General features: G+C 59.9%; 84 protein-coding genes and 7 pseudogenes. 13 read left to right on the top strand and 78 right to left on the bottom strand.

Features of this window, described 5'->3' with window-relative positions; translation table 11 throughout:
* Positions 1–250: 250 nt before the first annotated feature.
* Together IVB50_RS38240 and IVB50_RS38235 are read right to left on the bottom strand one after the other, a co-directional pair.
* The gene (locus IVB50_RS38240; RefSeq protein WP_247300055.1) at positions 251–1,030 is read right to left on the bottom strand and encodes an enoyl-CoA hydratase-related protein; all 780 of its coding nucleotides are present in this window, start codon (positions 1,028–1,030) and stop codon (positions 251–253) included.
* A 74-nt stretch (positions 1,031–1,104) separates the two neighbouring features.
* Positions 1,105–2,316, bottom strand: coding sequence for a CoA transferase (locus IVB50_RS38235; RefSeq protein WP_247300053.1), 1,212 nt, complete (start codon positions 2,314–2,316; stop codon positions 1,105–1,107).
* Between the two features lie 257 nt (positions 2,317–2,573).
* Between IVB50_RS38235 and IVB50_RS38230 the strand changes: the two genes are divergently transcribed.
* The gene (locus tag IVB50_RS38230) at positions 2,574–4,019 is read left to right on the top strand and encodes an aldehyde dehydrogenase family protein (protein WP_247300050.1); all 1,446 of its coding nucleotides are present in this window, start codon (positions 2,574–2,576) and stop codon (positions 4,017–4,019) included.
* A 58-nt stretch (positions 4,020–4,077) separates the two neighbouring features.
* Here IVB50_RS38230 and IVB50_RS38225 read toward each other — a convergent pair whose 3' ends face one another.
* From IVB50_RS38225 to IVB50_RS38215, 3 genes are all read right to left on the bottom strand, one after another.
* Positions 4,078–5,430, bottom strand: coding sequence for a PLP-dependent aminotransferase family protein (locus tag IVB50_RS38225; protein ID WP_247300047.1), 1,353 nt, complete (start codon positions 5,428–5,430; stop codon positions 4,078–4,080).
* A 226-nt stretch (positions 5,431–5,656) separates the two neighbouring features.
* Complete coding sequence (gene araD1, locus IVB50_RS38220) at positions 5,657–6,649, bottom strand: AraD1 family protein (RefSeq protein WP_247285577.1); 993 nt, start codon at positions 6,647–6,649, stop codon at positions 5,657–5,659.
* A 10-nt stretch (positions 6,650–6,659) separates the two neighbouring features.
* The gene (locus tag IVB50_RS38215; RefSeq protein ID WP_247300044.1) at positions 6,660–7,811 is read right to left on the bottom strand and encodes a glycoside hydrolase family 88 protein; all 1,152 of its coding nucleotides are present in this window, start codon (positions 7,809–7,811) and stop codon (positions 6,660–6,662) included.
* A 1,083-nt stretch (positions 7,812–8,894) separates the two neighbouring features.
* Here IVB50_RS38215 and IVB50_RS38210 point away from each other — a divergent pair.
* The gene (locus tag IVB50_RS38210) at positions 8,895–9,569 is read left to right on the top strand and encodes a hypothetical protein (protein WP_247300042.1); all 675 of its coding nucleotides are present in this window, start codon (positions 8,895–8,897) and stop codon (positions 9,567–9,569) included.
* On the opposite strand, the gene IVB50_RS38205 is transcribed toward IVB50_RS38210, so the two are convergent.
* The 15 genes from IVB50_RS38205 to IVB50_RS38135 all read right to left on the bottom strand — a co-directional run bounded on the left by IVB50_RS38205 (position 9,544) and on the right by IVB50_RS38135 (position 29,533).
* Positions 9,544–11,319, bottom strand: coding sequence for a phosphoenolpyruvate hydrolase family protein (locus IVB50_RS38205; RefSeq protein ID WP_247300041.1), 1,776 nt, complete (start codon positions 11,317–11,319; stop codon positions 9,544–9,546). The genes IVB50_RS38210 and IVB50_RS38205 overlap by 26 nt on opposite strands.
* A gap of 33 nt (positions 11,320–11,352) precedes the next feature.
* Complete coding sequence (gene ugpC, locus IVB50_RS38200; protein ID WP_247300039.1) at positions 11,353–12,465, bottom strand: sn-glycerol-3-phosphate ABC transporter ATP-binding protein UgpC; 1,113 nt, start codon at positions 12,463–12,465, stop codon at positions 11,353–11,355.
* Positions 12,465–13,256 carry an HAD-IIA family hydrolase gene (locus IVB50_RS38195; RefSeq protein ID WP_247300037.1) on the bottom strand — a complete coding sequence of 264 codons (792 nt, stop codon included), beginning with the start codon at positions 13,254–13,256 and terminating at the stop codon, positions 12,465–12,467. The genes ugpC and IVB50_RS38195 overlap by 1 nt, the downstream gene beginning before the upstream one ends.
* A 28-nt stretch (positions 13,257–13,284) precedes the next feature.
* Complete coding sequence (locus tag IVB50_RS38190; RefSeq protein ID WP_026233437.1) at positions 13,285–14,055, bottom strand: SDR family oxidoreductase; 771 nt, start codon at positions 14,053–14,055, stop codon at positions 13,285–13,287.
* Entirely contained in the window at positions 14,052–14,993 is a 942-nt protein-coding gene (locus IVB50_RS38185; RefSeq protein ID WP_247300035.1) for a ribokinase, read from the bottom strand. The genes IVB50_RS38190 and IVB50_RS38185 overlap by 4 nt, the downstream gene beginning before the upstream one ends.
* Positions 14,990–15,850 (bottom strand): carbohydrate ABC transporter permease, encoded by an 861-nt coding sequence (locus IVB50_RS38180; protein ID WP_247300033.1) that lies wholly within the window; start codon positions 15,848–15,850, stop codon positions 14,990–14,992. The genes IVB50_RS38185 and IVB50_RS38180 overlap by 4 nt, the downstream gene beginning before the upstream one ends.
* Positions 15,851–15,860: 10 nt before the next feature.
* Positions 15,861–16,796: a sugar ABC transporter permease gene (locus tag IVB50_RS38175; protein WP_247300023.1), complete on the bottom strand. Its 936-nt coding sequence runs from the start codon at positions 16,794–16,796 to the stop codon at positions 15,861–15,863.
* Positions 16,797–16,878: 82 nt separating this feature from the next.
* A complete protein-coding gene (locus tag IVB50_RS38170) occupies positions 16,879–18,264 on the bottom strand; it encodes an extracellular solute-binding protein (RefSeq protein ID WP_247300021.1) in 1,386 nt (461 codons plus the stop codon).
* A 766-nt stretch (positions 18,265–19,030) separates the two neighbouring features.
* Positions 19,031–20,749, bottom strand: a complete 1,719-nt coding sequence (locus tag IVB50_RS38165) for an ABC transporter ATP-binding protein (RefSeq protein ID WP_247300019.1) — start codon at positions 20,747–20,749, stop codon at positions 19,031–19,033.
* Position 20,750: 1 nt separating this feature from the next.
* Positions 20,751–21,623: an ABC transporter permease gene (locus tag IVB50_RS38160; protein WP_247300016.1), complete on the bottom strand. Its 873-nt coding sequence runs from the start codon at positions 21,621–21,623 to the stop codon at positions 20,751–20,753.
* Positions 21,620–22,576 carry an ABC transporter permease gene (locus IVB50_RS38155; RefSeq protein WP_247300014.1) on the bottom strand — a complete coding sequence of 319 codons (957 nt, stop codon included), beginning with the start codon at positions 22,574–22,576 and terminating at the stop codon, positions 21,620–21,622. The genes IVB50_RS38160 and IVB50_RS38155 overlap by 4 nt, the downstream gene beginning before the upstream one ends.
* Positions 22,573–24,276, bottom strand: a complete 1,704-nt coding sequence (locus IVB50_RS38150) for an ABC transporter substrate-binding protein (protein ID WP_247300012.1) — start codon at positions 24,274–24,276, stop codon at positions 22,573–22,575. The genes IVB50_RS38155 and IVB50_RS38150 overlap by 4 nt, the downstream gene beginning before the upstream one ends.
* 47 nt (positions 24,277–24,323) lie before the next feature.
* Positions 24,324–25,658, bottom strand: coding sequence for an NtaA/DmoA family FMN-dependent monooxygenase (locus IVB50_RS38145; protein WP_247300010.1), 1,335 nt, complete (start codon positions 25,656–25,658; stop codon positions 24,324–24,326).
* Between the two features lie 1,630 nt (positions 25,659–27,288).
* On the bottom strand, positions 27,289–27,681 hold the full coding sequence (locus IVB50_RS38140; protein WP_247285611.1) for a tautomerase family protein: 393 nt from the start codon (positions 27,679–27,681) through the stop codon (positions 27,289–27,291).
* 169 nt (positions 27,682–27,850) lie between these two features.
* The gene (locus IVB50_RS38135) at positions 27,851–29,533 is read right to left on the bottom strand and encodes a methyl-accepting chemotaxis protein (protein ID WP_247300008.1); all 1,683 of its coding nucleotides are present in this window, start codon (positions 29,531–29,533) and stop codon (positions 27,851–27,853) included.
* Between the two features lie 318 nt (positions 29,534–29,851).
* Here IVB50_RS38135 and IVB50_RS38130 point away from each other — a divergent pair, with 318 nt between their 5' ends.
* Positions 29,852–30,712: a LysR family transcriptional regulator gene (locus tag IVB50_RS38130; protein ID WP_247300007.1), complete on the top strand. Its 861-nt coding sequence runs from the start codon at positions 29,852–29,854 to the stop codon at positions 30,710–30,712.
* Between the two features lie 15 nt (positions 30,713–30,727).
* Here the strand turns inward: IVB50_RS38130 and IVB50_RS38125 are convergent, their stop codons facing one another.
* The 8 genes from IVB50_RS38125 to IVB50_RS38090 form a co-directional block, all read right to left on the bottom strand.
* A complete protein-coding gene (locus IVB50_RS38125) occupies positions 30,728–31,780 on the bottom strand; it encodes a phenylacetaldoxime dehydratase family protein (RefSeq protein ID WP_247300005.1) in 1,053 nt (350 codons plus the stop codon).
* A 15-nt stretch (positions 31,781–31,795) separates the two neighbouring features.
* Positions 31,796–32,500 carry an ABC transporter ATP-binding protein gene (locus IVB50_RS38120; RefSeq protein WP_247300002.1) on the bottom strand — a complete coding sequence of 235 codons (705 nt, stop codon included), beginning with the start codon at positions 32,498–32,500 and terminating at the stop codon, positions 31,796–31,798.
* Positions 32,501–32,529: 29 nt separating this feature from the next.
* On the bottom strand, positions 32,530–33,309 hold the full coding sequence (locus IVB50_RS38115; RefSeq protein WP_247300000.1) for an ABC transporter ATP-binding protein: 780 nt from the start codon (positions 33,307–33,309) through the stop codon (positions 32,530–32,532).
* Positions 33,306–34,505: a branched-chain amino acid ABC transporter permease gene (locus tag IVB50_RS38110; RefSeq protein WP_247299998.1), complete on the bottom strand. Its 1,200-nt coding sequence runs from the start codon at positions 34,503–34,505 to the stop codon at positions 33,306–33,308. The genes IVB50_RS38115 and IVB50_RS38110 overlap by 4 nt, the downstream gene beginning before the upstream one ends.
* Position 34,506: 1 nt before the next feature.
* Positions 34,507–35,427, bottom strand: coding sequence for a branched-chain amino acid ABC transporter permease (locus tag IVB50_RS38105; RefSeq protein ID WP_247299996.1), 921 nt, complete (start codon positions 35,425–35,427; stop codon positions 34,507–34,509).
* Positions 35,428–35,465: 38 nt separating this feature from the next.
* On the bottom strand, positions 35,466–36,905 hold the full coding sequence (locus IVB50_RS38100; protein ID WP_247299994.1) for a branched-chain amino acid ABC transporter substrate-binding protein: 1,440 nt from the start codon (positions 36,903–36,905) through the stop codon (positions 35,466–35,468).
* Positions 36,906–37,023: 118 nt separating this feature from the next.
* Positions 37,024–38,379: an MFS transporter gene (locus tag IVB50_RS38095; RefSeq protein WP_247299992.1), complete on the bottom strand. Its 1,356-nt coding sequence runs from the start codon at positions 38,377–38,379 to the stop codon at positions 37,024–37,026.
* 103 nt (positions 38,380–38,482) lie between these two features.
* Entirely contained in the window at positions 38,483–39,472 is a 990-nt protein-coding gene (locus IVB50_RS38090; RefSeq protein ID WP_247299990.1) for a nitronate monooxygenase, read from the bottom strand.
* 114 nt (positions 39,473–39,586) lie between these two features.
* Between IVB50_RS38090 and IVB50_RS38085 the strand changes: the two genes are divergently transcribed.
* The gene (locus IVB50_RS38085; protein ID WP_247299987.1) at positions 39,587–40,534 is read left to right on the top strand and encodes a LysR family transcriptional regulator; all 948 of its coding nucleotides are present in this window, start codon (positions 39,587–39,589) and stop codon (positions 40,532–40,534) included.
* Here the strand turns inward: IVB50_RS38085 and IVB50_RS38080 are convergent.
* Positions 40,500–41,387: a LysR family transcriptional regulator gene (locus IVB50_RS38080; RefSeq protein WP_247299985.1), complete on the bottom strand. Its 888-nt coding sequence runs from the start codon at positions 41,385–41,387 to the stop codon at positions 40,500–40,502. The genes IVB50_RS38085 and IVB50_RS38080 overlap by 35 nt on opposite strands.
* 106 nt (positions 41,388–41,493) lie before the next feature.
* Between IVB50_RS38080 and IVB50_RS38075 the strand changes: the two genes are divergently transcribed.
* The gene (locus IVB50_RS38075; protein ID WP_247299983.1) at positions 41,494–42,993 is read left to right on the top strand and encodes a CoA-acylating methylmalonate-semialdehyde dehydrogenase; all 1,500 of its coding nucleotides are present in this window, start codon (positions 41,494–41,496) and stop codon (positions 42,991–42,993) included.
* 220 nt (positions 42,994–43,213) lie between these two features.
* Here the strand turns inward: IVB50_RS38075 and IVB50_RS38070 are convergent, their stop codons facing one another.
* From IVB50_RS38070 to IVB50_RS38020, 11 genes are all read right to left on the bottom strand, one after another.
* Positions 43,214–44,200, bottom strand: a complete 987-nt coding sequence (locus IVB50_RS38070) for a pyridoxamine 5'-phosphate oxidase family protein (RefSeq protein ID WP_247299981.1) — start codon at positions 44,198–44,200, stop codon at positions 43,214–43,216.
* 27 nt (positions 44,201–44,227) lie between these two features.
* Complete coding sequence (locus IVB50_RS38065) at positions 44,228–44,839, bottom strand: glutathione S-transferase (protein ID WP_247299979.1); 612 nt, start codon at positions 44,837–44,839, stop codon at positions 44,228–44,230.
* 199 nt (positions 44,840–45,038) lie between these two features.
* A complete protein-coding gene (locus tag IVB50_RS42210; RefSeq protein ID WP_247299977.1) occupies positions 45,039–45,272 on the bottom strand; it encodes a hypothetical protein in 234 nt (77 codons plus the stop codon).
* Positions 45,273–45,389: 117 nt separating this feature from the next.
* Complete coding sequence (locus IVB50_RS38055; protein WP_247285541.1) at positions 45,390–46,466, bottom strand: carbon-nitrogen hydrolase family protein; 1,077 nt, start codon at positions 46,464–46,466, stop codon at positions 45,390–45,392.
* 92 nt (positions 46,467–46,558) lie between these two features.
* Positions 46,559–47,542: a molybdopterin-dependent oxidoreductase gene (locus tag IVB50_RS38050; protein WP_247299975.1), complete on the bottom strand. Its 984-nt coding sequence runs from the start codon at positions 47,540–47,542 to the stop codon at positions 46,559–46,561.
* 88 nt (positions 47,543–47,630) lie between these two features.
* Positions 47,631–48,524, bottom strand: a complete 894-nt coding sequence (locus IVB50_RS38045) for a LysR family transcriptional regulator (RefSeq protein WP_247299973.1) — start codon at positions 48,522–48,524, stop codon at positions 47,631–47,633.
* Positions 48,525–48,745: 221 nt separating this feature from the next.
* Positions 48,746–49,513, bottom strand: a complete 768-nt coding sequence (locus IVB50_RS38040) for an ABC transporter ATP-binding protein (protein WP_247299971.1) — start codon at positions 49,511–49,513, stop codon at positions 48,746–48,748.
* Positions 49,514–49,517: 4 nt separating this feature from the next.
* Positions 49,518–50,099, bottom strand: a complete 582-nt coding sequence (locus IVB50_RS38035; RefSeq protein ID WP_346771318.1) for an ABC transporter permease — start codon at positions 50,097–50,099, stop codon at positions 49,518–49,520.
* Between the two features lie 262 nt (positions 50,100–50,361).
* Positions 50,362–51,885 carry a CmpA/NrtA family ABC transporter substrate-binding protein gene (locus IVB50_RS38030; RefSeq protein ID WP_247299967.1) on the bottom strand — a complete coding sequence of 508 codons (1,524 nt, stop codon included), beginning with the start codon at positions 51,883–51,885 and terminating at the stop codon, positions 50,362–50,364.
* A complete protein-coding gene (locus IVB50_RS38025) occupies positions 51,812–53,377 on the bottom strand; it encodes a cation acetate symporter (protein WP_247299965.1) in 1,566 nt (521 codons plus the stop codon). Before IVB50_RS38025 ends, IVB50_RS38030 begins: the two co-directional genes overlap by 74 nt.
* A gap of 9 nt (positions 53,378–53,386) precedes the next feature.
* Entirely contained in the window at positions 53,387–53,680 is a 294-nt protein-coding gene (locus tag IVB50_RS38020; protein WP_247299963.1) for a DUF485 domain-containing protein, read from the bottom strand.
* Positions 53,681–54,384: 704 nt separating this feature from the next.
* Between IVB50_RS38020 and IVB50_RS38015 the strand changes: the two genes are divergently transcribed.
* The gene (locus IVB50_RS38015) at positions 54,385–54,585 is read left to right on the top strand and encodes a hypothetical protein (RefSeq protein ID WP_247299960.1); all 201 of its coding nucleotides are present in this window, start codon (positions 54,385–54,387) and stop codon (positions 54,583–54,585) included.
* A 294-nt stretch (positions 54,586–54,879) separates the two neighbouring features.
* Complete coding sequence (locus IVB50_RS38010) at positions 54,880–56,427, top strand: Fic family protein (protein WP_247299958.1); 1,548 nt, start codon at positions 54,880–54,882, stop codon at positions 56,425–56,427.
* Between the two features lie 391 nt (positions 56,428–56,818).
* On the opposite strand, the gene IVB50_RS38005 is transcribed toward IVB50_RS38010, so the two are convergent.
* From IVB50_RS38005 to IVB50_RS37980, 6 genes are all read right to left on the bottom strand, one after another.
* Positions 56,819–59,560 (bottom strand): EAL domain-containing protein, encoded by a 2,742-nt coding sequence (locus IVB50_RS38005; protein WP_247299956.1) that lies wholly within the window; start codon positions 59,558–59,560, stop codon positions 56,819–56,821.
* An 80-nt stretch (positions 59,561–59,640) separates the two neighbouring features.
* On the bottom strand, positions 59,641–60,534 hold the full coding sequence (locus tag IVB50_RS38000) for a transporter substrate-binding domain-containing protein (protein WP_247299954.1): 894 nt from the start codon (positions 60,532–60,534) through the stop codon (positions 59,641–59,643).
* 91 nt (positions 60,535–60,625) lie between these two features.
* A complete protein-coding gene (locus IVB50_RS37995) occupies positions 60,626–61,375 on the bottom strand; it encodes a VTT domain-containing protein (protein ID WP_247299952.1) in 750 nt (249 codons plus the stop codon).
* 3 nt (positions 61,376–61,378) lie between these two features.
* Positions 61,379–62,728, bottom strand: a complete 1,350-nt coding sequence (locus IVB50_RS37990) for a pyridoxal-phosphate dependent enzyme (protein ID WP_247299950.1) — start codon at positions 62,726–62,728, stop codon at positions 61,379–61,381.
* A 748-nt stretch (positions 62,729–63,476) separates the two neighbouring features.
* Positions 63,477–63,986, bottom strand: coding sequence for a DsbA family protein (locus IVB50_RS37985; protein WP_247299947.1), 510 nt, complete (start codon positions 63,984–63,986; stop codon positions 63,477–63,479).
* A 164-nt stretch (positions 63,987–64,150) separates the two neighbouring features.
* Complete coding sequence (locus IVB50_RS37980) at positions 64,151–64,750, bottom strand: XRE family transcriptional regulator (protein ID WP_247299945.1); 600 nt, start codon at positions 64,748–64,750, stop codon at positions 64,151–64,153.
* Between the two features lie 194 nt (positions 64,751–64,944).
* On the opposite strand from IVB50_RS37980, the gene IVB50_RS37975 reads away from it, so the two are divergent.
* Positions 64,945–65,703, top strand: a complete 759-nt coding sequence (locus tag IVB50_RS37975) for an SMP-30/gluconolactonase/LRE family protein (protein WP_247299944.1) — start codon at positions 64,945–64,947, stop codon at positions 65,701–65,703.
* Between the two features lie 44 nt (positions 65,704–65,747).
* On the opposite strand, the gene IVB50_RS37970 is transcribed toward IVB50_RS37975, so the two are convergent.
* The 5 genes from IVB50_RS37970 to IVB50_RS37950 form a co-directional block, all read right to left on the bottom strand.
* On the bottom strand, positions 65,748–67,601 hold the full coding sequence (locus IVB50_RS37970; RefSeq protein ID WP_247300067.1) for a TRAP transporter large permease subunit: 1,854 nt from the start codon (positions 67,599–67,601) through the stop codon (positions 65,748–65,750).
* 35 nt (positions 67,602–67,636) lie between these two features.
* On the bottom strand, positions 67,637–68,662 hold the full coding sequence (locus IVB50_RS37965; protein WP_247299942.1) for a TRAP transporter substrate-binding protein: 1,026 nt from the start codon (positions 68,660–68,662) through the stop codon (positions 67,637–67,639).
* Between the two features lie 192 nt (positions 68,663–68,854).
* The gene (locus tag IVB50_RS37960; protein WP_247299940.1) at positions 68,855–69,865 is read right to left on the bottom strand and encodes a transketolase family protein; all 1,011 of its coding nucleotides are present in this window, start codon (positions 69,863–69,865) and stop codon (positions 68,855–68,857) included.
* On the bottom strand, positions 69,862–70,713 hold the full coding sequence (locus IVB50_RS37955; protein ID WP_247299938.1) for a transketolase: 852 nt from the start codon (positions 70,711–70,713) through the stop codon (positions 69,862–69,864). The genes IVB50_RS37960 and IVB50_RS37955 overlap by 4 nt, the downstream gene beginning before the upstream one ends.
* A gap of 23 nt (positions 70,714–70,736) precedes the next feature.
* Positions 70,737–71,486, bottom strand: a complete 750-nt coding sequence (locus IVB50_RS37950; protein ID WP_247299936.1) for a glucose 1-dehydrogenase — start codon at positions 71,484–71,486, stop codon at positions 70,737–70,739.
* Between the two features lie 111 nt (positions 71,487–71,597).
* Here IVB50_RS37950 and IVB50_RS37945 point away from each other — a divergent pair, with 111 nt between their 5' ends.
* A complete protein-coding gene (locus tag IVB50_RS37945) occupies positions 71,598–72,494 on the top strand; it encodes a LysR substrate-binding domain-containing protein (protein ID WP_026233713.1) in 897 nt (298 codons plus the stop codon).
* Positions 72,495–73,873: 1,379 nt separating this feature from the next.
* Here the strand turns inward: IVB50_RS37945 and IVB50_RS37940 are convergent.
* On the bottom strand, positions 73,874–74,269 hold the full coding sequence (locus IVB50_RS37940; protein WP_247299934.1) for a hypothetical protein: 396 nt from the start codon (positions 74,267–74,269) through the stop codon (positions 73,874–73,876).
* A 26-nt stretch (positions 74,270–74,295) separates the two neighbouring features.
* Positions 74,296–74,496, bottom strand: coding sequence for a hypothetical protein (locus tag IVB50_RS37935; protein ID WP_018459031.1), 201 nt, complete (start codon positions 74,494–74,496; stop codon positions 74,296–74,298).
* Between the two features lie 689 nt (positions 74,497–75,185).
* On the opposite strand from IVB50_RS37935, the gene IVB50_RS42505 reads away from it, so the two are divergent.
* Positions 75,186–75,311 (top strand): hypothetical protein, encoded by a 126-nt coding sequence (locus IVB50_RS42505; RefSeq protein WP_256464689.1) that lies wholly within the window; start codon positions 75,186–75,188, stop codon positions 75,309–75,311.
* Between the two features lie 158 nt (positions 75,312–75,469).
* Here the strand turns inward: IVB50_RS42505 and panC are convergent.
* A pseudogene (gene panC / locus IVB50_RS37930) lies at positions 75,470–76,329 on the bottom strand (pantoate--beta-alanine ligase).
* 2 nt (positions 76,330–76,331) lie between these two features.
* On the bottom strand, positions 76,332–77,222 hold the full coding sequence (gene panB, locus IVB50_RS37925; RefSeq protein ID WP_247300065.1) for a 3-methyl-2-oxobutanoate hydroxymethyltransferase: 891 nt from the start codon (positions 77,220–77,222) through the stop codon (positions 76,332–76,334).
* A gap of 272 nt (positions 77,223–77,494) precedes the next feature.
* On the opposite strand from panB, the gene IVB50_RS37920 reads away from it, so the two are divergent.
* Entirely contained in the window at positions 77,495–77,968 is a 474-nt protein-coding gene (locus IVB50_RS37920) for a hypothetical protein (RefSeq protein ID WP_247299932.1), read from the top strand.
* A 316-nt stretch (positions 77,969–78,284) separates the two neighbouring features.
* On the opposite strand, the pseudogene trbB reads toward IVB50_RS37920, so the two are convergent.
* From trbB to IVB50_RS37895, 5 genes and pseudogenes are all read right to left on the bottom strand, one after another.
* Positions 78,285–79,110 (bottom strand): annotated as a pseudogene (gene trbB / locus IVB50_RS37915) (P-type conjugative transfer ATPase TrbB).
* Positions 79,111–79,366: 256 nt separating this feature from the next.
* Positions 79,367–80,682: pseudogene (locus IVB50_RS37910) on the bottom strand (MFS transporter).
* 82 nt (positions 80,683–80,764) lie between these two features.
* The gene (locus IVB50_RS37905; protein ID WP_247299931.1) at positions 80,765–81,427 is read right to left on the bottom strand and encodes a hypothetical protein; all 663 of its coding nucleotides are present in this window, start codon (positions 81,425–81,427) and stop codon (positions 80,765–80,767) included.
* A 384-nt stretch (positions 81,428–81,811) separates the two neighbouring features.
* Positions 81,812–82,234 carry a CopG family transcriptional regulator gene (locus IVB50_RS37900; RefSeq protein WP_247299930.1) on the bottom strand — a complete coding sequence of 141 codons (423 nt, stop codon included), beginning with the start codon at positions 82,232–82,234 and terminating at the stop codon, positions 81,812–81,814.
* Between the two features lie 10 nt (positions 82,235–82,244).
* Positions 82,245–84,215: a conjugal transfer protein TraG gene (locus tag IVB50_RS37895; RefSeq protein ID WP_247299929.1), complete on the bottom strand. Its 1,971-nt coding sequence runs from the start codon at positions 84,213–84,215 to the stop codon at positions 82,245–82,247.
* A gap of 508 nt (positions 84,216–84,723) precedes the next feature.
* Between IVB50_RS37895 and IVB50_RS37890 the strand changes: the two genes are divergently transcribed.
* Positions 84,724–85,512: a polysaccharide deacetylase family protein gene (locus IVB50_RS37890; protein ID WP_247300063.1), complete on the top strand. Its 789-nt coding sequence runs from the start codon at positions 84,724–84,726 to the stop codon at positions 85,510–85,512.
* Between the two features lie 175 nt (positions 85,513–85,687).
* On the opposite strand, the gene IVB50_RS37885 is transcribed toward IVB50_RS37890, so the two are convergent.
* The 9 genes and pseudogenes from IVB50_RS37885 to IVB50_RS37845 all read right to left on the bottom strand — a co-directional run bounded on the left by IVB50_RS37885 (position 85,688) and on the right by IVB50_RS37845 (position 93,394).
* A complete protein-coding gene (locus IVB50_RS37885; protein ID WP_026233366.1) occupies positions 85,688–85,894 on the bottom strand; it encodes a cold-shock protein in 207 nt (68 codons plus the stop codon).
* A gap of 323 nt (positions 85,895–86,217) precedes the next feature.
* Complete coding sequence (locus IVB50_RS37880; RefSeq protein WP_247299928.1) at positions 86,218–87,942, bottom strand: DUF3363 domain-containing protein; 1,725 nt, start codon at positions 87,940–87,942, stop codon at positions 86,218–86,220.
* Positions 87,943–88,193: 251 nt separating this feature from the next.
* Entirely contained in the window at positions 88,194–89,096 is a 903-nt protein-coding gene (locus tag IVB50_RS37875; RefSeq protein ID WP_247299927.1) for a lytic transglycosylase domain-containing protein, read from the bottom strand.
* Positions 89,093–89,572, bottom strand: coding sequence for a S26 family signal peptidase (locus tag IVB50_RS37870; RefSeq protein ID WP_247300061.1), 480 nt, complete (start codon positions 89,570–89,572; stop codon positions 89,093–89,095). The genes IVB50_RS37875 and IVB50_RS37870 overlap by 4 nt, the downstream gene beginning before the upstream one ends.
* A gap of 26 nt (positions 89,573–89,598) precedes the next feature.
* A complete protein-coding gene (locus IVB50_RS37865) occupies positions 89,599–90,063 on the bottom strand; it encodes a DUF2840 domain-containing protein (protein WP_247299926.1) in 465 nt (154 codons plus the stop codon).
* Positions 90,064–90,517: 454 nt separating this feature from the next.
* Positions 90,518–91,420: a replication initiator protein A gene (locus IVB50_RS37860; protein WP_247299925.1), complete on the bottom strand. Its 903-nt coding sequence runs from the start codon at positions 91,418–91,420 to the stop codon at positions 90,518–90,520.
* 3 nt (positions 91,421–91,423) lie between these two features.
* Positions 91,424–91,702, bottom strand: a complete 279-nt coding sequence (locus IVB50_RS37855) for a helix-turn-helix domain-containing protein (RefSeq protein WP_018457391.1) — start codon at positions 91,700–91,702, stop codon at positions 91,424–91,426.
* A gap of 382 nt (positions 91,703–92,084) precedes the next feature.
* Complete coding sequence (locus IVB50_RS37850; protein WP_345946707.1) at positions 92,085–92,720, bottom strand: DUF2285 domain-containing protein; 636 nt, start codon at positions 92,718–92,720, stop codon at positions 92,085–92,087.
* A gap of 397 nt (positions 92,721–93,117) precedes the next feature.
* A pseudogene (locus IVB50_RS37845) lies at positions 93,118–93,394 on the bottom strand (DUF2285 domain-containing protein).
* 77 nt (positions 93,395–93,471) lie between these two features.
* Here IVB50_RS37845 and IVB50_RS37840 point away from each other — a divergent pair.
* Positions 93,472–93,735: a helix-turn-helix transcriptional regulator gene (locus tag IVB50_RS37840; protein WP_247300057.1), complete on the top strand. Its 264-nt coding sequence runs from the start codon at positions 93,472–93,474 to the stop codon at positions 93,733–93,735.
* A gap of 515 nt (positions 93,736–94,250) precedes the next feature.
* Here IVB50_RS37840 and IVB50_RS37835 read toward each other — a convergent pair.
* From IVB50_RS37835 to IVB50_RS37790, 9 genes and pseudogenes are all read right to left on the bottom strand, one after another.
* Positions 94,251–94,571: a DUF736 domain-containing protein gene (locus IVB50_RS37835; RefSeq protein WP_018458991.1), complete on the bottom strand. Its 321-nt coding sequence runs from the start codon at positions 94,569–94,571 to the stop codon at positions 94,251–94,253.
* A 1,159-nt stretch (positions 94,572–95,730) separates the two neighbouring features.
* Positions 95,731–96,654, bottom strand: a complete 924-nt coding sequence (locus tag IVB50_RS37825; RefSeq protein ID WP_247299924.1) for a DUF2493 domain-containing protein — start codon at positions 96,652–96,654, stop codon at positions 95,731–95,733.
* A 330-nt stretch (positions 96,655–96,984) separates the two neighbouring features.
* A complete protein-coding gene (locus tag IVB50_RS37820) occupies positions 96,985–98,046 on the bottom strand; it encodes a toprim domain-containing protein (RefSeq protein ID WP_247299923.1) in 1,062 nt (353 codons plus the stop codon).
* A gap of 107 nt (positions 98,047–98,153) precedes the next feature.
* Positions 98,154–98,312: pseudogene (locus tag IVB50_RS37815) on the bottom strand (DNA-binding protein); the annotation flags it as partial.
* Between the two features lie 107 nt (positions 98,313–98,419).
* Positions 98,420–98,560, bottom strand: a pseudogene (locus IVB50_RS37810) (antirestriction protein ArdC); the annotation flags it as partial.
* Between the two features lie 92 nt (positions 98,561–98,652).
* Complete coding sequence (locus IVB50_RS37805) at positions 98,653–99,657, bottom strand: tyrosine-type recombinase/integrase (RefSeq protein WP_247299921.1); 1,005 nt, start codon at positions 99,655–99,657, stop codon at positions 98,653–98,655.
* A complete protein-coding gene (locus IVB50_RS37800; protein ID WP_247299919.1) occupies positions 99,654–101,030 on the bottom strand; it encodes a tyrosine-type recombinase/integrase in 1,377 nt (458 codons plus the stop codon). The genes IVB50_RS37805 and IVB50_RS37800 overlap by 4 nt, the downstream gene beginning before the upstream one ends.
* Complete coding sequence (locus IVB50_RS37795) at positions 101,027–102,256, bottom strand: site-specific integrase (RefSeq protein WP_247299917.1); 1,230 nt, start codon at positions 102,254–102,256, stop codon at positions 101,027–101,029. The genes IVB50_RS37800 and IVB50_RS37795 overlap by 4 nt, the downstream gene beginning before the upstream one ends.
* Positions 102,257–102,375: 119 nt before the next feature.
* A pseudogene (locus tag IVB50_RS37790) lies at positions 102,376–102,597 on the bottom strand (zincin-like metallopeptidase domain-containing protein); the annotation flags it as partial.
* Positions 102,598–102,775: the final 178 nt, after the last annotated feature.

Here is a 102,775-nt window from a genome sequence, read left to right as displayed (position 1 = left end):
CGCAAGCGTCGCCTCAACCGACGCGGCCCGCGCCCACGACATTCGAATCATGGTTGCCCATGGATTCAGAAGCCCGCAACAAAAGCAACTGTAATGCTAATACTGCGAACGGCTCCCTTACTCTCAAGCCGAGAGGGGAGCATGGCCAGGTAGTGGCATTTCAATTGGTGAAGACCGCCGCCTTATGGCTCGTCATGGTGGAGCCGTTCCGCACCAATGACGGAAGGCAAAGGCCCTTCCGTCGAATATCTCATTCTCCCCGATATCTGGGCGGGCGTTTTTCAAAGAAGGCATCCATGCCCTCTTGCTGGTCCGAAGTCGTGAAGGCCACCCGAATTGCCTGTCGTTCGAATTCCACACCCGCATCCAGAGGCGTCTGATACGCGGCGAGCACCGCTGATTTGGCGAGTTCGACGGAGCGCGGCGGCTTCTGCGCAATGAGGCCTGCGATCTCGAGCGCTCGCGCGCTCGCCGTGCCGGTGGGGACGATGTCCGCGATGAGCCCGGCACGCAGCGCGGCCTGAGCAGAAATTGGCTGACCGCCCAGAACCATCAACATTGCCAATGATTTTCCTGCTACGCGGGTCAATCGTTGAGTGCCGCCGTCGCCAGGGATCACGCCAATATTGATTTCCGGCTGCCCAAACTGTGCATTCTCGCCCGCCACCACGATGTCGGCGAGCATGGCCAGTTCGTTCCCGCCGCCGAAACATACACCTTCAACGGCTGCAATGATGGGCTTCACGCAGGTCGTAATATCTCTCCAATCATTCCGCCTGATAGGGTTGTTGATGGCTTCGAACCCGCGCTGCTGCATTTCCTTGATGTCCGCGCCCGCACAAAAGAAGGCGTCGCCTCCTGTGAGCACGATGCAACGTACCTCCTCGTCGGAAACGGCAGCGCGGCAGGCTTGGGCAATATGTGCGATGAGTTCATTGCTCAGAGCGTTTCGTTTCGCATGTCTATTCATGCTCAACAGCCGAACATGTGCGGACGGCGTGGAGGCGATGACGAGGTCTGATGTGGTCAAAGGGTGATCCGCGAAGGTTTGGCTTGGAGTTTATGGCGCTTCTTCGCGCAAGCCGCGAACGAAGGTCACGGCGGCTAGCCGAACGCCCTTCTATTGCGGGCATCGGTAATGGTCTCGACTGAGAATCCGAATGAGGACAACACCTCGTCGGTGGCAGCACCGATCGGTGCTGGGTGGATCCGGATGCCTGGCGGGGTACGCGACAGGCTAATCGGAAGACCGGCCAACGGGACGGTTCCGCGCCCCGGTACATCTACTTGCCACATGATGCCATTGTGCGCAGTTTGGGCCTGACTGACGGCGTCCGCGATCTCATTGACGGCCGTGCAAAGGAGATCCACCTCAGACAGTCGCTGCACCACCGCCTCGGTCGTGAGTGAGGCTATCGCCTCCGCGCAATGTTCCTGAACCCTCGAAAGATTCGCAACCTGACCTTCGCGGGTTGACAGCTCAGGTCGCGTGCTGATGTCGGGTAGACCGAGCGCTTGGCACATCAGCCCAAGCGGATTGTCACGGAACAGCATAACCACCGACACCCAGCCGTCTTTAGTTTTGAAGAAGATCGACTGACTGATCCAGTTCGTCTTCGTTCCGTAAATGCTCTCGCTCGCAATTTCACAGAGTTGCATGGCGAGTGCAACATCGTACAGACAGGTCGAAACGACTTGGCCGAGCCCGGAGGTTTGACGTTCAATAAGGGCCGCGAGAACACCTTGTACAAGCGACATAGCAGCGCCGTAGTCAACGATAGGCGAATTGGTCAAGTGAGGCGGTTGATGCTCTTCAAGCCCGCCGCGAGCAAGCCCGCTGAAAGCCTGCGCCAACATATCCTGGCCGGGCCGGCTCGCCAGAGGCCCGCTTTCACCGAACCCGAACCCAGCGGCATAGACCAACCGAGGATTGCGCGCGCTCAGTTCGGGGAATCCGAGGCCTAGTCGCTCCATCACGCCCGGTCGGAAGTTATGCATGAGCACGTCGGCCTTATCGACCAGCTGAAGCAGGATTTCCTTGGCGACTGGGTTCTTGAGATCCAGGGCGAGTGTACGCTTATTCCGTCCCATGGCTGCATAGTAGGAGCTCATTCCGCCAACCCGAGTCGCCTCGAAATCGAGCCCACGGGTGATGTCGCCCTGGGGTCTTTCGACCTTGATGACGTCCGCGCCGAGATCGCCCAAGACTTGGCCGGCAAGAGGGACCTGCATCACCATTCCCACTTCCAGCACGACAATTCCATTAAGGGCGCCGGCTTTCGGGGTGAGCGTGTTGTCTGCGGGTTCAGCGATCACTTGGCGACCTCTCTAATGAATCTGATTTTGGCTGGCCACAAGCCGGCACACGAAAGCTACAGCACAACCCTAAGCAGGTCAAATCATATGCTAGCTCAATGCGGGATTGATATAGCCCAATATATGTGGAATTGGATTGCGGCGCGGTCGAGCACTGTCCCCGGGAATTCCGGTACCAACGCCGGCGTAGAGCGATGATGAATTCGCCATCGCGCCCGCATGGCATTTTTCGACGAACCTAATTTGGATGGACACCGATGAATTTGAATTACATCGCCGGGGAATGGCTTGCTGCGTCGAACGCAGTGCCGAACGTGAATCCTTCGAACACGTCCGACGTGGTCGGCGAATTTGCGCAAGGTTCGGCAAGCGATGTGGAGCGAGCGATTGACGCGGCATTCGACGCTTTCCGAGCCTGGTCCCGTTCAACCATCCAGACTCGGCACGATTGCCTCAATGCGATCGCCGCCGAGATCCTTTCACGGAAGGAGGAACTTGGGCGGCTTCTCTCCCGCGAAGAGGGTAAGACCCTTCCAGAGGGGATTGGCGAGGTCACGCGTGCAGGACAGATCTTCCAGTTCTTCGCGGGTGAATGTCTGCGTCTCCCAGGCGAGAAGCTGCCGTCCGTTCGCGCTGGGGTGGACGTCGAGATTACCCGAGAACCCGTGGGCGTTGTGGGGCTCATCACGCCCTGGAATTTTCCCGTCGCGATCCCTGCCTGGAAGATTGCTCCTGCTCTCGCGTGCGGGAACACGGTCGTATTCAAGCCAGCAGAGCTGGTGCCAGGATCGGCGCACGCGTTAACGGAGATCATCTCGCGCGCAGGTATTCCGCCAGGTGTGTTCAACCTCGTCATGGGCCGCGGCTCCGTCGTTGGTGAGGCCATGCTGAAGAATATCAAAATTGCCGCGATTTCATTCACCGGCTCGACTTCCACGGGGGAATACATCGCGCAGAGTTGTACGACGGCTCATCCGATGAAAAAGGTTCAGCTTGAGATGGGCGGGAAAAATCCGATGGTCGTTCTGGACGACGCCGACCTCAACGTGGCCATCGAATGTGCAGTGAACAGCGCCTTCTTCTCGACGGGCCAGCGTTGCACTGCCTCCTCCCGCTTTATCGTGACAGATGGCGTCCACGACGATTTCGTTGCAGCAATGGCAGAACGTATGAAATCCCTTGTAGTGGACGACGCCTGCAGAGCCGGAACCCACATTGGCCCGGTGGTCGATCAGCGTCAGCTCGATCAAGATCTCAGCTATATTCGTCTAGGCCAGGATGAAGGCGCCAAGCTCGTGGCTGGCGGCGAACTGCTTAGTCGAGATATGCCGGGCTTCTATTTATTTCCTGCCCTCTTCGCGGAAGTCGACAATCGAATGCGGATCGCACGAGAGGAAATATTCGGACCCGTTGCAACGGTGATCCGTGCTCGTAACTATGAAAATGCCCTGGAGATCGCAAACGATACCCCGTTCGGACTGTCGGCTGGGATTTGCACTTCGAGTCTGAAGTACGCGAGTCACTTCAAACGCAATGCTCAAGCGGGGATGATCATGGTCAACCTGCCAACCGCGGGGGTGGACTACCACGTTCCGTTCGGCGGCCGTAAGGGCTCATCCTACGGACCGCGCGAACAGGGCAGATATGCCGCCGAGTTCTACACGACAGTCAAGACGTCCTATTCCTTCGGCGGCAACATCTGACCAGGTGCCACTTCCGGAAGAGACAGCACAACCAGAATGCGCTTGGCGCATTCTGGTTTCAGATGATGGACATGTCAGCTTCGTTGGTGGGCTCTAACGATCCGGCCAATTGCCGCAAGGCCCACTCGAGATCCTCGATACGATCCGGCACGCCGATCGAGATTCGCAATCCCGAGATCAGCGACGGATCGACAAGCAGAGCGGAAGACGGCGTTGTGATCACTCCGCGTTGCAATGCTCGGGCGGCAACATGCTCGACGGCGCCACTCGGCAAATCCAGCCAGACGTGAAAGCTCGGTGGATGGTTGGGCCTAACATGCGGCCGTAGGATCTGTGAAGCGAGTTTGACGCGGTTCTTCGCTTCTTGTGCCAACGACTGACGCACCTTGGCGGCAAGGCCGTTCTCGATCCACTCGGAGGCGATCATGGAGGAGATGGGAGACGCCATCCAAACGGTCGCCCGCATGGCCTGATGGATACGGGGTATATACTGTTCGGGCACGACGAGCATGCCCAGGCGTAGGCCGGGCGCCAGACATTTCGACAGCGTATTGACGTAGAACGTCCGCTCCGGAGCCAGCGAGGCGAGAGGAATGCTGGCCTGGTCCAAGAAGCCGTAGGCATCGTCCTCGACGATTAGGATGTCGTGCTTGCGTGCAATTCGCACAATCTCCTGGCGGCGAGCGGCTCCCATGATTGTGGCCGTGGAACTCTGGACCGTGGGCATCGTGAACAGCACTCGCGCATTGCCCGAAGCCGCCGCTCTGTCGAACGCTTCCGGAACGAGGCCTTCGCTATCCATTGGAAGCCCGACCAGCTCAAGCTTGGCGAAATGAGCGTACGATTTCATGCCATGGTAAGTGGCGGCCTCGACGAATACCTTGTCGCCCGGCTGACAAATGGCGCTCAGTGTCAACGAGAACCCGTGTTGCGCCCCATTCGTGACGACGAGATTGTCAGGTCCGGTATCGAAGCCGGTATCGCGCAACAGCCTGGCGAACTGGCTACGATGATCCATCACCCCGGACTGAGAGAGGTAGCCGACATAATCGGAGATGTCACTGGGGAACGTCCACCTGCTATCTGCGAGCACTTTCGGCAACCGCGAGGGGCCTGGTATGTTCAAGCTCAGGTCGATCACCCGCCCGCGAGACTGGACGCTCTGGCGCTGTTCTGCAACAAACGTCCCCCGGCCAACGTGGCCAACGAGCAGGCTTCTGCGTTGCCCCTCTGCGTAGGCCTTGATCACCGTGCCGACGCTGAGACCGAGGCGCTCCGCCAAGTCACGCTGAGTCGGGAGTTTCGCCCCGACAGCAAGCGACCCGGACGAAACGTCCTTCTCAATAGCCTCGAGTAAACGGAGAAAAGCGGGTGCCTTGCCGGGGCGCAGTTCGGGATACCATTTTTGCATTTCAACCGCTTATCTTAGAGGACCTTGACCTTCAACTCCCGAGGCCGAGCTCGCAATCATGAATTTGGGCGAGAAGCCGCTGATTTTCAACAGATTTCCGACGTGTCGAAAGACGGCGGAGCGCTCCGGATACAGGAGAGGTCAGTGACCGCCGCCTCGCCGCACCGTCACTCGCTCCATGAAGGACCCAAGCGTCACTTAGGTAGACCTGCCTCGATTGTGAAACCTAAAGTACCTTGACCGAAAGGAGCTCCGTCTTTTCGTCCGCGATAAGTGGGTTGCGCAATGGTCGGCCAAACGCTTTCGATTCCACCTCGAAGACGTCACCGCTGCGCGGCCTGACCCCGGCGGCGAAGCTCAAAACGCTCGCGCCGAAGAAATGCACGTGAACATCACCCGGCCGACGGAAACCGCGATACTTGAAGTGGTGATGTTCAAGGTTGCGGATGGTATGTGACATGTTGTCTTCGCCGGAAATGAATTTGTCAGACCAGATCGTTGAACCGGCCCGCGATACGCGCACGGTACCCGTTACGTCACTCGGGAGCTCGCCGAGCAAGGCTTCGGGACCGTAAGAGCACTCGCGCAATTTTGAATGGGCGAGATAGAGATAGTTCTGCTGCTCCATCACGTGATCCGAGTACTCGTTGCCGAGGCTGAAGCCCACACGCAGGACCTCCCCTTGGTCGCCGATGACGTAGAGGCCCACGACCTCTGCTTCATCGCCGCCATCTTCGGCCCACGCCGGCAAACTAAGCGGATGCTCGGGAGGCACCGCCCACGAACCATCCCCCTTGTATGCCCACTCGGGCTGCACCCCGATGCTTCCATGATCCGGCTTGCCACCTTCAAGACCGAGTTTGAACATGCGCATCGAGTCGGAGAGATCATCTGCTGCTAATTTTGCGTGCATGGCATCTCGAGATTCGGCGCTTCCGAGATGCGTTAGGCCCGTCACGGAAATGGTGCAGCGGGACGGCTCCGCATGATCGAGCGGCAGAAGCAACCTCTTCTCGGCAACAATTTCGTCGTAATCGACCTCTCCCTCACCCCCCCGTGCCGAAATAAGTTGTTCCAAGGACGCATCCGAGCGCGCGGCTTCCAGCGCAAGCTCGCGGACGCTCGTCGCATCTTTTACGACCACCGGCTGGGCACCATCATTGAGAATGGCGCCCACCTGCCGACGGCCTTCCGGCGTCACAAATTGAACTAGTCGCATCTCGCGTTCCTTACACCTCAGAGGGCTGCAGGCGACCGCTGAGCATCAGCAGCGCCTCAAACAAATAATAGCTACCGAAGATAAGCTCGGCATTTTTGACGTAGTCCTCGGGCCGAGAATCTTCCCGTTTGTTGAAGCAGCCCTCGACCAACATGCCGACGGGTCTGTTGTCATCGTCTCCCAACGGGGTGAGATAGCCATCGACGAGAGCGGCGGCCGTCTTTTCCGCAGCATCTTTGTATTTTTGACGCTTGCCTTCACAGGGCGCGACCGAACTCAGCTTGAACAGAGTAGACGCCATGAAGGCGCTCGCGGCTGTGTCTCGTTCAGTATTCGGGGCCGCAGGATCGTTGAAGTCCCAGTAAGAAATGCCATCGGCTGGCACGTGATCAATCCACCAATCCGCACCCTTGACTGCGGCAGCAAGGAAGCGCTCGTCGATGCCTCCCGAGAGGCAACTGATGGTCGCACCCAGCACGCCCCATGCCTGCGCCCTCGCCCAAACGCTGCTTTCGCTGTATCCCTTGTGCGTATAGCGTTGAAGCACTTCGCCACTCTGCACGTCTAGGGATGAGGATTGAACGAAGGCACCATCTTCTCGTTGATGGATTGAGAGAACCCGGGCTGTATGTTTGGCGGCGACGTCCAGCATTTGGCTGTCGTTCGACTCCCTTGCAGCCCAAAAGAGCAGCAGAGATACGACCAGGCTATCGATGCTGCTTGCGGTCGCTCCAACATGTGATCCTTCTTCGGCATTCGCTCCGAGCGGCACCAAACCCAGCTTGGGGTCGAATCGATGTTTGATGTCTCTTGCCGCCGCGAGACCCAACTCTCGCGCTGACTTGCTTCCTCCGAGCAGCGCCCCCAGGCCCGCACCGTAGTAGAACGTCGCAGCCTTGAAGGCTGTGTCGGCATTTACGCGGGATACGAGACGCTTACAGACTTCGTCAGCCAAATGCTTGCAGCGCTCGCCTTCCTCGTCTCGCGACGCAAGCCACAACATTCCGAGCCAGTAGCCGCCGGTCCAATCACCATGAGCTGTCGTTTTCCAGATTCCGGTATTTGGATCAGCCCAATGCGGGAAACCATCGCCCACCTGCTGCGCTGTCGAACGAATGCGATCTTTGATGCGCTCGATCGCTTCATCCCAGTTCCTAGTCATCTCACGTCCTTGTTGCCGTTATCGGGCGCCTCTGTGGCCACTCCATACACATGGCAAGGTTTGCATGATTATTGAGATATATCAATTGCGGATTGGTTCAGCTCTCTTGGTTGACATCGGGGCATTGCCCCCTTATCGTCGCCCGACTAGCCCGCACTGGCTTGCCAAATTGCTCGTCGGGTCACGATTGGTGCGACGGTCTCGATCGCTGTCCTAAACAGCGCTCACATGGCCACTCGCGACTGGCTATCGGTCCGAGTCGCAACGGGCATCGGCCTCGAATACTGCGAACGTTCCCCTGCGGGAGCCGCGCGAATTCGTCCTCACAAGGCTAACGCAACGCCCAACAAGTTTCGGCTACGATCTGGCCGGACGCTTCGCGGTCGGAATGTACGAAGATCGGGCGGCGCCACCCGCAAGAGCTCTGACAGTTGGTACAACCCTCTGTCGTGCCTAAGAGGAGGCCGGACATGCCGAAGATCACCCTTCCGAGACTGACGCGCGTCGAGGCTGGGCAGATATCAACGAGCATTGGAACGAAGACCTGCAGGTGCGTCGAGCCTGCGAGCGCCTCGGCCGACGTGAGAGACCAGCTTCAGTAGATCCTTCGAGACGAACATTCCGCAGGTCATAGCCAAGATGAACAAGTTCTACCTTAAGCACCAAGAAAGTCTGCGTGCTTCTCCCGCCGCCCTTGTGTCCGGGATCGAGGACTTCGACTAGGAGGAGATCACCGCGCCGTACAGACTTATCGGGTGTCGCACGCAGAATGCCGACCTGCTTTTACCTGCAATCTGATTAGTATGTCCGCGGAAGGACCGGATGGAGCCACACTCCTGCGAGTGCTTCGAAGATGGTCCCCCGCAGTTCAAAAAAGCACGCCTGCTCGGAAAGCTTCTGACGGAATGGGTGGCATCGCATGCCCTCACTGGCCCGGAACCTGAAAAAGAGGCCGCTGCTGGACTTCTCCAACAGCGGCTTAAGTCGAGGGAGGAAGCAGACAAGCCCGGTCTGCCAGCGGATCCGGCGTGCGCTCACATGTAGACCGGGTTCAAATCACGTGTAAGATCGGCGAATGATACGATGAGTAAAATCGGGTATAATGCGTTGAAAGTGACAGGCGTCGGGAAACTTGCCAGTCTTCTGCCCGTCGGCCGTAAAGGTGCGTCGTTGGAAATCTACGCACCATCTTTGCGCAGCCTTCCGAAGGGCTCCATACTCGTGATGGCTACCTTGCCCATTATCGATTGGAATGACTGTCTGCTGCGCGGCTTGCAAAACCTTTCCGAGATAACGCGCGCCCACACGTACGCGGCCATCATGATGATCGATCCGTTCGCGTGTTGGGAGGACGTTGCCGAAGCGTTGAAAAAAGCTGGGGTCAGCGGAGTAGTAAATTTCCCACCAGCGTCCATGATTGAGCGATCTGCGGCTGGCGAACCGGTCGATTCCGGCCAGGAGCTCGAATTTCGGCGCATGGAATGGTTTGCTAGCCTGGGGTTTAAGATCTTGTTCGCCGCTGCCGATGATGCTGCGATGATATCGGCAGAGAGACGACTTGGTCCGCATCTCCATGGCATTGTCTACTTGCCGGAAACGGCTCTCGCGCTGAGGATTTGCGACGAGATGGAATTGGCCAGGCTTGACCAACAGGGGTCGTCGATCCCGAAGTTCGCGCTCTTGGACGTGACAGCTTCAAGGCGGCCGGTGGGCAAAAACAAGAGGGCAACTGCTACTCCAAGATCCTCAGCCCCTTGATCTTGTTGTACAGGGTTTTTCTTGAAAGCCCCAGATACCGGGCAGTCTTCCCTCGATGCAGCTTGTTTCGTTTCAAGCCCTCGATGATCCACTCGCGTTCGGAGAACGCGCTTGTCGGCTTCAGAGGTGATGACGCCGTCAAGAGTGGCCTCAGGACATCAGCCGTAATGTGCGTTTGTTGCAACGTCACCAGCTGATTCACGATCTGGCGTAATTCTCTCAAATTGCCCGGCCAGTTGTGGCCTGCGAGCGCCAAGAACGCAGAATTTTCTATACCGAGCGTCTGGGCATTCGAATCTCCTTTAGCCTCCACCGTGAAATGCTGAACAAGTTGCGGAAGGTCCTCGAGACGATCGGGCAGCGGGGGTAACCCAATATCCAGCCCGGCAAATAGCGCAACAAGCCGAGGGCATAGTACAGCGTTAAGAGCCCCCCCGCGAGCAACGGTTGCAGTTGCAATGATCCGTGCAGAGGAACGTGCCAGTGCTACGCTATTCAGCGGCGTGAAACTGCCGGTTTCCAGATAGTCCGCAAGACGCTCTTGCCCGTCCCGGGACAATTGATCGACATGCATGAGCAGGATCGTAGAATCCGTTGCGGTTTCCAGGAGCGACACTTGGCGTCGCCTGGTCTCAGTCTGCCCGGCGCCGAACAGGACGCCGACCGTATCGATGGCTGGGCCGGGCCGACATTGAAACAGCGCAGGCTTGATCAGTTTCTTGTCGCTGAAGGCGTGGACCAGACTGGCTATTCGTCGCTTTCCTGACCCCGCCTCGCCCCACACCAGCACAGGACTGGGATGGCCTGCCAAGCGCCTTGCGGTCTCGAGCACGCGCTTCATGATTGAGGATTGCGCGATCACACCGTGCCTGAATCCGCTCAGTTGGAGCTGACGCTCGAGAAGATCGACCTTCTCCCGCAACAAGTGAATGGTCTTGAAGCCTGAAGTCACCTCAAGGACCGACATTTCCAACGGGACGCGGTCGAGCGACGAGCCGCCGATGAAGCCCTGAACACCTGTTTCGCGGCAGATATCGAGGAGTTCGTCAGGCTTCGTAATTGGCCCGCCCCCCATCAGGCAGATCGTGTTCCTGTCGATGGAATGAGCGACGCGAGCAACAGCGCTTGTGCGCGCGGCGAGCTCGGACAGGCTGATCGTGGGGTCGCATCCGCTTTCGATCGGCCGGTTGAGATTGAAATTGATGCAGATGGCCTCGACGCCGGCTTCGACCATGCGCCTTGCCTCGGGCTGGGTGCGCGTATAGCCGATTGCCATCAGGCCGTGTTGTGCAGCTTTGACCAGGAGTTCGATTTCCCGCTCGTAGCCAAGGCCGGACTTTTCCAGCAGAGATCTTCTGTAGTCATCGATGTGGATCACGGAAGGAAAGTTGGTGACTCCGGAAAAGCCCCAGCTGATGATGCGCTCGAGAAAGCGGTCGATGTCGAGCTTTGGATCGAAGGTACAGGCCCCGAAAAAGACTGGCAATTTCGTTGAAGGCAGGATCTCGGTCCGACCGAAGCCAGCCACGAATTCGTTGCTGTTGCGGATCGGAAGAATTGAGGCAGGTGAAGAGCCACCCATTGCGCGAAACCGGCCAGCATTGAGCGCAAGCACGAAATCCGCGCCCGCCCGCTCGGCAGCTCTGGCCGCCATGCCTGATCCGATCCCCGCCCCGAGTACAAAAGAACGAGAGTTCCGGAAGAACCGCCTGATCCCGCCGCCCTTGACCTGGTCCACCCGCGTGTGCATGCCGTCCCGCCTCCTGCAGGGCAGGTCGGAAGGCTAGCTCCAATTTGCCGGCGCATGCAACCGTCGCAGCGCATTTCCGTTCATCATGAAGAGGTGGCAGTCCGCCGGCGAAGCCGCAAGACGAACCTTGCCCGACCTACTGGGCGCCGCCGCGTTCGGTGCCTTGGCAACCATCGATTCTCTGCCAGCATTGCCGTAGATGTAGGTGACGCTGCCAAGATGCTCGACGAAATCGACGTCGATCTCGATCCCAATATCGGTCTTCTCCGCCGCGGATGGAGAGAAATCATCGGGGCGAATTCCGACCGTGATCGGCTTGCCGACAAGCGACTGGTTCGGCTGGACGGGAACGAGGATTGTCGCGCCTGCATCGAGCTTGACGCCCATGCCCGTCGCGTGCGCTGATTCGATGTGGCCGCTGAGAAAATTCATCTTAGGCGAGCCGATGAACCCGGCGACAAAGCGAGATGCCGGATTGTGATAGAGGTCGTGCGGACTGCCCACTTGCTCGATGTTGCCGTCCTTGAGTACGACGATCTTGTCGGCCATTGTCATTGCCTCGACCTGATCGTGGGTCACGTAGATCATGGTGTTGCCAAGCTGCTTGTGTAACTTGGCAATCTGCACCCGCATCTGCACCCGCAACTCAGTATCGAGATTCGACAGCGGCTCGTCGAACAGGAACACTTTGGGTTCGCGTACAATGGCACGCCCAATAGCGACGCGCTGCCTTTGTCCGCCTGAAAGTTGCCGAGGCTTGCGTTCCAGCAGATGATCGATCTGCAAGAGCGATGCAGTCTCGGCGACCCTGGCCTCAATCCCGGCCTTCGTAACGTTGGCCATACGCAGGGGGAAGGCAAGGTTCTCGCGCACGGTCATGTGCGGATAGAGTGCGTAGCTCTGAAACACCATGCCGATGTTTCGGTCGGCGGCATCAACGTCATTGACGACTTCGTTGTCGATCAAGAGCCGCCCGCCGCTGATACGCTCGAGCCCTCCGATCATTCGGAGCAGCGTCGACTTGCCTGAACCCGATGGTCCAACGAACACGACGAATTCGCCATGTTCAATGATCAGGTCGACATTCCGCAGGATCTGGATCGTCCCATAGGCCTTATTGATACCTTCCAGGCGAACATCGGCCATCACGCTCTCCTCGGTCGCTGGCTTCCAATGTTGGTTCGGGCTATCCCAACCTCAGACAGGCTGGACACGATGAAATCGGGCGATTCCAGTGAGGGATCATCTCGGGGCGGCACGCCGGTCGTGACCAGCACGGTCGGAAGCCCTGCTCTCTTGCCAGCCTGAATATCAGTCTGAATCTGGTCTCCGATCATCAAGGTGGCGCTGCGTACCGTGCCCAGGCGGGAAAGTGCAGTCTCGATCATATGCGGCTCCGGCTTGCCAACAATCAAAGGCTCCACTTTCGTGGCGGCAGCCACGGCGGCGATCGTAGCTCCTGCCCCGGGCTCGAATCCACCTGCCGTCGGCAACAGGAGGTCGGGGTTGGTGCCAATAAAGGCTGCTCCATTTAGGATCGCGTCGACCGCAATCCGCAGCTTCTCATGCGTAATTTGTCGATCGAGCCCCATGACCACGGCGTCGGGCTTTCGATCGGTCACCTCGAGCCCAGCGTCTGTCATGGCTTTCGTGAGGGATGGCGCGCCGATGACGAATATACGCCCAAACTTCGGGTATGTAGCGCGGATGAGCTCGGCGGCGGTGATGGCGCTGGTGACCACGTCCTTCGGCGCAATAACAAGCCCAAGGCCTGCCAGTTTGCTGACGACATCTGCTGGCGTGTGTGTCGAGTTGTTCGTTACGAAGCAGATGGGCAATCCGGCTTCCTGCCACCGTCCAAATGCCTCGACGGAATCGACGATAGCCGCGTTGCCGCGGTAGACGACGCCGTCGAGATCCGAAATGATGCCGTCCACTGGCGGCCAAATGGGGGGAGAAGCGACACTAGCCATTCATCAGCATCCCGCCATTCACGTGTACGATCTGCCCGGTCATGTAGGAAGCTGCAGGACTTGCAAGAAAAACAGCAAGGCCTGCGATATCCTCCGGCACGCCGACCCGTCCGAGCGGGATACGGCCCCCGTGACGTGCCTCGGTTTCCTCGCGCGGGCGCCCATGCATCGGTGTATCGATGATCCCGGGCGCAATGGCATTCACATTGATCTTGTGTGGGGCACATTCATAGGCGAGCAGCTTGGTGAGGTCGTGAACAATTGCTTTCGACAAACAATAGTCGGCGCCGCCCGCCTGGTAGTTAAAGACTGCACCTTGGGACGATAGCGAGGATCCGATATTGACGATCCGGCCCCCTTTGTCCTTCATGAAGCGCTCGATCGCGAGCTTTGAGCAGCGCAGGACCGCGACCGAGTTGATCTGGATGGTCCGCTCGATTTTGTCCGCATCGCCATTCAGGAGCGGTTGGGCAGATTTGACGCCCGCATTGTTGACCAGCACATCGAGCCGGCCAAAGTGCTTGGCGACCGCGTCCAGAACCCTGTTAACATCGTCCTCACTTGCGACATCCATCGCCATCGGTAATACGCCGTTGCCATGGGGCAGGCTTGCCAGAGTGCTCCTGAGAGTTTCCAGGTTGGCATCGGTGGCAAGGACATTCGCTCCACCAGATCGAAACGCATTCACGATGGCAGACCCGATGCCGCCCCCGGCACCGGTCACGAGCACCGTTCTGTTTGAAACTGAGAACTGTTCGGTCATTCCAACTCCAGGATCGTTTGGGATTTCAGAAACTCGTCAACGGCCTCGGCGCTCGGCATGGAGCTTTGCGCGCCGCGTCTAGTCACACAGAGCGCGGCTACCGCCAGCGCTTTCCTGACCGCTTCTCTCAAGGGCAGCCGTTCGGCCAGTGATGCGGCGAATGCTCCGTTGAAGGCATCGCCTGCGGCGGTAGTATCGACCGCTCTCACGGGAAAGGCTCGCAGGGCAAAAGAGCGGGTCTTATCAGCATAATAGGCGCCCTGTGCCCCGAGGGTGATCAGCGCGGCACCTGGCCCGAGATCAAGAAGCTTGGACGCAGCGTGGGCGGCACCTTCAAAGTCGTCGACCTCGATACCTGTCAGCTCAAAAGCCTCTGTCTGGTTCGGTGTGACGAAATCGACACTGCTCCACGCTGTCGACGGAAGCCCGGACCTCACTGGCGCCGGATTGAAGATCAGCTCGAAGCCCTTGTCCCGCTTCAGCTCGAAGAGCCTGTTGAGCGCTCCGATCGGCATACCCATTTCGGCGACCACGATCGCATTGTGCTGAATGAATTCCGCGGCGTTCTCAATCATCTGTGGCGTGACGTTTAGGTTGGCGCCGGGGTCTATGACAATCATGTTAGTACCGTCGTCACCGACCATGACCAGAGCCGAGCCGGAGACTTCACCCGGCGCGATTTTGATCGCGTCGGCGCAAACGCCGGCCTCTGTCAGGGACTGCAGGAGCCAACGACCAGCATCATCATCGCCAAGGCGCGTGTAGAAGTGCGGTCTCAAGCCAAGCCGAGCCGCGGCGACAGCCTGATTGGCGCCTTTCCCTCCCGGGTGACGGGTCAGCGTTCCCATCAGGCTTTCACCTGGCGTTGGCAGCCGCTCGACATTGAAGCAGAGATCGAGGTTTGTCGTTCCGAAGAACATCAACGGCCTGGCACTCATTTTACAGCACCAAAGGTAAGGCCACGCTCCAGGTGGCGCTGGCCGATGACGATCAGGATCACGGGAATGATCATCGTCACGACCAATCCTGCCGCCATAACGGGATAGAATTGCACGCCCGGGTTTAGCAGCTTGAGCAGAGCGACGGTTACCGGCGCCTTGGTCGAAGAGAGGATCAGGCCGAGGGCAAAATTGTGCCACGCGAGCAGGAAGATGAGCAGAGAGGCCCCAATCAGACCGGGTTTCAAAAGCGGCAGCACGATATGCAACACGACCCTGACCGGCTTGGCACCATCCATGGCCGCCGCCTCTTCGATGTCCTTTGGGATATCTTCGATATAGGAGCGGCTCAGCCAAACGATCATCGGCAGTGTGACGACCTGGTAGACCCAGATCATGCCGATATAGGTGTCATACAGGCCAATCGTCTGGAAAACGCTGAACAGGGGGATGACGACCAGTAGGACCGGGGCAAAGCGGAAGCCCAGAATGAAGAAGGCAATGTCTTCTTTGAGGGGTATGTCCCGCCTTGCCAGCACGTAGCCGGCAGGGACCCCCACGAGCACGGACACGATGACAGAGCCAAGCGCTATGACGACGCTGTTCGTGATCGGGGTCAGGAAATCGATCTTGATAGTGCCGTAGCTGGTTGCTCCGGCTTGGGCGACGTCAAACAAGACGCGAAAGTTTTCCAATGTCGGCGAGAACAAGAAGGTCGGCGGCCAGGTCATGCCCTCTGCCTGCTGCTTGAGCGACATCATCACGATCCAGACAAGCGGGAAGGCCAGGATCAATGCGCAAAGGCCGACGAGCAGGTTGAGGATCAAATTGACGGAGGTGGCGCGTTTCAGTCGCATACGTTGGCCCTCAGCTGACGCGCTGCCGCACGACGCGCCACAGCTTGACCATGGCGAACGTTCCCACCAGCACGATCATCCAGTTGACGACCATGAGGGCTGCACCACGCCCGAAGGCGAGATTCTGGAATGCGATAATGTAGGCGCGCACGGAAAGAACGGAGGTGCTATCTCCAGGCCCGCCTTGCGTAGTGCCAAAAATGATGTCGAACTGATTGAGCGATTCGATCAGCCGAAACACCGCGGCGATCAGAATGTAGGGAGCGATCAGCGGCAACTCGATATGCACAAAGGTTGCCCACCCCTTTGCGCCATTGACACGCGCGGCCTCCCTCAGTTCTTCATTGATACCCTGAAGGCCTGCGAAAATGATCAGCGCAAAGAATGGCGTGTAGGTCCAGACGTCAATCAGGACGAGCGAGAACATTGCGGTGTTGGGATCTGAAATCCATGCAAAGCGGGCGATTCCTGCAAGCGAGAGCAGATAGTTGAGGATTCCGCTTTGCGGGTCCATCATCGTCGTCCACATGAGCGCTACGCTCATCGGAGGCAGCACGAGGGGCAAGAGGATGACCGGCCGCATCAGCCGTGCAACGATGACTTCGGTCGCGAACAATTTTGCAAGTGCAAGACCGAAGGCAGCCTCCGCAACCACCGCCGATCCGGCGTAGACAAGAGTGGCGCGAATGCTGTTCCAGAAATCATCCGACTTGATCAGCGCTGCATAGTTGTTGAGGCCGACGAAGTGGACCAGCGGTCGACCGAACTTGAGATCCGTCAGTGACTGAAAGACGCCATAGAAGAACAGAAAAAGAAAGCCGAGCAATATGGTGATCGCTGGCGCTATGGCTGCGATGCTCCACCAGTCAAGATGCGACTGCTCGGCGCGCGCGACCGCCTTATCGTTTGACGCAACAAGTGGGCTGGCTGAAGACTGCAGCGTCACGAGCCCGTCGGATCCTCGAAGGTCCATCTCGGTCTATCTCTAAAATGCATGGGGCGGCGATGAGCTCGCCGCCCCATTTGTTTCACATTGACGAACGGATTTCCGAGGCAAGGGCGGCCAGCGTCGCCTTCACGTCGGCTCCGTTGACCATTTTCTGCATGGCTACGGCCCATGCGTTCATTGCTTCGGCAAAGCCGACGCGGGCTGTGAAGGCGAGTTGCGCCCGTTCCTGCACGGTTTTAAACGTGTCTACGAAATTGTTGAACTCTGGCTTTGCCGCATAGTCGAGCCAGGCCTTGTCGCTCCAGGTCGAGGCGCGCGGAGAGTTGACGAGCTTGCCGGCGATGGCGCCGTTCAGCTCGACTTGCTTCGATGTCGCCCATTGGATGAACAGCCAGGCGGCTCCTTTTTTCTGGGACGCAGCGTTCATCGCAAGCGACCAGATCCAGATATTCGACTCGAAGTTCTTGCTGGTCGGAGCGTGCAATGGGGGTGCGAACGCGATTTTGCCGGACGCGGGCTTGCCAGCCACGTCGTTCCAAAACCCGAACATATTAGAATCAATCGCCATCGCGGTGCGCCCTGAATTGATGCCATCAACGACCTGGTACCAGTTGTCATTGGCAAAGGACGGCGCCGCGCATTTCTTGATCATGTCCACATAGTCTTTGTGGAAGGCGATCGACTCGGGCGAATCCAGCCCTGTCTCCAACTTGCCGTCCTGGACGACGAAATCATGCACGCCATAGGACCTGGCAATCGAGATGGCAGCTGTGTGGATGCTGCTCCAAAAACGCACGCCGCGCACGCCCAAAGGGGTGATGGCGGGATCCGCAGCCTTCAGCTTATCGCAGGCGGCGGACATCTCTGGCGGAGTCGTTGGGACCCCGATGCCGTATTTGGCAAGTATGTCCTTACGGTAGAACAGCTGGATGTTCTCAAAGCCATGCGGGATCGCCCACACCTGCCCGCTTCCCGGCTCGATTTGGCCTTCCTTGACTTTCCAGGTCAGCGCATCCCGCAATGCAGGGAAGAAATCCTTGTAGTCGTAGCCCGCGGCCGTGAGCTTAGCGTCGTTCAGATACTGATCGAGCGGCTCGAGCAACTGGCCCGGTGCGAGATCCCAGGCCGGTTGAATGCCCGTGCCCACCACGTCCCAGCTGCGGGATTTTGTACTGAGCTGGATGGTCAGCTTATTCCAATAGGCATCGTCGGGATAGAGTTCGGGCGTCACCTTGATGCCGGTGAGTTTCTCGAATTCCGGCAACTGGGCCGCGACCGCGTCGGCATACGGATGAATGTCGTAGGCCCAGACGATCGACGTGCCTTCGAACTGGCGCCAGTTGATGTCGTCCGCCTTAGCTTGGGAAAACGCCATGGCCGTTCCGGCCAAAAGCGTGGAGCAGATGAGAGCTTTTTTTGCAAAACTAGCCGTATGGCCGCGCAAAGCGGCGAGCGTCCTTGGCATGATTCCCTCCGATGGGCTCTTTGGCCCGCAAACCACGCGCCCCCTCCTCTTCAAGCGGCCGCGGCGTTGCCGAGGCTAATCTTCGCGCATCCAACGAAAGCGGCCTTTGAGGCTCGGATTGGGTAAGGTTGGGTAAGTCAAAAAGTCGGGCGATTGGGAAAGTATCAATTGGAAGAAGCGGAGTTTGGAATGGGCCCCGGTTGACGACACAGCCTGGCGAGCGCTGTGATGGCTGCGTTTATACCCCAGTTCGAGACGAACAGCACTAAGACGCACAGGGCGAGAATCGCGATCGGTGCTCCGTTGCCGTATACGATATATGGCTTCTGGAGCGCGATCCAAGCGGCGATATGATGGGCGTTAGTGCAGCCAAGAGGTATGGGCGCAGCAATATTCGCGTTGAAGCGGTCGCCGCCCTGCACGGCAATCGTGTCAGGAGAAAGCGTTCAAATGAGTCTGCACCTACTCCATCCCGTCACAGGTGGAGAAGTCGTGAGATGCCCGGACAGATCGTCGTGCATGGCAATCAGCAAGCAACATAGACTCTAGAGAAGCTTGTGCGGCTTGGACCGCCCGCATACTCGCCGTCAATGAGCCGGCTCAACCATATCAGGAGGGTTCTCGTCTATTGGTTGAGACGGATCCTCCGATCCGTTTGCGGGCAAGAGGTATTAGCAGCCCCGATGGGATTGGCGGGACATCGGTCTCGGCGGGCAGTCTATTGGTCCCCAATCCACGCTAAACCTAACCGAAGGTACTGGCGCATTCATGCGACCTCTCCGCTGACGAGGCTCGAGGAGCGATCGGTTGCGACTGGTCGGACGAGGCGAGGTACCGCAGCAATCAGACGCTTGGTATAGTCGGCCCGTGGATTGAGGAACACCTCATCCGTATCGCCACTCTCGACGACGCGTCCATGGCGCATGACCATGACCCGGTCGCTGAGATGGCGAATCACGCCGAGATCGTGCGAGATGAAGAGATAGCTCATACCGAGCTGCGCCTTGAGATCCCCGAGCAGATCGAGCACCTGCGCCTGGATCGAGACATCCAGAGCGGAAACCGGTTCATCGCAGACGATCACGGCTGGCTTTGGCGCGATCGCACGCGCGATCGCGACGCGCTGGCGCTGGCCGCCCGAGAGCTCCAGTGGCCGGCGATCCAGGAATGCTGGCGATAGGCCCACCGACTCGAGCAGCTCAATAATGCGCAGGCGACGCTCCGACCCGGTGTTCAAATCAAGGAGGCTGTCAGATATGATGCGGCCGACGGTCCAGCGTGGATCAAAGGAGCTGAGCGGATCTTGATAGATCACGGAGATCGAGCGGCGTCGCGCCCTACGCTTGCGTTCGGCGATTCCGCTCCACGCCTCTCCCTGGAACTGGACGGCTCCCTCGTCGGGAGTATCCAGAGCCATCGCCAGGCGGGCTGTGGTGGATTTACCTGATCCTGATTCCCCCACAAGGCCCAGCGTTTCGCCTGACCGAAGCTCGAAGGACACACCGTCAACCACCGTCCGCGGGACGCCATCAGGGCCGTTGAATCGCTTCACAAGATTGATCGCACTGAGGATGATTGCAGTGGATTTAGGCGAGTGTTGTTGTTGCAGCGGGCTCAGAGACTTGGGTAGCCGTGCAATCGCCGTGGACGACAAACGGGAGCCGCGGGGACGTCCCGAGGGTACCGCGTTCAGGAGCTGCGAGGTGTAATCGTGTTGCGGGTTGCCGAAGATCTGCGCAGCTGGTCCACGCTCGACGACCTCGCCTTCGCGCATGACCAGAACATCATCCGCCATGCGCGAGACCACCGCCAGGTCATGGCTGATCAGGATCAGAGCCTTGCCCCGTGCCTTGGTTTCCTCCAGCAGCGCCAGCACCTGCGCCTGCACGGTCACGTCGAGCGCGGTGGTTGGTTCATCGGCGATCAAGAGGTCTGGATCGAGTGCGAGCGCCGACGCAATGAGGGCTCGCTGGCGTTGGCCACCGGACAATTGATGCGGCAGCTGCCGGGCTTTGATCTCAGGCTCAGGAACCCCAACGAGTTCGAGCAGCTCAACCACGCGGCGTTTGAGTTCCTCACGGGAGTGGACAGCACGATGGAGAAGGAGGCCCTCGCCGATTTCTCTGCCGACCTGACGGAGTGGATCGAGCGAGAGAAGGGCGTCCTGCAGCACGAAGCCGATCTTCTTGCCCCGGATGAGCCGCCATGAACGTTCATTGAGGTCAGTCAGGTCTGTCCCTGTGAAGTTCATCTCGTGCGCATGAACATGTGCGCCATGACCGGCAAGCCCGACGAGAGTGCGCGCGGTTACGCTCTTGCCCGAGCCGGATTCGCCGACGATCGCGAGGCAACGCCCCGGTCGAAGCGAGAACGACACGCCACGCACGGCCGTGCCGTTTGGATTGTCGCGTCCGAATGACACGCGCAGCGAATCTACGTTGAGAAGACTTGGCTGAGGAGGCTGGGGAGAAAGAACATGCAACATGTCAGCCCTTTCCTTCGAGGCGGTTCTGCAGATAACGTCCGATCACCGTCACGCTGAGAGCAAAGATCACCACTGCCAGACCCGGCATGATCTCGAGCCACCACGCATAGATCACGTAGTTGCGGCCAGCATTCAGGAGCGCCCCCCATTCAGGGGCGGGAGGGGGAACACCGAGCCCCAGAAACGCAACCCCCGATGCCCAGATGATGGCCTGGCCGACGCCAAGCGTGATCATCGCGGTCAACGGGTTCATGGCATTGGGGAGGATGTGCCTTCGCACGATACGCCAATAAGGGTGTCCAAGCGCCTTGGCTGCCTCCACATATCCTGCGCCCTTAACAGACAGGACCTGCCCCCTGATCATCCGGGCATAACCCGGGGCCGTTCCGATCCCGACCGCGATGACCAACGTCAGCACAGTCGTGCCGAAAACGGCCACGAACAGAAGCGCAAGGAAAAGCACCGGTAGCGCGAAGAGTGCGTCGAGCAAACGGCTGAGAACATGATCGATAGCTCCGCCGCAAAGACCGGCGGCGAACCCCAGAACGAGTGCAATTGACACGCTCAACGCGGTCGCGCCAAGACCAATGGTCAGGGACTGCCCTGCCCCTTCAACAATGCGGGAGTATAAATCGCGACCGGACTGATCAGTCCCCAGCCAGTGGCTGGGCGACGGGGCCTGTAGTGAGGACGTCAGGTCAATCGCCAGCGGATCATGGGTCTGTAGCAGCCAGGGCGCGGCCGCCGCTGTTAAGAAGAACGTAACGATGGTTATGGCCAGGCAAACCCGCAAAGGAATTGCCTGTGCCGTTGAAAGTGCTTCCTTCCAATAGTGAGATTTGAGGACGTCTGGTAGCGCGGCAGAGCAAGTCATGCCAATTTGATCCTTGGGTCAACGATACTGTAGGCGAAATCGACGGTCACGCTGACAATGACAAATAGGCCAGCGGAGACCAGAATGACGCCGGAGACGACGGGAACGTCGCGCGTGGATGTAGCGGCGACCAGGACGCCGCCAAGTCCCTGTCGGGCAAAGACGGCCTCAATTAAAACGGCACCGGACAGAAGCTTACCGAACGCCCAGCCTGACAAGGTGATTGCTGGCAAAGCTGCATGGCGCAGGACATGACGAAACCGCACGCCGAGATCGCCCATGCCTCGCGTTCGCGCCGAAGTTACAAAGGGCAACTCGAGCAAACGCGTGAACTCACTGGTAACGACTTGCCCGAAGAGCCCAGACAGTTCCAACGCCAGCGCCAGGGTCGGAAGAATGAGGCCGATCGCCGAATTTCCTCCCACCACAGGAAAGATGCGAAGCTGTACGGCAAAGACGACGAGCAGGATGGTAGCTAGCCAGTAAGGCGGCACGGTCGCCAACAGAACCTGCATCCCGCTCAGCAGCGTTGCCCAGAAATTATCTCTCCCGGCTGCAAAAACTGTGGTCAGAATAGTGATCACCCACGCGGTTACGAGCGCGGCGACCGCAAGGAGGACGGTTGGCCCAATCTGTTCGGCAATGATGGCTGCCACTGGCCGGTGCTGGTGGTAGGATTGGCCAAGGTCCCCCTGCAAAATCCCGGAGATGTATTTCGCGTATTGCAAGAAAATCGGCTGGTCGAAGCCATATTTTGCGTTGATTGCCGCAAGCTCTTGTCGAGGGGCCGCCCCTACATTGCCGCTGACGACGTTGAGGATGATCTGGGCGCGGTCACCTGGCAGCAGACATTGGACGAGGAAGGTGAATGTTGCCGCAGCCCATACGGTCGCTGCGGCGGACAGGATGCGATGTGCGAACCACACGGCCTGTCTGCGGGCTGCGACTTTCACGGGGCGGATTTCTTGTCGAAATAGCTATCATAGAAGACCGGCTCGCCGACGGAGCCGCGGTCGAGCCAAATGTCCTTTAGATGTGCTTGCACAGCTAGAGTGACGTCAAGGACTGCGAACCCCACGACAGGAGCGTCAGCGACGATCTTGCGCTCTGCTTCCTGATAGAGCGCGGTTCGCTCAGCATTGTCGAAGTGTTTTTCGGCCTTCTGAATAATGTCCCACAGTGCCCGGTCCTGGTAGCGTGAGGGATTGAAGCGATTGAGCTCACCATTAAGGTCAGGCTTCCAGGAGATGCGGAAGATTTCAGCGCCGGGAGCAACCCAGTAGAGAAGGACGACCTCGTAATCGTTCGGACCGAGATTTTTCCCGGCGAAGAAATCGGCCTGGTTCGTTGGCTGAAGCCGCACGTCGAAGCCGGCAGCCTTTGCCTGCTGTTGGATCACCTGCACGGCCTGCTCACCGTCGGGCTTCAAGAACGAACTCGAATAGGAGATGCGTACGACGAGCGGCTTGCCATGCTTGAGGCGAACGCCCCTGCTGTCACGCTCGGTCCAACCTGCCTGATCCAGGAGCTGATTGGCTTTGCCGACGTCATACCTGTATGACGGGGCAAGCTCGCTGATATATTCGGGCGAGCTTTGGCTTAGCGCGCCATTGCCTTCAAACGGCAAGGAGCCCAGGAACGAGGACTCGACCGCGACTTTTCGGTCGGCGGCATAGGCAAACGCCTGGCGAACGAGCAGATCGTCAAAAGGCGAGCGAGCCGTATACAACGCCAAGCGCAGGGGCGTGCCACCCGTAATGTGCCGCAAGACAGTGAAGCGCGAGCTGGCATCTTTCCAAGCGACGGCTGGAACGTCGTAAGCTGCATCAGATTCCCCGGTTAGCAGAGAGCCATACCGAACGGTCTGATCGGGGAAGAACTTCCACTGGATCCCGTCAACGTAAGCCGGTCCCTGGTGCTTGGCTGTTGCCGGCGCGGAGTTGTAGTCGGGATTGCGGCGGAATATAACCTCTTTTCCCCGATTCCACTTCTGGACGATGAATGGACCCGATCCGACCGGGTTCTCGCAGTTCACCGCAAGTCCACGCTTGAGCGCCGTTGGCGACAGAATGCCCTGGGACGACTGGGCCAGAACATTGAGCAACGGCTGGAACGGCGCCTTTAGCGTTAGTCGAAGTGTCGCGGGCGCGATTGCCGCTGCCGATTCAAAGTTGTCGCTGAGGTAAGGAGCGGCCGTCGGATTGCGGAGGTCCGGATTGGTGCTGAGCCAGCCATTGATGTTGTCGGCAATGGCCTGTGCATCGAGCGGTGTCCCGTCGGTGAATTTCACGTTCGGCTTGATCTCAAACGTGTACACTTTCTTGTCGTCGGAGATGGTCCATGATGTGGCCAGCCATGGCACAATCTCCCCGTCCTTGGTCCGGGCGACTAGATTGTCGCTATATTGCCGCTGTAGATACCACTGCTGGACCCATCCTCCGAACAAGCAAGGCGGCTCCTGAAAGTGGCCATATCGAATAGTGCCGCCGCGCCTCGTACTGTCGCTCGAACCGTCCTGAGCAAAAGTGCTGGGCGCATAGGCGATCTGCGACAGCGTGGAGAGCGCGATTGCAATGGCTGCTGCCTTTTGCTTTCTGTAAGCGTGTGGCTGGCCCGCGAGAAACGCAGATGATTGTGTGTCGGACAGAGACATATCGAACTCCAAGCTATTGATAGTGAAACCGCGAGGCAGACGGGCGATCAGGCCGTCGCCCGCTCTTGCGACGGAACGCCCCCTGGGAGCGCAAGGCCAAAACGGTCACGCAAGGTTTCTTCCCGATACTCGGTGCGAAACAGTCCGCGGCGCTGCAGTATTGGAACGACATGATCGATGAAGGCGGGCGCACCATCCTCCAACACATCTGGGATGATGTTGAAGCCATCAACTGCGCCGGCGCGGTACCATGCCTCGATCGAATCGGCGATCTGTTCCGGTGCGCCCGCGATCACGCGATGGCCGAAACCTTGAACGCTGCTTATGATTTCCCTAACTGTCCGGCCCTGGCGTGCCAAGCTTTCGATGGTGCGGTGATGACCGACGGAAAATGGGACATCATTCGGATCGGGCAGCAGTTCCTCCGGAATGGGTTTGTCAAGACTGAGCTTTTCGGGCGCCACATTGATGCCTCGCGCCAAAGCGACAAGCGCGCCGGGCAGATCGAGTAATTCGTCGATCGCTCTCTTGCGGCGATACGCCTCCTCTTCCGTGCCGCCAACGAAGGTGACCAGGCCCGGCAGTATGATCGGCGCCGTCCGCCGGCCGAGTTGATGCGACAGCGCACGCAGGCGTCCGGCCTCGCGCAGCGCTGTCTCCAGGTCGCCCGCAGCAGCGAACACCAGATCGGCGCTGCGCGCAGCGAGCCGCAATCCGTCGTCCGAGCCTCCCGCTTGAACGATGATCGGGTGCACTTGTGGCGAACCGGGGTGCGTGAGCGGACCGCGGACGCTAAAGATATTGGTGTTGGGGTCGAGCAGTCGAAACTGGGGATTGGCGTAGATTCCAGAGGTCTGATCCCCGACGATTGTTCCATCTCCCCAGCTCAGCCATAGCCCTCGGACGGTTTCGACGAAGTCTTCGGCGCGCTTGTAGCGCTCCTCGCGACCGAGCTCGTGCCCACCGAAATTGCCGACCGTCGCGGGGCTGGAGGTGGTGACTGCATTCCAGGCGGCGCGGCCGCCGCTAATGACATCAAGTGATTGGAAACGACGCGCCAGGTTGTACGGCTCATTGTACGTCGTCGATGCGGTTGCAATCAGTCCGATGTGCTTCGTCTCACGTGCGATTACGGTGAGAACAAGCGTAGGTTCAAGCCCGTTGAGTGGCGGTCGGCGGGTAATATCCCAAGATATTGCCGGGGTATCTGCAAGAAACACCGCGTCGAGCAAGCCGCGCTCGGCCACCTTCGCTGCCCGAAGATAATGCTCGATGTCAAAGAAAGCGCTCGGATTGGTGCTCGGCCAACGCCATGCTGCGGCGTGTCCGCCTGCGCCGTGAAGATTAAGCCCAAGATGAAGCGTTCGGATTGCAGAAGACATGAATTCTCCAGGCGCGGGATGGCATGCGCAGTTCAAGGGGTGTGTTGGCTCGGCTAAGCTATCTGGCTGCTTCTTGCGCTCCCGCGCAGAGAACGAGCGGCATCCGAGGACGCGGCGAGGCCGCCGGTCGAGATTAGCGGATCAGGTGAAGCAACTCGCGCGCTCAAAGAGCCCGAACACTCGCCCAAGCGCGAGCCAGCTGGACCTCTGACGAATTCGATCGAGCGACGGGTGGCCAGGGGACATCGCGTATTGTACTTGCCCGAACATATGCTGGTGAGCCTTATAATGCGTGCAACTCGCGCGATGACCAAAGCCGCTGTCATGACAACTCCACGGCCGACACCGGCGGCCTTCGATCGCGAGAGAATCAAGCGACGGGACATCAAACGCAATAGTTGCGTATTTCAATCTGCTACCGCGCGCTGGCATACTCTTCTACGACAGCCTCGTTGTCTTCGAGCTTGCAGGATTTGTGCGCGTGCAGCCTGCTTGTCGCAGTTTCGGAGCGCGATCCCAAAGTCACGCCGAGGCGAGTGATTGCAAATCTGGTATGTCTCTAGGAACACCGTCGTTCGGGGCGCGCGCACGGTGTCGGCGATGGGGATCCTCGCGTGTCCCTCGATAGGGTAGAAGAATTCTCGGGCCGATCGGCAAGGGACATAGCCCCGCGGCTTGCCGGGCACCCTTGTTGCGCGGGCAGCGCTCTCCGCCCGAGCATCGCCAGCATGAGCTTTAGTGGCCTCGCGTGCCTCTGTGGTGTGACTGTCAAAGCGCGTCACTCGAAACGTGATCGACTTGGGCGCGCGAGATCAAGCGTCTTGAGCAATTGTCTTGCCTCCTGACCAAGCCTGCGCTCGCATGTCTCCCGAAACCGGCGCGATCAATAGGGAGCTGAGATAGGGCGCTCCGCCAACCCAGCAGCGACGCCGCTGCGCGCTGGTCGATAGCTCGTTCGCCGCGGCGCTTTGCTCGTCAATCGCCGCGGGCTGCCGACGTCACATAGTTGCCGACGTTGCTCACGACCTTCTTGATCGAGGCAGGATGCTGACGACTTCGCCGGAGATGCCGTCGGCTCAGCACCTGGGTTGCGCTGCGCTTCTGGGACACCGACCTGACTGGTCCACCGCTGCTGTTCATTCGTAAGCAGCTCTTGACGTGTAATGGAATTTAAAGCCCGCTTGAAGCGAACCTGTCGCGTGCATCCTGAATAGAATGCGACAGATCCCGCGACAGCTCGATGATCGGTCCAGCTGCGGACGCACCATCAAGGTCGCGCATAATGGCCCCGATGCAGCAATTGGCTGGTTCCAGCACCGCTAATGAGACCGACATTTCTGCGGGGGTGCGAACCCGAGCAAAATCGAATTGCGCCAGAGCGGCACCTAGTCCGCGAAGGTGTTCAGCGGCGGAATTGTACGCTTGCCAACCTGGGTTTGGGAAAGCAAGGAGAAATCTTGTTGGCCTTCTGGGGGAGGAAATCCGCAGCCAAGCGGCAATTCCGGCCCCGAATCGCTTATGTCAGTCGAACGGGACAACGCGTTTCCGTTCATGGGCGAGGCAGGCGTCTCGGCTCGGTGCGGGCGGGGTCGGTTCCCTGCATCAACACTGAGGGAAACTTGCTCCAGGCCTAGTGTAACTCCCCGGTAACGAACTGGGCTCGTCCCATGCCGAATGACCAATCTTCGTCCGCATTGATCACAAAGCTTATCATGAGGTCAGTTGGCGCTACTCCACAGGACGACGACAGCCTCTCGGCCAGGACGCGATAAAACTCCAATTTGGACGCCTTGTCGCGCGGTCGGCTCGTCAACTGCAACATGACCAATTTATCGGTCCGATTGATATCAAGACCTGTGTCAAGCGCGACGATGCTGGACTTGGGGTGCTGATGCACCACCTGATAGCGGTCGCGGGGCGGCACGTGGAGCGTTTCGACCAGAACTTCGTGAGTGACATCCAAAAGCCGTTGGATCTCCGCATCACTTCGTCCCTCGATCAAATCGAACCGTAAAAATGGCATGGCGATGCTCCTCACTGCCGGCTCAACTAACAAAGCTGCGGCGGGCAACCAAGGTGGACCGAGCAATGAAAAGCTGCAATACGCGTTGTATGTTTTCTCTGCCGAGATCGACATCATCATTCAAGATGACGGTCATCTATCTTTAAGATGGACGGCGGAGCACTCCAACTCACGCGGCCTGAACACTTGCCAGGAAGCGATCGACATCCGCTTTCAGCAAAGTGGACTGGTGGTTCAGCCCACCTGCAGCCGCAAGCACATCGGCCGCAGCCACCCCGGTTTGGGCAGACGCCTCGCTCACCCCGACGATGTTGCGCGATACGTCTTCGGTGCCTTGCGCGACCTGCTGGATGCTGCGTGCGATTTCGCGCGTCGCGACACCCTGTTGCTCCACGGCGGATGCAATCGCAATTGCGATCTCGTTGATCGAGCATATCGTGCCGCTCACGCCTTCGATTGCTTGGACAGCCTCGCTCATGGCGCCCTGCATGCCGTTGACTTGGGTCGAGATCTCCTCCGTTGCACGTGCGGTCTGCCCTGCGAGCGACTTCACCTCGCTTGCCACGACGGCAAACCCCCTTCCCGCCTCGCCGGCACGGGCGGCCTCAATGGTTGCATTTAGCGCCAGCAGGTTCGTCTGGCTTGCGATCGCGGTTATTAACTGAACCACGTCTCCGATCTTTGATGTCGCGGCTACAAGACCTTGAATTGTGATATTAGTCCGTTGCGCCTCTTCAACGGCGCCTCCGGCGACCTTGGTCGAACGCGCCACCTGATTGCCTATCTCGGCGATCGAGGCCGAGAGCTGCTCAGTGGCCGACGCGACCGACTGCACGCTTGAGCTGGCCTCTTCTGCAGCAGTCGCAACCACTCCGGACTGGCGGCTGGCAGATCTCGCCGTCTCCGACATGCCTTGGGACGTCGTCCTCATAGCGGAAGCCGAGTGAGAGAGGGCATCGAGTGACGTGCTTACACCTTGCGCGAACTCGTCGGCCAGCTTGCCCAGGAGGCCCCGTTTTTCCGTCTCGGCTATCAATTTCATCTCGTCCTGTTCCTGGCGAAGGCGAGCGGTCTCTATCATGGCGTCCTGAAACACTTTGACGGTCGTCGCCATCTCTCCCACTTCATCCGCACGCGAGAGCGCAGGAATCGCCAATCTTGTATCGCCACTGGCGAGCTTTCGCATCGCCCCCGTGAGACTGGCGATCGGCCGCGTGATACTGCGGCTGAGAAGAATTGACGTGGCCACGACAAGCGCAAGGGCTATAAGGACGAGAAGGCCAATGCGCTTTGCTTCTGCCATGAATATCGCGTCTATGTCGTCCAGATAGATGCCGCCCGCGACTGCCCAGTCATAGGGCTTGAACCCCACGACATAGGCGATCTTGGGAAGTGGGTCGCCGACGCCGGCACGGGGAAAGCTAAAGGCGACAAAGCCGGATCCGCCGGACTTCACAAGATCGACTTGCAGCCGGGAGAAAAAGACACCGTTGGCATCCGAGGTGTCCTTCATGCTCTTGTTCTGAAACTTGGGATTGGGATGCGCGACCAGTACGGAATCCATGTCGAGGGCATAGAAATAGTCGTCCTTGCCGAAACGCAATGATTGAAGCAGTTGCTTGCTCCGTTCCAAGGCCTGCGCATCGGAGAGCCCTGCCGCTCTGGATCCCTGGTAGTCCAATTCAAGCACCTGCTTCGCCAGGAGGACGAGCTGCTGAAGCTTGTCTTTTCGGTCCTCGAGCAGGCTGCTCTTGAGGGCCGACAAGCCGACCCCGGCCACGGATGCAACACCTAGAACAGAGAGAACCACCATCAACATCAGCCTGGAAGAAATCTTGAACTTGGCAAGCATGAAAAATCCTCAACACGCTGAGTCCGACCATCACTCCGCCTCATCTATCGCACATTGATAAAAATTGCCTTTAGCCCACAGGGCCACCTTGATATCAGGGCCAGTCGACCAAGGGCGCTGGGATGTGAGTTTATCGTTGCGATCACTGCGGTTCGCGGCGAACCATTACCAGTTGAGATGACGGTCATCTCTTCTCTAGATGACGATGCGCGCCGCATCGTTCCCCAATGCGTCTTTCACGCGGCCCACATTGTTCGTTAGGATGATTGTGACGTCATTCAAAAAAGTGGCTGCTGCTGGCTTCAAGAGTGGACTGGAATGGATCTCTCCGATCTCAAAGTGTTCGAGACGGTTCTGCGTCTTGGAAGTATTAGCCGTGCGGCAACGCAGCTGGGTACTGCTCAATCCAAAGTCACAACTCGTATCCGAGTGCTTGAGGGCAAGCTTGGCATTTCACTCTTCGAGCGTCACGCACGGGGCGTAACGCCAACCCCGGCAGCCCGCAGGGTCCTCCCCTATGTCGCGAGGCTTTCAAAACTTGCCGCGGATGCCCGAGCTGCGGCACGGGATGATGGTGTGCCGAGGGGCACTCTGCTGATCGGAAGCCTCGAGACGACCACCGCGTTGCGATTGTCTCCGCTTTTGCCAAGGTTTGCCAGCGCCTGTCCCCACGTCCAGCTCACGATCAAGACCGGAAACACTACACGCTTGTTGAATGACGTCCTCGAGTATCGTCTCGACGGCGCGTTTGTCGCGGGCCCGGTGGATCACCCGGACCTGCATCAACGGCCTTTCTTCCACGAGGAGCTCGTGCTGGTAACGACCCCTTCGGTCCGGACAAAGGACCTGGCTGCCATCGGGCCCTTGAAGATCGTCTTTCAGACCGGCTGCTCTTATCGCACCCGTCTGGAGACGATGCTGATGGAAATGGGGATCACTCTGTCCGAGCCGCAAGAGCTTGGTTCTCTCGACGCCATCATCAGTTGCGTCTCCGTCGGCCTTGGTGTCACCTTGATGCCGAGAGGTGTCATTGCAGCTGCCGCCCGGGACGGCAGGGTCGCTGCGCATGCGTTGCCGCCTTCCCGGACGGCCGTTGAGACGGTGTTCGTCTGGCGAAAGGATGTCTATGTATCGAGCGCGATGACAGCCCTGTTCGATCTGATCGAATTCTGGCCGTAACTCGAGCCGTCCAGCCTAGGACCGCCGCTCGCCTTCGAAGTAGTTCAATAGGCCCGTGCCTGGTGCGCAGTTGACATACTCGAAAAGCTGGTTGTTCTCCGGCAGCACGAAGACTTCATGCCAGGTTCTGAGCTGGTTCTTCGCGCCGAACTTGCGGTAACGGGCCATTGCGGCGCGGAAGATCGCCCCGTGCGACGGATGATGCTCAGCCCAGTTCTCCATGTGGCCGAGCGAGAGAAAATATCCGAGCGCATGAGTCTCGAGCTCGGGTGCCCCGCCGACATCGCATGTTTGCTGAAACCGCAGCGAGCAGCAACCCGTTGCCTCAGGACTTTCGCGCAAGAAGTCCATTCCGCGTTCGAGGGGAGCTCGCAGGTCGCGCATGTAATCTTCGGTTTGGTCGGCATCGCAGCGCCCCCAAAAGGCCGCCGACCGAATCACCGTGAGGTTCCGGGGCGTAGCGATCCGCCACCGATTGGACCTGGTCTCGCGCGGCGTCGCCGATGGGAGCTCAGGCAGCACCGACGGCAAGGGATCGACCGCCGACAGTGGGATCCGGTCGCGCATCGCGCCGTAATAGCCGCAATACGGTGTCGGGTAGAGCGCCACTTCGTTAGAGCGACTCATTCCGGCTGGATAATCGTTCCAATACAGCGTCTCAAGGCGTTCAATCGGAACGGTCAAGCTCTCACGGAAGTAGCCCGTTGCCTCCGAACACCTCGCCGAATCGTTCCACCAATTTGCCACGCGACTATCTTCGAGCCAATCATCACGACGGGTCCGGTCAACCCAATAGCTCGCAACCACATGCGTATAGAGGCCGTTGTGATCGACGAACCACGCATGATCGTGCACGTGCGGGCCGTTCGGCAGGCTGACGGCTTCGGACATCCACCGTATGAAGCCGGACTTGTAGACGGCTTCCGCGTTCGGTCCCTGGATGCCGTGAAATGCAACACACAAGGCGTCGCATTTGCGTGGGAAACCGACGGACCAACGCTGGACCACCGGCTCGAAACCTTTCGGCTTACGCAGCGGATTGATCCGCTCCAACACCTGAAAATTCATAGCGAGCTCCGTTCCCTAGTGGATTCCAAAATATGCCTTGTGAAGCTCGGAATTCTCTTTCAAGAGTTCAGCGCTTCCTTTGGCGACAACGAGTCCTTGTGCCAGCACGTAGCCGTAATCGGCCACGTCGAGCGTTTGACGCACGTTCTGCTCGATCAGCAGAACCGAAAGTCCGGCTGTCTTCAGTTGTCGGACTATTCCGAAAACCTCCGAGACAAATAACGGCGACAGTCCGAGCGAGGGCTCGTCGAAGATCACGAGTTCCGGATCGGCCATCAGCCCTCGCGCGATGGAGAGCATCGACCGCTCACCGCCGGACAGTGTTCCCGCGAGCTGGCTTCGCCGCTCCTTCAGACGCGGGAACACCTCGAACATCTCCTCCATCCGGGCCGCAACGCGCCTGTCGTCACGCATGATCAATCCGCCCACCTTGAGGTTATCAAGGACGCTCATGCGCGGCATCACGCGATTGCCTTCCGGGACCGTCGCGATCCCGAGGGCCGCGATCTTGTGGGTAGGCATGTTTGTAGTCGCTACGTGCCCAAAGCGAACCTCGCCTTTCCGGATCCGGGTCAACCCGAGGATGGCCCGGATCAACGTGCTTTTGCCGGCGCCGTTGGCCCCCAGGATGGCCGTTACCGTACCGGGCCTGACCTCGATGGTCACGTTCTTCAGAACGTCAGCGCGATCGTAGCCGGCGTTGATCGCATTGGCCGACAACGTCCGCGCCGCGGTTCGTCGCACGCTGATCATTGCCCTATCCCGAGATAAGCTGCCTGCACTTCGGGGTCGGCTATCAACCCGTCAAAACTGCCTTCGAAGACTTTTCGGCCGAAATTGAGCACGATGCAGCGATTGGAGACACGCCGGATGACGTCCATTTCGTGCTCCACCAGGACCACGGCGAGGTCCGGCATCTCGGACCTGAATGCGAGGAGATCGTCCATGAGTTCGCGCGTCTCATCCGGGGTCATACCGGCGGAGGGCTCATCCAGCAACAGCAGGCGCGGCCTGCCGATCAGCGCCCGGCAGATCTCGATCCGCCGACGATCGATCATCGCGAAAGAGTTCACAGGCTGGAACAGCCGGTCGGCAATCGCGGCGTTGAAGCGGGACGCAATCTCCCGTGCGCGATTGACCGTCTCCCGCAGCTCTCTGCCCCACCGCGCGCGCCGAAACAGATTTGTAAGGAGACCGAGATCGCAATGGCAGAGGGCTCCGACCGCAATATTGTCGAACACGCTCTGATCGAGCATCAGCCTCGATCGCTGAAAGGTTCGCGCGACACCGGCACGACCGATCATCTGGGGCGCACAGCCAAAGAGGTCGCGGCCATCGAGCCGGATCGTTCCCGCGTTCGGGTCGTAAAGTCCCGTGATGACGTTGAAGAATGTCGTCTTCCCCGATCCGTTGGGCCCGACCAGCCCGATCGTCTCGCCGCGGCCGATTTCGACGTCGAAACGGTCGAGCGCGACCAGCCCGCCGAATGTCTTGGTGAGACCGGCACAATGCAGCAGACTGCTACTCATTTTGGCGCTCCGTCGATGAAGCGGGACAGGTCCCTCACCGGACGAGGCAGGATGCCGCCCGGGCGGAACAGCAAGATGACGAGCACGAGCAAGGCGAACAGCAACAGGCGGAATTCCTGGATCGACTGCAGTTTTTCCGGCACTTCCAGGATGATCAGCGCGGCTACGACGGAGCCCCACAAATTGCCGATTCCGCCCAGCACCACGATTGAGAGCATCAGCAGGGAGTCCCCGAGGCCCGCGCCGTTGGGTGTCACGAACCCGTTCATCATCCCGTAGAGCGCTCCAGCCATGCCGATGATGGCGTTGCCGAGGACAAAGCCGACGACCTTCCACAGCCGGATCGACAGGCCGAACACCGCCGCGGCGGTCTCATCGCTGCGGACAACGTCCAGGGCGATGCCGACCCACGAGTTTTCCAGACGACGGACGAGGATGAATACGAGGCCGAACATGCAGACCGAGAGCGTTGCATAGGGCAGATAGAACGACACGCTCCATGGACCAATCTGTTTGAGCCGGGCGAAATCGAGCCCCATGATCGAGAAGCTTCCGATCTTCAGCCCCTGGGGCCCGCCGAGGACGTCGTTGACTTCGAGCCAGGTCCGCAGCAGCACGCCGAAGGCGATCGTCACGAGCGCGGCATAGTGCCCGCGCGTTCGCAGCACCGGCAGCAACAGCACGAGGCCCATTGCACCCGTCACAATCGCGCCGATCAACGGCGCAAATGTGCGCGGAACGGTGGTGTATGCAGTCACTAGGACGGCCGTATATGATCCCACGACGAAGAAGGCCGCGCCTGCGAAGTTGGCGATGCCGGCGAATGCGAGCTGCAAGTTGAGAGCGATGCAGGCAGTCGAGAAGATTGCTACCGTTGACAACATGAGAAGCGCGTAGTGATCGGCGTGAAACAGGACAATCAGGATCAACGCACACAGCAATGCCATGCCATTGGCAACGCCTCGGTAGTCGCCGCAGGTGGCGGCAATCTCCCGGCCGATCTGCGTTCGATCGGACACTCCAAACGCCAGAACGAAGGCTGCGAGCAAGGCGAGAACGACGGGCTGGGATTCGGCGTGCATCATCACGCCGCCGCCGGAAAACAGGAGCGCCACCACGGCTGCGACGAGGGCGCGCGGATGACGACGAATCCGTGGGACGGAGAGCGAGGGAGCCGGGCTTGAAAGGCTGCTCATGTCACACCCGTTCGCTGCGCTGTTCTGCAATGATTCCTGTCGGGAACAACGCAATCAGGATGATGATGACGGCAAAGGCCACCACATCGCGATAAGCGCTCGAGATCGGCATCGCCACCACAACCAGCGTCTGCACGCCGGCGAATAGAAATCCCCCGATGATCGGCCCGATCAGGCTTCCAAGACCGCCCACCACAGCCGAGGCGAATCCGATAATGCCGAGCAGAACGCCCATGTTGAAGCTGATCTCGCGGTAATACAGCCCGAGCATGCAGCCGGCAAAGGCGGCGAGCCCCGATCCCAATGCGAAGGTCCCCAGCACCACGCGCTGCTGGTCGATGCCTGCAAGGCGTGCAACCTCGTCATCCTGGGCCACGGCGCGGATCGAGAGCCCGAACCGGGTGCGGGTCACGAACAGATGCGTTCCCACCACCAACAGCAGTCCGGCACTTACGATGATCACACTATCGATACCCACACTGAAGGAACCGGCATTGATCATGCCACTCGGCAACAGAGCCGGAAACGGCTTCGGGTTGCCGCCGTTGGGCACGCCAAGCCGGATGGCCTCGCGTAGCACGGTGCCGGCCATTAAGGTCGCGAGCAGCACATTGATGCTGGGGGCGCCGCGCAAGGGGATCACAAGAATCCTCCCGATCACGATGCCCGCGAGCGCCCCGGCGCCGACCGCAGCCGCCAAACCGGTGAGCAAGGCCAGCGCAGGGGGCAGCGCAAAGAGAGCTCCCGAAACGCCGGCGGCTCCCAAGGCTGAAAAACTTCCGAGCGTCACGACGTCACCATGCGAGAACTTGATGACGTCGAGCACCCCAAAGAACAGCGAATATCCAACGGCGATCATTGAGTAGATCACCCCCAGCATGAGGCCGTTGAACAGCTGCTGCGCTACGATCCCGATGTCCATCAATGTCTCCGCACGCTAGGGCGTCGCATGACGTCTGGTTAATTGAGGCGGAGTTTTCGTTTGCTGGCGGCATATTCGCTATCCGGCCAATAGACCCATTTACCATCCTGGGCGACATAGACGTTGGCCCTCAGAATGTTCTGCCTGTGGTCGTCGAAATTGATCTCGCCGACCAGCGACTTGTATGCCTTGGTCGTATTGAGCAGGTCCCTGACCTTGGCGCGGTCGGGGCCAACCTTCTCGATCGCATCCATGATCAGAGTGGCGGCGGAGTAGGCGAAGGGGCCATAGGCGTCCGGGTCTTCGCGAAAGCCCGCCTTGGCGTATGCGTCGAGAAACGCTTGACCCTGCTCATATTTGGTGATGGGAGCACCGTTGTGGAAGGAAATCGTTCCTTCCGCCGCGGCACCTGCGCCTTCCAGGAAGCCTGCGTTCATGATGCCAGAGACGCCCGCAAGCTGAGCGGTGACACCGACCCGATCCATTTGAGCCCGCAATCGGACGCCGAGCGGCGTCAGGCCGCCCACCATGATCAGATCTGGCTTCAGCTCCTTGATCTTGGTGAGCTCAGCCGTGAAGTCCTGCTGATCCGGGCTGACCGGAAAAGTAGCGACGATCTCGCCGCCGGCCAATTTGAGATATTCGCTGAAATATTTGTTCTGTCCCTTGCCGTAGTCGGTGGTGTCGTGAACGACAACATATTTCAGGAAGCCCTGCTTGGTGAGGAACTCCGCTGCGAGCTTGCCTTCATTGATCATCGTCCCGTTGACGCGATGAATTTCGTGGTAGTCGTTGCCATAGGTAATCTCGGGCAGGATGGCGCCCCACACCACGACCGGCAATCCGAACCGGGCATAGGTATCAACCGTCGCGATGCCTACGGCCGAGCAATAGTGGGTCACACCGGCGATGATGCTACGATCCGATGCGGCCTTGGTTGCGACCTGGATGCCGATATTCGGCTTGCATTCGTCGTCCAAGGTGACGAGCTCGAAAATGTACTTTGCCGATGGGTCGGCGTTTCTCAATTGCAAGGCCAACTGCGTGGAATTGCGGCCCCCGATACCGGGAGCTGAATTCCCGCCCGACAATGGTCCAATAAACGCAAGCTTTACGGTCTCCTTGGCCAAGACCGGAACTGTTCCGGTCGCCGCCGCGACCAGCGCGCCGCATGTCAGCAGCAACAATTTGTTTATCAGCTTCATTGGCAATGCCCTCCCCCGCTCGGAATAACTGTATCCATCCCGCACGAGCGAGACAGTGCGAATCTTCGCAAATGGGCGTGCGCAACGGAGCACGAGCAGGTGGACCGGCGATGATCGCCTACAATCGAGACAGATTGCTGCTGCTTTGGGCAACGGGTTGCCTTCGACGAGGCGGATGCGGACGCAAAAAAAACACCCCGTTGCAATCGGCAACGGGGTGACTGGGTCGCAGGACATCTGCGACAAGTCGAGGGAGGTAGTCTTCGCAATCACGACAGCCAGGGGCTCATCGCAGACGTCGAATTACTCCCTCATACCATCGTCATGGCAAATTCCCGCGGGGTGTTCGTGCAAAGGGTCTTGCACGAACACCTTGATGGCAATTGGCGGCTCATGCGATCTGGCGGCTGGCTGCCGGTGTGCTGCCGAATTCACTGGAAAGGTCGACTGCGATAGTCCTAGGCAGGCAGAGGACATTAACCGCCGCGGTCATCAGTGCGATCGCAATGGGATAGATCAGGCCGGCGTAGATGTTGCCGGTGTAGCTGACGAGCGAGAGGCTGATCAGCGGAACGAAGCCGCCGAATATCCCGGTGCCGATGTGATAGGGAAGCGACAGCGAAGTATATCGCAGCCGCGCCGGAAAGAGCTCGACGAGAAATGCGGCATTCGGCCCGTAGACCAGCGCTACGAAGATGAGTTGCGCCAGGATTAGCGCGGTGACGACCACGTAATTGTGCGCAGCCGTGGCGCTTGCAATCCCCATGTAGATGGGGACGTAGAGCGCGGCGGCGAGCAGCAGGCCGGTGACAATCAGCGGGCGGCGTCCGATGCGGTCTGACAGGGCCCCGCTCACGACGATCAGGGGCGTGCCAAGGGCTAGAGCAACGGCGACGCAGACATTCGCCGTCAGGAAGTCCACCTTGAGAACGCTCTGCAGGAAATACAGCGCATAAAATTGTCCGGTGTACCACACGCATCCCAGACCCGCCGTCGCGCCGAAGAGAGCATAGAGCGCATAACCCAACCCTTGTCTCGTGCCGAAACTTTCGCGAACCGGCGCGCGCGAGACCTTGCCGGCCTGGCGCATCTGCTCGAAAACCGGCGACTCGCTCAGCTTCAGACGAAGATAGATCGAAAACACGACGAGAAGTGCAGACAGCAAGAACGGGATACGCCAGCCCCAAGCACGGAAACCTTCCTCCCCGAGCGATAGCCGACACGCCAGCACGACCAGAATTGCAACGAAGAAGCCCAAGGTGGCTGTGGTCTGGATAAAACTGGTGAAGAAGCCTCGACGGTTTACCGGTGCATGCTCAGCCACATAGATGGCAGCGCCACCGTACTCGCCGCCGATGGCCAAGCCCTGTACCAAACGGAGCAAGACCAACGCGACAGGTGCAGCAAAGCCGATAGTTTCATATGTCGGCAAAAGGCCGACCGCGGTGGTCGAAATCCCCATTAAGATAAGTGTCAGCAGAAACGTGTGCTTGCGTCCCAATCGGTCGCCAAGACTGCCGAACAGGATGGCACCGAACGGCCGGATGACGAATCCGGTCGCAAAGGTCGCAACACTGATCAAGACGGCGGCGGTGGGATCATTGGCGGGGTAAAAAAGGGTCGAAAAGAACACGGCAAGGCTTCCATAGAGATAGAAGTCATACCATTCGATAACCGTGCCTGCACTTGAGGCAAGCACCACCGTCCAGATGCTCAGGTTCGGTGCGTCCGCTTTAGGTTCGCTCATCATATCTCTCCATGGGCCTTGTTGGGCACGTGTTTTCCCGGGCGCGCGCGCCGCAGCGCACGCCCCTTCTCCACCCGGCAATACGTAGAAAGTTGCGGACCCGTTAGGCCGCGATAGAATTTCGGGTCGGCGCATAGCGCGCAAGACATGCGCTTGCTTCTGCCGAAATTCGCTTCACCAGCTCACCGGCGGTTGGAATGTCGTTGATGAGACCGATTGCTTCTCCGACCGTGACATTGGCCGTATCGTAGTCGCCGGAGACCCACGCCTTCTCGACGCGCTGCAGCTCGGCTTCTTGCAGTGTGCGCAGCTCGTCTTCCCGGCCATGCCACCTTTCGATGAAGCCGTTCTTCATCAGGCGTCCAGTGTACTCCGAGGGCCAAGCCTTTTTGCGGACAACGTCGTAGACACGTGTCCGGATCGTTTCATCGCCGGTGGCTGCCAGCACCTTTTCCTTGGCGTTGCGATGAATGACCGACTCTTGCGTGGCCCAAAACCGCGATCCGATCAAAGCACCGTCGGCACCTAGCATTAGCGCGGCGGCGAGACCGCGCCCGTCAGCAATGCCTCCGGCGGCAAGAAGGAGAACGCGCGGCGCTCGTTGCGCGATCATATCGGCGACTGCAGGAACGAACGGCATCGTCGAGCGCGCCGTGAGTCCGTGGCCGCCGGCCTCCGTACCCTGTGCGATGATAACGTCCGCGCCGACGTCGATCGCCCGCTGGGCATGCTCGAGCGTATGCACCTGACAGATCAGGGGGATGCCGGCCTGCTTCACTTTCGGGGCATATGGCGCAGGATCCGAGAACGACAGCATGATCGCTTTCTTGTGCCGCTCCAGAGCGAGATCGAGCAGACCCGGATCGTTCGCCAGCGCCCAGGTGATGAATCCACAGCCGACGTCCGGGCGGCTCACCTTTGCGGACTGTTCTTCGAACCAGGCGCGGTTGGCATAGCCGCCGCCGAGAAGGCCGAGAGCACCTGCCGCGGAAACCGCGGAGGCCAGCTCGCCGCCGGAGGCCGGATCCATCGGCGCCAGCACGATCGGGTGCTCGAGCCCAAAAAATTCGGTCAGTCTCGTCTTGATAGCCATGTCAATTCCTCTCCTAGGCTTATGCCCGTCTCGGATACTGGGAAGCTAGATTGGCTGTTGACAACATAAAAGTGATTATTATTGATCAGAGTCATCATTCCGGGAGATGACCACATGGACAGCACGGATCTGAATTTCTTTTCCGCGGTCGCCACGGCCGGCGGAATCGGCCGCGCCGCCCACAATCTCCACACCGTGCAATCGAACGTGACCCAGCGAATTCGAGCGCTGGAGAACCAGCTCGGTGTCCGACTTTTTGATCGGTCCAAGAAAGGCGTTACGCTCACCTCCATGGGCAACAGGCTGCTTCCTTACGCCAAGCGCATCAGCGATCTGTTGGCCGAGGCGCATTGCGCAGTGAAGGACGAGGCGTGGCCGGGCGGCGAGCTGCGCATTGGATCAATGGAGACGACGGCGGCGTTACGCCTACCACCGTTGCTCACCCACTACGGCATCGCTTATCCCGATGTTGACGTCCAAATCGAGACAGGCCCGACCGCAGCGCTGGTCGACTGCGTATTGTCTCGGAAGCTTGACGGAGCTTTTGTCTCTGCACCGGTCACGCACGGTGAACTGACCTGCACACCGATCGTGGAGGAGGAGCTGGTGCTGATCACGCCGCCGATGGTGACGTCCCCCCAACACCTCGGCAAATTCCTGGCTTCGGGAAGCGGCCGGAAGGTGATCGTGTTTCGTGCCGGCTGCTCCTATCGACAGCGCCTGTCCGAATATCTTGCGCATCGTGGTTTCGTCGACCTGCGCTGGATGGAAATGGGAACGCTCGACGGAATCATCGGTTGTGTGGCGGCTTCGGTCGGGCTGTCATTGGTGCCGCGCGTCGTCGCTGATTCTGCCGAACGACAGGGCTTGATCCGCCTGCATTCGCTGCCGAACGGGACCGGCAGTGCCACCACGGTTTTCGTTCACCGCAAGGACGCATTCGTGTCCTCCGCCCTGCGGGCGTTCATGGAATGCGCCGGATCGGGAACGAACCAAACAGCCCCGCCCGAGCAACCGGCAGTGGCGCTCAAGCAGCCTCGAAAGACGACCTCGCCGCCTTGACTGATGCCACGATAAAGCGATGCACTTCTGCAACCCGCCGCGTTTCGTGCGTATCGGGATGCGACGTCAGCCAGTAATTCCGCACGAAACGAATGTCGGGAAGCAGACGCTGCAATTCGGGATAGCGCTGGGCCACGTAATCATGAAGGATTCCGACGCCGTGTCCACCACGAACGGCCTCCATCTGCGCAACGACGCTACCGCATTCATAGCGTCGCGACATGAGCCGGCCGAGCACTGAGGCATAGTCCAATGCCCTGCTGTAGACGAAATCCTCGACCTGGGTGACGAACAGGCGGCCGGCAAGATCGGCCTGCGTCCTGATGGGACCCTCGCGCGCGAGATAAGCATCAGCAGCATAGACACTGAGCGTATAGTCGGTGAGTTTGGACAGGATCAGCTTACCCTGCTTGGGCCGGTCCAGCGTGATCGCAACGTCGGCCTCGCGCCTTGACAGGGAGAATGTGCGCGGAAGCGGCACGAGTTGAATGACAAGGCCCGGGTGCTTCGCGGCCAGCGAGCCCAGCCGATCGGCCAGGAAGTAGTTGCCAAGCCCGTCCGGTGCCCCTACGCGCACGGTTCCGGTGAGGGCCTCGGCCGCGCCTCCAATGCTCGATCCCACTTTGAGGAATTCGCTCTCTGCGCGCTCGGCAGCCGCGACGAGCGCCTCGCCCGCCGCCGTCAGCGTGCAGCCTGTAGTGTGTCGTTCGAGCAGTTTGGCATTCAAGCTACTCTCCAGCGCGGTCAGTTGCCGGGCGACCGTTGCATGGTTCAGCCGTAGGCTTTTCGAGGCCTTCAGAATCTGGCCGGCACGCGCCACTTCTAGGAATATCCGAACGCGCTCCCAATCCATTGACTACACTTTCTGCACAACGGAGCCGCGAATTCGGCCGTTGATGCTGCATTTTTATGCGCTGCATATCTGGCTCGATCAAGCATCATGTTAGGGAGAGCAGCCAATGCCCGTGACTATTCTGAACTTCATCAATGGCGAGCTGGTGCCGAGCCGGGGCCCTCGCACCGCGCCGGTTTACAATCCCGCGACCGGCGAGCAATCGGCAACGCTCGGACTTGCCACGACGCAAGACGTGCGATCGGCCGCTGCAGCCGCCCGCAAGGCCTTCCCGGGCTGGGCGAACACACCGCCACTGCGCCGTGCTCGTATTCTCAACCGTTTCCTGCGGATCATGGAGGATCGAATCGATGAACTTGCCCAAGTGATCACCGCCGAACACGGCAAGGTGCTTTCGGACGCGAAGGGCGAGATCCAACGCGGCATGGAGGTGGTGGAGTTCGCGACCGGCGCGCCGCAACTGCTCAAGGGAGAGATCACCGAGAATGTCGGGACCCGTGTCGACAGCCACTCGCTGCGTCAACCGCTCGGGGTGGTCGCTGGCATCACGCCATTCAATTTCCCGGCAATGGTCCCGATGTGGATGTTCCCGGTTGCGCTGGCCTGCGGCAATACGTTTATCCTCAAGCCGTCGGAGCGCGATCCCTCGGCCTCGCTCGTGCTTGCGCAGTGGCTGAAGGAGGCCGGGCTGCCCGACGGCGTGTTCAACGTCGTGCATGGCGACAAGGAAGCGGTGGATGCCATCCTAACGGATCCCGATATCGTGGCGGTCAGCTTCGTCGGCTCGACGCCGATTGCGCGATACATCTATGAGACGGCGACCAGCCACGGCAAGCGCTGCCAGGCGCTGGGCGGCGCCAAGAACCACATGATCGTGATGCCTGACGCCGACATGGACCAGGCCGTCGACGCTCTCATGGGCGCGGCTTATGGCTCCGCCGGCGAGCGCTGCATGGCGATCTCGGTAGCCGTTCCGATCGGAGACACCACCGCCGATCGTCTGATCGAAAAGCTGGCGCCCAAGGTCCGCGCGCTTAACATTGGTCCCGGTACCGACCCCGAGGCCGAGATGGGCCCGCTGGTGACGAAGCAGCACCTCGACAAAGTCCGAGGCTATATTGACGCCGGCGTTGACGAAGGCGCGAAGCTGATTGTGGACGGGCGCGATTTCCATCGCCAGGGCTACGAGAAGGGCTACTTCATCGGCGGCAGCCTGTTTGATCGCGCGACCACGGACATGAAGATCTATCGCGAAGAGATCTTCGGACCGGTGCTCGTGGTGGCCCGGGCCAAGTCTTATGACGACGCGGCCGACATGATCAACCAGCACGAGTTCGGCAACGGCACCGCAATCTTTACCAGGGATGGCGATGCGGCGCGTGAGTTTGCGCATCAGATCCAGGTCGGCATGGTGGGCATCAACGTACCGATCCCGGTGCCGATGGCATTCCATTCGTTCGGCGGATGGAAAGCCTCTCTGTTCGGCGACCATCACATGCATGGCCCCGAGGGCGTTCGCTTTTATACCAAGCTGAAAACGATCACGACCCGTTGGCCGACCGGCATCCGGGCCGGCGCCGAGTTCGTGATGCCGACGATGTCCTGATCTTCTCCGAATGGAAGGCCGTGGCAGCCCCACGGCCTTCTCAACCCGCCAGTTGGCCCGGCCCCCAAATGGTGAACTCTGGCAGTCGCGCCAGAGAGCTGAATTCGGCCGATCAATCCGTGAATATCGCCCTAGAATCTCGGGCCGCGATCAGATTGGCCCTGTCGATCTCCATCGGCCGCTCGAGGCTGTCATGCTCGCTCTCCTCAGCTCCATTGGGTCACTGGGAACGCTCACCTCTCGGCCAAGCTCCCGTGGTGAGCGCCCTCGGAGAATATTCGACCACCTCTCCGATGAGAGGGATCGCCGCAGCGCGCACTCTCCGGCCGGCCGTGACATGAAGCCGCCAGGCGCGCTCGGCGCCCTTGAAGCCCTGAATCGGCGGATCATTCCAGAGCAACTCGATCGTCCCGTGCAGGATTAGGACATCGCCGACGACAAAGTCGACAAAAAGCAGTCCCGCCCTGGGATTGGACATAAAATTCCCGAGCGTGTTGAAAAAGGAATTGCCCGCAAAGTCCGGAACGGTGATCTGGTTATCCGCCACGTGAATGAAGCCTGGCTTGCCGCCGCGGTGAGAAATATCGCAATCGAACGATGATCCGTCATCGGAAGGCGCACATGAGGCGACGAAGAAGGTCGCCGAGTGGCGGATCAGCTCTCGTGCCGCATCGTCCAAGACGGCGAACGCCTCGACCTCGCCGGGACCGAGTTGCTCCGGCGCAGCGGATGGTGCCGCGCTGATATGGCGCGTGTGGATGTATTGAGGGCAATTGCCAAAGCTCTGCACGACCGCCACCTCGAAACTTGTCTGGTCGAGGGTGATCAGCGTTCCGTTCATGCGGTTTCGCCGACGATTGGTCAGGTCTATGCCCAGCACTCCCAAGCTGGCGCCCACGGAAAGATTCGTCCCGAGCAGGTCGAAGGTTTTCGGTAACGATCCGATGCGCAGCCGTCCTGGATCCGGTGAAGAGACGAATCCGCGCGGGCCAAACAGGACCGAAGGGATCGGCCAGCCCGCTCGGTCCGACGAGCCGACAAGGAGGTATTCGAGTCCTGCGAAGAATTCACGGTGCTGATCGGGCATCCATGTGCGGATGGAGGTTTTCCCGCGCTCGCTCATTCTGTCGGCCACGCCGACGCGTCGCTGCACGTCGATCTCGCCCTGGTGAAAAGGAGACGAGCTCCGTTCGGAAAGGCTGGTCATGACCGCACCTCGAAGAAGATTTGCCGATCAGCTCGCAGGCGCGCTTGGCATCCGCTGAAAATTCGGAAGTGCTTCCAGCCGCCCCAGCCAGGCGACAATGTTCGGGTAGGAGGACAGTTCAATGCCTCCCTCCGGAGCGGCCCGTGTGTAGCTGTAGCAAGCGAGATCAGCCACGGTCGGATGGGTTGCCGCGAGAAATTCGTGCTTCGCAAGATGACCATCCATCACGCTGAACAGACTGCTGGCGACCCCGGCCGCTTGCCGGCCATCGACGGGCAAGTTGAACACCTTGCCCAGCCGAGCTGTTGCTGGTCCATATGCCAGCTGTCCGGCTGCCACGGACAGCCAACGTTGCACGGCAGCCGCACTGACCGGATCTTCCGGAAGCCACGTCTCGGTAGTGTCGTAGCGCTTGGCCAGATAGATCAGGATTGCGTTGGAATCGGCAACGACGGTGCCGTCATCATCGACGACAGGTATCTGCCCGAACGGGTTCATTGCGAGATAGGCCGGCGTCTTCCGCTCGGCAGGGGGCGTTGGGATCAACTCGTAAGGAAGCGAGAGAAGGCCGAGCAAGAGCTCGACCCGGTGGCTGTGTCCCGACAATTTGCCGCCATAGAGCTTGATCGTAGCTGACATTCCCAACTCGCTTTCGCTATTCAAACGATGTCTCGGTACTTATCATTTCCCATTCGGACGATAATCGAATGTTCCTTCATTTTACCATTGCGGTTTTTGCAACGATCCAGACGAGCAGAATGACTGGCCGCCATTTTTCCCTCTGAACTCGCGCAACACGTTCTTCTGAACCTCTCCGATCGTATTCCGGGCAGCTCGCTCACGCAGAAATCGTTGTTCGGCAGGTTGTAGGGAACCAGCCGTCCTTCAGCACCGCCACGCCATCCCTTTCCCCTGCAGCGCCTCCTGCCGTCGGGACGGCGGCCGCGACAACTCGCTCGCCGAAATCAGGATGTGGCAGTCCGACGACGGCGCTTTCGAGCACATCTGGAATGCGATCGATCTCGAGTTCGAACTCCTTCGGATGAACGTTGTAACCGCCCGAAATGATCACATCCTTCGCGCGCCGACCTTCAAAGGGAGCCGGCGGCGGAACGCACGAGTTCTGTCGGTCGCTGCTCCAACAGCTCGCTGAGAACGCGCTTCATCTCGGCCCCCTTTGATGGATCACTCAGTCCGCAACTGCCCGCTCAAGCTCGGCCACTCTGGGTCTGACCGTCTCCTGCTGCGAGGACTGGACCGGCCGTTCGTCCCCCTCGCCTGTTTCCATGTCGATAAAAACGGCCGGCTCGCGCTGTGAACGGTCAATCGTCAGCGAAAACACATCGAAACGATTGTAGTAGCCTACGACATCGTGAAATTGCTTCGGTTCGACGCATTGCGCGACGTCAATATCGGCATATGCGATGCCTTCGCTGTCTGAGAGGACGTCGCTGATAATCTGCCCTGTTGGATCGAGGATCATCGATACCGCATGCGGTGTGCCCTCGATCAGATCCAGCATGGCGGGGTTAGCCTGTCCGAGCGCGTCCTTCATACCTACGTCCATGCAGGCGGACGAAACGATGTTGAAGCATTTGGCTTCAAACGAATGAGCTCCAGCCCGGATCTCGATGGCCCTGCGTAGGTCATAGCCCCCCTTCTCCTTGGAGGGACGCGTCGGCCAGATCGGCGGGTAGGTCGAAATATGAACTTGCTCGCCCTGCGCCATCAATGAATAGCGGGCAAGTGGATTCGTATTCTCACCACAAATCAGCATGCCAATGCGGCCGATGGAGGTCTGCGCGACGCGCAACCCACGCGCATCTCCGGCAGCCCAGACCAGCTTCTCGTAAAACGTCGGAACGAGCTTGCGATGATGATTCAGGATCGATCCATCTTGGCCGATCAAAAGATTGGAGTTCCAGATACAGCCAAGGCTGGCAACCGTCCCTTCCGTAAAACCGATAGAGACCACGACGTTGTGGCGCTTGGCCGCCATCCTGACCTTTGTCAATTCCGCGCTGTCGAGCCGCAATGCCTGGGCCGACAACGCTCTGAAGAAATCATGAGACATGATCGGCGCCTGCAGCGCCGCCCACACGGGAAAGCCGGGAATGAACGATTCCGGGAAAGCAACCAGCGAGGCACCGTTGCGTGCCGCCTCGGCAACGAGGTCGCAGGCCTTGTCTGCACTTTTGGCCGCGTCGAGGAAAACTGAAGATGTGTGGCACGCGGCAGCTTTGAAGCGCGGCAAATTCGACGGCATTTGAGACGATCCTCTCGGTTTCTGGCACCACAGGTTAGTCTTTCGCCGGCGGGTGGCGAATGCGGAAAATCTGCACGAGCGGTTGCGCGTCTTCAGACGACCAGGACCGGCACGCGATAGATCGCGTTGCGTCGGCCGCCGGCCGGCTGACTCTCGCCCGATCGCGAGATCGCCCGAGACAGGAGACCGCAGCATCCCTCTTTTACTATCCAATCACAGGTGAACTTGGTCCAGGATCGTCCTGATACCTTCTCCAACCGGCATCCCTGCCAGCTCCGCCCTTCATCGGCGCTCAGTTCGACCGCCGCAATTCCGTCGTCACCCCAGGCCCATCCCCAGGCTTGCAAAACCTCGTCTCGCCTGAGCTGACGATTTGGCTTTGGCGCCACGATGACCGATTGGGGGGCGATCGCCCACACCGGCTGTGTCGAGCCGTCCGGCGCGAGGTCGTTGTACCATGTGGTGGTGAAGACGCCCGGAGCCCGCTCCGAGCGCAATTCGAGCTTGCGGAGCCATTTGACGCTGTTCGTGCCGTAGAAGCCCGGGACCACCAACCGCAACGGATAGCCGTGCTCAGGAAGCAGCGGCGCTCCGTTCATCTCGTAGGCGAGCAAGACGTCGTCGGATATCCGGGAGAGCGGCAGATCCTTGATGTAATGTCCGCACGCGATGCCTCCGAAGTCGCCGGAGTCCGCCCCCTGTGACCAAACGAAAGTTGCGCTCCTCGCCACGCCCGCTGATCCCAGCACATGATCCAGACGAACGCCCGCCCAGCGCACGTTGCAGACCCGCTGCGTGGGCTTGTCGGGCGCCAGCGGGCTGCCTGCACATTGATGCACCGAGACCACCTCGGTCTTTGGAAGCGACTTGAGCTGACCGACGGAGAAGCTCGCGGGCGTCTCGACCAGGCCGGCGATTTCCAGCGTCCAATCATCCCCATGAGTGACATCGAGAACACCGAGATGGCACAACACGATGCAGCCTTCGACTGGCGTTATGCGGTCGGTCAGCAGATGCGGTTCAGAGGGAATTCGGCCGAAGAAGCCGCGTACCTTGTACGTAAAGTCGTCAGCCATCGCAGCGCTCCCTCGCGCCGGCATTCTAGTACATCACGGGAGGACGTCGACCGTAAGAAACTCCGCAGATACACTTGCGCGTATTCGATCACTCGAAGTCGTTCAGATACGCTCTGTCCGCCTTGAAGATCTCATGAAGGAACCGCAGCAGCGTACGCACCCTACCCATATATTCGATATCCTCATGGACGGAAATGTAGAGCGATCGCGTGACCACCACATCTTTCATGAGCCATACAAGGCGAGGATCCTTTTTTGCCGAGAAGAAGGGCAGAAGGCCGATGCCACGCCCGACAGCGATCGCATTCTGCTGGGCTGCCATGCTGGTCGATCGAAAGACGACGCTCTCTGGCACCAGGACGTCATGCAGCCACTGCACCGGCTGGATAGCCACGAGATCGTCGACATAATCGACGAAATCGTGACGCTTCAATTCTTCCATGGTGCCCGGCGTCCCCCGTTCCACGATGTACCTGGACGACGCGAACAGCCCAAGCTTGAACTCGCCAGCTTTTTTGACCGAAAGTTTGGGGCCCACGAGGGGAACGAAGCTGATGCACACATCCGCCTCGCGTTTGGTCAGATTGATCAGATGCCTTTCGGTCACAAGCTCCACGACAACGCCCGGGTGCTTCTCATTGAATTGGACCAACTTTTCTGCAAGGTAGAAGGCGGCAATACCCTCCATGCTCGTCAGCCTGACGCGCCCGGTGGGCTCGGCCGGCGTGGCGCGGAAATCTTCCGATATCACCAGGGCCGCGCCCTCAATTTTCTCGGCCTCTTGGTAGAGCTTGTGTCCGTCCTCCGTCAGCACGAACCCGTTCGGCTTGCGGTCGAAAATCTTGATACCAAGATCTCGCTCAAGCTCTGAAATGCGCCGGCTGACCGTCGTGTGGTCGACTTTGAGGCGCCGCGCGGCCGGCATCAACCGCCCCTGCCGGGCGAGTTCAAGGAAGAATTTCAGGTCGTTCCAGTCGAACATTCGCTCCTGCGTGCCAATCCGGAAGAGGCCAATGACGAAAATCCGACGGTGGGTGAACGCCCTCCCGCCCGATCAAACAATCTTCTACGGCGGCTTTCAAGATGCCTGAAGGCGATTTCCGTGCCTTCGGTGCCTGAAGCCACGGGGCGCAGCCCGCTCTCGCGCTCCGGCCGCAACGATCTCGGCCGTTATAGCTCTACCATTCCCTGAGGCACGCATTCTCATTGATACAGATACTCGAGAATTTCCTTTCTATACTGCAGACTCCCGGCGTGGGTCGCCAGTTTGAGCCGCTCCCGCGGTCGCAAGGTATCGATCTCCCAAATCCGGCCGATTCGCGCAGCCGGTCCGTTCGAGAGCGCGACAATTCGATCGCTCAGGAAGATCGCTTCGTCTATGTCGTGCGTGACCATTACAACGGTGGTCGGGGTCTTTTCCACGATGCGAACCAGTTCGTCCTGAAGGCTCGACTTGGTCAGCGCATCGAGCGCGCCGAACGGCTCGTCCAGCAGCAGCACCTTAGGCTCGACCGCAAAAGCGCGAGCGATGCCCACCCGCTGCTTCATTCCACCTGACACCTCGAATGGGTATTTGTTGATGGCGTGCTCCAGGTGAACAAGCTTCAGCGCCTGCTCCGAGCGATCCTTCAATTCGGATGCCGCGGCACCCTTGAAGGCCTGTTTGACCGCAAGGCGAACATTTTCGTAGCAAGTCATCCAGGGCAATAGAGCATGGCTCTGGAAGACCATTGCGCGCTCCGGCCCCGGGCCAGAAATCGTCGTCCCGGCGCAGCGTATTGCACCCTTTGTAGGCGCCAGAAGGCCAGCAACAATGTTTAGCAACGTGCTCTTGCCGCAGCCTGAATGGCCGATCAAGCAGACAAACTCGCTGTCTTCGATAGCGAGCGAGATTCTATCCAGCGCAAGAAGCCCCTTGCCAGAACGGTCAACAAACGACATTGACACATCGTTGATCTCGAGATCCGCCATCGTCCTATTCCCGGAAGCTGAGGCTTTCGCCTATTCGCTTGAGCAAAATATCTAGCGCCAATCCAATGCCGCCGACCAGGACGATGGCGACGATCATGCTCGCGATCTGGAGATTATTCCATTCATTCCAGATGAAGTACCCGATGCCGCTCTGTGCGCCGACCATCTCGGCAGCCACGATGACGAACCAGGCGATACCGATCGAGATCCTCATTCCCGACAGGATCATAGGCACACTGGCGGGAAAGACGACGCGCGTGACATGCTCTAATCGTGGAAGACCGAATACGCGCGAGACGTTCAGCCATTCAGCCCGCACGGAAGCTGTCCCGGTCGCCGTGCTGATCAACATCGGCCAGACCGCACAGATGAAGATGATGAAGATCGTCGAGACGGTGCTGTCACGGAACGTATAGAGCGCCAGCGGCATCCACGCGAGTGGCGATACCGGCCGCAGGATCTGAATGAAAGGATCCAACGCGCGATGGCAAGCAGGCCATAGACCGAGCAAGAAGCCTGGCACCGCGACGATAAGGCCAGCGTGAAGCCCAGTGCTACGCGGCCCATGGAATAGGCCAGATGCCATGCGATGCCCAGATTGTTGGGATTGTCGTGATCGAAGGCGTGTGTGATCAGATCCCGGCCGCGGAGCGCGACGATCCACGGTGAGGGGATCGCACCGGCCTGCTGACCCGGCGCGCTCTGGCCGGAAAGGCGGGCATATTCGGCGTCGGCAGCGCTAACACCTCCCGACGAACCGGCGGTGAACCAGCCCCAGACGCTTACAAATACGATGAAGATCGCGACCGAGGATACCCAGGGCTGCTGCAGCCGGCGTGACACCTCCATCAGCCCCCCTTCCGGACCGAAGCCAGGTAGTCCTGCGGCTTATTGGAATCGAATTCGTTCCCGAGAATCCTTTCGGTGCCGAAGCCGACCGCTGGCGGCGTCACGCCCTGCTCGCGCATGATCCGAGCGGCATCGGTCGCCAGCATCACCTTTTCGGCGAGCACCTTATAGTCGACATCCTCCTTTAGCATGTTCCAGCGCCGGAGCTGGGTCATCAGCCAAACTGCTGCCGAATATTGCGGAAACGGCTGATAATCAACCCGCCGCGGATCTTTCCGGATGGTGCCAAGGCCGTCGGCATACGTGCCGCTCAAAACCTGATCGAGGACAATTTCGGGAGCATTGAGATATTGCGGCTCTGACAGCACCTTCGCCATGCCGACCCGGTTCTCCGGCTTCGAGACATGAAGACTGGACGCGATGATGGCGCGGTAGAACGCCATGAATGTGTTGGGATTTTGCTGGATCCAGCTTTCCGCGGCGGTGACAGAGCAACAAGGATGTCCATCCCAGATATCCTTCGAGATCAGATGAATGAAGCCAGCGCCTTCGTAGACCGCGCGCTGACCGCCCGGCTCTCCGCCGAAAAACCCATCGATGCTTCCGACGCGAAGGCTCGCCACGTATTCGGTCGGAGGTACGATGCGGTATTTGACATCTTGGTCCGGATCGAGCCCGGCGGCAGCCAAATAGTTGCGCAGCTGCAGGGTCTGGTGACTTTGCTCGAACGGGACCGCGAATGTGAAGCCCTTCCAGTTCTTGGGATCCCGATTGTCCTTGTGCTTGTTGGCCAGGACGAGGGAGTTGCCGTTCTGGTTCAAGATGGTCAGCACCTTGATCGACTGGACGTTACCGCCGAGGCCGGCTGTCATCGTCAGGGGGACCGGCATCACCTGCTGCGAGACGTCCAGCTCGCCGTTGAGCATCTTGTCGCGGATCAGCGCGATACCAGCGATCTTCTGCAGACTGACATCCAGACCTTCCTTGCGGTAGCTGCCGAGCCTTTCGCCGTAGATCAGCGGAACGGCGCAGGTGATCGGGAGGAAGCCAACAGCCAGCTTGGTTTTCTCGAGAGGCCTTCGCTCCTGGGCAATTGCCTTCAAGGTGTCGATTGGCAGGATGCTGGAGAGAGCGCCGATGATCACGCCAGCGCCAACGGTGCGAAGCAGTTCCCGCCGCAAAACTGGCTGCGGGAAAAGGCCATGCAGAAGTGCCTGCTGGACGCTTTCGGACACGGCCTCTTCGACAGTCGGCTGCGCGGGAGCATGCGCTCCGCAACTGCACAGGCTGCCGATGAAACGATGGTGATGTGAGGCGTCGCGCATTTCTGTCCCCCTGGTCAAAATGTCCGGCTCAAAATCGTAACATTGACGCTCGAAGGGCCAACGGCGAAATTGTGCAGGAGCATCTGCAGTTCCGCGCATGCCATTCGGAATTCCCAGCTCTGGTTCACTCCGCCGATTGCGGCATCGTCCTTGAGCGCCCGAACAGGATGCGATGCTGCATCTCGTCGAAGCGGCCATCCGCGTTCGTTTCCCGCGTTAACAACGACACCGCGATCGCCACGGCAAACGACAGCGGCATGCTGATGATGGCCGGGTTACGCAGCGAGACGAACCACCAGGCGCCGCTCACCTGGGCCAGCGGCTTACCGAGCACGTCGACCTGGATGGTCGGTGACAGCGCAATGAGCACCAGCGAGCTTAGCGTGCCGATCATGATGCTAGCGACGGCCGCTGGCGTCGTGAAGCGACGCCAGATGATAGCGAGGACCAGTGATGGAAAATTGGCGGCACAGGCGATGGAGAAGGCGAGCCCGGCCATGAAGGCCACGTTCTGGCCTTCGAAGGTGATGCCGAGCACGATTGCCAGCACCGAGATGGCAACGGTGGCGATCCGCGCCACTTTGAGCTGCTCAGCCTCCGATGCCGTACCGTGGCGAACGACGTTGGTCCAGACATCATGGCACAACGTAGCCACACCGGAAAGCGTCAGGCCTGCCACCACCGCCAGCATGGTGGCAAACGCAACTGCGCAGATAAAACCGAAGAAGGCGTCGCCGCCGACTGTGAGGGCGAGCAGAGGTGCAGCCATGTTGCCGCCACCGCCGGCTTTCATCACCGCCTCCGGGCCGACCAGCACCATGGCCCCAAAGCCGATGATGAACACCATCAGGTGGAAGAAGCCGATCAGCCCGGTGGCATAAAGTATCGATAGTCGCGCGGCCTTGGAGTCCCGAACCGTGTATACCCGCATCAGGAGGTGCGGCATCGCCGCGGTGCCGAACATCAGCCCGAGGCCGAGTGAGATCGCGTCCCATTGCCCCGAAACCACCTTCGAACCTGGCTGCAGCACTCTTGTGCCGTACTTCTCCGCCGCTGCGGCGAACAGCTTGAGCGAGTTCATTTCGAAATGCATCAGGACCAGGACTGCCAGGATCACTCCGCCGGCGAGCAGCAGCGCCGCCTTCACCACCTGCACCCAGGTGGTGGCGAGCATGCCGCCGAACAGCACATAGATGAGCATGGCAGCACCGACCAAAGCCACCGACCAAGTGTAGGGCAGGCCGAACAGCAACTTGATCAACGATCCGGTCGCGACCATCTGGGCGATCAGGTAGAACAGGATCACCGCCAGCGTACCGACCGCCGCGGCGAGCCGCACCGGCTTTTGGCTGAGCCGATAGGCGACCACGTCCGCGAACGTGAATTTCCCGACATTGCGCAGTGGCTCGACAATCAGAAAGAGGATGATCGGCCAGCCGACCAGCCATCCAATCGAGTAGACCATGCCATCGAAGCCATTCGAGGTGACAATGCCGGCAATGCCGAGCAGCGCGGCCGCGCTGAGGAAGTCGCCAGCGAGCGCCCAGCCATTCTGCCATGCAGTGATCTCGCCGCCCGCGGCAAAGAAGTGCTCCGTGGTACGGGTGCGCCGCGCCGCCCAGTAAGTAATCAGGAGCGTCAGGACCATAAATGCGAAGAAGAAGCCGATCGAGAGCGAGTTGTTGGCCATCGCGAGGTCCTATCGTTCGAGGTCACGAAGGCTGGCATCAAATACCCGGTTCGCCCACAGCACATAGATGAGGCAGAGCAGGAACGATGAAACGATGACGAGAGGGCCGAGCACGATGCAAAGCGAGAGCCCGGGCGCAAGCACAGTGCCCAAAAGCGGCTTGTCGAATGCGAACAATGCCATGAAGCCGAAATAGATCGTGATCATCGTCGCACAAAGCAGCAGCGCGATCCGAAGGCGCCTGCTCGCAAGCGTGACAGAACGAGGCGCGACGCCGGAATTGACGGAAGTCTGCGCGTCCATCCACCCTCCCAGAAGGTCTTGATATCCACTACCGGCCAGCTTCCGCCGAGCCGCAAGCTTCGGGAACCACGAAACTTTGCAATGTACTGTGCAGATTTGCGGCCTCGTCGAAGGCGATGCTGTGTCGTCTCGACGGTCGCGGCGACAACAACCATGCCGGCAATGACGGCGCGCCTGCGACGGCATTGATCCTTGCATGCAAGGATTACGTTGGCGGCGCGGGCTTGGGCAGGCGTGAGGGCGGCACCACGATGGGTGGCGTGAGTCCGAGCTGCGGACATGCAGTCAAACCGGAAACCTCGCAGAATAGCGGGCGCGACCTCCATCGGTACCGGAAGTACAAGAGGAGTTCTATAGGGGTTCTCGCGCAGCGCGTCACACTGCCGATCTACTCGACTTTCCAGGCCCTGCACCGCGTCCGCGGTCGATTTGTCGGTCAGCGCACCCGTCCATCAAACAGACCCGTGCGTTCCTCCTGGAGCGAGGCATGGTGTGCGACAAAGCCTACATTCCCTGTTCGAGTTGCCCGGTATCTTGGCAATTAGCGCCAATGTTTTTCGCCTTGCATGTTGCGCATCATCGAGGGTTTAGCGGAAGACTCGCATCGATGGATGGGCGTATCGAGGGACTATCGAGCGAGATCGAAACGCTGGCCAGTCAAGACCGGGCCTGCCAGCGAGCCGAGCTAAGCGGACCCCACCAGCATGACGAACACGCTTGCTCATCCCGATGTCACCAGCGACGGCCTCTCTCTTGCGGTCAGGGTCGGAGCCGCGATTGACAAGGATGTGGCCTCTGCCGGCTTCTGGACGCCCGGGTCGGTCTTCAAGAGCGGCAGCGCCTCGCAGGTCGTGCCGTGCGGTTGGCTGGACCACGGTCGTGCCGGGGCATCGCAGCGCGTCTGAATGCCAAGAGAATTCGTCGTCTTCAGCGTAAAATCAGCCCTATCTGAACGTCATGAAAATGATGGCGAATTTGAAAACCGGAACGTCGGCAGATCACCGGCGCCATGACAGGTTCCATCCCGGACCGACCTGGTCCGCTACTGGAATCGTGGGTCGGGTTCTCAGTCCAAAGTGAACCATTTTCATGATTATTCCGTTGAGAGATTATTTTTCACGTGGTATGATGGATTTTCGAAATCCAAGCCCTCAGTGACCAAAATTCGAGGACGGGGAATGTTTTTCAGAGGAATGTAAGTGAGCGCAGAATTTTCAGGATCGGTGAATGTTTTTCACGATAGGCGATTGCCTGAGCCCGCTGTCCCCGCGGGTTATGCCGCGCTCATCGACACTTACAAGCTGGCCGTGCCGGTCCCCCGCACCCTTTCGGCCATCGGAGCCCGGCACCGCATCATTGAACAGGATGGTTGGCGGATCTACACGCCTCGCCATGCTCCCCAGGCCTCGCTTGAGGGACACCTGACTTTTGCCCTCAAGAACGAAGGAGTCGATCTTTCCGTCCTGAAGCGGCTTTTCCTAGTCGTTAACGAGGGTGACATCGCGGAGCTTGTCCGGCAGAAGCCGACCGGAATTTACACACGCCGCATCTGGTTTCTGTACGAGTGGTTGCTTGGCCGCGAGCTGAATCTGTCGCTTACAGACAAGGTCTCATATGTAGACGCCATCGATACCGACCTCCAGTTCGGAGGGGTTGGCACGAATTCCGCCCGGCATCGCGTTCGCAACAATCTTCCCGGCACCCCGGAATTTTGTCCGCTCGTTTTCAAGACGGCCGCGCTGAACCAATTTCTCGCGCAGAACTGGAAGGAGCGCGCGCGCGCTGTCGTCAGCGAAGTCCCGAAGGATTTGCTCGCGCGGACCGCCGCCTTTCTGCTGCTGAAAGATTCAAAGTCCAGTTACATCATCGAAGGCGAAAGGCCGCCTCAGGATCGCATTCAAAGATGGGGACGCGCCATCGGCGAGGCTGGACGCGCGCCGCTCGATGAGCAGGAGTTTTTGCGCCTGCAAGGCATCGTCATCGGAGACGAGCGTTTCGTGAAGCTCGGGTTCCGGCAGGAAGGCGGCTTCGTCGGAGAGCATGACCGCGATACACAGCGCCCTATCCCGGACCATATCAGCGCGAGGCATGAAGACATCGCCTCTCTTATGGCAGGATTGATCGCATTCGACCTCGCCGCCGAGAACGAGCTCGATCCCATTATCGCGGCGGCGGTGCTCGCCTTCGGCTTTGTTTATATCCATCCATTCGAGGACGGCAACGGACGCATCCATCGATACCTGATGCATCATGTCCTCGCGCGGCGCGGATTTAATCCGGCCGGGGTCCATTTTCCAGTGTCGTCGGCGATTCTAGACCGGATCGCCGAGTACAAAGGCGTGCTGGAAAGCTATTCCAGCAGGCTACTTCCGTGCGTACAATGGGAAGCGACCCCAAAGAATAATGTGAAGGTTTTGAACGACACCGGGGATTTTTACCGCTTCTTCGACGCGACCCCGCATGCCGAATTTCTGTACGAATGTGTACGCCAGACGATTGAGCTGGACCTTCCGAATGAGACGAGCTTCCTGCGCAACTTCGATATGTTCCGATCCGGAGTCGAAAACATCATCGACATGCCCGAGCGAACGCTCAACAACCTGTTTGGCTTTCTGCGACAGAATCAAGGAAGACTTTCAAAGCGGGCACGAGAGAACGAATTCGCCGAGCTCACTCAAGATGAAGTTGTGAAACTTGAGCAATTGTACGCGGACTCATTCGGTCAAAGCGGAGCCTTAAGTGACTAACGGCGCGTCTTGCGCAGAGACAGGAAGCCCATTCTTTCCAGCGGTGGTACGGGTCGTGTCCACGGTTGTGGTGTAGCTCGGTAGAGCAAAGCCACCCGGTCGTGCGCCTCTAATAGCGCCGTAGCAGGCGGGCGCCATTGCCTGGCCACCGGAAATTCTCCGGTAGGATCGGGTTGCGACACGCCAACGGCAACAACGCAACCAGAGGAACCACCGATGATCGACGACATAATGCGAGCAGGCGCGACATTGCCGGGGCGCGGCCGATTTGGACCACGAGCAGGCGCTATGGCCTCGATTGGGCTTTGGCTGTGTCGGTTGCATTCGGACGGCTGCTTCGCCACTCAAAACGAGCAAGAAACAACAGCAATTGGCGTCTCCCGGCGACGGCCTATGCGGAAGCCCGATTGACCGACCCGCGTACCCGCTTCAAACCGTGACGTGGCGAGAAAGCTCGGGCGAGACTCACGAAATCCTCGGCCGGCATAGGCCGTCCGAACAAATAGCCCTGGTAACTGAGCTGTCCATGTCGCGCCAGGAACGCATATTGCTCCTCCGTTTCGACGCCTTCGGCGATGACTGAAAGGCCAAGGCTTCTGCTAAGCGCTATGATCATCTGGGCTATCGCGGCGTCATTAGAGTCAACCAGAACGTCCTTGACGAAGCTGCGATCGATCTTGAGCTGGTCAAGCGGCAAACGCTTCAGATATGAAAGCGCTGAATAGCCGGTTCCGAAATCATCGAGGCTGAAGCCGATGCCAATCGCTTTCAATTTGCCCATCTTGGCGATCACATCGTCGACGTTGCTGACTAATGTGCTTTCAGTGAGTTCGATTTTGAGGCGATGGGGATTGGCGCCGGTTTGCTCAATGATCGCGCGGACCTCTTCGACAAAATTCTTCTGACGCATCTGCAGGGCGCTGACATTGATTGCGATGGTCAGGCGTTCGGTCGCCGGATCGCTTGACCAGCGAGCCAGCTGACGGCACGCGGTCTTCAACATCAAGGCGCCGAGCGGAAGGATGAGGCCGGTGCTTTCTGCGACGGGGATGAATTCGCTAGGAGAAATCATCCCTTTATGCGCATGCGGCCAGCGCGCCAGCGCTTCTGCCCCCAGCAGCCTTCCTTCGTGATCGACCTGCGGCTGGTAATGCAGCAAAAGCCGTTCCTTCTTAAGGTCTTCTCGTAGATCGGTCTCGAGGGCAGCGCGGGCTGTAATCATAGTCTGCATGGCCGGGTCGAAAAACCGCAGGCCATTTCGCCCCGCCGTTTTCGCATCGTACATTGCCAGATCGGCTCTCTTGAGCAACTCGTCAACGTTGCACTCATCAGTCGAAAACAAGGTCACGCCAACACTTGCGGTACAGGGATATTCATACGCATCGAGTTGGAAGACCTCGGTGAAGGCTGCGAGTATCTTTTCGCCTATCGCTTCCGCCTGTAAGGCTGCGACCTTTGCTTTCTGTGTACCCAGATTGGCGAGAAGAACGACAAATTCGTCGCCGCCAAAGCGGGCAACTGTGTCATCCGCCCTCACACAATGCGAGAGGCGCTGAGCCGCACATTTCAGCAGCATATCGCCCATGTGGTGACCCAGCGAGTCGTTCAGTGTCTTGAAATTGTCCAGATCAATGAACAGCAAGGCGCCGTAGGAGTTGCTACGGATATTCGCATTGACCGCCTGGCGCACGCGGTCGATCAGCAGGACGCGGTTCGGCAGGCCTGTTAGCTGGTCAAAGAAAGCGAGTTCTTGGATCTTTTCCTCAGCGTGCTTCAGTTTAGAAATGTCATAATACGAGCCGATGTAGTTGGTGACCTCGCCCGTCTCGTTTTTCACAGCAGATATAGTCAGCCAGCGCGCACAGTTTTCGCCGCTCCTGGTCCTGAGACTCATATCACCTTGCCAGCCGCCAGTTGCTTGAACGGAACCCCACATACTGCGGTAGAATTCACCATCACGCCGATGAGACCGGAACAGTCTCGGGGTTTGTCCCACCAATTCTTCGATCGTATAGCCGGTTAAGCCCACGAAGGCGCGGTTGGCACTCAAGATTACGCCTTTGGTATCGGTGACGATCATGCCTTCCTGAGCATTGAAAGCAGCCGCGGCTATGCGCAATTCAGAGTTTGACTTGTCCAGAGCCTCTCTCTGTCGCTGCAGGTCGGCCTCAATGGCTTCGCGCCGCCTGATCTCTTGAGAGAGAGCGAGATTGTTTTCGGCCAACTCCGCTCGATGTCGATTGGACTCCACGAACTTGATTTGTAACCGCGCCGCATTTTGACGCATTCGCTCGAAGCCGATCGCCAGCATAAATAGCACGATGGCGAAGAGGCCAAGATAAAAAACGGAGAGGGGTGAAAGCGTACGACCGTATAGCTCATCCTCGCTGGCCAGCCTCAGGACGGAAAGTCGAATGCCGGTAACTGGCGAGCGAAGTGCGAGATATCCTTTCAGTTCGGAAGCGCTGAGATTTGACAGCGGTTGTATGCGGCCAGACGAAATCTTGGCTAGCGAGGGGCCTTCGGTGACAACGGCCGAGTGCTCTCGCTCGATCGGGAGCAGCACCTGCCCATCGTCTCCCAGGAGGAATTCGCGCGGCTGGCCGAGGTCGTTGGTAGACACCAATGAGGAAAGTAGATTGAGACTGCTCACGGTCTCGACCGTTCCCCTTATCTTGCCCTTCTGGAGTACCGGTACGCTGACCACAATCAGGCGGCGCTTGTCGTCAATCTGAATATATGGTTCGGCCAGGGCGTTACGGCCCGGCGAAGCTGTCGTCGCGCTGGACGAGCCGACATCAACTTGCGCCACGCCGTTGCGATCGAAGAAAGCCAGCCGCAAATAGGCGGCTTGGCCCTGATATTTCTCCTCAACCATCGTCGCCTGAAAGCGGCGCTCGATTGCAGCCAAATTGGCGAAGAGGCCGTATTTGACGGACATTCCGAGATCGAGATTGCTGAAATAGTTGGAAATGTCCTCGCTGGCTGCAAGCCGTGCCGCGGCTTGCCGCCGTTCAGCTAAGAAATCGCTGACCTCCGCGGCGCGCGCTTCACCGAGCGACACCAGACGCGCATCGGCGTTTTGCCGCAACTCCACTTGCGACGTATAGAGATTGCCAATCAGATAAAACATAGACAGCAGAAACGCCGCTGCTGCTATCAAGAGCCAGCGTGGAGCTAACGATCGGCTGAATCTGATCAGCGAAGATATCATTAATTCGTTTTCGCGAAATATTCCGGGAAAAATCGACGGATGCCGGGATAATATTTGTCCACCAGCCGGTCATAGAAGCCGGAGGCCTTGATCTCGCTCAAATACGCGTTGAATTCATTGCGCAAAGCTGGAGCGTCCTTCGGAAAGGCGGTTGCCAACGTTTGCTGCTCGGAGATCGGCCCCAGAACCTTGATTTTGCCGGCCCATTTGCCCAAATCCAGAATGGCATCCGGCACGTCGAGCAGTGTCAATTCGGCTTCTTTGTTGAGCATGGCCGGCACCATCTCGTTCAGGTTGGCGCTCTTGTTGTAAGCCTTTAGATCAATACCGACGTTGACCAAGCCGTAATTGGATGGATCCAAGCAGGTGCGCTCCATCACGAGTACGCTCTTGGATCCGATCGCCTTCCGGGTGTTGACGATGTCTGCCGCGAGATCCGCGCCGTCCTGGATCGGCTGCAGATCAGACTCGGCTGGTGCCACCAAGAGAACCTGCGAAGGAAGGGTCGGCTCGGAATATAGAAGAATGGCCTCACGCCAGGGCAGCACGGTGAAGCCGCTCGATATCACATCGCCTTTGATGGGATAGTCACCTGCCAGCGTCACTTCGCCATTTTTGCGCACCACATCCTTGCCGAGCAGGTCGCGGATGACCGAATAAAAATCCGAGTAGACAAGCTTGTAGGAGACGCCAATTCTTTTGGCGAAGCCCTGCATCAGCTCGACGTCCAAACCATCCCCCGCGCCGGTCACAAAGTTGGCGTAGCGGATGCCAAGATGGCGGATTTCGCCTCGCTGCTTGATCTCTGCAAGATCAGCTGCCCAGCCTGAAGTCGCGAAAAGGAAGACCATGGCGCCGCTTAGCGACCCGCGGACAAAGCGTTTCAGGGACATGGAGGCGCTCTTTACCTTTGTGCCAGTAGAAGCGCCTGCAATCTATAGCTGTGAGTTTAAGAAAGGATGGCGAAATACAACAAAGTAGATTTCAGTTTTCGGAAAAACCAGTTTGTCGGTAAAGGATTGATTGCAGGCCAGGTGCTGAGTGCAACGGAAGATTGTTCGATCCGGGCGTGCCTTTCAGTTTCTTGAGGTCGTTCAGCACCGACCGCCACGGACCCATCGCGCTCAACAGCGTGCTTAAGCATAATATGGTCAAGTATCCGGAAAACTGCTGCCAATGCGGCGTTTCGCCGGACAGTAAGTGATGCCCTTGCTGCCCTATTTGCGCATAGAACAGGACCAGCGGCGCGCCGCCCAACATGCTGGTCGTCAGGTACTGAAGAGGGGTGACGTCAAGCATCGCGGCAATGAAATTCACCAGTGGTGCGGGCACCAGCGGCGAGAGGCGTAGTCCGAGCAAGGTCAACCAGAGTCTCACAGCCGATTGCTGACATAATGAAGCGCTGCGACGTTGAATGTGCTTTCGATAGAAGAGAAACGCGCTCAAACCGCCAAAGGCACTGCCGAGCAGCACGGTGGCGCCTCCCTCCAACCCGTCCATGTAAAAACCGGCGGCCAGGCAAATCATTGGCATGGAGGGAAAGGACAGAAATGCAAGGACAGTGGATGTGACCAGAAACGCCACAGCGGTGCCGAGTGGATGCGCTTGGGCCATTGTTTCAAGCCCCGGAAACACCTGCCAAAAGGCCTCTCTCGAAATAGGTGATGCAAGATATGCCAGCGTCAGAAACATGACGACTGCTATATAGACGATCAATGGCTGGTAACCACGCATCGGCTATCCCAAGCTGGATAGAAGAGGCGGCATGTAATCAAAGCTGTTGTAAGTATTCCAGAAAAGAACCTTCTTGTTCTTGAGCGCCCCCGCTTTGGACATGGTGAGCAACGAGCGCCATGCTTTCAAAGTGAAGACTGGATCAAGGATGAGTCCGGCTTCCTCCAACTCGTTCGCCCACGCAACGTCGGCGGCTTCGACCAAGCCGTAGCCGGGCTGCCAGCTGGTGGAATCCGGCACGAATATCTCGTCTTGCATCACGCGAAGCACATCAGGGGAGATGCCTGGAAAGCGGATTTGCTGCAGCCACTGGACCGTGCTGCGAGCGAGTTTGGCAACATTCCCCTCCACAAATGGCAAGGAGGGTTGCCGGTTGACAAGCCATCGCGTCAGATATGATTTGTCCTGATCGGCCACTCCCACGACCTTGGTCTTCCATCCCATCAAATGGACGCCCAGGAGAAGGCCCAAGACCGTCGAGCCGCTGCCCATGGCGACAAAAATCACGTCGGGCGGTGCGCTCCACGCCTGAGCGGCGCTAAGGAACTGCGCCAACTCGGCAATCGCATTCATATGCCCCAACACACTCAGGTCGTTCGAGCCGCCTGGGGGAACGAGCGAATCCGTATCCGAATGTAGCCAATTTCTCGCATATTCCTGGGAAGCTTGGCCCACCAATTCAATGTTGTTCTTGGCTATGGCAACGTGTTCAACCAGGCCTCGCAAAATACCCAGCCGCGCCATGTCCGTGGTAGCTCCCGGCACCTCGAAAAGCACCAAGTCCAGGGCACAATTCAGCGGCTGTCCGTCACCGGTCAAATCGGCCACACGATTGGCTAGGGCAAACTGCAGAGCATGATTGCTAGAGACCGCGCCAACGGTCCCTAAACGCTTGGAGCCGGACCACTTCAGATTCGGGAGCAGGAATTCGTACTTCCGCGCCTTGTTGCCAAAGACGGGATAACGCGCACTGCTCTCATTCATCACCAAAAGATCAGAGCAGTCTATTTGTCGCGTCACAGATGACGGCAACTGCAATAGCTGGTTGTTTCCCCTCAAGAAAATGGGGGTCCATGGAATGGTGGCGCGGCCGTCAGCCTGCCTCAGGAAAACCGAGTTACCGGGTTCGCCCTGGCGAACGTAATCGGCAAATGACTTATCGCCGGAGAGCGTGTTGCCGATGAAAGGACCGCCTGCGGCATCGGGATCCAGCAGGGACGGAAAGAATCTACCGAGTGCCAAGGATTGCGATTTCAACGCTGCGGACGAGGGAGCCAAGCCGGCAAGATCAGCGGCGTGCGGGAGCGGCGACACCGGGAGGGGGCGACGTTGATGGGTGGCGACCGCGCTCAACGCGGCACCTCCGCTCAGCGCGGCACCGCCTAGGAGGGCCGCTTGCATGAAGTTCCGGCGAGAGAGGTTCATTGCCTGGATGCTACTCGGTGTAGCTTCAGGTTAACGCTTTTTTAACCCTATTCCAATCCGCATGCGCGCTCACGGGCGAAATATGAAAGGTTTGCTTAACGCAGACGCGTTGAAGGCGTGCTCAGTATCAAATCTAGCTCAAACCAGCTTGGCAGTACGGCGATTAGCCCCGCCGTATTGTTGTTTTGGCGCAAGGGCTTCGCCCATCGGACCGCATCAAGAGATATACTCCGGGTCGGCCGGAAAGTGGATCAGAAGGGGCCTTTTTGCTAGTGCGCGCGCACTTCCCGTCTGCGCCCCTATTGTATCCGGCGTTGGCGCCACTCGGCTGTTGCGCAATCTCCGCACGTCGTTGGTGTAGGCGCCGAAGCACGGCACGATCAGCTGGCGCCTTGGCCAGCACCGCGCCCGAACAATTGCGAACGAGAGTGGCTGACTCATAGTCGCGGTGAGAAACACCAGACCCAAGCGCTTTTCCGATCCGGAATGCGTGTCCGGCCTGCGGCAAGCCAATGGCAGCGTGCCGACGACTCCAACGAGGGGCGGTTGTGCTACGCTTGTACTGTTTGGAAGACGACCCGCTGCCGAGCCGCCTGCCCGCAGTTGGGCCGACAGTCCGCTGAAGCCGACACGGTGACCGCGTCGACGTCGGATCGGCTCAGACACTCGAAATGAATCAGGCTTGCGGCCTGCGCCCCAGCGGAGCGCCTTTTGTGCGGATCAGTCGCTCTTCAAGCATATCCAGCCGATCCTGCCCCCAGAACCGTTCGCCTTTGAAGACATAGAACGGCGATCCAAAGACACCAGCTTCCAATGCGCGAGAGGTATTGGATACGTATTCCAGGCGGGCAGCACCTGCCGCCCCCTCCAACAGCGTCAAACCGTCATAACCGGCGCGATCCGCAGTTCTCAGCAGCGTGTCGCGGTCGGCGAGGTTCTCGTCCTCGACCCAAATCGCGCGCATCATTGCGTTCGCGAGAGTGTCGACATTCAAGCCTTGGTTTTGCGCCGCAATTACCATGCAGGACGCAAGATCCACGTCGACAGGAAAATAGGAAGGCTCGATGTTGACGATCATCCCGAGCCGCTCGCTCCAACGCTTAAGCTCCTCGATGCGATAGTCGCGTCGCTGCCATGAACGCTTTTCAAGAACGATCCCGCCGCTTGCTGCATAGACATCCTGCATGCGCATTGGGATATAGTGACACGAACTCCGTGACGCGCGGTTATCTGTGACAATCTGACCTGCCCTAAATAGGCCCAGTCCGACATCAGCCAGACATAGTAGTCGATGAATGGCGCATCTTGGTCAAGCATAGCATCAGGCCTTCGGAAGGTGGTGGGCGTGGATCAGTCTCGGCTAATGACGATAAGGACGGTTGCGCGGGCGCCAACCCGCCGCACGTGGTGAACGAGGTGCCCCGGAAACTGCAGGAAATCTCCGGGGCCCATGACGACACTGCGGTCCGCGAACTTCACTTCGACGCGGCCCGTAATGACGTAGAGCGACTCCTCGCCGGAATGTTCTGCGTAGGTTGCCTCACTGAAGTGGGCCGGCGGCGTCATTAAGAAAGCTTCCGCCCGTCGGCCCGGCCCCGCTGGCGATAGGGATACAAAAGAGTATCCATGGACCGGATCCTCCTCCGGCTGCCGGTTCGCTGTACGAACCAGATGGATGTCCGAGTCCGCGACCTGTTCACCAAATAGCAGCGCCACGGGAATGTCCAAAGCACGAGAGAGCTTCATCACGGTTGCGATCGACGGTGCCTTGGCGTCTTTCTCGATCCGGGACAGGAAGCTTTTGTTCAGTCCCGTCGCGAGAGCCAGCTCGTCGAGTGTCATGTTCTTGTTGCGGCGCCAGGCACGCAAACGAGCGCCGATCCGTCCCGCCGGCAGCTGCTCTGAAACACTCGCTTCGAATTTGGTCGTCCGAATTGTCTTCTTGCTCATCATTATTCTTCATCACCGGACTGGCAGACCAGATTTCCACGATTTTTTGTCTCCCCAAGCATCGTGGCGACTGAATGTGCTTTGTCAATGAACGAAGAGGTCCAGCGCGGAGCGGTAGGCCTCGCGCGCTCGTCATGAGCACACCTCGTCTTAGTCCGTTATAGCGCGCCATTTCAATAGTGACGGACTGATATATGGTTCCCTCTGGGCAACAAGGTGCCCGACAGACTACACGTGGAAAAAACTGTCACGACCGGATCTGGATCGCAGAAGCCGGTCTTCGGGCGCTGATTTGCATCGACGAAAGCGGAAACGAGATCCGGCGCATGCAGGGCGAAGGTGCCGACCGCTTTCTGTTCCCGAACGATCTCTGCTTCGGTCCGAATGGACTGCTCTACATGACCGACTCCGGCATGGCTGCTGAGGATTTCATCAACGGGCAAGCCTTCGTCGACGACTATATGAATCTTGATTGGGACGGCCGTGTGTATGAGATCGATCCAGCGGCGATGAAAGTCCTGCGCGTGCTCGATCGCAAGATCCGGTTCACCAACGGCATTGCCTTCGGTCCCGACAATCAGCTCTATGCCAACGCGTCCTTCACCGGCGAGATCTACCGATACGACGTGCTCGGCGAAGCCTCGCCGAAACGTGCGGTCTTCGGCAACGTCCTGCAGCCTGATTCCAATCCTGACTTCAAAGGGCCGGACGGTATGGCCTTCGGGACGAATGGCCGCCTCTATTGCACGGTCTACAACCAGAAGAACGTCACGGTGCTGGACCGACGGGGCGAAGTCGTCGACCGGCTGATCCTGGATGGGCCGCAGCCGACGAATTGTGCCTTTACACTCGAGGGCAAGAAGCTGCGTGTCACTGAAGTCGGCAAGGGCCAGGTCGAGGAGATCGATATGCCCTGCGAAGGGCTGCCGCTGTATCTGCCGAAATTCGCCTGACGAGGCGCCTCACGGTTTTGTCCCGCGAGGCGTTCCGCCGACGCTCAAAGGAAGCCGATCGATAGCCAGGGCACGGCTGCAACGATCAGGGTGCCGATCAAGAGCGCGATCATGTAGCCCACGATCGGCTTCATGCCCTCGTCCGGGTTGATGCGGCTGATGGCGCAAGCCGCGTAGTAGCCGACGCCGAACGGTGGCGCGAATAGGCCGATGCCCATCGCGAGAACGACCACCATCGCGTAGTGGACGTCGTGCACCCCCACGTGCCGCGCGATGGGGAACAGGAGCGGGCCGAACAATACGATGGCCGGGATCCCCTCCAGCACGCTGCCGAGGATCACGAAGGTCGCGATCGTCACCGCTAGGAAGACAGGGACGCCGCCGGGAAGGCCGGTCATGAACTTTGCCAACGAGGCTGAGAATCCCGACTGGGTCAGCGCCCAAGCCATGCCCGTCGCCGCGCCGATGATGAGCAGGATCGCCCCCGACAGCGAAGCCGTTTCGACCAGCATCGGATAGATACGGCGCCAGTCGAATTGCCGATCGATGAAGAGACCCGCACAGGCGGAGTACAGGATGCCGATGGTCGAGACCTCCGTTGCCGTCGCAACGCCTTCAACGACGGCGGTCCGGATCACGAATGGCAGTGCTATGGCCGGAATCGCAATCACAAAGGCGCGGCCGATCTCTCGCCCCGTCGCGCGTTTGACGCGGGACAGGTCCTCGCGGCGGTATCGCCACCACACCACGGCCGCGAGCATGAGCGCGAGCACCACGCCCGGAAGCAACCCGCCGGTGAACAGCGCCGAGATCGACACACCGGTCACCGAGCCGATCGTGATCAGAACCAGTGACGGGGGAATCGTCTCGGTCTGCGCGCCCGTCGCGGCCAGGAGCGCAACGAGATCGCCGGGCTTGGCCCCGCGCTGCCGCATCTCGGGAAACAGCACAGGAGCCACGGCAGCCATGTCAGCCGCCTTGGAGCCGGAAATGCCCGAGACCAGATACATCGCCCCGACCAGCACGTAGTGCAGTCCGCCACGCACGTGACCGAGAAGGCTCGCCAGGAAGCTGACCATGGCGCGCGCCATGCCCGTCATCTCGATCAGAAGGCCAAGAAAGACGAAGAGAGGCACGGCAAGCAGGATCAGGTGGCTCATGCCCTCGTCCATTCGTCCGATCATCACGACGTCGGGCGTGCCGGTTGTCAGGGCAAGATAGCCGACCGTGGCGAGGCCAAATGCAAACGCGATCGGCACCGCCGCAAAGACCATCGCGCCGACCACGAAAACGAAGAAGATCAGAAGATTCAGATTGCCAAGCGGCTTCAAGACCGGCGCCAGCAGAACGAACGTCCCGATGATGCCTGCGACGATCGCCAGGGAGGCCAGCAAGCTGCGCAGGCTCGCGATGCGGATGAGCCGGAGGACGGCTGCGATCAGCATCAGCCCGATCCCGATCGGCAGCGCCGCCGCACGCCAGGTGTTGACGATCTCGAGCGCCGGGGTCGTGACGAACGCCTCGTCCGCGGCGAACTCATAGGCCGGCCAAACGACGAGCACGAGAAATGCCAGCGATGCCGCTGCTGCGACGACGTCCAGGAACGCGCGAAGTTCCGCACTGAGAACGCCGACAATGGCGGTCATCCGCATATGCTCGCCGCGCTGGAACGCGATCACGGATCCGAGCATGGCGAGCCAGAGGAAGAGAATGCCGGCGAGCTCGTCGGACCAGACGATCGGCGAGCGGAACACGTATCTACCCACGATGCCCGAGGACAGGACTGCGATCTCCGCAAGGACGAGCAGTGCCGCCGGGACTGCGACGACGTGGCCAAGTATCCTGTTCGCTGTCACCACCCAACTGCGCGCGTCCCCTTGAGATCTGCCGGCCGCCATGCCGGCATCGACGTGCGGCGTATGGCTCATACTGGTCATGATAGCTGGCCCGCGGCTTTTTCGAGCTGAGACCACGCCTCCTCGCCAAACTTGCCCTTCCAGTCGGCGTAGAAGCTGGTTTTGGACAAGGCCTGGCGGAAGGCGCCACGATCCACATGGATGAACTTGAGGCCCTTCGCCGAGAGGTCAGTTCGCAATGACTGGCTGAGCTTCGCGATGTCCGCCCGCTGGTCGACGGCGGAGCGGTCGAGCTCGCGCGTCACAATCTCCTGTACGTCCTTGGGTAGGCGCTCGAAGGCGCGCTTGTTGCCCAGGATCCAGTAGCCGTCCCAGACGTGCCCGGTCAGGCTGCACGTGCTCTGCACTTCGTAGAGACGCGCGGTCGCGATGATCGGCAACGGATTCTCCTGGCCGTCGACAACCTTGGTCTGCAACGCGGAATAAACCTCATTGAAGTTGATCGGCGTCGGCCCGGCGCCGAGCGCCTTGAAGAGTGAGGTGAGCAGCGGCGCCGGTGGAACGCGGATCTGGAAATTCTTCAGGTCATCCGGCCTCCGCACCTCGCGGCCCGACGAGGTCACCTGACGAAAGCCGTTGTCCCAGGCCTTCGACACCGCCATGATCGGCGTCTTGGCGATCTGCGCCCGGATGTAGGTGCCGAGGTCGCCGTCCATCGCCTTCCATACGCTGTCGTAGTCAGCGAATGCGAACCCGGTGTTCACGATGCCTGCGCTAGGCACGAGGGTGGCAAGTATCGAGGACGATTGGTTGAAGAACTCAACGCCGCCGCTGCGAACCTGGGTCAAGAGCTCGGTATCGGAGCCGAGCTGGTTGGCCGGGAATAGCCTAATCTCCAGTCGACCGCTCGTCGCTTCGCGGATACGGTCGATCGCCTCCTGCGCCCGGATATTCACTGGATGCGTCGGATCCTGTCCGGTCGCGAACTTATAGACGAACTCTGCGGCATACGCCGGCCGGGTGAGAATCCCGCAGAGAGGAACGGCCGTGGCGGCCATCAACAGCGAACGGCGGCTGATGCTTCCGGTCTTCGAGACAGTCATGTTTTCCTCCTGATCCTGCGTTGACGTTGCTGCCGACTGCTTTAGTCTGCGCCGGCGTGCAGCTTTCCGGGTTCTTCGCTTGCCGGCTCTCGACCGCCGGCGTTCGGGGAAGAGCCATCGCTCGCCGCGCGACCCGCGGCGGGCGAAGCTCTTCACTGAGGTTTGGCTGAGTTGGCGCTTAGCGCCGGTACTCTAAAGCCACTGCTTGATCTGCCTCGCGACCTCTGCGGTGGAAATCCCGTAGCGGTCGTGCAGTGTCGGAAGTGCGCCGGCGTCAAGAAATTCGTCCGGCAATGCGATCTGGCGAAAAGGCGGATGGACACCGGAACGCATCAGAAGTCCGGCAACCGCCTCGCCAAGACCGCCAATTGTTGTGTGGTTCTCGGCAACGACGACAAGGCGGCCCGACTTACCGGCTTCCCGCAAGATCGTCTTGGCATCGAGCGGCTTGATGGTTGGAACATGCAGCACCGCAATATCGACGCTGTCGCCCCTCAAAGTTTGCGCGGCTTCGAGCGCACGCATGGTCATGATGCCGGACGAGATGACTAGGGCGTCCTCCCCGCCACGGATCAGCTTGGCCTTGCCGAGCTCGAATTTGTAGTCGTACGCGTCAAGCACGACTGGCACCTGCCCGCGCAGCAGGCGCGTGTAGACCGGTCCCTGATGCGCCGCGATGGCGGGCACCAGTTGCTCGATCTCATGGGCATCGCAGGGATCGATGACCGTCATGTTCGGCATCGCGCGAAACAGCGCAAGATCCTCCGCGGCCTGATGGCTCGGGCCATAGCCCGAGGTCAGACCCGGCAACGCGCAGACGATCTTCACGTTGCGGTCTTCCTCCGCGATCGTCTGGTGTATGAAGTCGTAAGCCCGCCGCGATGCGAACACGGCGTAGGTGGTGGCGAACGGCATGAAGCCTTCGGCGGCGAGGCCGGACGCGGCGCCGAACAAAAGCTGCTCGGCCATGCCCATCTGGTAATAGCGGTCCGGAAATTCCTTCGCAAAGATGTGCAGGTCAGTGTACTTGCCGAGATCGGCCGTCATGCCGACCACATCGAGACGGCTGCGTGCGAGCTCGACGAGCGCGTGTCCAAAGGGCGCCGGCTTCGTCTTCTGTCCCTCGGTCGCGATCGATGCGATCATGGCCGAGGTGGTCAGGCGAGGCTTGCCCGGCTGCGGTGCGGATCTGACGGTCTTCATGCCTGCCTCCCGGCTTCCAGCGCGGCGAGCGCGAGCTGCCATTCGTGCTGCTCGACGCGGATGAAATGGCTCTTCTCGCGCTGCTCCAGGAATGGAACACCTTTCCCCATCAGCGTGTCCGCGATGATCATCCGTGGCTTGGGCTCAGGATGGGACTTGGCGGCGTCGAAGGCGGCAACTACGGCATTGAGATCGTTGCCGTCGACGCGCTGCACGAACCAGCCAAAGGCCTGAAGCTTGTCCACCAGCGGCTCGAATGCCATGACCTGCGTGGAAGGACCGTCCGCCTGCTGATTGTTGACGTCGACGATGCCGATCACATTGTCGAGCTTGTAGTGGCCTGCCGACTGGATGGCCTCCCAGACCGAGCCTTCATCAAGCTCGCCGTCAGAGAACAAGGTGTACACCCGCGCCTCGGATTTCTTACGCTTGAGCCCCAGGCCCATGCCGACTGCGATGCTGAGCCCAAGCCCGAGCGAACCGCCCGACATTTCCATTCCGGGTGTGTAGGAGGCCATGCCCGACATCGGCAGGCGGCTCTCGTCGCTGCCATAGGTTTCGAGCTCTTCCTCGGGAACAATCCCCGCCTCGATCAAAGCCGCGTAGAGGGCGATGGCGTAGTGCCCGTTCGACAGAAGGAAGCGGTCGCGTCCTTCCCAGGACGGATCCTCCGGCCGGTAGCGCATTGCGTGGAAATAGGCCACCGCGAGAACGTCGGAGATGTCCAGCGCCTGGGCGATATAGCCTTGGCCCTGGACTTCACCCATGCGCAGCGCATTGCGGCGAATGTTGTAGGCGCGGTCCGCCAGCTTGGGCGTGTTCGCAAGCGTGTTGGTCGGCGTTTCCATCGATCTGACCTTGTCTCGCTAACTCAGTGGATGAGCATGCCGCCGTTGACGTCGATCACGGCACCGGTCACATAGGCCGAGAGGTCCGACGCCAGGAAGGTGTAGATGCCGGCGACGTCTTCCGCCGTGCCGAGGCGATTGAGCGGAATGCCTTCCAGGATTTTCGCTCTCATCTCATCGGTCAGCTTCCCTGCCGTGATGTCGGTGCCGATCAGGCCGGGCGTGACGCAATTCACGCGAATGCCATCCGGGCCAAACTCCCGTGCCATCGCTTTGGCGAGGCCAAGCACGCCGGCTTTCGCCGCCGAGTAGTGCGGGCCGCCAAAAATTCCACCGCCACGCTGGGCCGAGACCGACGACATGCATGCAATCGATCCGGATTTCCGTGCGCGCATATGCGGGATCACCGCCTGAGAGAGAAACAGGATGCCCTTGAGATTGACGTCCTGAATGCGATCCCAATCGGCCGCCGAAATTTCCAGAAACTTCACCGGCTGGGTGATGCCCGCATTGTTGATCAAAACATCGATGCCGCCGAAAGATTCGATCACGCGGGCGACCGCCTGCTCGCAGGACGACTTGTCGGCGACGTTGCACCCTAGCCCAGTGTGGGAGGTTCCAAGCGACGTCGCAGCATCCGCGGCAGCGCCAGCGTCAATGTCCAGAATGGCGACCCGAGCGCCCTCGCCGGCGAACCGCCGGGCGGTGGCAAGCCCGATCCCGCGCGGCGAGGCTGCGCCCGAAATGATGGCCGTCTTACCGCTGAGCAGCATCAGTTCCTCCCACGAATTTATTCTTCCTTGGCAAGGCAAGGAATGACCCGCGGAGGATGAACGGACAAGCGCGCAGTTGTCACGGACCGATGAATCTGGTTCACTTGTGGGATGCTGTCGAATATCCCCATATCGGCAATTCGCGCCTTTGAAGCGGCCGCCCGCACTGGATCGTTTCGCGATGCGGCGAATGAGCTTCACTTGACCCCGAGTGCCGTCAGTCACGCGATCCGCAAGCTGGAGGGCACGCTTCGGACCGTTTTGTTCGAGCGCAGCGCCCGATCCGTGCGGCTCACGCCGGCCGGCGAGAACCTTATGCGTCACACGGGAGCGGCATTCGACCAGCTCCGTCGCGGCCTCGAGGAAGTCGCTGCGCGCGGGCCACAATTGGTGCGCGTCCATTCCGCGCCCAGCTTTGCCGCGCAATGGCTGGCGCCACGGCTTGCACAGTTTCTCGCCGCTTACCCGAAGCTCGAAGTTCGACTGGCTGCAAACACCGACTACGCACGCTTCAGCAATGATGATTTCGATATCGACATCGTCTACGGTCCGCCGCGCGCGGAAGGTGTCGAAATTGTTCCTCTGCCGGAGGAGACGGTCACGCCGCTCTGCTCGCCCTCGCTCGCAAAATCGATACGAAAGGCTGCCGATCTGCTCGATCAGACGCTCATCCGCTCCGACGTCAAGCGGGTGCAGTGGCACCAATGGTTCACCGCAAATGGCTTGGAAGCCCCTGCGCTTCACGGCATGAGATTCGACCGGAGCTTTCTTGCGATTGCTACGGCTGCGGAGGGATTGGGCGTCGCGCTGGAATCGACCCTCCTGGCCGAGCGCGAACTGGCGAGCGGACGATTGGTCGCTCCGTTGGCACGACGCGCTAACGATATCCGCTACGTTGGTCACCGCCTGATCTACCCGCGCGCCAGCCGACAGAGATCGGCGGTACGAGCCTTCGCAGATTGGCTCATGGCGCAACTCGGGGGGGAAGGCGCGGTACCACCGAGCTAAGGTGATCGCAGAGAATCGGCGCCGAACTCGATCCGAACTGTTTACGTCTATACGTTTTATAGCGATCGACGAGTACCGAAGTGCTCCCGACCTCGACATCGACCACATCGCCGAGCTTCTGCACGGGACTGCGACGACGTCGTCGCTGAACTCGCCAGCGCCGTTTTCCGCGACCCCGCGAACGGCTCGTGGCAGACGGCGGACTCCTACCGGCAGGATGTTAGCTGCCTGCTCCAGCGCGTTTTCTTCAAGCGACGGCGTGCTGGCTTGCAGTTCCCCCTCGTCACAGTCCGCCGATCCTAGGAGTGCTCAAACCAGCAATGCTAGGGACTACAAACTGAACGTCCGCTTCCGAGCCATCTAGCATGACCAATTCGCACCGGCGAAACGCCAATCCAGTTCGGGAAAGTAGCAAGAAAAAGTGTCGTGATTTGAGCACGTCTGGAGACCCGTCAACGCGTAGGCGGGCGCCAGTTTCGGAAATCTCAACGAGAACGCAATCGCGCCACCATTTTCCATTTACACCCAAAAGGGTGACCCAATGCTCTCGTTCGAAACGCACGCGCTTTGTTTGTCGCTTGCTCCAAAGCATCGAGATCACACCGCTCAGCGGCGCCTTCAAATCATTTCGTCAGAAAAGAAGCCGAAGAGCTGTTTGCGAGCGACATCAAGCCGGCCACGCTGGCAAGTCGGCAGTTGAAAGAGAATTATTGCCTTTGACCTCAGAGGCAAAGCGAGGTCTTAAATTACTTAACCTTCATAATAACGCGAAGAGGCTCGAACATAGGAGTATAGTCCCGCTGCAGTCATCGCTAGGAGCGCGCCGAAGCACAATTGTTTGCGCATGAGCGCCCCTGGTTGGGGTCCTGGATAGCAACCGACCTTTCCTGCGCCCGCGCCGTCAGTTCTTATCCTGATTTTGCACAGATTTCCGGCTGTTGTGTCTGGAAAATGCATTTTTTGAGCACCACACAAGGCTACTCGGCCGTGTTGCGGCACGAATAATCGTTATTGCTTTCGGCTCAGCAAACAGGACCTGAAGAGCGGCGCGATATTATGCGCGCGACGCGCGTCGTTTGGCCCGGGTGTGAGGGGTTTCATAATTGCGATATGGATTCTGAAGTAAGTCTTGGTCATGACTCGGTCTCTGATTTTCTTCGTGGTCTTTGCGATCATCCTGGCAGCGCGTGGGCAGCAGCGAGAACAATTCGTGTTACGCCCGACTGCGGCCATGCCTCCGGTCAACGTACCCTGAGCGCAAGCGCACGGAACGTGTCGGCGAGATGATGATCATTTGGGGCACTTATCTGGCCAATCAAATCCGGCGGGCCATCCGCCGGCGGAGATCGTGAGAGTCCAGCATCGTTGCGCCGGCCTCGTTAGCCATCAGTGACCCTGGAGGACCGGCGCCGCCCCAGTCGTTCGGGCTCACTCCGGCGTAGTTCGACAGGAAGAGATCCTGCCGGCACTGGCGATGGCAGCTCAGGAGCTCTCGTGTCCTCTGGTTGGAGTTGGTGCGTAGTAGGGCGCGGCTCCATCAGCTCGAGCACCGCTCGTCCCTTGTCCGTGATGCGCCACCCTCCATGCAAGCGGTCGACGAGTTGCTGCGTAAAAAGGTCGAGCTCGGGCACACGGGCGCCCATTCGTTTGGTGCGTGCCGCCCAATCCGGACCGCTCGTGGCCAAAATGGCCATGTCTCGCTTGAGGTCCGGCATGGATGCGAAGCCGTTCGGGTAGCTCACAAGGATCTTCAACACCGTGACCTGGAAATTCACATGAGCACTATCGGTCTTGTCCGTATCTAGCGCCACATGGTTGGCGCGGAGCGAAGAGCTTGCATTGCGACCTGCCGAAGGCGCTCCGCCGTGATCTCACCTTTGTTGGCGGCCTCCAAGATCTTGGAAGCGACATGGGCCCGAGTGCCGGTTTCGCTGCGAGGCAGACTGTCGCAAACCTCCTCAAGAACAGCACGCAGAAGCGCAGTGGTCGTTGCGTCCAACACTTGGCGACTCCGCAAGGCGCAAAGAATGGTAGCAGAGAAAGCACGGTGAACTCCTCAAAGAACTACTAGCTGATTCCAAAGTCGAGTATGAACTTCACCACAGTCGTCGTTGCTTGTTGATTGTCCAAGACGTTGCCGCCATGCCCTCGAAGCAGGACAGTTGTGCTGGTCTGGCTCCGCCACGCCAGCGCTAGAGGAAGCGCCTCCGTGATGGAATTCAGCGCTGGAGGGGCTCTTTTTGACGATTTTCGCCGCGATGTCCGTGCGATGTCTCGCCACTTGCCAGAGTGTCTATTTTCCCGCGGAGAATCCATCGCCGGGGCAGCCGCAGCGGGCGTTCCGGTACAGACAGACCGTCAGTGTTTATGTCCGATCGTTTTTCTTTCTTTGAGATTTCCCTTAAGCGCCGTGGGCGAAGCTGGTCATGGTCCGTCAGCACGAGCGAGGGCACGCCGGTATAGCAGGCTCACGAAGCAGTCGAGCCGCCGCCAGATAGGAAGCGAAGAGGGCGTCATTTCTGCTGCTAAGCACGCCAATGGGCCCGCCTGCAACAGTTTCGTCACGCCGAGCTGGCGAGCGGTGTCGGTCACCGCGTTGGCTCCCGCGCCATTAGGCCCTGGTCTGTGAGTGGCCATGTCATGACCATGTCCCAGTCCTCGTATTTTGCTGAATGCATCTAGGGAATGTCGATGAAGCAGACCAAGCAAAACGAGAGATCACAACGTGGGAACCTCGTCGGCAAAGTACTTGGTCGGAAAACGAAAAAACTGACCGCGACGATGAAGCGCCGTGCCCTCAAGATAAAAAAAATCTGAGCGACCGGATCCGCCATCTCAATAGAGACACGCTCCACGCCTCCTCGCACTAAGCTCGTCAGGTGGCGCCCCTCCAAGGTTCGCTCGCTTCCTCTCCGCTAGCGCCTCTCTGCACCTGTTTGCTGTCACGTTGTGAGGGGCCCGCCGATTGGAGCTTCCTATCTCCTGGCGTCCGGATCGAGCATGACGTTGTCGATAAGCCGGGTCGGGCCAACATAGCCTGCTGCACAAATGGCGACCGGACGCGATAACGGGTTCGTGGCCGGTTTTAGCGTTTCAGCGTCCACGATTTCGAGGTATTGCAACTCATCCAACGCCTCAAGGGGAGGCCTGACAAGCGATAGCAGCCGGACGGGATCGCACTCTCCTTCGCGAAACGCGGTTTCCGCCGAGAGCAGGCGCCGGCTGATCGCCAATGCACGGTTGCGCTCCGGGGCGCTGAGATAGCGGTTTCGGCTGCTCATTGCGAGGCCATCCGGCTCGCGGACCGTCGGCACGGTGACGATATCGATCGGCAGATTGAGATCAAAGGTCATGCGGCGGACCACTGCACATTGCTGCAAGTCTTTCTGCCCGAAAAAGGCGACATCCGGCTGGACCATGTTGAACAGCTTGCAGACAACGGTCGCAACGCCGCGGAAATGGCCGGGCCTGAACGGGCCGCACAGGGACTCCGCGAGTGCACCGGGTTCAACAAAGGTATCAAACTGAGGCGGGTAGAGTAGACGTCCCGCACCTCCGGAGCAAAGAGGACGTCGACTTCTGCCTCCCGGCAAAGTTGTTCATCGCGAGGGAAGTCGCGGGGATAGGTGGTGAGATCTTCGGTTAGGCCAAACTGCGTAGGATTAACGAAGATGCTGACGACCGTGGCGTCGCAACGAGCCTGGCTGTCTTCGACCAGGGCCATGTGGCCCTGGTGCAGGTAACCCGTCGTGGGCACCAATCCAATGTGTCTGTCGGGGCCCCGAGCCTCAGCTAAAGCGCGACGCAGTTCAGCAACGGATCGGATGGTTCGCATGATTACGACCCTGAGGTTGGTTCGTGTGGAGGCCAGTTTGCGACGAGCTCCTTGAGCGCGTCCGGAAGGCGATAGGATTCCTGCCCTCCTGGGAATGTACCGTCACGAACGTCAGTCGCCCAGCGCGAGAGCGCCTCCTGCATCAGCTGAAATCCATTCGAATAGGCGCGCACGAATTTGGGCGGCTTACGGTCGGTAAGACCCACGACATCATGAAACACGAGCACCTGCCCCGAACAATCAAGACCGGCTCCGATTCCGATGGTCGGAATCTTCAGGATCTCCGTCGCCCGCGCTGCTAGCTCCGCCGGGATTCCCTCCAGCACGAGAGCAAAACAACCAGCTTCCTCCAGACGATGCGCGTCCTCGAGCAGGCCGAAGGCGTCAGTGGCAGTCCGGCCCTGCACCTTGAAACCCATGACATTGACGCTCTGTGGGGTGAGACCGAGATGTCCCATCACGGGAATTTCACAGTCGACCAGGGCGCGTACCATATCGAGGCGGTTTGCACCGCCTTCGAGCTTCACCGCATCGGCGCCACGCTGGAGGAAGCCGCCGGCGTTGCGGATGGTCTCTTCCCGGCTCACGTGGAAACTGAGGAAGGGCGTGTCGGCAATGAGAAGGGCACGCGGTCTTGTCCGCGCAACCGCTTCGAGGTGATGATTCATCATCGAGACGCTGACTGGCAAGGTGTTGTCGAATCCGAGGCAAACATTGCCAACTCTGTCGCCGACGAGGATAATATCCACGATCGGATCAGCGATGCGCGCTGCAACCGCGTCGTAAGCGGTGGTCATTGCGATCCGCCGCCCCTCCTCCTTCCATTGCTGAACAAGGGGTATCGTAACTCGCTGGGTTGGCGACTGCGGCGTGTGGCTGATCTCGGTCCTGATCTGTTTTCTTAACGCAGGCACTTCAACTCCCGGCGCTTCCTAGGCGAGAGGAGAGATAAGGGTCAATCCACCGATACACAAAGAAAGCTTTCCCTCCAAACTGGAAGAAGGGCGCACCGAACCTCCCAATGATGGCGCAATCATCGTGGGAATGATTCTCTGCAGCCGAGAGGAAGGTCGCGGTACGAGTCATGGATCGCAAAGCGGCGGATATGGACCAAAAACGCCGATGATCGGCCCGGCTGGCAATTCTGATGGGAGGCCGCAAGCTCATGGTCGGCAAGCTCTGCAACGCCGCCGCCGCACTCACTTTCACCGCGGTGGTCGTCGGTGGATTTTGGAGCCTTTCGAACAGCTATTTGATTTCTGGGCTTGCGCTAGTCGCTTCAATATTCGCCCGTCGCTCGGTTGAGCGCTCGTTCATCAAGCGCGCCCATCGCGACATGGTGCGCATTCATAGCGCCGACTGGGGCTGTGCCGACGCTACGGGCACGGGCTTAGCCGACAAGCCATCGAGCGGCCATGCTCGTGATGACCTTCTGGTGACGAGCCGTCGCATTCTAGCCGACGGACCCGTCTTGATGACCAACCCTGCTTCACCTTTCCAGGCCGCCCGCATCGAACGCCTGCGGGACTTGCTCGGTCAGGCCCCCGAGCCTTGCAGCAGCCCTGTAAGTGGCAATGGGCACAACGCAAGGTCTGATCAAAGAACGGGAGAGAATACCTCAGCATGCGGCGGCAGCTGATACGTTGCGAGCCTTCTTGGGCTGCCGCGGCAATTTCCGCTGCGCAGCTCCGGCCATCAGCGACGGGGCAGCCAGCGCCCCCCCCGGGATATAGTGGAGCATGCGTCATCTTGAGCCGCCCGTCTGAACGCAATAGACACATGTGCTGACGGCTGGCGCATGGCAACATGGTATCAAGTTCCGCACCTTCGTAGCTCGTGAAAGACGCGGGCTTCATCCTAGCGAAGTCGACTAGGCCAGAAGAAGCCCTGCTCCCTCGTCACCGCCGGGCGGCCTTGGTCTTGAGGCGGCTGCGTTAAGCTGGCGGATGGATCCATCAGGCCGGTACGAAGTCTTGCGGGCCAACAGCCGAGGGCGTGCACTGTCCCGGGACGGTGATGACGGCTTCCTGGACCAGCTGCTCGAGCCGGCGCAGCGCGCCAAGCGAGGTCCCCGCGTGGATCGTGCCGATGCCGCCGGGATGTCCTGTGCCCCAGGCTTTCAAGAGATCGAGGGCTTCGGCCCCACGGACCTCGCCGATCGGAATGCGGTCAGGGCGCAGGCGAAGAGGGAGCGCACAAGGTCGCAGAGCGAGATCACGCCATCCTTGGTCCGCAATGCCACGAGGTTCGGTGCCCTGCACTGAAGCTCCCGGGTGTCTTCGATAAGAACGACGCGGTCCGATCCTTTCGCGACCTCGGCAAGCAGCGCATTGTCAGCGTGGTCTTCCCGGTCGAGGTGCCGCCGGCGGCCAGGATGTTCTTCCGTGCGGCGACCGCATTGCGAAGCGCGATCGCTTGGCTCACGTTCATGATGCCTGCGGCGACATAGTCGTCCAGCCCGAACACGGCGACCGCCGGTTTGCGGATCGCAAACGTCGGCGCGGCAACAACCGGCGGCAGCAATCCTTCGAAACGTTCCCCCGTTTCCGGCAGCTCAGCCGAAATCCGGGGGGAGCCGGGATGAACTTCGGCTCCTACATAGTGCGCGACCAGTCGGACGATTCGTTCGCCATCCGCTGCCGAAAGGCTCTCTCCGGTGTCTGTAAGCCCGCTCGACAATCGGTCGATCCATAGCCGCCCGTCAGGATTGAGCATCACCTCCACAACGGTCTGATCTTCCAAAAAGCCCGCAATGGCCGGCCCAAGGGCGGTGCGGAGCATGCGCGCCCCGCGCAACTCGGCTTCCAAATGAAATGAATGTATCGCCACGGCTGCCCCACATGATCGAGGCCCTGCCCTTCAGCGGCCTCATGTGAGACAAGTAGAAAAAGCAGATCCTACGCCATCGCAAGACAGGATCATCGCCGTCGTAGTCTGGCGTAGAAACGGCAAGAGTCGGAAAGGAAGGTTCGATAAGCTCGTGTTCGGCGGCGCTGAAAAAGGAGCACTCGTTGGGCATCAGCCCGTCAAGCTCGCGTCACCACTCCAGGTGTTCATCCGCCTCCAGCACCGCAGCTTCGCTCGCCGGGATAGCGGCATGAGCCGAGCTCCAGCCGCAGGCCGGTTGGAGTAGGGCCGAAGTCCTCTTCTTCCCTTTCCGACTTCGAAACCATGGAACGGCAAACCAGGCGAGCGCCGCCAGCTGTAGCAGCACGTTCAGTCCGAACGCGGTCTGGTAGGCAATCAAAGGATGGTGGCCGGCCTCAACGGGCCATCGCTCAAGAATCAGGCCCGTCCCGTACTGCACGATGAAGGCCCAGCCAAATTGCAGGACGTTCAAACCACCATTCGCGCGCGCGACCAGTTGGGGCGGGAAATAATCTCCTATGATGGCGTAGGTCAAAGCGGTGGCCGATCCGGCCACCGACACGACGCACCACGGCAGAAGTGACGGCCAGGGCGGATGCAGGATGATGACGATCTCCGCTCCGATCAACAGGGCCGCGACGGCCGCGAACAACACTTCCATATTCCTGCCACGGCTGCGCACCCAGGTTGCAAGCACGCCCAAGACTAGCGCCCCGAGGCTCAAAACAGTCGCCATCACGAACAGCTCGCTGACGAGACTTGTTCGATTGAGCCGTTCGATATCGCAAAGCCAAGGTGCCGCCCACAAGGACTGCAGTGCCCACGCCGACCCGATACAGGTTGCCGACAGGGGGCAATCCGCCAGAAGCGTTGATCAGAGTAGATGGTTTTCAGTGTGGCCGGCTTCGTGCTGCCTGATGGGATGTCGACTCGTTCGGGAGCGACCAGATAGATCAAAATGGCAGCGAGCGCGCTTGCGGCGGCCAGCACCGCGAACAGGCCGCGCCAGCCTATCCAGTCCAGGAGCACCTCGGCAGGAGCGGTTGCCGTGACCGCGCCCAACGAACCCAGCATGATCATAAAGCCATTGATGAGGGCCAAACGTTCTCTAGGAAACCAGAGGACGATCATTTTAAGGCCCGACATCAGCGCTGCTGCACTCCCAAGTCCGATCATCGCGCGGGCGATGAGAAGCGAAACGAAACCCGTCGATAGTCCGAAGAGCGCGGCCCCCGCTGCTGCCACAACCAAGAGCAAGCTCTGGACCCGGCGCGGCCCGTAGCGATCTAGTAACATGCCGATCGGAATCTGACCCGCCATGACGACCAGGAAATAGATCGACGTGAGCAGCCCGATGTCGGCAGCGCCCAGCCCGAGGTCGGAGCCAAGGGGTCCAGCGATCAGCGTATTGATCGTCCGGAACAGGTAAGCAAGGTAGTACCCGGCCGCGAAGGGAAGAAAGATGCAGGCGATGAGCCGCCACACAGGAAGCGGTTCGATGCGTGCCACAGGCGTTGTTTGCGCGGCGAACCCTTTCTGTACGCTTCTGCCGTTCTGGACGGTGCGTTCAACACAACGAGCTGGACAGGTTCCGAAAGTTCACCTTGCTGCCGCCCTCCTCGGCGGCAGCGCGCGGCTCGGAGCCCCCCTCTACAGCGGGTGCGGACGAACCCTCCTGAAGCAGTTCTTCTGCAGTTCGCCTCTCTGATACACCGCTACCGATTTCAGAGGCACGCCAGCTCGCCCTTCCGAGCCGATCAATCGTCTCCTGAATCAATGGTTGGCCAAACCGCACTCCGCGCTCGAGCTGTTGGACCAAAACCTTGCAGCGTTCTTGGCCGAGGAGGCATGCGTCCCGCTGCTGGGATGATTGCATGGCCGCCGTAACGGTGAGGTGATAGCGCGCATGCAGGGCCACTGTCTCGGCAACGATCGCGACCTCGCGCTCGAGCCTTGCCATCTGACCACTGAACCGGTCCGGAGTTTCACGAATGAGCCCTTCGGCCGCTGGCGCAGGAGCCAGAAAACGCTGAAGCGCCGTGTCGACGACCATGCTCTTGCCGACTCCCGCGCGTTCGGTCGCGGCTTCAAGCCGCTCGAAGATGCTTTCGGAGAGCTGAACGATGATCTTCTTGGTTCGCAGACCTTCGTTCGAGCTCGGCTCCACCTCGCCATCGGAACTTTTCCCAATCGAGCTGGCCTGACCTTCAGCCTCACCATCGATCTGCATTGTTTCTTCAGCTCCTCAATTGCGACCGCACGAAACGGCACATGCTATCCGTGCGGCGTGGCTTTCCGGTCGAAACAGATGAATCGGCCCAGCGATGATGCGTCGACAGAAGGGTCAATCCGACCACGACATCAATCGCGCCGACATCGGCGTCGTAGTCTGGCGTAGCCAAAGAAAGACGAGGCGGGCTCAAGATGAGCCGGATCTTTCAGCCTCCTGCGCGGCAGCTAGGGGCCACTCGCGATGGCCTTCTGGGACGTCAAGAAAGCTCCCCGCGCTTCACGACTCTGTGTCGGTCTGCCTTCGCGCGCGCCCGCTCGGCTCACCTAGGCCCGGCGCTCGATCGCCAAGGAGCCGTCACAGGCACTCTGCGCGGAGAAGTTTCTATTCGGGCTTCTTGGAGGCTTGCACGTCGATGCTTACCTCCTTCAGGACGCTGGATCCGCTCGCAAGTCGTCGTCCCAGCGCTTCGACAAAGCGGTCGTACCGCTCACCGCCCTTGGCGCGGGCGGCAGGGCTCGAATGCTCCGGCAATGCCGGAGTTGAGGTCAGCCAGAACCGGATGAAGAGCGCGACGGTCTCAAGCGTGATGCCATCATTGCGTTCAAGACGCTCGAGCACCCGCACAATCCGATCCAGCCGTTTTGCTATCACAGCCTCGCGCCGATCGGAATCGTCCGGAGAAAGGAAGGAACCTATTGCGGCCTCGACCACCAGCGACTTGGACCGGCCACCGCGGCTTGCGAAGGCCTCAAGCGTTTTGAACGTTTCGGGATCGAGATAGATGCTGAGCTGGACCTTTTTCACGCTGCCTCGCTCACAGGTCCATTCCATCGTCGGGATCGAGGGTGACGGTTCGCGCAACTCCCTGCATCGACCGGCTCATCAGTTGCGCCTGGACGGCATCCTCGTCACCCTCGTCGAGCTCGGGGTCGAACTCGTGCTCGCCGGCCGGCGTCTTGATCTCGATTTCCTCATGCAATTCCGGCTCGCGGCGTAAGCCGCCGTTCGCCTCGTCGCTCCTGCCCGTGCGCCTGGTCAGCAGCTGGCCCGACGGCGATATTTGGGCGCGGGCTGACCAGTCATCTGGGCGGGTGGGCTGCTTGTTCGGCTCCAAGCGGGGCGGCTTCAAGACACGTCGCTGGAATTGCGGATCCTCATAGTAGCGGACCTTGTTGGCACGGACCGGGTGCACACCGGAAATCATCACGACCGCGTCTTGCGGAGACAGTTGCATGATTTCGCCGGGAGTCAGCAGCGGACGAGAGGTCTCCTGGCGGCTGACCATCAAGTGCCCAAGCCACGGGCTCAGGCGGTGGCCCGCATAGTTCTTCATGGCTCGCAATTCGGTCGCAGTTCCGAGCGCGTCGGAGACGCGCTTGGCGGTGCGCTCGTCATTGGTCGAAAAGGCGATCCGGACGTGGCAATTGTCAAGGATCGCATGGTTCGGACCGTAGGCGCGTTCGAGCTGGTTAAGGCTCTGCGTGATGAGAAAGCTGCGGATGCCGTAACCTGCCATAAAGGCGAGTTGGCTCTCGAAAAAGTCGAGCCGGCCGAGGGCTGCAAACTCGTCAAGCATCAGAAGCAGCTTCTGCCGGCGCCGGTCGGGATCAAGGCTCTCGGTCAAACGCCGTCCGATCTGGTTCAGGATGAGCCGCATCAAGGGTTTGGTGCGGACGATGTCCGATGGCGGCACCACGAGGTACAGTGAGACGGATTCAGGACGGTCGACGAGATCACGGATGCGCCAATCGCTTCGCGCGGTGATCTTGGCAACTACCGGATCACGATAGAGCCCGAGGAAGCTCATCGCCGTCGAGAGCACACCCGAGCGCTCGTTCTCGCTTTTGTTCAAAAGCTCGCGTGCCGCTGATGCGACGACTGGATGGATGCCTGTCTCAAGATGCGGAGTCGCCAGCATTGCATTGAGCGTAGCCTCGATCGGGCGAGATGGATCCGAAAGGAAATTTGCAACCCCGGCGAGGGTCTTATCGGCTTCGGCGTAGAGGACGTGCAGAATTGCCCCCACCAGGAGTGAGTGGCTGGTCTTTTCCCAATGATTGCGGCGCTCGAGTGCACCCTCAGGATCGACGAGAATATCCGCGATATTTTGAGCATCTCGCACCTCGCAGTCGCCACGGCGGATCTCGAGGAGTGGATTGTAGGCGGCGCTGGCCGGATTGGTCGGATCGAACAACAGCACGGGCCCAAATTGCGCGCGCCACCCAGAGGTCAACTGGAAGTTCTCACCCTTGATGTCATGGACGATGGTGGAGGCCGGCCAGGTCAGAAGGGTCGGAATGACGAGGCCAACACCTTTCCCGGAGCGCGTCGGCGCAAAGCAAAGCACATGCTCGGGCCCGTCGTGGCGCAGATAATGACGTCCGAACCGGCCGAGCACGACGCCGTCAGGGCCTAACAGCCCGGCCCGTCTGACTTCGCGTAGATCGGCCCAGCGCGCCGAGCCGTAGGTGGTGACGTCCCGCCCTTCATGGGCTCGCAGGACCGAGAGCAACATGGCGAGCGCTATGGCCGCGATGCCGCCGCTTGCAGCAATCGCGCCACCCTCCAGAAAAACGACGGGCGCATAAGCATCAAACTTGAACCACCAGCCGAAGAAAGCTGCCGGCTGATAAATCGGCCAATGCCCGAGCTTGAACCAGGGAGCCCCAAGCTGTTGCTGGAACGCAAGCCGCCAGGCTGTCCATTCGGTCGCAGCCCACAGGAACGCGAGCACGATGAGGCAGACCAGGATGACCTGGTGCCAAATGATTTTTGTTGCCGACATGATCGGGATATCTCGGCATATCGACGTGCGCACACAACTACAATGGTGCTCGCGTCGCAGTGGCGCGCGTGGCAGCGCAGAGATCGGCGGGGACAAAGCCGAGATACGTAGCCAACGCCCATTCAAGCGAAGCGGGACTGATCGAGGTTTGCATCATGAGACGGCGCCGAAATGCCGATTATGTGCGTAAGAGCTCATGGATGGGCAGAAAAACGCTGACTTCGCTCAAGTAATGTGAAGCGTTCCTGAAGATTGCCCTCCTGGAGCGCTCAAACGCTGGAGGGACGGACGACCTTCGATCCTCGCGAAGTGTCGCTGAATGGGTCCCGGAGTTCTGACGATCGCGCAATAGATAAGCTCACCCGCCGCCAAGCTGCCCTTTCCCAAGAGCCACCTGAATCGCATGAGGTTATGGTGTTTCGGCAATGCTGCTGGCTCAGGTAAGGGTGGAGGTGTGGCGCATTCAAAGACGCGCCTGCTCAGATTGACGACGCCGCTTGCTGGTGCTGTGACCCTGCTACTTGCCGGGATAGTCGTGACAGACGCGGCCGACTGCCCACGGCAGGATGTGCTCGGCACCTCCCGCGTCCTCGAGGTCGACGCAAAGGCCCACGCGCGCGTTGGATTGAACAGCTTTCGGGAAACGCTCCCTTTGGCTGACCATGAGGTCGTCCTCACCTTTGACGACGGGCCGCGGCCGCCGAGCACGCAAAAGGTACTGGCGGCGCTCGCCAAGGAATGCGTACGGGCCACGTTCTTTCTGGTCGGCAAGTCCTCCGCGAAGTCTCCAGAGCTCGTTCGCCGAATTGCTGCCGAGGGCCACACCATCGCACACCACAGCTGGTCGCATACGATGATGTCGAAGATGACCTTCGAACAGGCCAAGAAGGATATTGATCGTGGAATTGCCGCCGATGAGACGGCGCTCAAGGGCGCCTCCGCCCAAAGCCCGCCATCGCGCTTTTTCCGGTTTCCGTATTTCGACTCGAGCCCAGCGATGCTCGAATTCTTGCGTTCGCGCGGGATGGTCGTGTTTGGAGCTGACCTTTCGGCGGGCGACTGGGAGAACCTAACCCCAGAACAAGAACTAAAGACAGTTACCGAGCGGCTGGAGGTCGCAAGCAAGGGCATCATTCTCCTGCACGATGCCCAGGCCCGAACGGCCGCAATGATGCCGGCGTTCTTGCGCTATCTGCACGAGAATGGCTATCGCATCGTGCATCTGGTGCCGGCTGGCCCGATCGAGAGCAACGCTGAAGTCACCCCAGCGGCAAGCCGCAGCAGTTCGCGGAAATGACAGCGGGTAGATTGGGTCAATCTAACCAACTGGTTCTCACGGTGCGCCCGGGTCCAGATCGATGCCATGGCACGGCCGTATCGCCCACTAGCGACGCTATCTTCTTGGCGAGATCGGTCCCTTTTCAGGAGGGATTCCGATCCAACCGTTGCCGCCGCCGTCGGCGATATCGGCCTTATCCGATCCGGAGATTCTCGGCTGATACTTTGCCGGAACCACCAGCCTTGGCCTCGAAGCTGATCCGAGCGCCTTCTGCCAAGCCGGTGTATCCGGCCTTTTCAACGGCGCTGATGTGCACAAAGACGTCGGGGCCGCCGTCATCCGGCTTGATGAAACCGTAGCCCTTGGTCGTGTTGAACCACTTTACAGTACCGATCGTCACCGTCACTTCTCCTAAATGAACACATGCCATCTAGCGAAAACTCGCACCTGCATCAAGATATCCAGGAGGAGACAGTTGCTCGGAACCGGGCACGCAGAATGGTCGAACCAGCGAGAGGTTCGCGAGCTGAGAGAACCCCGTCTCGCCGCTATGCGGCGAATGTCCCGGCCCCCCAAGACCCGCTGGGGCGTGGTTGCAGTGAGCGCGACTACAGCGAACTTCTTCTAGCGACAAAAGGACAGCGGGCTTCGCTTGTACGTGGGCGAGCGCAGCCGCAGCTAGCGCCGCAGTCGTGGATCGCAGCCCAGCGGAGAAACTGCCAGTCAAAGTGACAGGCCCCGTTTGCGGCCCCAGGACCAATCGACATTGCCTGGACCTGCGATCCCGCTCACCTGTTTGCCCAGTTCCCGCTCTAGTGAAGGAGCCCAAGGCACGAGCTGAAAGCCGAGCCCATTATCAATCATGGCAAAGCGCCCCGAGGCGAGGGAAAGCCGCTGTCGGTATGTCCCCGAAACCTGTTCACCTGATCGAGCAGGCAGATGCGTAAGCCCCGTCTCCTCCGCGAGGCGCCGGCCGGCGCGATCGAGCTCGCGACTTCGCAAGGTCTCGATCAGATTGCGGCCAAGCCGCACCTTGTCGCCGTGCCGCTGTGCAAGCCCGTACTCTGCCAGCACATCAATCCGCTGTTCCAGGGCTGCCCGGACCTCTGCGCCAAAACCGGCGCGCGAGAACTCAGCAGGCTCGCGCGCCACAAGCTGCCGGTCGAGCCATGTGGCACCTTCCGCGGTGACCTGCTTTTCGAGGACGAGTTCCGATCTTACCGCGAGTGCGATGCGTGTCCGTCCCCTCGCATCCTCAAAGCGGCGGAGCTCCACGACGCCTCCAATCGGCCCGTCGCCAGCCGCCTCGATATCGGGGAGTTTGAGGTGATGGACGCGCCCGTCTATGCCGTCGACAATGGCAAAGGCATTGCCCCTCAATTCGTCGTCGTGTCCGCGGGCGACGAGACGGCCAATGATCGGTTGACCGTGATGCTCGCCTTCGAGCGCAAAGGAGGACGGTGAGCGTGCGATACCATCCTTGGCAATCGCCTTGTGCAGCCGCTTGATGATGTCGCCGCGCTCGCCAAGCGCTCTCAGGCGTGGCTCGGCGTCTTCGGCCAAGACCCAGCGAGCGGGCCCTGCCGGCTCTGCCACACCCAGGCGCTCCAGCATCCGCATCCGCCCGATCCGAATGTCTCGTAACGGGTCCCGGGCACCATCCCGTTCCGGCCTTAAATCGATGACCCCATCGGCCAATGCCGCTTGCCGCGCGAGCACCCGGTCGAGCCTGGTCCAGCGCTCGGCGCTCACCTCGGCTTCCAGCGCTTCGCGGATCTGGAGCTCGGATCGGGGACCCAATTCGCGGGTGACGAGATCGCCGGCTCGGGCCCGCAAGCCGTTTGCGATGTAGTCGCGACTGATGACGAGGTCTTTTCCATCATCGGCGCGGCCGCGCACGAGAATATGAATGTGCGGGTGTTCCGTATTCCAGTGATCGACCGCGACCCATTCGAGGCGCGTTCCAAGGTCGCGTGAGGCCTGATCCATGAGCTCACGGGTGAAGCTGCGCAGGCTGGTGAGCTCGCCTGCATCATCGGGCGAAACGATGAAGCGGAAATGATGCCGGTCACCCTCGCAGCGTTCGGCGAAGCCGCGGCCGTCTGCTTCATCTCCGAGAGCATCAAAGAGCTTGCTTGGCGCCCCGTCCCGGGTGACGCCGTCACGCTGCAGATAACCAAGATGGGCCCGCAGCGCCCCGGGCGTGCGCATTTGGCGAACCACCCGCGCCTTGACCATGGCGCCGCGAGACCGGTTGCTGAGCAGTCTGGACGCTGCAAGGCTCGCGGCCCGCCCACGTCCGAAGTTTGTTCCACGACGATAGCCGCGTGACAGACCGCCGGCCTTCTGCGCGGCTCTGAGGGCCTGCGCCAGAAACGGCTTTGCCCCCGGCGCTCGCGTAGAGCGAATGCGGCCAGGGCGGATTCGGAAGTCGTCCTTACCGGCCATGGTTTGCCGGCAGAGTGCAAAAAGCTGAGCCGCGGCTGCAATTTGGCAAAACTGAAAATGTGCGCTCAAGATTCGCAAGTTGCATTGGATGATTGAAACTAAAGCCAGATTTCTCACAACCGACCGGCCGCACCTTGCGGCTTTTATCCTGCCATCCCCGGTCCGCTCCTTCCGCCCGTGTCCTCATCACTTTCCAAAATGCGAGACCTTGCGATGGCGTGCGAGGAGATGCGATTATCGCCATTGAGACTTCACCTTCCCCGATCGCGCACGAAAAGGCCAGTCGCATGGGGCAAAAGTTCAGTCGTGTGGGAATTCAGCCTGTCTTTCGATGAAGGCGTTTCGTGCAGCGCGGATGCCGAGCTCCGTTCGCTCGACCAGCGATAAAATCGCGGAACGAACAGCTTGGCTTGCTTCCAATTTGTGCCGTGACTAGGGACCGAAGTATCGCGCCAGCGCTGTATGATGCCGGTCAATGGCTCGAGTTTGTTCAGGTAGGCCAGGGTTTCTTCAGGCAGCGCGCGCCCCGTCGTCAGATGCTTCGCGTAGCGCTGGGGGCCTGCGTTGTAGGCGGCGAGAAATCCGTCCGAGCCGAACCGGTCCAGCATCTCTCGCAGGTAGGCGGCCCCGGCGAAAATGTTGTCATGGGGGTCAAAGGGGTCGATGCCTAGATTGTAGCGGGCGCTCAGGTCGACCCACGTCCCTGGCATGATTTGCATCAAGCCCAGCGCACCTCGAGATGACACTGCGTGCGCTTTGCCACTGCTTTCGACCTGGATCACGGCACAAACCAATTGCACGGGAACTGCAAACCGGCGCGACGCCTCGGCAATGAAGGCCGCATATGGGACGAATTTGCCAAGGCATGTTGAGGGCGGAGCAGGCGCCTGCAATTCGGATTGGGCTCGACAGCTCGACGGCAATTCGACAGCTGCAAAAGCTGCCAGGAATGCCACGAGGATACGCAGGGATGGACGGCATGCCCGCATCGCCTCGAGCGCAGCCTGAGAGAAGTCAACGTGCGGGCTTTGCAGCTGATCATCATCGGCGCGCCCGCATCTGCTGACGAGCTTGGCCGGGAATGAGCAAAGGGATTGTGGTCCGCGGAAGCATGATGAAGCTGCAAGTCGATGAAGCGAGGCGAGCATGGTCATTCGTCCTTTGTCCACACTGGCAAAGCCCGGCCGATGACGGCGGAGGCCGCGATCGGCCCGAAATAGCGGCCATCAAAAGAATCGGCCGATTGCCAGTTCATCAGAAAGATCTGGTCGGCCGTCAGGACGTGGCATCCTTGCCATGCGGGCAAAGGCCGCCCACGGCCATCACGCTCGCGGGCCTCGCCCATCTCGATGCCGTCGACGAGGATGGCGAGTTCTCGTCTGCAGACGGTGTGCCCCGGGAGCGCCAAGACCCGCTTGAGCATGGGAATGCCGAGCGGCAGATACCCGTTCAAATCAAGGAAGGCCGCAAGCGGGTCAGGCGGGCGAACGGCTACGAGCGAGGTGACACGGAGACGCTCTACCGGCTGCAAGCGGTAAAGACCGATCGGCACGCTATGCGAAGCGTTCCAAATATACCATGGCGCTGTGCCCCGGTCGGCGGAGAGCGCAAGAGCCGTGCCCCCGCACATTGCAAGAATTGTTATCAGCCGGCCCATCAGAGTGTCACCCTTTGGCGCCGGAGCCACGCCTGGTGACGCGCACGGGTGTAGCTTCGCGGAGTCTCATTCACCGAAAGGCGGTTATGCGCGTGGTGCCAGTAGTCGGGCGCCGCGTCGGCAGGATCGATGCCGAGTGCTTCCACCGCCTCGATCAGCTGCAGGACACGTTCGACCTTCGGCCAACCGGACAATCTCAGCAGGCTCTCGCCGCCCGGACTGATCCAAGGCACGGTCGAGTAGCGCTGCCCTGGCGCGCACGCGCGCAGAATATCGATGCGTGACAGTACGGTTCCGAAGTCATTGGAGCTCCAGCGTACGAACGCAAAAATGCTCCCAGGCGCAAATGAAAGAACACGCCGGTGATGGTCGATGATCGTTTCCGATGTAGGCCGGCCGAACCGAGTGCGGTTTTCGATGCGTTTCTCGAGCCACAAGAGCTCAACCGTAGTGAGATCATTCATATTGAAAATCCATGTCGCAAGACGGCACGCGCGGTGCTGAGACGTGGCGATCTGAAGTCCAGGACGAGGAGGCGTGATAGGCAGACGACAAGCGGGGCGAAGCACGACTGGTTCGCGCGCACGGTCGCGTCAGAACGCGAAGCGCGCCTGAAGAGGAGACAACGATCCTGCAGGTCCAGGACTGCGAAGACCCATTGGCACGAACCAAGACGCAGCTCAGCCGCTGTCGTGCGGAGGTTGGCGCACGTGGTAGGCTCACCGGACAGCCACGAACTCTGCCGCGACGTGGACTGGGGGTCCGTTAGAAGGAATCCGAAGGATTCCTGGTTAGGAAAGTTAGAGGAAGCGGAAGCTCCTCTGTGGCAAGGGCTTTTCCGCGATAGCGGTCCCTGATCGCACGCGTTTTCGGTCCCCGATGGCACGGTGGCGCTGGTCCCTGATAGCACGGCGGGATTCACAGGTTTTCCCCCGAGCCAGAGATCAGCCCGCGCTTGCGCAGCCGGTGGGTAAGCGGGTCGACCGGAGTGGGAGCGAAGTTCAGCCGTTCCGTCCCATTTGGGTCGTGCGAGATGACCAGTTCATATCCTGGCAATCTCTGCTGTCGAACGATCTGGCGCAGGTCGTATGCGAAGTGCTTGAGTGGCGATAGGCAGCCCGATTTGGCGTGGAGGTGCACAAGATCAAAGCTCCAGCCGCCCTTTTGGCGGCCGCCGTGCTTGCGCACGAGGCGATAAAGCCAGCGCTCCAGTCCGCCAGTCAGATCGAAATATGCGCGGTCGATCGTCAGCACGAGCGCTTCGTTCAGAACACCCGTGTAGAACCAGTCTGCCAGGATCAGCTCGAGCCCGCGGGCGCGGCCGTGCATATCCGCCGTCTCTTTCCATTCGTTGATCCACGAGAACCGATGCTGCCGGCGCTCGGTCGGCTGGCGAATGGATGTCATCACGGTGGTCGATTGCAAGCGGTCGAGCGCAGCCTTGAGGCGATCGTAGTCGCGCACGCTTGTGCCGCGTCCAACGAAAGTCAGGATCTCGTAAGGGGTGGCGGCCATCAACCGCGACGTCTTCAAACCTGCGTCACGCGCCTGGATAATTTGCGAGGCGGCCCAGATCAGCACGTCCGCATCCCAGATGGTTGCCATGCCATGTTCCGGCACAGCTTCGACACGGATTTTGATTGTCCCGGCCCCGAAATCGATGGGAACGGTCCGCTTTGACTTCGCCAGCGAAAAGAACGGATAAGCCATTAGGTCTTGCGCGTCGCGCGGCGCGAGATCACCGGGAAGAGCGCGAAACAGATCGAGCTGATCCCGTTCTGAGTTGCGCCGCCAGCGCGCAAAGGAGTTGCTGTCCGGCATGGGTCAGCGCCGCTCCTTGCCTGCGTAGGCGATGGGCGCGTGCCGCTTGGCGGGCAAGACCGTGCCAACCCCGGGATCGCTGGTCGACGTTTTGGCGCCGCGGTCCACCCATGCTTTCAGGTCTTCGAGCGCGTAGACGACGCGGCCGCCTAGCTTGCGGTAGGTCGGACCTGTGCCATAGGTGCGATGCTTTTCGAGGGTGCGGCCGGAGAGGCCAAGAAAGCGTGCCGCTTCTGGTGTGCGAAGATAGCGCTGCGGCGTGCCGGCGTTCGGGTCGGGCATCGGATCGCTCCCGTGATGTCATGGAGCGCGACGGAGTTTGATCGCGCGTCGACGGACATCATGGAGGAGCGAACGCACGTGAGGGGATGCCGAACATTGTTAGGACGATTTCGGCACCCCTCCTTTTGGTTTCGCGTTGCGATCGGCAAAAGAGGACTGCAGGCTTTGGTAGTCAGCAATCGGCCGACGATTCTGCTGCGCAGCCAGGGACGTCTCAGCTGTTGGGCGTGGTGCGGGAAAGTTCGACGCGCTCCGATGCGCCGCAGGCGATCGGCACGCATGAGGCGTAAGATCCGACCGCGGGCCGCCCGCCGGTGCAGTCAGCGGGAGGGCGAGAGGCGCCAAACCTGACCTGGTTGCATCAGTTGTACGCTATCCAGATCTATTTCTTGCGGGATCTCGATCGAAACAATGCACGGTAGCCGGTACGCACGATGAAGCGACCGGCTTTGACCAGGCGAATGGTACGGCTGCGCAGGTCGTGGGTCTTCCAGCCGCGGTCGATGAGCCGCCTTTTGCCGAACATCACCTCGGCGATCGTTCGATAGGATGCGCCATCCTCATGCCCATCCCGCGCTCGCAGAGCCAGGCCGAGCCTTTTCCGCTGCTGGGCCGAAAGCCGATGAAAGGCAGGTCCCGGCGGGCGGCCGTTCAGCGCTCGCCATAAGCGATGTGCGGCGTGGGCGCGCGCGACGAAATTCTCGTCAAGCGGCAATTCGGTGGCATATCCGGTACCGAGGTGCGGGGCCTCTCTGAGCCATAATCGATGCTGCGCGCCCTGGACCAGCAAGAGGGCATGCCAGCCGTCCGGTGCTTGCCTCATGGTGGCCGACGTAAGGTCAGCAAGCGGAAGTACTACGTCCGAACCTTGAGAGCCGGACGCGCTCCGAACGATCGGCACCACCGTTGGCATCGCCTCGGGCGCCCAGAAGATGGTCTGCTCGTAGAAAGACCCTTGCGGGTCATGGGTGAAAGCAGCGCCAAATACGCGAATGCTTCCTATCCTGCGGATGGACATCCGCAAGCTTTTTGGAGCAAACACGCGTCGATTTCGGTTAGACCTGCGCCTGACCCAAGAGGCGGTGGCAGAGCGCATGGGTGTCGACCGCGCGTTCATCAATGGAGAGAGGGTTGCAAAACGTGACCCTGCTTACGATCTGGCAAGTCTCGCAGGCTCTGGAAGTTCGACCCGCCCAACTGGTCGAGGAGAAGGCGAGCAAAATTCGTGCGTGATTGTGCGCTCGACCGCATCTACTCCGGGCTGAACTCTCCAAGCGCGATTGACTCGATAGCCGGTCAATAAGGGCTGTGGGAGTGCCAAGTTGCCGTGGAAGCGATCACCAAGTGATGCTCAAGAAGATCCATGATGGTCGGAGAGAATTGACTTCTCAACTCGGATGGCCAAATCCTGCTATCTACCTGCGCCACCGCGCAACCAGATGACGGTAGCCGTGATCTGCCAGCCATCTAGCGCGCCTCAAATAGCTCTCGAATGCAGTTTGCGCCCGCATCGATTCTCGGTCCGGATCAAATGTGCAGCACGATTCGGGCCACTTCCTTCCAGTCGGCGCCATCTGCCGCGGCGTCGAGAAGGCGCCAGTACGTCACCAGATGCTCCTCATCATAGGATGTGAGCGCTGGATCTGTGGGGGCGCAGGCGGCGACATGCGGCTCAAGGGGCGGTGTTTGCATGGTAAATCTCGCAAGATCGACAATAGACGTGCGCAGGCACGGTTCCTCAGTTCAATGTGAAGAAGCAACTTGCGCCGATGGATATGCGCAAGTTGGTGGGTCGGAATTTTTTAAAACTGCGGAAGCAGAAAGGCTTCACGCAGGAGAAATTCTCAGAGGCGTCCGGCTTCACGCAACAATATATCAGCGGATTGGAACAAGGTCGGCGCATTCCCACCGTGGTGACGCTGTTCGAACTCGCAACCACACTGGGTGTTAGCCACGTGAATCTTGTCTTACCGGACCAGGAGTTCTCCAGGAGCTTCCTAAAGCACCGAAGAGGAAAAAAGATTGACCAGTAGAGCATCGTACCGCGGCGAGACGTTCCCCTGCCGCCTGCAAGAAGCCTCGCACGAGCGGTTCGACGAGGTTTTTGTTCGAGCTCTGCTTGCCGGTTTTATGCGGTCGGACCTAAGGAGGGTGTAGCCTCCTGCCCTTACAATCCATCCGGCAATGCTCAAGCGTGAGTGAAGGGCTTCAAGATGATGGTCAAAACGGGACCGCGTAGACGCCGAACTTGCCATTCCGATTGTGCCTCCGCCCGATTAGACGCCCGATGCAAGGTCAGCAAAGCGTTAGCGCTGCAGCGGTGACTTATGAGGTTGAGGCGCTCGGTCCCCGGGCTCCGCAAAGCCCCTCGCTGCCCCAAGAGCAAGCTGTCTACGATACCGGCATTGACCAGACCAAAATAGATATCGGTACCCACGAGAGGTGATGTGAGAACCGCTCCAATGGAACAGCAGCGTGATCATCTTGCCGCCTTAGGCTGGAAAAGAAGCCCCGCCCGATCAACTCAGGCGGGGCTTTGGACCGAGCCTCACTCCCCGTTCTTGCGCGGGCGCGACCACAGGAGCGTGTAGCCCTCTCCGCCTTCGTCATCGAACAGGTTCGCGTAGATCGGCGCGTTGAACGACGGGTCGTCAAGCTTGAGCGAGAGGTAATCGCGGCCCTCCTCGGAGCGCTTGGACCAGGCTGCCCCGATCTCCGCCCGGCCCACATAGATGCGGTGGCTGGGAGCGTTATCGTTGGAGCGGTTGGTCTCGGCGACGATGCGGACGCCCCTGGCCTGCAAACTCAGGGTGACGATCTCGCCCTGGAAATCGTTGCCGACTTTCTTGAAAGAACCGATGTTAGCCATGTCACTTCTCCTGTTGTGTTTCGAGCCCGCGACCACCGCGGCCTCGATGGCGATCTAAAGGCCGAAGACGATCGGCGACGCACCCGCTAGCAGGCCGGAGCGCAGCGGAGGACGCCGTTGGAGCGACTTTCTTGTCTCGCGAGGAATGGGCGCAAGCCCAGGGGAAGAAAGTCGCATCAACGGCGTTGCGGCTCAGACGATCGAGGCGCAGCCGCTCTTGGGCCAGATCGAGCCATCAAGGAGGCCACGTGCGTCCGCGCGCTGAACCGCAATCCTAAGGAGATGAGTGGCAAATTTCGGTTGTTCTGAGCAAGAGGTCGGGACGGGCCGGCGCAGAAGGAGAAACAATCTGCCGCAAAGGGCGGTATCGTCTCCCGCAGGAATGATCGAGCGCGGTGCGCCCCACGCAGCTATGCGAGCCAGACAGAGATTGGTGGGCCTTGCATAAAGGCTTCGAAGGGAGACGCGGTTGCCTTTCGCTCGAGCTCGACGCCGTCTCGTTCAACCTGGTCTCTGTGCGAGCTTGCTCGACCTGATGACGACGCAGCCTCATCGCTCGAGCGTGGCGGCTGGAAGAATTGGTCGAGGTGTATTCTCCACCACCCCGGCCGAGTGAGACGGTGGGGGGCCTCGCGAAGCGGTCAAACGCGCCCATGCCGTGCCGCCGATGCAAAGCGCACCTACGCAAGCGAAGGCCTCCCGCCAGCTCGGCGAACGCACCCCGATCTGGGACAGGGCAAACACCACATGGTAGCCGGCGATTGCCGCGGGACCGCGAAGACGGTTGCGACCGGGACGCGCAAGGTCAAGGACCGATTAACCGCGAGAGTGAGCTGACCAGCGGCAAGCGTCAGCGCGCCAGAAGCAATTCCGATAAGCAGTGCGCCGAAGAGGCCCGCGCCATCGCGAAAATGCCGATATTCCGACACTGAGCGCGACGAAAAACGGCAAGGCATAGACCGCCAGCGCAAGGATCAGCCAGCAGAACAAACCGATGCCGAGCGTGTTGAGGGCAAGCCCAAGGGCGAGCATGGCGGTGGCTCCAATGCATAGACGTATTGGTCGCGCCTCCACCACCACCGCGGCGCGGCTTCGGACCTAAAATCGAAACGAGGCGGAGTTGCGGCGTGCAACGCCACCTTGGCGTCTTCGACGGCGCTCATGCGCCGCCGAACTTCCAAACGGGAATACCGAGCCGCTTCGCCTTGTCAGCGAGATTGTCCTGAATTCCCGTGCCCGGGAAATGCATGACGCCGATCGGCAGGAGTTCGAGCACGGCGTCGTTGCGCTTGAACGGCGCCGACTTGGCGTGTTTCGTCCAGTCCGGCTTGAAAGCGATCTGTGGGACCTTGCGATTGGTCGCCCATTTGGAGGCGATCAGTTCGGCGCCCTTGGGAGAGCCGCCATGCAGGAGGACCATGTCCGGGTGCTTGGCATGAACCTTGTCGAGGCGATCCCAGATGAGGTTGTGGTCATTGAAGTCGAGCCCGCCGGTGAGTGCGATTTTCGGCCCGGGTGGCAACAAGACCTCGGTTTCGGCGCGGCGTTTGGCGGCAATGAAGTCGCGGGAGTCGATCATCGCTGCGGTGAACGTGCGGTGGTTGACCAATGATCCCGATCGCGGGCGCCAGGATGCGCCGGTGTTGACCTCAAATTGTTCGATGGCCTGGTCACGGAAGAGTTCCAGGCAGTTGCGGCGTTCGATCAGCGTGACGCCTTCGGCGGTCAGGCGCTCGAGTTCGACCGATCGCACCTCGGACCCGTTCTGCTCGCGTTGGCTCTTGTGCTGCGCTTGTTCGTTGTTATCGAGCTGCCTTTCGACGCGCTCGACGGCACGATGGAACAGGTTGACGGTCGACCAGAGCAGATCGTCAAGGTCCGGCTCAAGCCGGGTGTCGCTCAAGGTCGCGACCAGGGCGTCGAAGATATCGGCGACGGCGCCGCCAACCATCTTGCCCTCTGGGAGTGGTCTTGGATCGGGCTGGTCGTCGAAGGGGTGATAGCCGAAGAGCTGGAGTTCGGTGATGACTTGGTCGGTCGGAGAAGAGTTGTGCAGCGGTTCGACGTCGTCATGGTCGGTCATGGGAAGAGGTCCTTTGCCGGATCGGCCGCGACTATCGCCGCCTTCGTGGCGATCCTCTGACGGCGGCCGAAGCGTGCCAGAACCCGAAAGGGCCGAAGCGGCAGCGGAGGATGGCGGAGGCCGGCTATTTTGCTTCGCGATGCAAAGCGCGCGGCGAACCCAATGATGTGTCTTCACATCACTGGCGCGCGGCGGAAAATAGCCGGCCGTAGCCATTGCCGGCGCGCTCCGCCTGCCGTCCGATCGCTCTCTAGAAGGCCGAGGTCGCGTCCTCTTCCGGTATTGGCCTCGCCTATGACTGGCCGATCGACGTCGATCAAGGACCGGAAGCTATTCCGCGGGTACAGTCGAGGGATGCAGGAAGCGAACGACGTCCTCTGGCACGAGCTGGAGCTGCAACGCTGCTTGGAGAGCATGGACACCGAAGACATGCAGATCTTCGTTGAAGTCGCCCAGCCGGGGCGACAGCGTGACCGCTTCAATGCCGGCGTCCGCTGCGCGCTGGCTGAGGGTCGCCTGCACCGCATCGCCAGCGGCATCGACATCGCGGGCGATGTAGAGCCGGCGCAGCCCGGTCGGAAGAACCATGGCGGAGAGATGATTGGCCGAGAGCGCAGCCAGCATTGGCATGATCGGCAACACGTAACGTAGCGACAGCATGGTTTCGATTCCCTCGCCGGCAGCGAGCACGTCGTCCACCACGCCGAAGCGAACCGCGTTCCCCAGGAGATCGCCCATCGCGCGTCGCGGCGTATCGATCGGAGCTTTGCCCAGCCGAATGCGATCAAAGCCGTCAGGGTCGAGCCAGGTGCGATGCACGCCAGTGATCCTGCCTTCGAGATCCGTGACGCAGGCGATCATCGCCGGCCAGGTCTCGGCTGGCAGGTGTTCGTCGGGCCGATAATAGCAGCGCGGATGGAAACGCAGGCTGCCACCATGGTGCAGGTGGGCGATCCCGCGACGCTGCAAATATGTCTCGGCCAGCGTCCCCTCGATCGGTTGCGATCTCATAAAGAGTCGTCTTGCCGCGTCTTGCGATCCGGCCGGTCCTAAGGGACGAACGGGTTTCGGGACGAGTTCCGGTTCAGTACGAGCCAGCCTCAGAAAGCGCCTCGCCTCCTCTGCGACCTCCCGGAAATCGCGCAAGCCGCAGGTTTCACGGATGACGTCGAGGAGATCGCCATGTTCCCCGGTTGCGGCGTCAGTCCATTTTCCGGCGGAGCCTTTCCGTGAGTCCTGGAGCCGCACGAACAGTGAGCGCCCTGGGGCGTTGTGGACATCGCCGACCAGCCAGTACCGCCCCTCCCTCTTTCCATTGGAGAGATAGTGTCGGCACACCGCCTCGGCCTCGCGCGCGAGGCGGCGTGCTAACTCGCAAGGCTTGCTGAACATCAGGCGGCCTCCCGCTCACTGATGCGCGTGATCGGATAGGGGTCGAGCACTTTCGACAGGACCTCCACACCGCTAGCAACCGTACGCACGAACAACCGCCCGCACACGAGGCTTTGCAGCAGCGTGCGATGCGCGATGCTTTCCGCGAGCTGCTCGATGGAAATGCCCGCCTGCACATGCCGGACGTTGGACGGGCTGAGGACCAGCTTGCTGAACGGAATGTCACGCGAGGGGGAGAGCGCGACTTGTTGGACAGCCTTCGTCATATCGATTCTCCACGACGGGCGGCCGAGAGCCTCTCTCTCGACCTCCAACCCGTCGCGGAAAACGACCCGCCCTCTCACTCTCGTGCCCGCGGTGACCCGGTGGAGTCTCACGCCGCTTCCTGGTCCGCTTTTTCCGCCTTCATGTCGGCAGCGGGTGCTGGCAAGAATCCAAGGAGATAGTCCGCGACCTTGCTGGCCTGTGAAGCGGCCCGGACAATTGCACGATTGTCCTCGCGCAGTACGTCAAGTAATCAGCAGCAGATCATAATGTGAAGGAGCACCACGTTTCCGGTGTTATGCTGGGATAGTGCGCGATCTCCTCCACATTATTTCCTTGCCGCTAAAGGGTATCGAGCCAGGCCAGAACGCTCTGGTCCTGTTTCCACGATGGTCGTTTTGCCGATCGTGACGGGCTTTCGAGGCGCTCCAACGCCAGGCGCTTTGTTTCCAGATTTGCCTGAGCGTAGTGGTTTGTGGTGTCGAGGCTGACATGGCCGAGCCAGCTTCGGATCACAGTGACGTCAACGCCTGCCGCTACCAGATGCACCGCCGTCGCATGACGGAAGCTATGAGGTGTTACGTGCTTTGAGGCCAGGCTCGGCATGATCTTCGCTGCCGCTTCGACGTATTGCGCCAGTTTGAAGCGGACGCCCGATGCGCCGAGCGGGACACCATACCGATTGACGAAGATGAGCTCGTCGTCGGCCCTCGGCTGTCGCATGAGCTGCGATCTTAGCAACGACACGGTTTCTGGCCAAAGAGGGCTCAGCCGTTCTTTTCGTCCCTTGCCGTAAAGACGCACGCAGGTTGGCGAGTCGAACCGGATCGCCCGCGGGCAAACATCGAGCGCCTCCTGGATGCGCGCGCCGGTATTGTAGAGGAAGCAGAAGAGCGCGTGGTCGCGTTGCCCCTCAATCGTCGAGCGGTCGGGCTGCGCCAGAATGGCCTTCACCTCCTCGGGCTCCAGATAGCACGGCGCATGGATCGGCGCTTTCTTCATGGGCACGTGCAGAATCTGGGTGCATTGCTCGATAGCCGTCGGCTCGCGGTCAGCAACGAAGCTAAAGAAGCTACGTAATGCGGACAGGCGACAGTTGCGCGTGCCAATCGTATCTCCGCGTTCCTGCTCGGTGTATTGCAGGAAGGTCTTGACCTCGGAGGCCGTCAGGTCCCCCAGTGCGAGCTGGGCTATCGGCCGGCGTCGGCGTTGAGCCACGAACCTGAGGAACAGGCGCCATGTGTCACGGTAGGACCGAACGGTGTGCGCAGAGGCATTTCGCTGCTGAACCATCCACTCGTAAAAGAAGGCATGAAGCAGCCTCGGGAACGGGTCGACCGGTTTCATGGCTGCACCCCCTCTGACGCGTGCAGGCAATGTGACGCGAACGTCCGGAAGCGTTCGTTTGCTTGCTGAAGGAGTTCCTGGGTGACCGTGATGTAAACCAGCGTCGAGTGGATATCGCGGTGCCCCAGATATGTCGCGAGGAATGGAAGCTTGTCCTGCGGATTGATGCCGGCGCGGTACCATTCGAGAATGCGGTTCACCACAAACGAGTGACGCAGGTCGTGGATGCGAGGGCCAGTCTTGCCTTTCGCCGCCTTGAGTCCGGCACGCCGCAGGATGTCGACAAGGCAACCGGCGATGGCGTGCGACGTGTAGCGCGCATTGCCCTGATCGTGCCAGAACAGGCCAGATTCGGGGCTTTGTGGCATCTTCGCCTTGCGTCTCGCCTCCAGATATTCCCGCAGCGCCGACAACGCACTGTCAGCCAATGGCAAGATCCTCGATTTGAAGAACTTCGTCTCCCGGATGGTAATCGTGCCAACCTGCAGATCGATATCGGCAAGGTTCAGGCGTGCGAGTTCTCCCAACCGCAATCCCGCGCAATAGTTCAGGACCAGCATGGTGTAGAGGCTGATCGGCCGCAACGGTGAGCGTGGAGAGGGGTAGGTCAGAGCGATGTCGAGGAGACGGCGAACCTCTTGCGCGCTGTAAATATATGGCCGACGCCAATGTCGCGCGACCTGTTGTGCAGGACGGGGATCCGGACGCCTTGGTTTGGTGCTGGGATCGAGATGATGCTGTGCCTTGGCCAAGGCACGAGCGAGCTTTTCGCATTCGGCGGCATGGTTGGCGGTTGATCGCGCGGCCGCCCAGTGCTGCAACATGATCGATACTGACTCTCCCGCCAACTCCGGATGCGCTTGCAAGAAGCGATCGAACCGCCAGAACCAGCGGGTCTGCGTCTGATAGCGATAACCTCTCGCCTGCATCAGCGCGATGTGGTTGCGCATGAGGTCGCCGAGAACACTGCTGAACGGCGGGAACTGCCGTAGCGCTTCGAGTGCCTGATCGGGATCGGGCGCGAGCAGCGACCGCACGATAGCCTTGTCGCTTTTCGCATGGTACTCGGCACGCAAATCAGCAATGGGATTGCTGACGATCAGCGCTTCCCCCACGAGGAAGTCGAGGAAGCGATTGACGATGCGGGCGCGATGCAGCAGCGTCGCCATGGGCCAGTGCATGGCATATTCGCGCAACCACGTTTCGAGCACTTCTCGGCCAAGCTGTCCGGGTGTGCGCTGATCCCGGACAACCACTTCCTGGAAGGTTCGGAGCGCCTGACGGTAATAGATCGGACTGGTCGAGCAGCGTAGCCGGAGCCGACCAAGATAACGGGCAATCGTTCTGCCATCGGTGTCGGGCCAAGCGTTCATGAGCGCACCTCCTGTCCCGGGATCTCTAGGGCGATTGCGCGCAGGTCCTCCGTGGCAAGTTTCAGGTAGGGGATCGTCGATTCCGTTGAACGATGACCCAATACGTCTCCGATCAGCTTTCGCGGGACCGACGCCCGTAGCAGACTGACTGCACGTGCATGCCGGAAGGTATGCGGGCCGCGTTTGCCGCTTGGTGTGACGCCTGCCGCCTCGATCCGCCGGCTGACTTCGTTATAAATGCGCACCATGGGAACGTAGGGTGCGCGGGTGCGAACAAAGATCTCCCGCACACCAGTTTCAGGGCGGCCGTGCCGGAGGTACTCGATCAGCGCTTCCCCAACGACCTCAAACAAGGGCAGAAGAGAATGATCACCCGTTTTGGAGCGGCGGATGTGCAGAATGTCCGCCCGCCAATCGATGTCTTCTAACCGCAAACGGCTTATCTCGCCGGAACGTAACCCATAGGTCGCAAGAAGCTGAAGGATGGCATAGTCGCGCAAGCCCATCGGCGACCGGTCTTTTCGAACAGATTTCAGGACAATCGAGATATGATCCGAACTTAACGCGGACGGGATGCCTTCATAGGCATAGAGCAGCGGAGCAATAACGTGCTGGGAGAGATCGGCCGTGGTGCGACCTGTCCTGTGAAGATGTTTCAGCAGCGAACGAAGCCGCTCGGCGACATCTTTCAAGGATTTCCGCGTCAGCCCGCGAGCCCGCATATCCATGTAAATATCGAGATCGCGGACGGTCAGGCCTGCAAAATTGGCGTTCGAATGCTTGATGAGCCAAGCACAAAAATTTCGAGCTTCCCACAGTAAGGCGTCGACCGAGGCCGTGGCGAGCCCGCGTTCCTCCCGCAGCCATGTCTGATACTGATCGCACACCTCTCGACAAAGACGCCCGCCAGCATTGATGGCCGCAGTTTCAGGTGGCCAGCGCTTCAACGCGAGTTTCAGCAGCGCGTGGATTTCTGATCTGGGAATGCCTATCCAATAGCGAGCTGGAGCGCGGCCATGACGCTTGCGAAATTGTCGAACCGCAAACCGCAGATAAGCCGTTACGTCGGCCGGCGTGACTGCTTCGAGAGCAATTTCGCGTACCGTCAGATACGCAAGAAAGTGGTCGGCGTTGCGGCAATAGTTATGAACTGCAACTCGGTTATATCGCAGTCGCGTGAGAGCATCCCTAAGCTCCGAGACAAGGGCGCTGTATCCATGTGTCATGAAGGCTTCCTCAACTGTGTTTGATCAACAGCCGAGGGTCTCATGCCGGAAATAATGCGCAGCAGATCGCAAGCCGTTTTAGCCGATCTCCACAAGCCGGCCGCGCTAAGAATCTTCCTTCACATTATGATCTGCTGCTGATTACTTGAATAATGGCAAGCTCGCCATTACTCCAACCACGAACCGATATAATCGGCGTGCCGCACCGTTGGCACGATACCGAGCGACGCGCAACCGAACGCGGAGGCAATTTCCGCGACCAACTCCTCGAAGGCATACTTCTTGGTACCAAAGCTGCCCGACATGTCGCGGTTGAGACGTGACGGATGGCCGCTGGCATGCGCCTTATGCCGATATCGGCATAACGTGCATAATGCCGCGATCCAGATTATGCCGCATGGCCTCTGTTGGAGGCTGGACATCCCGGTGTTGGCCATGCGGCTGTTCGGCATAATCAGAGCCCTTCAAGGAACGCGAGCAGTTTGTCGTCCGGCCGGAACCGACCCGGCGGCGCGGATG

This window comes from Bradyrhizobium sp. 87 (genome assembly GCF_023073015.1).
Taxonomy (GTDB): domain Bacteria; phylum Pseudomonadota; class Alphaproteobacteria; order Rhizobiales; family Xanthobacteraceae; genus Bradyrhizobium; species Bradyrhizobium canariense_D.
This window is presented reverse-complemented; position numbering and strand designations above follow the sequence as displayed.

Excerpts from the sequence above, each read along its gene's own strand:
- IVB50_RS37800 (WP_247299919.1), bottom strand. The coding sequence starts at position 101,030 with ATGAACGCTTGGCCCGACACCGATGGCAGAACGATTGCCCGTTATCTT.
- IVB50_RS38040 (WP_247299971.1), bottom strand. The coding sequence starts at position 49,513 with ATGGCGGATCTCGAGATCAACGATGTGTCAATGTCGTTTGTTGACCGT.
- IVB50_RS38165 (WP_247300019.1), bottom strand. The coding sequence starts at position 20,749 with ATGTTGCATGTTCTTTCTCCCCAGCCTCCTCAGCCAAGTCTTCTCAAC.
- IVB50_RS37920 (WP_247299932.1), top strand. The coding sequence starts at position 77,495 with ATGGTCGGCAAGCTCTGCAACGCCGCCGCCGCACTCACTTTCACCGCG.
- IVB50_RS37880 (WP_247299928.1), bottom strand. The coding sequence starts at position 87,942 with ATGGCCGGTAAGGACGACTTCCGAATCCGCCCTGGCCGCATTCGCTCT.
- ugpC (WP_247300039.1), bottom strand. The coding sequence starts at position 12,465 with ATGGCCGATGTTCGCCTGGAAGGTATCAATAAGGCCTATGGGACGATC.
- IVB50_RS38125 (WP_247300005.1), bottom strand. The coding sequence starts at position 31,780 with ATGAATTTTCAGGTGTTGGAGCGGATCAATCCGCTGCGTAAGCCGAAA.
- IVB50_RS38110 (WP_247299998.1), bottom strand. The coding sequence starts at position 34,505 with ATGAGCAGCCTTTCAAGCCCGGCTCCCTCGCTCTCCGTCCCACGGATT.
- IVB50_RS37980 (WP_247299945.1), bottom strand. The coding sequence starts at position 64,750 with ATGAGCAAGAAGACAATTCGGACGACCAAATTCGAAGCGAGTGTTTCA.
- IVB50_RS38095 (WP_247299992.1), bottom strand. The coding sequence starts at position 38,379 with ATGAGCGAACCTAAAGCGGACGCACCGAACCTGAGCATCTGGACGGTG.
- IVB50_RS38030 (WP_247299967.1), bottom strand. The coding sequence starts at position 51,885 with ATGGCCGCTTCGACGAGATGCAGCATCGCATCCTGTTCGGGCGCTCAA.
- IVB50_RS37955 (WP_247299938.1), bottom strand. The coding sequence starts at position 70,713 with ATGGAAACGCCGACCAACACGCTTGCGAACACGCCCAAGCTGGCGGAC.
- IVB50_RS38055 (WP_247285541.1), bottom strand. The coding sequence starts at position 46,466 with ATGCCGTCGAATTTGCCGCGCTTCAAAGCTGCCGCGTGCCACACATCT.
- IVB50_RS38080 (WP_247299985.1), bottom strand. The coding sequence starts at position 41,387 with ATGGATTGGGAGCGCGTTCGGATATTCCTAGAAGTGGCGCGTGCCGGC.
- IVB50_RS37860 (WP_247299925.1), bottom strand. The coding sequence starts at position 91,420 with ATGCCGGACAGCAACTCCTTTGCGCGCTGGCGGCGCAACTCAGAACGG.
- IVB50_RS37795 (WP_247299917.1), bottom strand. The coding sequence starts at position 102,256 with ATGACACATGGATACAGCGCCCTTGTCTCGGAGCTTAGGGATGCTCTC.
- IVB50_RS37965 (WP_247299942.1), bottom strand. The coding sequence starts at position 68,662 with ATGACTGTCTCGAAGACCGGAAGCATCAGCCGCCGTTCGCTGTTGATG.
- IVB50_RS38225 (WP_247300047.1), bottom strand. The coding sequence starts at position 5,430 with ATGCAAAAATGGTATCCCGAACTGCGCCCCGGCAAGGCACCCGCTTTT.
- IVB50_RS38070 (WP_247299981.1), bottom strand. The coding sequence starts at position 44,200 with ATGACCAGCCTTTCCGAACGGAGCTCGTCTCCTTTTCACCAGGGCGAG.
- IVB50_RS38170 (WP_247300021.1), bottom strand. The coding sequence starts at position 18,264 with ATGCCAAGGACGCTCGCCGCTTTGCGCGGCCATACGGCTAGTTTTGCA.
- IVB50_RS42505 (WP_256464689.1), top strand. The coding sequence starts at position 75,186 with ATGAAGCAGACCAAGCAAAACGAGAGATCACAACGTGGGAACCTCGTC.
- IVB50_RS38050 (WP_247299975.1), bottom strand. The coding sequence starts at position 47,542 with ATGGCTGACGACTTTACGTACAAGGTACGCGGCTTCTTCGGCCGAATT.
- IVB50_RS38215 (WP_247300044.1), bottom strand. The coding sequence starts at position 7,811 with ATGACTAGGAACTGGGATGAAGCGATCGAGCGCATCAAAGATCGCATT.
- IVB50_RS37985 (WP_247299947.1), bottom strand. The coding sequence starts at position 63,986 with ATGCAGGATGTCTATGCAGCAAGCGGCGGGATCGTTCTTGAAAAGCGT.
- IVB50_RS37835 (WP_018458991.1), bottom strand. The coding sequence starts at position 94,571 with ATGGCTAACATCGGTTCTTTCAAGAAAGTCGGCAACGATTTCCAGGGC.
- IVB50_RS38020 (WP_247299963.1), bottom strand. The coding sequence starts at position 53,680 with ATGGACGCGCAGACTTCCGTCAATTCCGGCGTCGCGCCTCGTTCTGTC.
- IVB50_RS38205 (WP_247300041.1), bottom strand. The coding sequence starts at position 11,319 with ATGCACACGCGGGTGGACCAGGTCAAGGGCGGCGGGATCAGGCGGTTC.
- IVB50_RS37875 (WP_247299927.1), bottom strand. The coding sequence starts at position 89,096 with ATGACCATGCTCGCCTCGCTTCATCGACTTGCAGCTTCATCATGCTTC.
- IVB50_RS37840 (WP_247300057.1), top strand. The coding sequence starts at position 93,472 with ATGGATATGCGCAAGTTGGTGGGTCGGAATTTTTTAAAACTGCGGAAG.
- IVB50_RS37865 (WP_247299926.1), bottom strand. The coding sequence starts at position 90,063 with ATGAATGATCTCACTACGGTTGAGCTCTTGTGGCTCGAGAAACGCATC.
- IVB50_RS38135 (WP_247300008.1), bottom strand. The coding sequence starts at position 29,533 with ATGCTTGCCAAGTTCAAGATTTCTTCCAGGCTGATGTTGATGGTGGTT.
- IVB50_RS37805 (WP_247299921.1), bottom strand. The coding sequence starts at position 99,657 with ATGAAACCGGTCGACCCGTTCCCGAGGCTGCTTCATGCCTTCTTTTAC.
- IVB50_RS37895 (WP_247299929.1), bottom strand. The coding sequence starts at position 84,215 with ATGTCGGCAACAAAAATCATTTGGCACCAGGTCATCCTGGTCTGCCTC.
- IVB50_RS38045 (WP_247299973.1), bottom strand. The coding sequence starts at position 48,524 with ATGTTCGACTGGAACGACCTGAAATTCTTCCTTGAACTCGCCCGGCAG.
- IVB50_RS37975 (WP_247299944.1), top strand. The coding sequence starts at position 64,945 with ATGGTTCCCTCTGGGCAACAAGGTGCCCGACAGACTACACGTGGAAAA.
- IVB50_RS37945 (WP_026233713.1), top strand. The coding sequence starts at position 71,598 with ATGCTGTCGAATATCCCCATATCGGCAATTCGCGCCTTTGAAGCGGCC.
- IVB50_RS38000 (WP_247299954.1), bottom strand. The coding sequence starts at position 60,534 with ATGTCCCTGAAACGCTTTGTCCGCGGGTCGCTAAGCGGCGCCATGGTC.
- IVB50_RS38150 (WP_247300012.1), bottom strand. The coding sequence starts at position 24,276 with ATGTCTCTGTCCGACACACAATCATCTGCGTTTCTCGCGGGCCAGCCA.
- IVB50_RS37950 (WP_247299936.1), bottom strand. The coding sequence starts at position 71,486 with ATGCTGCTCAGCGGTAAGACGGCCATCATTTCGGGCGCAGCCTCGCCG.
- IVB50_RS37870 (WP_247300061.1), bottom strand. The coding sequence starts at position 89,572 with ATGTGCGGGGGCACGGCTCTTGCGCTCTCCGCCGACCGGGGCACAGCG.
- IVB50_RS38005 (WP_247299956.1), bottom strand. The coding sequence starts at position 59,560 with ATGTTTTATCTGATTGGCAATCTCTATACGTCGCAAGTGGAGTTGCGG.
- IVB50_RS38140 (WP_247285611.1), bottom strand. The coding sequence starts at position 27,681 with ATGCCATTTTTACGGTTCGATTTGATCGAGGGACGAAGTGATGCGGAG.
- IVB50_RS38230 (WP_247300050.1), top strand. The coding sequence starts at position 2,574 with ATGAATTTGAATTACATCGCCGGGGAATGGCTTGCTGCGTCGAACGCA.
- IVB50_RS38035 (WP_346771318.1), bottom strand. The coding sequence starts at position 50,099 with ATGGCATCTGGCCTATTCCATGGGCCGCGTAGCACTGGGCTTCACGCT.
- IVB50_RS38145 (WP_247300010.1), bottom strand. The coding sequence starts at position 25,658 with ATGTCTTCTGCAATCCGAACGCTTCATCTTGGGCTTAATCTTCACGGC.
- IVB50_RS38185 (WP_247300035.1), bottom strand. The coding sequence starts at position 14,993 with ATGAGTGCCAGGCCGTTGATGTTCTTCGGAACGACAAACCTCGATCTC.
- IVB50_RS37825 (WP_247299924.1), bottom strand. The coding sequence starts at position 96,654 with ATGACCGACCATGACGACGTCGAACCGCTGCACAACTCTTCTCCGACC.
- IVB50_RS38090 (WP_247299990.1), bottom strand. The coding sequence starts at position 39,472 with ATGGCTATCAAGACGAGACTGACCGAATTTTTTGGGCTCGAGCACCCG.
- IVB50_RS37855 (WP_018457391.1), bottom strand. The coding sequence starts at position 91,702 with ATGCCCGACCCGAACGCCGGCACGCCGCAGCGCTATCTTCGCACACCA.
- IVB50_RS38115 (WP_247300000.1), bottom strand. The coding sequence starts at position 33,309 with ATGAGTAGCAGTCTGCTGCATTGTGCCGGTCTCACCAAGACATTCGGC.
- IVB50_RS37995 (WP_247299952.1), bottom strand. The coding sequence starts at position 61,375 with ATGCGTGGTTACCAGCCATTGATCGTCTATATAGCAGTCGTCATGTTT.
- IVB50_RS38075 (WP_247299983.1), top strand. The coding sequence starts at position 41,494 with ATGCCCGTGACTATTCTGAACTTCATCAATGGCGAGCTGGTGCCGAGC.
- IVB50_RS37960 (WP_247299940.1), bottom strand. The coding sequence starts at position 69,865 with ATGAAGACCGTCAGATCCGCACCGCAGCCGGGCAAGCCTCGCCTGACC.
- IVB50_RS38130 (WP_247300007.1), top strand. The coding sequence starts at position 29,852 with ATGGATCTCTCCGATCTCAAAGTGTTCGAGACGGTTCTGCGTCTTGGA.
- IVB50_RS38085 (WP_247299987.1), top strand. The coding sequence starts at position 39,587 with ATGGACAGCACGGATCTGAATTTCTTTTCCGCGGTCGCCACGGCCGGC.
- araD1 (WP_247285577.1), bottom strand. The coding sequence starts at position 6,649 with ATGCGACTAGTTCAATTTGTGACGCCGGAAGGCCGTCGGCAGGTGGGC.
- IVB50_RS37850 (WP_345946707.1), bottom strand. The coding sequence starts at position 92,720 with ATGTCCATCCGCAGGATAGGAAGCATTCGCGTATTTGGCGCTGCTTTC.
- IVB50_RS38105 (WP_247299996.1), bottom strand. The coding sequence starts at position 35,427 with ATGGACATCGGGATCGTAGCGCAGCAGCTGTTCAACGGCCTCATGCTG.
- IVB50_RS37970 (WP_247300067.1), bottom strand. The coding sequence starts at position 67,601 with ATGGCGGCCGGCAGATCTCAAGGGGACGCGCGCAGTTGGGTGGTGACA.
- IVB50_RS38180 (WP_247300033.1), bottom strand. The coding sequence starts at position 15,850 with ATGCGACTGAAACGCGCCACCTCCGTCAATTTGATCCTCAACCTGCTC.
- IVB50_RS38190 (WP_026233437.1), bottom strand. The coding sequence starts at position 14,055 with ATGACCGAACAGTTCTCAGTTTCAAACAGAACGGTGCTCGTGACCGGT.
- IVB50_RS38015 (WP_247299960.1), top strand. The coding sequence starts at position 54,385 with ATGACGAACACGCTTGCTCATCCCGATGTCACCAGCGACGGCCTCTCT.
- IVB50_RS38160 (WP_247300016.1), bottom strand. The coding sequence starts at position 21,623 with ATGACTTGCTCTGCCGCGCTACCAGACGTCCTCAAATCTCACTATTGG.
- IVB50_RS38025 (WP_247299965.1), bottom strand. The coding sequence starts at position 53,377 with ATGGCCAACAACTCGCTCTCGATCGGCTTCTTCTTCGCATTTATGGTC.
- IVB50_RS37820 (WP_247299923.1), bottom strand. The coding sequence starts at position 98,046 with ATGTTCAGCAAGCCTTGCGAGTTAGCACGCCGCCTCGCGCGCGAGGCC.
- IVB50_RS38210 (WP_247300042.1), top strand. The coding sequence starts at position 8,895 with ATGAGTAAAATCGGGTATAATGCGTTGAAAGTGACAGGCGTCGGGAAA.
- IVB50_RS37905 (WP_247299931.1), bottom strand. The coding sequence starts at position 81,427 with ATGCAGATCGATGGTGAGGCTGAAGGTCAGGCCAGCTCGATTGGGAAA.
- IVB50_RS38065 (WP_247299979.1), bottom strand. The coding sequence starts at position 44,839 with ATGTCAGCTACGATCAAGCTCTATGGCGGCAAATTGTCGGGACACAGC.